The sequence below is a fragment of the Vibrio sp. SCSIO 43136 genome (assembly GCF_023716565.1).
Lineage (GTDB): Bacteria > Pseudomonadota > Gammaproteobacteria > Enterobacterales > Vibrionaceae > Vibrio.
This window is the reverse complement of sequence record NZ_CP071848.1, coordinates 1,441,137-1,556,479: the sequence shown is the minus strand read 5'-3', so window position 1 is coordinate 1,556,479 and position 115,343 is coordinate 1,441,137. Positions and strand designations below refer to the sequence as shown.

Annotated in this window: 84 protein-coding genes (2 of these 84 cut by a window edge); 40 read left to right on the top strand and 44 right to left on the bottom strand. The window is 45.5% G+C overall.

The features are described from left to right. On the top strand, nucleotides 1-981 hold the end of the coding sequence (locus J4N39_RS07145) for a sensor histidine kinase (RefSeq protein ID WP_503063876.1). It extends 1,065 nt beyond the left edge of the window; only the last 981 of its 2,046 coding nucleotides appear in the window; the start codon falls outside the window, past its left edge; it ends in the stop codon at nucleotides 979-981. On the opposite strand, the gene J4N39_RS07140 is transcribed toward J4N39_RS07145, so the two are convergent. Further along, nucleotides 968-2,860, bottom strand: coding sequence for a methyl-accepting chemotaxis protein (locus tag J4N39_RS07140; protein ID WP_252023527.1), 1,893 nt, complete (start codon nucleotides 2,858-2,860; stop codon nucleotides 968-970). The genes J4N39_RS07145 and J4N39_RS07140 overlap by 14 nt on opposite strands. 164 nt (nucleotides 2,861-3,024) lie before the next feature. Further along, entirely contained in the window at nucleotides 3,025-3,852 is an 828-nt protein-coding gene (locus tag J4N39_RS07135) for a formate dehydrogenase accessory sulfurtransferase FdhD (RefSeq protein WP_252023525.1), read from the bottom strand. 225 nt (nucleotides 3,853-4,077) lie between these two features. Here J4N39_RS07135 and J4N39_RS07130 point away from each other — a divergent pair, with 225 nt between their 5' ends. The 10 genes from J4N39_RS07130 to cobB all read left to right on the top strand — a co-directional run bounded on the left by J4N39_RS07130 (nucleotide 4,078) and on the right by cobB (nucleotide 14,499). Next, nucleotides 4,078-4,515, top strand: coding sequence for a DUF3305 domain-containing protein (locus tag J4N39_RS07130; protein WP_252023523.1), 438 nt, complete (start codon nucleotides 4,078-4,080; stop codon nucleotides 4,513-4,515). After that, nucleotides 4,512-5,006, top strand: coding sequence for a DUF3306 domain-containing protein (locus tag J4N39_RS07125; RefSeq protein ID WP_252023521.1), 495 nt, complete (start codon nucleotides 4,512-4,514; stop codon nucleotides 5,004-5,006). The genes J4N39_RS07130 and J4N39_RS07125 overlap by 4 nt, the downstream gene beginning before the upstream one ends. 175 nt (nucleotides 5,007-5,181) lie before the next feature. Then, nucleotides 5,182-6,849 (top strand): 4Fe-4S dicluster domain-containing protein, encoded by a 1,668-nt coding sequence (locus tag J4N39_RS07120; RefSeq protein WP_252023519.1) that lies wholly within the window; start codon nucleotides 5,182-5,184, stop codon nucleotides 6,847-6,849. A gap of 28 nt (nucleotides 6,850-6,877) precedes the next feature. Then, nucleotides 6,878-7,438, top strand: a complete 561-nt coding sequence (locus J4N39_RS07115; RefSeq protein ID WP_252023517.1) for a TorD/DmsD family molecular chaperone — start codon at nucleotides 6,878-6,880, stop codon at nucleotides 7,436-7,438. Nucleotides 7,439-7,498: 60 nt separating this feature from the next. Beyond that, nucleotides 7,499-7,693 (top strand): transcriptional initiation protein Tat, encoded by a 195-nt coding sequence (locus J4N39_RS07110; RefSeq protein WP_252023515.1) that lies wholly within the window; start codon nucleotides 7,499-7,501, stop codon nucleotides 7,691-7,693. 12 nt (nucleotides 7,694-7,705) lie between these two features. Further along, nucleotides 7,706-10,561 carry a formate dehydrogenase subunit alpha gene (locus J4N39_RS07105; protein WP_252023513.1) on the top strand — a complete coding sequence of 952 codons (2,856 nt, stop codon included), beginning with the start codon at nucleotides 7,706-7,708 and terminating at the stop codon, nucleotides 10,559-10,561. An 11-nt stretch (nucleotides 10,562-10,572) separates the two neighbouring features. Then, nucleotides 10,573-11,181 carry a formate dehydrogenase FDH3 subunit beta gene (fdh3B, locus tag J4N39_RS07100; RefSeq protein ID WP_252023511.1) on the top strand — a complete coding sequence of 203 codons (609 nt, stop codon included), beginning with the start codon at nucleotides 10,573-10,575 and terminating at the stop codon, nucleotides 11,179-11,181. A 2-nt stretch (nucleotides 11,182-11,183) separates the two neighbouring features. Further along, nucleotides 11,184-12,149: a formate dehydrogenase subunit gamma gene (locus J4N39_RS07095; RefSeq protein WP_252023509.1), complete on the top strand. Its 966-nt coding sequence runs from the start codon at nucleotides 11,184-11,186 to the stop codon at nucleotides 12,147-12,149. Between the two features lie 257 nt (nucleotides 12,150-12,406). After that, nucleotides 12,407-13,627, top strand: coding sequence for an ammonium transporter (locus J4N39_RS07090; RefSeq protein ID WP_252023507.1), 1,221 nt, complete (start codon nucleotides 12,407-12,409; stop codon nucleotides 13,625-13,627). A 137-nt stretch (nucleotides 13,628-13,764) separates the two neighbouring features. Then, nucleotides 13,765-14,499, top strand: coding sequence for a Sir2 family NAD+-dependent deacetylase (cobB, locus tag J4N39_RS07085; RefSeq protein ID WP_252023505.1), 735 nt, complete (start codon nucleotides 13,765-13,767; stop codon nucleotides 14,497-14,499). Between the two features lie 30 nt (nucleotides 14,500-14,529). On the opposite strand, the gene J4N39_RS07080 is transcribed toward cobB, so the two are convergent. The 7 genes from J4N39_RS07080 to potA all read right to left on the bottom strand — a co-directional run bounded on the left by J4N39_RS07080 (nucleotide 14,530) and on the right by potA (nucleotide 21,451). Beyond that, entirely contained in the window at nucleotides 14,530-15,309 is a 780-nt protein-coding gene (locus J4N39_RS07080; RefSeq protein WP_252023504.1) for a GGDEF domain-containing protein, read from the bottom strand. A gap of 183 nt (nucleotides 15,310-15,492) precedes the next feature. Further along, nucleotides 15,493-16,281 carry a GGDEF domain-containing protein gene (locus J4N39_RS07075; RefSeq protein ID WP_252023503.1) on the bottom strand — a complete coding sequence of 263 codons (789 nt, stop codon included), beginning with the start codon at nucleotides 16,279-16,281 and terminating at the stop codon, nucleotides 15,493-15,495. A 95-nt stretch (nucleotides 16,282-16,376) separates the two neighbouring features. Then, complete coding sequence (locus J4N39_RS07070) at nucleotides 16,377-17,420, bottom strand: extracellular solute-binding protein (protein ID WP_252023502.1); 1,044 nt, start codon at nucleotides 17,418-17,420, stop codon at nucleotides 16,377-16,379. Nucleotides 17,421-17,613: 193 nt separating this feature from the next. Further along, the gene (locus J4N39_RS07065) at nucleotides 17,614-18,651 is read right to left on the bottom strand and encodes an extracellular solute-binding protein (protein ID WP_252023501.1); all 1,038 of its coding nucleotides are present in this window, start codon (nucleotides 18,649-18,651) and stop codon (nucleotides 17,614-17,616) included. A gap of 88 nt (nucleotides 18,652-18,739) precedes the next feature. Next, nucleotides 18,740-19,510: a spermidine/putrescine ABC transporter permease PotC gene (gene potC / locus J4N39_RS07060; RefSeq protein WP_252023500.1), complete on the bottom strand. Its 771-nt coding sequence runs from the start codon at nucleotides 19,508-19,510 to the stop codon at nucleotides 18,740-18,742. Beyond that, on the bottom strand, nucleotides 19,510-20,367 hold the full coding sequence (potB, locus tag J4N39_RS07055) for a spermidine/putrescine ABC transporter permease PotB (RefSeq protein WP_252023649.1): 858 nt from the start codon (nucleotides 20,365-20,367) through the stop codon (nucleotides 19,510-19,512). Before potB ends, potC begins: the two co-directional genes overlap by 1 nt. Next, a complete protein-coding gene (potA, locus tag J4N39_RS07050; protein WP_252023499.1) occupies nucleotides 20,351-21,451 on the bottom strand; it encodes a spermidine/putrescine ABC transporter ATP-binding protein PotA in 1,101 nt (366 codons plus the stop codon). Before potA ends, potB begins: the two co-directional genes overlap by 17 nt. A 316-nt stretch (nucleotides 21,452-21,767) precedes the next feature. On the opposite strand from potA, the gene J4N39_RS07045 reads away from it, so the two are divergent. The 3 genes from J4N39_RS07045 to J4N39_RS07035 are packed head-to-tail and all read left to right on the top strand — an operon-like array spanning nucleotide 21,768 to nucleotide 24,030. Then, nucleotides 21,768-22,574 carry a DUF2189 domain-containing protein gene (locus tag J4N39_RS07045; RefSeq protein WP_252023498.1) on the top strand — a complete coding sequence of 269 codons (807 nt, stop codon included), beginning with the start codon at nucleotides 21,768-21,770 and terminating at the stop codon, nucleotides 22,572-22,574. Beyond that, on the top strand, nucleotides 22,567-23,361 hold the full coding sequence (locus tag J4N39_RS07040) for a glucosaminidase domain-containing protein (protein WP_252023497.1): 795 nt from the start codon (nucleotides 22,567-22,569) through the stop codon (nucleotides 23,359-23,361). Before J4N39_RS07045 ends, J4N39_RS07040 begins: the two co-directional genes overlap by 8 nt. Nucleotides 23,362-23,376: 15 nt before the next feature. Next, on the top strand, nucleotides 23,377-24,030 hold the full coding sequence (locus tag J4N39_RS07035) for a DUF2987 domain-containing protein (protein WP_252023495.1): 654 nt from the start codon (nucleotides 23,377-23,379) through the stop codon (nucleotides 24,028-24,030). Nucleotides 24,031-24,076: 46 nt separating this feature from the next. Here the strand turns inward: J4N39_RS07035 and ttcA are convergent, their stop codons facing one another. The 11 genes from ttcA to ccoN all read right to left on the bottom strand — a co-directional run bounded on the left by ttcA (nucleotide 24,077) and on the right by ccoN (nucleotide 34,227). Next, nucleotides 24,077-25,006: a tRNA 2-thiocytidine(32) synthetase TtcA gene (ttcA, locus tag J4N39_RS07030; RefSeq protein WP_252023493.1), complete on the bottom strand. Its 930-nt coding sequence runs from the start codon at nucleotides 25,004-25,006 to the stop codon at nucleotides 24,077-24,079. A 127-nt stretch (nucleotides 25,007-25,133) separates the two neighbouring features. Next, nucleotides 25,134-26,075, bottom strand: coding sequence for a universal stress protein UspE (uspE, locus tag J4N39_RS07025; protein ID WP_252023491.1), 942 nt, complete (start codon nucleotides 26,073-26,075; stop codon nucleotides 25,134-25,136). A 142-nt stretch (nucleotides 26,076-26,217) separates the two neighbouring features. Beyond that, nucleotides 26,218-26,964 carry a fumarate/nitrate reduction transcriptional regulator Fnr gene (gene fnr, locus J4N39_RS07020; RefSeq protein WP_252023489.1) on the bottom strand — a complete coding sequence of 249 codons (747 nt, stop codon included), beginning with the start codon at nucleotides 26,962-26,964 and terminating at the stop codon, nucleotides 26,218-26,220. Nucleotides 26,965-27,064: 100 nt separating this feature from the next. Continuing rightward, nucleotides 27,065-27,736, bottom strand: a complete 672-nt coding sequence (locus J4N39_RS07015) for a sulfite exporter TauE/SafE family protein (RefSeq protein ID WP_252023487.1) — start codon at nucleotides 27,734-27,736, stop codon at nucleotides 27,065-27,067. A gap of 8 nt (nucleotides 27,737-27,744) precedes the next feature. Further along, complete coding sequence (gene ccoS / locus J4N39_RS07010) at nucleotides 27,745-27,930, bottom strand: cbb3-type cytochrome oxidase assembly protein CcoS (RefSeq protein ID WP_252023485.1); 186 nt, start codon at nucleotides 27,928-27,930, stop codon at nucleotides 27,745-27,747. Further along, entirely contained in the window at nucleotides 27,923-30,292 is a 2,370-nt protein-coding gene (locus J4N39_RS07005; protein ID WP_252023483.1) for a heavy metal translocating P-type ATPase, read from the bottom strand. Before J4N39_RS07005 ends, ccoS begins: the two co-directional genes overlap by 8 nt. A gap of 3 nt (nucleotides 30,293-30,295) precedes the next feature. Then, a complete protein-coding gene (locus J4N39_RS07000) occupies nucleotides 30,296-30,775 on the bottom strand; it encodes a FixH family protein (protein ID WP_252023481.1) in 480 nt (159 codons plus the stop codon). Between the two features lie 234 nt (nucleotides 30,776-31,009). Next, nucleotides 31,010-31,984, bottom strand: a complete 975-nt coding sequence (ccoP, locus tag J4N39_RS06995; protein ID WP_252023478.1) for a cytochrome-c oxidase, cbb3-type subunit III — start codon at nucleotides 31,982-31,984, stop codon at nucleotides 31,010-31,012. Further along, on the bottom strand, nucleotides 31,984-32,157 hold the full coding sequence (locus J4N39_RS06990; protein WP_252023476.1) for a cbb3-type cytochrome oxidase subunit 3: 174 nt from the start codon (nucleotides 32,155-32,157) through the stop codon (nucleotides 31,984-31,986). The genes ccoP and J4N39_RS06990 overlap by 1 nt, the downstream gene beginning before the upstream one ends. Before the next feature lie 9 nt (nucleotides 32,158-32,166). Further along, nucleotides 32,167-32,787 (bottom strand): cytochrome-c oxidase, cbb3-type subunit II, encoded by a 621-nt coding sequence (gene ccoO / locus J4N39_RS06985; protein ID WP_252023474.1) that lies wholly within the window; start codon nucleotides 32,785-32,787, stop codon nucleotides 32,167-32,169. Between the two features lie 12 nt (nucleotides 32,788-32,799). Further along, on the bottom strand, nucleotides 32,800-34,227 hold the full coding sequence (gene ccoN, locus J4N39_RS06980) for a cytochrome-c oxidase, cbb3-type subunit I (RefSeq protein WP_252023431.1): 1,428 nt from the start codon (nucleotides 34,225-34,227) through the stop codon (nucleotides 32,800-32,802). A 264-nt stretch (nucleotides 34,228-34,491) separates the two neighbouring features. Here ccoN and J4N39_RS06975 point away from each other — a divergent pair, with 264 nt between their 5' ends. The 3 genes from J4N39_RS06975 to J4N39_RS06965 all read left to right on the top strand — a co-directional run bounded on the left by J4N39_RS06975 (nucleotide 34,492) and on the right by J4N39_RS06965 (nucleotide 37,896). Next, nucleotides 34,492-34,857 (top strand): hypothetical protein, encoded by a 366-nt coding sequence (locus J4N39_RS06975; RefSeq protein ID WP_252023429.1) that lies wholly within the window; start codon nucleotides 34,492-34,494, stop codon nucleotides 34,855-34,857. Nucleotides 34,858-34,955: 98 nt separating this feature from the next. Beyond that, a complete protein-coding gene (locus J4N39_RS06970; RefSeq protein ID WP_252023427.1) occupies nucleotides 34,956-36,149 on the top strand; it encodes an FIST signal transduction protein in 1,194 nt (397 codons plus the stop codon). Next, entirely contained in the window at nucleotides 36,142-37,896 is a 1,755-nt protein-coding gene (locus J4N39_RS06965) for a response regulator (protein WP_252023425.1), read from the top strand. The genes J4N39_RS06970 and J4N39_RS06965 overlap by 8 nt, the downstream gene beginning before the upstream one ends. Nucleotides 37,897-38,362: 466 nt before the next feature. Here J4N39_RS06965 and J4N39_RS06960 read toward each other — a convergent pair whose 3' ends face one another. The 3 genes from J4N39_RS06960 to matP all read right to left on the bottom strand — a co-directional run bounded on the left by J4N39_RS06960 (nucleotide 38,363) and on the right by matP (nucleotide 39,619). Beyond that, a complete protein-coding gene (locus J4N39_RS06960) occupies nucleotides 38,363-38,674 on the bottom strand; it encodes a hypothetical protein (RefSeq protein ID WP_252023423.1) in 312 nt (103 codons plus the stop codon). Nucleotides 38,675-38,849: 175 nt separating this feature from the next. Beyond that, a complete protein-coding gene (locus J4N39_RS06955; RefSeq protein ID WP_252023421.1) occupies nucleotides 38,850-39,161 on the bottom strand; it encodes a DUF3634 family protein in 312 nt (103 codons plus the stop codon). A gap of 8 nt (nucleotides 39,162-39,169) precedes the next feature. Beyond that, nucleotides 39,170-39,619: a macrodomain Ter protein MatP gene (gene matP, locus J4N39_RS06950; protein WP_252023419.1), complete on the bottom strand. Its 450-nt coding sequence runs from the start codon at nucleotides 39,617-39,619 to the stop codon at nucleotides 39,170-39,172. Nucleotides 39,620-39,788: 169 nt separating this feature from the next. Here matP and J4N39_RS06945 point away from each other — a divergent pair, with 169 nt between their 5' ends. Both J4N39_RS06945 and fabA read left to right on the top strand, forming a co-directional pair. After that, nucleotides 39,789-41,429 carry an AAA family ATPase gene (locus J4N39_RS06945; RefSeq protein WP_252023416.1) on the top strand — a complete coding sequence of 547 codons (1,641 nt, stop codon included), beginning with the start codon at nucleotides 39,789-39,791 and terminating at the stop codon, nucleotides 41,427-41,429. 65 nt (nucleotides 41,430-41,494) lie between these two features. Next, nucleotides 41,495-42,013 carry a bifunctional 3-hydroxydecanoyl-ACP dehydratase/trans-2-decenoyl-ACP isomerase gene (fabA, locus tag J4N39_RS06940; RefSeq protein WP_252023405.1) on the top strand — a complete coding sequence of 173 codons (519 nt, stop codon included), beginning with the start codon at nucleotides 41,495-41,497 and terminating at the stop codon, nucleotides 42,011-42,013. Nucleotides 42,014-42,146: 133 nt separating this feature from the next. Here fabA and rmf read toward each other — a convergent pair whose 3' ends face one another. From rmf to msrC, 14 genes are all read right to left on the bottom strand, one after another. Then, nucleotides 42,147-42,320 (bottom strand): ribosome modulation factor, encoded by a 174-nt coding sequence (gene rmf / locus J4N39_RS06935; RefSeq protein WP_252023403.1) that lies wholly within the window; start codon nucleotides 42,318-42,320, stop codon nucleotides 42,147-42,149. Nucleotides 42,321-42,495: 175 nt separating this feature from the next. After that, the gene (locus J4N39_RS06930) at nucleotides 42,496-44,418 is read right to left on the bottom strand and encodes a DUF3466 family protein (RefSeq protein ID WP_252023401.1); all 1,923 of its coding nucleotides are present in this window, start codon (nucleotides 44,416-44,418) and stop codon (nucleotides 42,496-42,498) included. A 12-nt stretch (nucleotides 44,419-44,430) separates the two neighbouring features. Continuing rightward, nucleotides 44,431-46,338: an ABC transporter ATP-binding protein gene (locus tag J4N39_RS06925; RefSeq protein ID WP_252023399.1), complete on the bottom strand. Its 1,908-nt coding sequence runs from the start codon at nucleotides 46,336-46,338 to the stop codon at nucleotides 44,431-44,433. After that, entirely contained in the window at nucleotides 46,316-46,558 is a 243-nt protein-coding gene (locus tag J4N39_RS06920; protein WP_252023398.1) for a glutaredoxin family protein, read from the bottom strand. Before J4N39_RS06920 ends, J4N39_RS06925 begins: the two co-directional genes overlap by 23 nt. A 3-nt stretch (nucleotides 46,559-46,561) precedes the next feature. After that, nucleotides 46,562-48,676 (bottom strand): bifunctional 23S rRNA (guanine(2069)-N(7))-methyltransferase RlmK/23S rRNA (guanine(2445)-N(2))-methyltransferase RlmL, encoded by a 2,115-nt coding sequence (gene rlmKL, locus J4N39_RS06915; RefSeq protein ID WP_252023396.1) that lies wholly within the window; start codon nucleotides 48,674-48,676, stop codon nucleotides 46,562-46,564. Between the two features lie 493 nt (nucleotides 48,677-49,169). Next, nucleotides 49,170-49,751 (bottom strand): cell division protein ZapC domain-containing protein, encoded by a 582-nt coding sequence (locus tag J4N39_RS06910; protein WP_252023394.1) that lies wholly within the window; start codon nucleotides 49,749-49,751, stop codon nucleotides 49,170-49,172. Nucleotides 49,752-49,890: 139 nt separating this feature from the next. Continuing rightward, complete coding sequence (gene pyrD, locus J4N39_RS06905; protein ID WP_252023393.1) at nucleotides 49,891-50,901, bottom strand: quinone-dependent dihydroorotate dehydrogenase; 1,011 nt, start codon at nucleotides 50,899-50,901, stop codon at nucleotides 49,891-49,893. A gap of 44 nt (nucleotides 50,902-50,945) precedes the next feature. Further along, a complete protein-coding gene (locus tag J4N39_RS06900) occupies nucleotides 50,946-55,787 on the bottom strand; it encodes an NAD-glutamate dehydrogenase (RefSeq protein WP_252023385.1) in 4,842 nt (1,613 codons plus the stop codon). Between the two features lie 156 nt (nucleotides 55,788-55,943). Next, complete coding sequence (locus J4N39_RS06895; RefSeq protein ID WP_252023383.1) at nucleotides 55,944-56,162, bottom strand: DUF2835 domain-containing protein; 219 nt, start codon at nucleotides 56,160-56,162, stop codon at nucleotides 55,944-55,946. Nucleotides 56,163-56,217: 55 nt separating this feature from the next. Further along, on the bottom strand, nucleotides 56,218-58,824 hold the full coding sequence (pepN, locus tag J4N39_RS06890) for an aminopeptidase N (protein ID WP_252023381.1): 2,607 nt from the start codon (nucleotides 58,822-58,824) through the stop codon (nucleotides 56,218-56,220). Nucleotides 58,825-59,026: 202 nt separating this feature from the next. Further along, on the bottom strand, nucleotides 59,027-59,689 hold the full coding sequence (locus J4N39_RS06885) for a hypothetical protein (RefSeq protein ID WP_252023379.1): 663 nt from the start codon (nucleotides 59,687-59,689) through the stop codon (nucleotides 59,027-59,029). A gap of 129 nt (nucleotides 59,690-59,818) precedes the next feature. Then, the gene (gene prc / locus J4N39_RS06880) at nucleotides 59,819-61,822 is read right to left on the bottom strand and encodes a carboxy terminal-processing peptidase (RefSeq protein ID WP_252023378.1); all 2,004 of its coding nucleotides are present in this window, start codon (nucleotides 61,820-61,822) and stop codon (nucleotides 59,819-59,821) included. 17 nt (nucleotides 61,823-61,839) lie between these two features. Next, nucleotides 61,840-62,457 (bottom strand): RNA chaperone ProQ, encoded by a 618-nt coding sequence (gene proQ, locus J4N39_RS06875; RefSeq protein WP_252023377.1) that lies wholly within the window; start codon nucleotides 62,455-62,457, stop codon nucleotides 61,840-61,842. Nucleotides 62,458-62,557: 100 nt separating this feature from the next. Then, nucleotides 62,558-63,031: a free L-methionine (R)-S-oxide reductase MsrC gene (msrC, locus tag J4N39_RS06870; protein ID WP_252023376.1), complete on the bottom strand. Its 474-nt coding sequence runs from the start codon at nucleotides 63,029-63,031 to the stop codon at nucleotides 62,558-62,560. Between the two features lie 69 nt (nucleotides 63,032-63,100). Between msrC and J4N39_RS06865 the strand changes: the two genes are divergently transcribed. From J4N39_RS06865 to rsmF, 4 genes are all read left to right on the top strand, one after another. Further along, nucleotides 63,101-64,891 (top strand): ABC transporter ATP-binding protein, encoded by a 1,791-nt coding sequence (locus J4N39_RS06865; RefSeq protein ID WP_252023375.1) that lies wholly within the window; start codon nucleotides 63,101-63,103, stop codon nucleotides 64,889-64,891. Between the two features lie 27 nt (nucleotides 64,892-64,918). Next, nucleotides 64,919-66,166 (top strand): paraquat-inducible protein A, encoded by a 1,248-nt coding sequence (locus J4N39_RS06860; RefSeq protein ID WP_252023374.1) that lies wholly within the window; start codon nucleotides 64,919-64,921, stop codon nucleotides 66,164-66,166. Continuing rightward, nucleotides 66,159-68,813 carry a PqiB family protein gene (locus tag J4N39_RS06855; protein ID WP_252023373.1) on the top strand — a complete coding sequence of 885 codons (2,655 nt, stop codon included), beginning with the start codon at nucleotides 66,159-66,161 and terminating at the stop codon, nucleotides 68,811-68,813. Before J4N39_RS06860 ends, J4N39_RS06855 begins: the two co-directional genes overlap by 8 nt. 90 nt (nucleotides 68,814-68,903) lie before the next feature. Continuing rightward, complete coding sequence (rsmF, locus tag J4N39_RS06850; RefSeq protein ID WP_252023647.1) at nucleotides 68,904-70,337, top strand: 16S rRNA (cytosine(1407)-C(5))-methyltransferase RsmF; 1,434 nt, start codon at nucleotides 68,904-68,906, stop codon at nucleotides 70,335-70,337. A gap of 145 nt (nucleotides 70,338-70,482) precedes the next feature. Here the strand turns inward: rsmF and J4N39_RS06845 are convergent, their stop codons facing one another. Further along, nucleotides 70,483-71,322, bottom strand: coding sequence for a CvfB family protein (locus J4N39_RS06845; RefSeq protein ID WP_252023372.1), 840 nt, complete (start codon nucleotides 71,320-71,322; stop codon nucleotides 70,483-70,485). Nucleotides 71,323-71,485: 163 nt separating this feature from the next. On the opposite strand from J4N39_RS06845, the gene J4N39_RS06840 reads away from it, so the two are divergent. Beyond that, on the top strand, nucleotides 71,486-72,838 hold the full coding sequence (locus tag J4N39_RS06840) for a hypothetical protein (protein ID WP_252023371.1): 1,353 nt from the start codon (nucleotides 71,486-71,488) through the stop codon (nucleotides 72,836-72,838). Here the strand turns inward: J4N39_RS06840 and J4N39_RS06835 are convergent. Next, nucleotides 72,835-73,338: a DUF4442 domain-containing protein gene (locus tag J4N39_RS06835; RefSeq protein WP_252023370.1), complete on the bottom strand. Its 504-nt coding sequence runs from the start codon at nucleotides 73,336-73,338 to the stop codon at nucleotides 72,835-72,837. The two genes, J4N39_RS06840 and J4N39_RS06835, sit on opposite strands and share 4 nt — an antisense overlap. Nucleotides 73,339-73,452: 114 nt before the next feature. Further along, nucleotides 73,453-74,343, bottom strand: a complete 891-nt coding sequence (locus J4N39_RS06830; RefSeq protein ID WP_252023368.1) for a putative PEP-binding protein — start codon at nucleotides 74,341-74,343, stop codon at nucleotides 73,453-73,455. 211 nt (nucleotides 74,344-74,554) lie between these two features. Between J4N39_RS06830 and J4N39_RS06825 the strand changes: the two genes are divergently transcribed. Then, nucleotides 74,555-75,613: a 3-deoxy-7-phosphoheptulonate synthase gene (locus J4N39_RS06825; RefSeq protein ID WP_252023366.1), complete on the top strand. Its 1,059-nt coding sequence runs from the start codon at nucleotides 74,555-74,557 to the stop codon at nucleotides 75,611-75,613. 12 nt (nucleotides 75,614-75,625) lie between these two features. After that, nucleotides 75,626-76,108 (top strand): YajQ family cyclic di-GMP-binding protein, encoded by a 483-nt coding sequence (locus tag J4N39_RS06820; RefSeq protein ID WP_252023365.1) that lies wholly within the window; start codon nucleotides 75,626-75,628, stop codon nucleotides 76,106-76,108. Nucleotides 76,109-76,160: 52 nt separating this feature from the next. Here the strand turns inward: J4N39_RS06820 and J4N39_RS06815 are convergent, their stop codons facing one another. Then, nucleotides 76,161-77,102 carry a precorrin-2 dehydrogenase/sirohydrochlorin ferrochelatase family protein gene (locus tag J4N39_RS06815; protein WP_252023363.1) on the bottom strand — a complete coding sequence of 314 codons (942 nt, stop codon included), beginning with the start codon at nucleotides 77,100-77,102 and terminating at the stop codon, nucleotides 76,161-76,163. A gap of 442 nt (nucleotides 77,103-77,544) precedes the next feature. Between J4N39_RS06815 and J4N39_RS06810 the strand changes: the two genes are divergently transcribed. The 6 genes from J4N39_RS06810 to purT all read left to right on the top strand — a co-directional run bounded on the left by J4N39_RS06810 (nucleotide 77,545) and on the right by purT (nucleotide 83,950). After that, nucleotides 77,545-78,573 carry an amino acid ABC transporter substrate-binding protein gene (locus tag J4N39_RS06810; protein WP_252023361.1) on the top strand — a complete coding sequence of 343 codons (1,029 nt, stop codon included), beginning with the start codon at nucleotides 77,545-77,547 and terminating at the stop codon, nucleotides 78,571-78,573. A 76-nt stretch (nucleotides 78,574-78,649) separates the two neighbouring features. Further along, complete coding sequence (locus J4N39_RS06805) at nucleotides 78,650-79,852, top strand: amino acid ABC transporter permease (protein WP_252023360.1); 1,203 nt, start codon at nucleotides 78,650-78,652, stop codon at nucleotides 79,850-79,852. Nucleotide 79,853: 1 nt separating this feature from the next. Then, nucleotides 79,854-80,951 carry an amino acid ABC transporter permease gene (locus J4N39_RS06800; protein ID WP_252023358.1) on the top strand — a complete coding sequence of 366 codons (1,098 nt, stop codon included), beginning with the start codon at nucleotides 79,854-79,856 and terminating at the stop codon, nucleotides 80,949-80,951. A 23-nt stretch (nucleotides 80,952-80,974) separates the two neighbouring features. Continuing rightward, entirely contained in the window at nucleotides 80,975-81,724 is a 750-nt protein-coding gene (locus tag J4N39_RS06795; RefSeq protein WP_252023356.1) for an amino acid ABC transporter ATP-binding protein, read from the top strand. A gap of 233 nt (nucleotides 81,725-81,957) precedes the next feature. Further along, complete coding sequence (locus J4N39_RS06790) at nucleotides 81,958-82,623, top strand: Bax inhibitor-1/YccA family protein (RefSeq protein WP_252023354.1); 666 nt, start codon at nucleotides 81,958-81,960, stop codon at nucleotides 82,621-82,623. A gap of 151 nt (nucleotides 82,624-82,774) precedes the next feature. Next, a complete protein-coding gene (purT, locus tag J4N39_RS06785; RefSeq protein WP_252023352.1) occupies nucleotides 82,775-83,950 on the top strand; it encodes a formate-dependent phosphoribosylglycinamide formyltransferase in 1,176 nt (391 codons plus the stop codon). 70 nt (nucleotides 83,951-84,020) lie between these two features. Here purT and J4N39_RS06780 read toward each other — a convergent pair whose 3' ends face one another. Next, nucleotides 84,021-84,668, bottom strand: coding sequence for a thiopurine S-methyltransferase (locus J4N39_RS06780; protein ID WP_252023350.1), 648 nt, complete (start codon nucleotides 84,666-84,668; stop codon nucleotides 84,021-84,023). 243 nt (nucleotides 84,669-84,911) lie between these two features. Here J4N39_RS06780 and J4N39_RS06775 point away from each other — a divergent pair, with 243 nt between their 5' ends. Then, the gene (locus J4N39_RS06775; protein WP_252023348.1) at nucleotides 84,912-85,688 is read left to right on the top strand and encodes a nucleotidyltransferase family protein; all 777 of its coding nucleotides are present in this window, start codon (nucleotides 84,912-84,914) and stop codon (nucleotides 85,686-85,688) included. 185 nt (nucleotides 85,689-85,873) lie between these two features. Further along, a complete protein-coding gene (locus J4N39_RS06770; RefSeq protein WP_252023346.1) occupies nucleotides 85,874-87,070 on the top strand; it encodes a class I SAM-dependent methyltransferase in 1,197 nt (398 codons plus the stop codon). 104 nt (nucleotides 87,071-87,174) lie between these two features. On the opposite strand, the gene J4N39_RS06765 is transcribed toward J4N39_RS06770, so the two are convergent. Together J4N39_RS06765 and J4N39_RS06760 are read right to left on the bottom strand one after the other, a co-directional pair. Then, nucleotides 87,175-98,886 (bottom strand): tandem-95 repeat protein, encoded by an 11,712-nt coding sequence (locus J4N39_RS06765; RefSeq protein WP_252023344.1) that lies wholly within the window; start codon nucleotides 98,884-98,886, stop codon nucleotides 87,175-87,177. Next, the gene (locus tag J4N39_RS06760; RefSeq protein ID WP_252023342.1) at nucleotides 98,816-109,030 is read right to left on the bottom strand and encodes a VCBS domain-containing protein; all 10,215 of its coding nucleotides are present in this window, start codon (nucleotides 109,028-109,030) and stop codon (nucleotides 98,816-98,818) included. The genes J4N39_RS06765 and J4N39_RS06760 overlap by 71 nt, the downstream gene beginning before the upstream one ends. A 446-nt stretch (nucleotides 109,031-109,476) precedes the next feature. Here J4N39_RS06760 and J4N39_RS06755 point away from each other — a divergent pair, with 446 nt between their 5' ends. The 6 genes from J4N39_RS06755 to J4N39_RS06730 form a co-directional block, all read left to right on the top strand. Further along, nucleotides 109,477-110,781 (top strand): TolC family outer membrane protein, encoded by a 1,305-nt coding sequence (locus J4N39_RS06755; RefSeq protein ID WP_252023340.1) that lies wholly within the window; start codon nucleotides 109,477-109,479, stop codon nucleotides 110,779-110,781. Between the two features lie 9 nt (nucleotides 110,782-110,790). Continuing rightward, complete coding sequence (locus J4N39_RS06750) at nucleotides 110,791-111,396, top strand: OmpA family protein (protein WP_252023339.1); 606 nt, start codon at nucleotides 110,791-110,793, stop codon at nucleotides 111,394-111,396. A 176-nt stretch (nucleotides 111,397-111,572) separates the two neighbouring features. Then, entirely contained in the window at nucleotides 111,573-112,880 is a 1,308-nt protein-coding gene (locus tag J4N39_RS06745) for a TolC family outer membrane protein (protein ID WP_252023337.1), read from the top strand. 11 nt (nucleotides 112,881-112,891) lie between these two features. After that, on the top strand, nucleotides 112,892-113,509 hold the full coding sequence (locus tag J4N39_RS06740) for an OmpA family protein (protein WP_252023335.1): 618 nt from the start codon (nucleotides 112,892-112,894) through the stop codon (nucleotides 113,507-113,509). 62 nt (nucleotides 113,510-113,571) lie between these two features. Continuing rightward, complete coding sequence (locus J4N39_RS06735; protein ID WP_252023333.1) at nucleotides 113,572-113,922, top strand: DUF2750 domain-containing protein; 351 nt, start codon at nucleotides 113,572-113,574, stop codon at nucleotides 113,920-113,922. Nucleotides 113,923-114,151: 229 nt separating this feature from the next. Continuing rightward, nucleotides 114,152-115,343, top strand: the 5' portion of a protein-coding gene (locus J4N39_RS06730) for a diguanylate cyclase (protein WP_252023331.1). Its footprint extends 767 nt past the window's final position; the window shows 1,192 of its 1,959 coding nt (coding positions 1-1,192); its start codon is at nucleotides 114,152-114,154; the stop codon falls past the right edge of the window.

Below are 115,343 nucleotides of genomic sequence, written 5' to 3'. Positions count from 1 at the left end.
ACCGTGGTTAAAGCAGTGCAAAAAGGTCATAGCCGTCGCATTGGTATGCTGGGGCTGCATAAAGAGCATGAGCTGGAACAACTGGCGAGCCAATTCGATATCATGTTGGACTTACTTGAAAAACGAAACCAAGAGATCCGCAAAGCCGCCGACGAACTGGAAGAGAAAGTTCAATCACGTACCGTAAAACTCAAAGAGCAAACCGAAGCGCTAGAGCATCATATTGTGCTTTTAAACCAAACTCGTGACAAATTGGTAGTCAGTGAAAAGCTAGCCGCTCTAGGACAATTGACTGCGGGTATCGCCCATGAAATCAACAATCCTACTGCCGTTATCTTAGGTAATGTTGAGCTGCTAAAGTTTGAACTTGGCGAGGAAGCAACCCACGTTGATGACGAACTTACGGCGATCATGGCGCAGATCGACAGGATCCGTACCATCACTCGTTCTTTGCTGCAGTATAGTCGACAAGGCGGAATTCAAGATGAGATCACTTGGCAGCATATCAACCCAATCATTGAAGAGAGCCTGACTCTGGTGAAGACGGCAGTGAAGAACCAAAATATTGAGATTCAGACCGACTTCAAGGCTAAAACCATCATAGAGATGAATCGTCACCAGTTACTTCAAATTCTAGTAAACATTGAAATGAATGGTATCCATGCGATGGATGGGGAGGGGACATTGTTGATCACGACCCAAGATTGGGTTGAAGGAAACCAAACCAAAGGGGTTTTGGTTGAAATCCATGATCAGGGATGTGGCATTGCTCCCGAATCACTTAAGCGAATCTTTGACCCGTTTTACACCACAAAGCGTGAAGGTACTGGTCTCGGACTATCCGTTACCCAGAGCTTGCTTGAGCAATCCGGAGGCGATATCAAGGTAAGCTCTACTGAGGGTGAAGGGTCGACCTTCACCCTAATGTTGCCAAGTAAAGTTGGCCAAATAGAAGCGCAGCTGATTACTACTGGCACCTGAACTGGGCAACGACGCCGGACAACTGGTTAGAAGCGGTGTCTACTTGAGACGCCGCAGACACTGACGTCATGACTGCGCCTTGGGTTTGGCTAGCGAGCTCTGCGATATGAGTAATATTGCGATCAATCTCGGCAGATACCATGGCTTGCTCTTCAGAGGCCGTAGCGATTTGCGAGTTCATATCAAAGATATGACTTATCTCCTCCACAATGCGTTGAATGGCTTCAACTGCCTGAATGGTTTGAAGATTGGTTTGCTCTGCTTGATGCAGACTGTTTTGCATCAGACTTACGGTCTTTTCAACGCCTTCACTCAGGCCATCTATAGTGCCTTCAATTTCTACGGTGGAGTCGGTGGTGCGTTGAGCTAACTGACGCACCTCATCAGCAACCACAGCGAAGCCACGACCATTTTCTCCTGCGCGGGCAGCTTCAATTGCAGCATTGAGGGCCAATAGATTGGTTTGCTCAGTGATGCCTCTTATCGTACCAACTACGGTGTGTATTTCTCGACTTTGCGCCTCTAGTGCCTGGATCAGGGTTTGCGAATCATGGATGTTTGAAGTCAAGGATTGGATACTGCTGCCCGCAATATTGGTCAGGCGCATACTTTCTTCGGCTTCATTTTTGACTGTCTCAGCTTTGTGGGCTGCGTTGTCGATATTGTTGGCGATCTCTTTGGTAGTTGCCAACAGTTGGTTAACAGCGGTGGCAATTGAGCTCGACTCTTGTTGCTGCTCTTGTGCAAATTGTAGTGATTGCTCGGAGGCTTGCTGTGAGTGGGAAACGGAATCAGCCAGCTGCTCAGTCACATCAGAAATGGACACCATATTGGTTTGAAGTTTTTTAATGAATAAATCGAATGATTGGCTCAGTTTAGCCAACTCATCATGCCCCTCATCATTCATTCTTACGGTGAGATCCGCTTGCCCAGAGGCGATGCCTTGCATTAAGTTTTTGACTTTGATGATCCGTGTCGTCACTTTGTAGGTCAGCAGCATGAGTAACACAGAGACAGAAATGGCGATGACGGTTGTGGTCAATTGTAAGCTCCAACTGATCTGGTTTTGACTCTGCGTAACTAGCTGACCGATATCTTGCTGCATTTCATCTAGTGCTTTCTCGGTGCTATGTACATTTGCTCGCAGTGTTCCACGCATCCCAGAGTTATGATCCAAGCCTAACAATACCATGGCATCATAAAGCTCACTCACTAGGTTTTGATAGCTGCTCGCTTGCGCAGCGATCTCGGTATCCACTGCGAGCAGACTGCCTTCAAACGCTTGCCATGCTCGATTAAAGCGAGTGACTTCTTCCTCGTTGGCGACCAGCAAAAACCGATTCTTCGCATTGAGAGCCTGGTTCAGATTTAAAGCAAGTGGCGCATTATTTAAAGAATCCACTCGTATTAGTAGCGTCAATTCTGCTTGTTCGACTTGATGGATTAACCCGTTGTCTCGGTTTCCGATCTTCTGAAACTGAGCCGCCAGTTGGTTAAACTGCATTTTATAGTCAGAGAGCGTTGTCGAAGCGGTATTAAAATGTTGGCTCGCGTCAGCAAGCTCATTTCCTATCAGTTGGTTGAGAGTTTGCACTTGAGAGACGAGTAGTGCGTGGGTGCGATTAAACTTGTCGATGTATTTCGGAAGTTGACGGCTAAGGAAGTCTTTCTCATGCCGTCTCAGCATGAGAAGTTGGGTTTGGTTATTAGCGTTGAGTTCCGCAGCTTGTTGCAATCGATCGAGCGTATTGAGTGCGAACTGCTGGTACACGGTATAACCTGCTAGCGACACTAGCAAGATGATAGTAACGCCTAACATTTTCTTTCGAATAGAGAAACTGCCAAACCATGACGTATGCTGTGGGGTGGTTGAGTCCATAACGAGCTCCTAGCCTTGTATTTTTGCGCAAAGCGCATGACTGACGGCCCGAACTGTTATTGTTACATTATGATTACATTTTTATGACGGGCTAACTAAGTGTTAGCCCATCAAAGGAGAGTACGCAAGGTGAGTTGTTGAGGGTATTAAGGCTGGGACAATTTTCAGCCTTTTACATCGAAGTCAATTTTCTCAGCACCACTAAAGACTTGAAAGCGTAATCCCTTCGCCCTCGCAATTGTTGTGATTCCAAACTGTTTCGCAAGATCTAGTCCCATTTGTGTCACACCTGAGCGAGAGAGCAATACAGGTATCCCCATTTGAGCGACTTTAATGACCATCTCTGAAGTTAAACGACCTGTGGTATAGAAAATCAAATCCTCCCCCGACACCTTGTTCACCCACAATTCGCCTGCAAGTGTGTCTACGGCGTTGTGTCTGCCGACATCCTCTACGAAGGAAATGATATCGTTACCTCGGCAGACAGCGCAGCCATGAACAGCGCCGGCTTTTTTGTAGGTGTCATTAAAATGGGTGAGTGCCTCTAAAGCGGCGTAAATATCCGACTGCTTAAGCGCTACTTGCGGAACTTGATAGTTTTCAAGTTGCTTCATCACATTGCCATACATAGTACCCTGGCCACATCCTGATGTGACGGTTTTCTTTTTAAGCGCTTTTTCTATATGAGCAACATCTTCTTTGGTAGTGACTGCCGCAGTATGGGTTTCCCAATCTATGATCACTGACTCAATGGCGTCTGGATTATCAAGGAAGGCTTGGTTTTTTAAATAACCTAATACCAAGGCTTCAGGGCGAGAGCCCAATGTCATCAGTGTCACTACTTCTTTCCAATTAAGCATCACGGTCAAAGGGCGCTCGCAGGCAATTTCTTTGGTAAGTTTCTCTCCGTATTCGTCAAACACTTCCACTGTTTGTGTTTGAAGAGGCGATTGACCTGTTTTAATGATGCTAGGTAGGTTGAGCTCTGCCACAGACTATCCTTAATGTTTGAGTTTTTATTAGTTTGACCAATTTGGTTGTCGGTTCTACAACGCAGTTTTGCCCAGTAGAGAGCAAATCTTGCGCCACTTTACCCGATGTTATTAATAGAGTGAAAGGTTAAGCCTGATAAAGCGATCTAGACCAAGGCGGTACTCGGCAATTTTGGCGTAAGAATTGCTATGCTGTAGTGAAATCTAAAATAACGAGAATCTAAAATGATCGAACAAGAGAGTAAATCAGACACCCTTTGGCCATTAGCCTGCCTATTAACTGAGAAACAAGTCTCTCAAGGTCGTTGGGCGACCTCCCAATGGGAATGGACAAATGTCGAGACGCAACCTTGTCAAACGAGCACCCTAGTGATGCCTTTAGAGCTCTACCTAGATGAGCGTACCGATTATCGATTTAACCTAAGCTCTCAACAACCCAAGCTATTTATGGCCTTAGAACAAACTGACCCGCCTAAACCTGTTCAGATCACCGCTTCACAAAGCGTTGCTGGCAGCTTTTTGGACGGCGACTACTTAGTATTGTCAATTGACATGCCACTGCCTGTTCAAGCTTGGATGGAAGCCTTTATCGGTCGAAATGGAGAGCTATTAGAACAGCGACGCAAAAAACGTAAAGGCGCAGGAAGAGCGAGTGGCCAATGAGTTTCTTTAAACGCTGGTCAGAGCGCAAAATTGAAAGTGATAAAACACCTCAACAGTCTAAGCCAAATGCAGATGACTCTAAGACAAATATTGATGAGTCCGCAGACGTAGTCAACTCAGGTTCTGAGGCGGTGCCAGCTTTAGAAGAAGCGCCACTAGAGCAAGAAGCGACTCTGGCAGCAATGCTCGTCGAAGGTGTTGATAAGCAAGTTAAAAAAGCAGCAATGCGTAAGCTTTTTCTCAGTGGTGAGTTTAGTGAGGTTGACGGTTTAAATGACTATGATCACGACTATAAAGCGGTAAAAAATCTCTCTTCTGAAGTCGCTGAAAAGCTCAGAGATTGGGCCAAAGAACACATCGAAGAAGAGCCGCAAGACGAAGAGAATAACGAAACTAGTGACATCAATGAGTCAAAACTTCCTGATGACGACGTAGCCCCAACTGAAGCCAGTGATAAGGAAGTGGGACAAAATGTACCACATAGTTCGTAGGGTCATTTTGACCTATCAATCATTAACCTAGAATGGGACATTTTGTACATTTTTATAAAACTCTGTTCACATAACAATCAGTAATTGCGTTTAAAACATTGAACTGTAGGCACTTTTAAATTGGATCGTAATTTGCAGTAGGCATTGGTCTTAATAATAAAAATAGCCAAAAGCCATGTTGAAGCAATTCCTACAGACTACAAATAGCGTCAACGGTAAAGCTCGATTGTCCGCAATTGAGCAAACTGTAGAGCTAAGAAATCTCATCCCACCTACGGTGAGTTACCAAAGTAAAGGGCACTTAGCTGTCATTGGGCCAGTCGCCTTGATGCAAGATCTAGCGCCCCAATTGGACGATATGACGTCCGTTCACTATTTTTGTGTGGATCAGCTCCCAGAGGGCCTGACACCAGAAAGCAAATCTCAGTGGTATTTGGTGAATCAGATTGAAGTCACGGGCTTTCTGGGCACATATACTCTCACCGTTGACAATACGCTCAATCCTGCGATTGCCACCATAGGTAGTGATTGCTTTGATGTTGTTCTCGACTTAACCCTAAACGGCCTCATGAAAGAGGAGGTCGCGGTACCGGGTTACTACCCTGTGGGAAGAGGTTACCCAAGCCTGCCTGATGCGCTTGAAGAGATCCCAACGCTGATGGGAACTTTCGATAAACCAAAATTTTTCCGTCTGGACAACGACAAATGTGCACACAGCTCTCGCGGTATTAAAGGATGCGACCGCTGCGTAGATGCTTGCCCGGCAGGGGCTTTGACCAGTGATGGTAACGATCAAATTGGTCATAAAATCCAAATTAACCCTTATTTATGTCAAGGCGTTGGGACTTGTGCGACCGCATGTCCAACAGAAGCTATTTATTACGCCTTACCTGAACCTACTCAGACTCAGCAATTCATTACTAACTTGCTTGCAAACTACAAACAAGCACAAGGCGAGAACCCAAGCATCCTTTTTTGCAGCGAGCGTCATGAGAACTATAACGTCATGGCACTACAGGCACTTGAAGACAATGTTATTCCAGTGGTGCTTGAAGAGCTTCCTTCCGTTGGTATCGATACTTGGCTTAGTGCACTAGTGAATGGTGCAAGCAAAGTAATGTTTGCTGCTAGTCATCACATGCCAAAAACTGTCATTCGTGTGTTGGAACAAGAAGTCACATTGGCGCAGCGACTTCTGTCCCAATTGAATATTGATAAAGAGCGTATCGAAATTTTGTATTTGGAAGACTTGCGTCATGGTCTACCTAGGTTATTTGACACAGCGCTTATCGATAAGAAGTGGCATGCAGAAGGGGATAAGCGTCACCGCCTGTTTGCGGCTTTAAATGAGCTTTCTGCACAGCACCCAGCAACTCAATCCATCACAGAACTTCCAGTGACTGCGCCATTTGGTCAAGTGACGTGCAAAGGTGAAGATTGCACATTATGTATGGCCTGTATTGCAGTTTGTCCTACGGGAGCACTACACAATGATGGTAATGCACCTCAACTCAAGTTTGTCGAACAAGATTGTATTCAATGTGGCATGTGTGAGAAAGCTTGCCCAGAGCAAGCACTGTCACTGACGCCCCGTTTTAATTGGGATGCCAAACAGCGTATTGCCGTCACCACTATCCACCAAGAACCCGCTGCGGAATGTACTTGTTGTGGCAAACCTTTTGCCCCTCAGTCACTCATCGGCATGCTACAAGATAAGTTACGTGGTCACTCGCATTATGCAGATGAGCAAGCTATTGCGCGTATTGCGATGTGTGAAGACTGTCGAGTGAAAGACATGTTTAGTGCCATGGCAGAAAACCCAGAACAGCAATTGAGAATGTAGGTTAATCATGCAATTAGAAGAACAACAGATGAGATCGGAAATCTACGCTATGCTGGCTGCCTTGTTGCGAAATGCCCCTAATCAACAACAACTTGATTGGTTATCGACCCTTGAGCTTCAAGGGGTTGAGCATCAACCAATGAAAATGGCATGGAGGAAGCTAAAGCAGGAAGCACAGAACATCACCACCGAACAGGTTGAACAGGAATACCAAGATCTTTTCATCGGCATCGGCCGTGGGGAAGTGATGCCGTTTGCGTCTTGGCATTTAACGGGTTCACTAATGGAGAAGCCCCTCGCCATGATCCGTGATGATCTGATTCGACTTGGGTTTGAGCGAAGTGAACACACTAAAGAGCCCGAAGATCATATCGCTGCACTTTGTGAAGTAATGGCAATGATCGACAACGATACCCAAGCTTTCCATTTCTTCAATCAACATATTCAACCTTGGTTTGCATCATTAGTTGAACAAATTGAGCAAACCAAAAATGGGCAATTCTATCTGGGCGTCGCCGCAGTATTGAACCAGTTTCTTCAACTGGAACAAACTCGATTTGCCCAAATCCCGGTACGGGAAAAGATTTAAAACAACGAGAGTAAAGTTAGTAAAAAGAGAAACCAACAAGGTTTCCTAAAGGAGCAATGAATGAGTAACGAGAAACAGGTAGACAGCTCTAAACGTGACCTGCTGAAAGGGATTGCTACAGCAGCAGTAACTGCAACGGTAGCAACCGCAGCGACTAAGGCCTCTGCATCGCCAACCACACAAACGACAGAAACTAAGAAGGTGACGGGTTATCACGAAACTCAACACATTCGTGATTATTACGACTCACTGTAGGGAGCATTTTCAATGAAATTAACTAAACGCTCCAACTGCGCTGAGTTGGAACAAAATCGTCTCGGTATCAGTCGCCGAGCATTCATGAAGAATACATCGATCGCTGCTGGTGGTGCTGCGGTAGGTGCGGGCTTATTTGCACCAAGCATGATGAAAAAAGCCCAAGCGGCTGATGTTGATCACAGTGCGCCAGTAGAAATCAAGCGCACCATCTGTTCACACTGTTCTGTTGGCTGTGGCATTTACGCCGAAGTACAAAACGGCGTTTGGACAGGGCAGGAGCCTGCGTTTGACCATCCGTTTAATGCTGGTGGTCACTGCGCTAAAGGGGCAGCACTACGAGAGCACGGACACGGCGAGCGTCGACTTAAATATCCGATGAAGCTTGAAAATGGCCAGTGGAAAAAGCTGAGCTGGGAACAAGCGATTGAAGAGATAGGTGACAATGTCACTAAGATCCGCAATGAATCGGGACCAGATTCAGTTTATTGGTTAGGCAGTGCCAAACACAATAACGAACAGGCTTACATGTTCCGTAAAATGGCGTCACTTTGGGGCACCAACAATGTCGATCACCAAGCGCGTATTTGTCACTCTACAACAGTAGCAGGGGTGGCAAACACTTGGGGCTACGGTGCAATGACGAACTCATTTAACGACATGCATAACTGTAAGTCGATGCTATTCATCGGCTCAAACCCCGCTGAAGCGCACCCAGTCGCGATGCAACACATACTTATCGCTAAAGAAAAAAACGGTTGTAAGATCGTTGTTGCAGATCCTCGCCGCACACGTACCGCTGCAAAATCTGATCATTATGTTTCCCTGCGTCCTGGGTCAGATGTTGCATTTATCTGGGGCATCTTATGGCATGTGTTTAAGAACAACTGGGAAGATAAAGAGTTCATTCGCCAGCGCGTGTTTGGTATGGATGAGATTCGCCAAGAAGTAGCAAAGTGGACTCCAGCGGAAGTGGAGCGTGTTACTGGTGTGAGTGAGGCGGATGTTTACCAAACCGCTAAGCTGCTGTCAGAAAATCGTCCAGGCTGTGTTGTTTGGTGTATGGGTGGTACTCAGCACACCACAGGTAACAACAATACTCGTGCTTACTGTGTACTTGAGTTAGCACTAGGTAATATCGGTCAATCGGGTGGCGGTGCTAACATTTTCCGTGGTCATGATAATGTACAAGGTGCAACCGATTTAGGCGTATTGTCTCATACACTTCCGGGATATTACGGATTGTCAGAAGGCGCTTGGAAACATTGGTCAAAAGTGTGGGATGTCGATTTTGAGTGGGTGCAAAAGCGCTTTGACCAAAACGAGTACCGTGGCAAAAAGCCAATGAACAACATGGGTATTCCTGTCTCTCGCTGGGTGGATGGAGTACTTGAAAACAAAGACAATATTGAGCAGAACGACAACATTCGAGCCATGTTCTACTGGGGTCATGCGGTAAACTCGCAAACTCGTGGTGTAGAGATGAAAAAAGCGATGCAGCAGCTCGACATGATGGTAATTGTCGACCCATACCCAACAGTTGCCGCTGTAATGAATGACCGCACGGATGGCGTTTATTTACTTCCAGCCACTACTCAATTCGAAACCTATGGAAGTGTGACGGCTTCAAATCGCTCGATTCAATGGCGAGACAAAGTAGTGGAGCCTTTGTTCGAGTCCAAGCCTGATCATGAAATCATGTATCTTCTGACTAAAAAGCTTGGCTTCGCTGACCAACTGTTTAAAAACGTGCGTATCGAGAACAACCAGCCAGTTATCGAAGATATCACTCGCGAATTTAACAAAGGTATGTGGACCATCGGTTATACCGGTCAAAGTCCTGAACGTATGAAAGAGCACCAAAAGAACTGGCATACCTTCCATAAAACGACGCTCGAAGCAGAGGGTGGCCCAGCTCACGGGGAAACCTACGGCCTTCCTTGGCCATGTTGGGGCACCCCAGAGATGAAGCATCCTGGCACTCATATTCTTTACGATACGTCTAAGCCTGTTGCACAAGGTGGTGGTAACTTCCGCGCAAGATTTGGCGTTGAGTTCGAAGGTAAAAACCTACTTGCAGAAGACAGCTTTTCTAAAGATTGTGAGCTGGAAGATGGCTACCCAGAGTTTAGCGACAAGCTACTCAAACATTTAGGTTGGTGGGATGATCTTACGGCAGAAGAGAAAGCTGCCGCTGAGGGCAAAAACTGGAAAACCGACCTTTCTGGTGGTATTCAGCGAGTTGCGATCAAACACGGTTGTATTCCTTTTGGTAACGCTAAAGCTCGCGCCGTGGTTTGGACATTCCCAGATCGTGTACCGCTGCACCGTGAGCCACTTTATACGCCACGCCGCGATCTAGTAGCAGACTATCCAACTTGGGATGACAAAGAGTCTATCTACCGACTGCCAACTATGTATAAATCACTGCAAGACCAAGATAAGTCGCAGGAGTACCCAATCATCCTCACTTCTGGTCGATTGGTAGAATATGAAGGTGGTGGTGAAGAGACGCGCTCAAACCCTTGGCTTGCAGAACTTCAGCAAGAGATGTTTGTCGAGGTTAACCCGAAAGATGCCAACGATCTTGGTTTTAAAGATGGTGAAATGGTGTGGGTAGAAGGTGCTGAAAAAGGGCGTATCCATGTTAAAGCCATGGTCACACGCCGAGTGAAACCAGGCATGGCATTTATCCCTTTCCACTTTGGCGGTAAGTTCCAAGGAGAAGAGTTACGCGACAAGTATCCTGAGGGTACAGACCCATACGTGATTGGTGAATCCGCAAATATTGCTACGACTTACGGTTATGACCCGGTCACGCAAATGCAAGAAACCAAAGTCACCCTATGTAACATTCGCAAAGCGTAAGGAGTCTACCCATGGCTAAAATGAAATTTCTATGTGACACCAAACGCTGTATCGAGTGCAACGGCTGTGTGACTGCATGTAAAAACGAAAATGATGATGCACTAGAGTGGGGGATTCAACGTCGACGAGTGGTGACACTTAACGATGGTGAACCGGGTGAGAACTCTATCTCTGTTGCCTGTATGCACTGTACGGATGCGCCTTGCATGGCCGTATGTCCGACAGATTGCTTCAAACAAACTGAAGATGGCATCGTCCTTCACAATAAAGATCTATGTATCGGCTGCGGTTATTGCTTGTTTGCCTGCCCATTTGGCGCACCGCAATTCCCTCAACAGTCTGCATTTGGCGAACGAGGGAAAATGGATAAATGTACATTCTGTGCTGGCGGTCCAGAAACCGAAGCTGGCTCAGCTGAAGAGCGAGTCAAATACGGTGCAAACCGAATTGCAGAAGGCAAGCTACCTATGTGTGCTTCTTTGTGTTCAACCAAAGCACTGCTAGCTGGTGATGCCCAGAAAGTGTCTGACATCTACCGTCAACGTGTTGTGGAACGTGGTGCCAAAGGTGCTGGTTGGACAAATGGTGAAGATCTCGCTTTCGACGCAACAAAGAGCTAACTATGAAGACGCTACAACAACTTCTAATAGTCTTGGTCTCTGTGTTGAGCCTTAGTTTCAGCCAGCTTGCGCTGGCCGAAACTGAGCAACAAGATACGGCAAAAGAGATGATTGAACTAGCGGGCGCTGACTTTTGGCGTCAAGTCAAAGGTGGCGAGGAAGGCTACACGACATCCACGTCCGCTGAACACGGTATATTGATCAATACAACAGGGCAGCTATGGCGAGAAATTCGCAATAAATGGGTTACCCCTATTGGTGGGTTAATGATCCTTGGGGCTTTTGGCTCGTTGGGAGCTTTCTACTTATGGGCTGGTCAGATCAAGCTAGATAAACCAAAAACTGGTAAAAAAGTTTTGAGGTGGACTCGGTTTGAGCGTGCGCTGCATTGGTATACCGCTTCACTGTTCCTCATCTTAGCCATTTCTGGTTTGACACTGATGTATGGTAAATACCTGCTCAAACCTGTGGTGGGCTATACCGTTTGGGACTTTATCATTCAATTAGCTAAGACCAGCCACAACTATCTAGGACCATTGTTCGTACTTGGTATTGTAACTATGCTAGTCAAGTGGTTGAAAAACAACTTCTTTACCAAGGTTGACCTAGAATGGTTTAAACAAGGTGGTGGCATCCTGCCGAATGGTAAGCACCCATCTGCCGATTTTTGTAATGGTGGTGAGAAAGTTTGGTTTTGGTTACTCGCCACTGCCGGTGTAACAGTGTGTATTACTGGCTTAATCATGGACTTCCCTATGTTTGAACAAACGCGAGAAGTGATGCAAGTAAGTAACATCCTTCATGCGGTCGCATCGCTTGGGCTTATTGCCGCATCCTTCGGCCATATTTACATCGGTACCGTCGGCACGGAAGGGGCATTAGAGGGAATGAAAACCGGTTATGTGGATGAAACTTGGGCCAAACAGCACCACAATTTGTGGTACGACCGAATTAAAGACAAACAATAAAAATCTTTAGCCATCGAGCCGCTCTTGGAGATCAAGAGCGGCTTTTTTATTTGCACCATTTTGGGTGGCTGATTGAGTTTCTGGTGCACCACATATGTGCAGAAAGGTTTGGCATGGCGAACCACCATAGAGCAGTAAGTCTGTATCTTGCTGATATATATAAGAATTTAATGGTGCAATGCACGTGCTTCAGTGTTGGAATGATGTTTGCTATCTACCGATTAGTAAATAACAAATTGCACGGAGCACAGATTCTAATGAGCATCTCTACCAGTGAAGTACACGGCGCAGTACAAACACTGACCCAAAGTTCGGACACCCTTTTTCTTTTACTTGGCGCAATCATGGTTTTCTTGATGCACGCAGGTTTTGCATTTTTGGAAGTAGGTACAGTCCGTCGCAAAAACCAGGTGAACGCTTTGGTTAAGATCCTTGCTGACTTTGGTGTCTCTGCCATCGCTTACTTCTTTATCGGCTATTGGGTCGCTTATGGAGGTACATTTTTTGCCGATGCTGAAACACTTTCAGCAGGTAATGGCTATGAACTGGTTAAGTTTTTCTTCCTTCTAACCTTTGCAGCAGCAATCCCAGCGATTGTTTCTGGTGGTATTGCTGAACGTGCTCGTTTCTACCCAATTTTGATTGCGACTTTTTTCACCGTAGGCCTAGTCTATCCGCTGTTTGAAGGCATGATCTGGAATGGTAACTTCGGACTACAAGCATGGTTTGAATCTCAGTTCGGCGCAGGTTTCCATGACTTCGCAGGCTCAGTGGTCGTTCATGGCGTGGGTGGTTGGATTGCACTTGTCGCTGTTTACTTCTTAGGCATGCGTAATGGTCGAGTGCGCGCAGGTAAACATACTAACTTTGCCCCATCAAACATTCCGTTTCTTGCTTTAGGTGCATGGATCCTTTGTGTTGGCTGGTTTGGCTTTAACGTAATGTCAGCGCAAACCTTAAATGGCATCAGCGGCCTGGTTGCAATGAACTCATTAATGGCAATGACTGGCGGTATCTTGGTTGCACTAGTAGCAGGTAAAAATGACCCAGGCTTTATCCATAACGGCCCTCTTGCTGGTCTTGTTGCTATCTGTGCGGGCTCTGACCTAATGCACCCAATCGGTGCACTCATCACGGGTGGTGTTGCAGGTGGTGTTTTTGTTTGGCTATTTACCTTCCTACAGAACAAAACCAAGATTGATGATGTGTTGGGTGTGTGGCCGCTACACGGCGTATGTGGCGCTTGGGGCGGTATTGCTGCCGGTATCTTCGGTCAATCGGCTCTAGGCGGTCTTGGTGGTGTCAGCTTAACAGTACAAATCCTTGGTACATTAATAGGTATTGTCGTTGCGGTTGTCGGTGCAGGCATTGTGTACGGTATCTTGAACGCTGTCACTGGATTACGTTTGTCTGAGGAAGAAGAATACATCGGTGCTGATTTGGCAGTACACAAAATTGGTTCTTTAAACGAAGACTAAGTCTCTGAAATTATCCGATTATTGATTTGCAAAAGGGCGACGTATGTCGCCCTTTTTTCGACTATGGTCTACGTGTCCGATACCAACATTAGTGCTAAGGTTATATACAAGATGTAAGCAAATTGTAGGGACACAAGATGGCTTTTCCATATCGCAACATTGTAGTTTTGACTGGCGCAGGGATCTCTGCTGAATCAGGTATCCAAACATTCCGAGCCCAAGATGGGTTGTGGGAAAACCACCGCATTGAAGATGTGGCGACCCCCGAGGGTTTCATGAGAGATCCAGACTTGGTCCATGAATTCTACAATCAGCGACGACGCAAATTGCAACACAGCTCTATACAGCCCAATGCAGCCCATATTGCACTAGGCAAACTAGAACAGTTTTTGGATGGCACTGTCACTGTTGTCACGCAGAACATCGACAACCTCCACGAGCGTGGCGGTTCTAATAATGTGATTCACATGCATGGCGAGCTATTAAAAGCACGATGCAGTGAAAGCGCCCAAGTGATTGATTGTACGCACGACATCGTACAAGGCGACCTTTGCCACTGCTGCCAAATGCCTTCGCAGCTAAGGCCACACATAGTTTGGTTTGGTGAAATGCCGCTTAGAATGGGCGATATCTATGCAGCAGTAGAGCAAGCCGATCTCTTCATTTCTATTGGCACATCCGGCGTGGTTTACCCAGCAGCGGGATTTGTTCATGATGCCAAAATGCATGGCGCTCATACCATTGAAATCAATCTGGAGCCAAGCGCAGTAGAAAGTGAGTTCGCTGAGAAGCGTTATGGAAAAGCCAGTATTGAAGTGCCTAAATTGGTTGAGGAACTGTTGGGCTCAGGAAAGCAGGCGTTGAGAGCATAAAGAAAGTCAAATTGCTGAAACGGGTAAAAGCTAAGCGGCTTTTGCCCGTTTCATTTTATACATCGCTCGGTCAGACTTAATGATGGCATTATCGAGGTCATCGATAGTGCCACTTTGCACACCATAACTATACGCCACCTCAGTAGGGGCCAATACTTTATCCAGCGTAGCGATAAACATCTGAGCACGGCCAGGCTTCACTATCGCTAGAAATTCATCACCACCAAGACGCACGCCTAACTCTTGTTCTTGCATACAAACTTCCAGCGCATGAGCGAACTGAATAATATATCTATCACCCGCTGAGTGGCCGTAGCCATCATTAACTTGTTTAAGCCCATCAAGGTCAAAGTAGATCAACTCAAAGCTATTTAAGGTGATTTCTGACAGCTTGCGTCGATTAAACAGACCAGTAAGTTCATCTTTCTGGCTAGCCAATTTGAGTCGATAAGCAATTTGGGTAAGCCCAATTGAGATCAGTAAGTAGCCCACTGGGAGTAGACCATCTTCTAGCAGTAACTCTATGTACTCAGAATTTTCAAATAACTCATCCACTAAGTCGGATTCGGTAATCGTATCAAATAGTTTGGATATGATTAGAAAAGTGAGGCCAATCCGAATGGTTATGTTTTCAAAATTGATATCACGAACCGTAATCAAGATCGAGACCAATACCACAACCGATAGCCCCTCAAGGAAGATATCGCTTTGAGACTCGATAGCCAACTCGTCACTGTAATAAGTCACAAGCAGGGTGAGGGAGAAGAGTAGACCGAGGATCCTCAGTGATTGGGTATGGAGTAGATTCACTTCTTAAATACAGTCATTGAATAATGAACAAATAATATAAAAATTGAACCAAGATCAATGTGAGACAGAGCACTAATGGTTTTTTAAACAGCTAAACAACTATCTTCATATCGTGAGTTATCGAGGGAAGTGCGAGGCATCTCTCAGAGGAACGGAAACGAGTCGGGTTAAACTGAGAACTTATTAGGCTTCGCTCGAACTTCTCGAGCGCTTCATTTCATACATGGCTTTATCTGAAGCACTAAGTGCGTTATCAAGATTCTCTAACGTGGTACTTATGGTGCCATAGCTGTATTTAACGTCAGTTCCGGAGAGAAGTTTATCAAGATGCTGGAGAAAATCTTCAGTTCGATTGAGCTCTAAAATGGTCACAAACTCATCACCTCCGACTCTAATTGCCAGCTCCTGTTCATTTACACAGTAATCAAGCGTGTGGGCAAAATGGGTTATGTATCGATCACCAGCTTTATGACCTTGCTTGTCATTAATCACTTTTAAGCCGTCCAAATCAAAGTAAATGATCTCAAAAGCTTCTAGCTCAATTTCTGCAAGCTTTCTTCGGTTATACAACCCAGTCATTTCATCCTTGAAACTGGTGTGCTTAAGACGAAAAGCGATCTGACTGATACCAACAGCAACCAACAAGTAGCTCACTTGTAGCGTACCATCTTCCAGAAGGCTATCAACAAGTGCGTGACGACTAAAAAACTCATCAACGGGCTCAATTTCGGTGAGGACGTCGTAGATCTTGGATACAAACATCAAATAAAACCCGTAGCGGATTTTCGGTGTATCTAGCAAAAAATCTTTGATGATGAGATAAATGTAGGTGAGAACGGCAATCGTCGAAGTCTCAAACAACAAGTCAGTCTTAGAGCTGATATAAAAAGCTTCACTATAAATGGCTAGAACAATTCCAAGTAAAGCGATTAATGCTGGTAGCCTAAGTGCTTGGGTATTTAACCACGTCAAAACATTCTCCGATCGGTTGTTCGTAAAAAGTATAGACCTATCAGAGCGCTACGTCAGATAGAAAAAGAGCGGCATGTCTGCCGCTCAATGTAAAACTACATATTTACTTTGAGCTTCTGATAATACTCTTCGTAAATAGAAGCAGCTTCGCCTACCTCGTCTTGCCACTCACCTGAATCCATCACCTCTTGAGGAGGGAAGATATTTGGATCGTTAACAAACTCTTTTGGCAACAAAGGGTAAGCCGCTTTTACTGGAGTAGGGTAACCAATCTCCATTGCTATTTTAGCTGCATTTTCTGGACGAGTAAGGAAGTCGATCATCTTATGCGCAGCTTCTACGTTTTTTGCACCCGCTGGGATAGCAAGACTGTCCATCCAGAAGATTGTGCCTTTTTCCGGCCAAACGATCTCAATTGATGCACCTTCTTCACGAGCCATATACGCAGAGCCGTTCCAAAGCATACCAATCGAAGTTTCACCAGCTAGATAAGGGTTTGCAGGAAAATCTGAATTGAATACCAATACATTAGGCATTAACTTACGCAGCTCTTCGTAAGCCGCCTTGATCTCATCTGGATTGGTAGTGTTTGCTGAATAACCTAGCTTAGTTAGGGCGATGTGGAAGACTTCTCGAGAGTCGTCCATCATCATCAACTGACCAACCCACTTACTGTCCCAAAGGTCTGCCCATTTTTTCACTGAACCTTTGTCCAACATATCGGTATTGATACCGATGCCGGTGGCACCCCAAATGTATGGGATAGAGTAGTCGTTACTCGGATCAAATGGTTTGTTTAGGTAATTGCTGTCTAGATCGTCAAAGTGCTCGAGCTTAGATTTATCAAGTTTTTGCAACATACCTTCTTTACGCATTTTCGACACGAAGTAGGTTGAAGGTACCACTAGATCGTAACCTTCTCCTTGAGTCTTTAACTTGGCATACATGCTCTCGTTTGACTCATAGGTAGAGTAGATAACTTTAATCCCCGTCTCTTCGGTAAAATCTTCGAGAACTTCACCAGGAATATACTCAGACCAGTTATAAAAATAGAGCTCTTGATCGGCAGAAACTGCTTGAGCAGAGTAAAGGGTTGAGAGGCTAAGAATTCCAGCAAACAGCTTTGAGAAGTTATTCATAGGTCGCCATTACCTGATTAGTGGGAAAGCCGAGGTAACTAACCGTAGTTAGTTTTGAATTATATGGGGCTTTCCGTGAATTTGAGCGACAAATTATACGGGAAAAGTATGAGGTGAAAAAGTAGTGAAGGGAAGATATTGATTCGTTTGATGAATAAAAAAACGGCTCACAATGAGCCGTTTCAAAAACTGATTATTGTCCAGCTTTAAGTTTTAAGAAGTATTCTTCGTACTTGAACGTTTTATCGCCTACAGCGTCTTGCCACTCAACATTTTCAAGGTCTTGCTGTGATGGGAAAAGCGGAGCAACATCACTAAACTTATCGTTAGACTCTTTCACAGCCGTCAAGTAGCCCGCACTTTGAGAGATCTTTTCCGCAATTTCTGGACGCAATAGGAAATCGATCATTTTATGGGCTGCGTCTACATTGGTTGCATTTGAGGTGATCGCAAAATTGTCGACCCAACCAATCCCACCTTCTTTAGGGAACACTAGCTCAAGTGGTAAGCCTTCGGCTTGAGCCGCTGCTGCGGAGCCATTCCAAAGCATACCAAGGCCAACTTCTCCTGACATATATGGGGCCGCTGGGTTGTCTGAGTTAAATACCAAAACGTTAGGCATCAGCTTTTGCAGTTCTGCATAGGCTTGGTCGATTTCCTCATCCTTCACTGAGTTTCCTGAATAACCCAACTTGCGCAGTGCGATATGAAACACTTCGCGTGTATCGTCCATTAGCATCAGTTGACCTTCAAACTCAGGCCTCCACAAATCTGCCCAGCTGGTAAATTCTGCTGGATCATAAAGGTCGGTATTTACTGCCAATCCTGTAATGGCTACGACATGTGGAATAGAGTAGTCGTTATTTGGGTCGTAAGGTTTATCTAGATAGTTTGGATCTAACTTGTCAAAGTTCGAGAGCTTGCTCTTATCAATCTTTTGCAACATGCCTTCATCACGCATCTTAGCGACAAAGTATGTTGAAGGCACAACTAGGTCATAGCCTTGGTTATGTGTCTTGAGCTTTGCATAGAGGGTTTCATTCGACTCATAAGTTGAGTAAATCACCTTAATGCCCGTCTCTTTAGTGAACTGCTGCAAAATTTCACTTGAGACGTAAGGCCCCCAGTTCATAAACACCAATTCTTTATCTTTTTCGCTTGCTGTTACTGTGTTCGCCAGCAAAGACAGCATGCAGGCACTACCAGTGAGTAAAGTAGACCAAATTTTCATGTACGTTAACTCCAAAAATGTACGTAAATGATAAAAAAGCAGCACTGCATATCACAGTGCTGCGTAACAATAGGGTGGTTTGATGACCCTATTTGATTTTCTCTCGTGCTAGAAGCTGAGAGATAACAACCAGAATTAGAGATACGATCAGCATTACGGTTGCGAGGGCATTTACTTCAGGAGAGATGCCCACTTTAACCATAGAGTAGATCTTAAGTGGTAAAATCTCATAAGTCGGCCCAGTCACGAACGAGCTTATGATCACATCGTCTAATGACAGGGTGAAACTTAGTAGCCAACTAGCAGCCACTGCGGGCTTTGCTAGAGGCAGGATGATTTGTTTTAGGATCGTCCACTCTCCAGCACCTAGGTCTTTTGCCGCTTCAAGCATCTTTACGTCAAAGCCGTTAAGTCGGCTATATACTGTCACCACAACGAATGGCAAACAGAATGTGATGTGAGCGAAAAACAGCGTGATAAAACCCAGTTGGAAACCCGCCACCAAAAACAGAGCCAACAAAGAAATTGCCATCACGATGTCAGGCGACATCATGACAACAAACAGTAGGCCGTTGACCACGCCTTTGCCTTTAAAACGATAGCGAAACAGCGCCACCGCTGTAAGGCTACCGATGATAGTTGCTGCTGTGGCTGAAAACACCGCTACTGTTAGCGAGTGCCATGCTGCTTGCATCAAACTATCGTTATTGACTAAGGCTTCGTACCACTTGAAGGTAAATCCACCCCATTTCATACCAAATTTATTGGCATTAAAGGAGTTGGCGATCAATACGATAATAGGCAGGTAAAGAAATAGGTAAACCAAGCCCATAAATCCAAATTTAGTAGACTTACCCATTACTCCAGCTCCACTTTTTTATTTAGTAACTTGCCTGCTCTGTAGTAGGCATACAGCATGACAGCCATTGCAACGGTGAGTGCGATACTGGTTGCCGCACCAAACGGCCAATCACGCGCATTGAGCACTTGGCTTTTGATCACATTACCAATTAGCAAGTTCTTAGCTCCACCCAGCAAGTCTGAAATGTAGAACATCCCCAATGCAGGAAGTAGAACAAGCAAACAACCACCGATGATGCCAGGTGCCGTTAAAGGCAGTATCACCTTAGTGAACGTTTGAAGTTTGTTTGCTCCAAGATCTTTCGCCGCTTCAATATAGGTGCCATCGAGCTTTTCGATTGCAGAGTACAACGGCAAAATCATGAATGGCAACAAGATATAAACCAGACCAATCATCACAGCTGACTCGGTGTACATAATGCGAATAGGGCGCTCAATAATTTCGAGCGCCATTAAGCTCTTATTCAAGATCCCTTGCGTACCCAATACAATTTTTAGTCCGTAGGTGCGGATAAGTGAGTTAGTCCAAAAAGGTACAATCACTAAAAACAGCATAAACGGACGCCATTTTTCAGGCATTTTTGCCACGATATAAGCAAATGGATAACCAACGACCAGACAAATCGCGGTGGCTATCAACGCCATGTAAAATGAGTGCCACAATACTTTGAAGTAGAGTGGATCTGCCAAGCGTGCGTAGTTATCGAGAGTGAAGGTCATCTCTATAAGATTGGCTTCATCTCTGGTAAGGAAACTAGTTCCTATGATCATCAAGTTAGGCAGTAAAACAAAAATCACTAACCAACTTACGATCAAGCCAACGATGGCATTTTGTAGATTAAGCTTCTTCATCAGCCAGCACCACTTCCCAGCTTTCTACCCATGTTACAGCCACTTTTTGGCCGAGAGAGTGGTCTACGTCAGGGTCGTCTTCGTTGAAGAACTCGCTGACCATGACACGCATGCCAGAGTCTAGCTCGACCACAGAATCGAGCGTCATACCCTTATAGGTACGCTCAACGACATGGCCCACAATGCCTTTCTCTTCTGACTCTTTGATCTCTTCAAGACGCAGATCTTCCGGACGAAGCAGAACTTGTAGCTTGTCATTGGGCATGACTGGTTGGTCATAATAGACGACTGACTCAACACCTTCGATATTGGCTTTAATACGCTTGTCATCCAGCCGCTCAATAGCTTCTGTGTTGAACACGTTGATCTCGCCAATAAAGCGAGCAACAAACAAGTTCTTTGGTTCTTCGTAAATTTCACGCGGCGTACCATCTTGTTCGATCTGACCGTCTCGCATAACGATGATGCGATCTGACATCGATAGCGCTTCTTCTTGATCGTGGGTAACAAAGATAAAGGTAATACCCAACTGACGCTGAAGCTGCTTAAGTTCGATCTGCATCTGCTTACGTAGCTTATAATCAAGCGCCGACAAGGACTCATCGAGCAGTAATACTTTAGGCTTGTTAACCACTGCGCGAGCAATCGCTACACGCTGCTGCTGGCCGCCAGATAGTTGATGCGGTTTACGCTGCGCCATATGATCTAGACGTACCATCTTCAGCGCTTCAATAACACGTGGCTCAATCTCTGCCGATGGGACTTTTTGCATCTTTAAGCCAAAAGCCACGTTGTCGAACACTGTCATATGAGGGAACAGAGCGTAACTCTGGAATACCGTGTTGACGTGGCGTTGTTCCGCAGGGGTGTCAGTAACATCCTGACCATCAATTTGTATGCTGCCTGAATCTGCGCTTTCAAATCCTGCAATCATGCGTAATACGGTGGTTTTACCACACCCCGACGGACCTAAAATCGTAAGAAACTCACCGTGGTTTACGTTAAGCTCTAGGTTGCCAATAATCTGCTTGCCGTCAAAGCTCTTATCGATTGATGAAAGCTCTACTACATGTGATGGTCTGTTCAATGTCTTTATCTCTCCCGTTAGCGAGTTAAACCAAGTCGCACAGAGTGGTCGTAAGGGCACGCATCATAAATCCGTATTCTTTGTTCTCAAAGCGTTTTATTACTTTGAAACAGATTTTTTTTAGGCGCTAAAATGGTACACATCTACCATACTTGAAGAAGAATAGATTCAAGGCTGCATTAGTACAATTATTCGCCAAAATTGCAGTAAAAAAAAGTGCTTATTACAAGTTAGGATATGGTGAGGAGTGCGACTTGCCTTATAATGACGGCCAATTTTACACATGTGCTCGGCACTTGCCGTTCATGGAATTGATATGAAAAACCACGAAATAGAGAAAGACTTTAATTTAGGCGGCAGCCTCGAGACAGCTTTATCCGGTAAGTACGAACTATCGGTTGCGTCCGTTATTCAAGAGGCTTGGAAATTTACTATCCGCCATTTTCTTAATTTCTCTCCAGCTATCCTGACTCTAGTAGCAATCCAAGTAGCAATTTTCTATGTTGCCCTCGATCTTCAGTACGGCGACGCAAAAATACTTTTAGATATAGTGAAAGACCCTTCTCTGATTGATGACCGTTTTGTTCAATCGATATTTGTTGCCAACTTCAGTTACGAAGTAATTGGAGCACCTTTATATGCTGGCATCAGCTTGATGGCCATGAGTCACGCTGCAGGGCTTAAGACCAAAGTGCGCCACATAACAAAAGGCCTACAATTTACCGTACCAGTGATCCTTGCCACTCTGTTTAGCATGCTGCTTCAAGGAATAGCGAGTGTATTGTTACCGTTTGTTTCCTTTTACTTAACCTTGGCCTTTAGCCATTCTATTTTGCTTATTTGTGAAAAAAGAGTGCCACCGATGCAGTCATTACTTATTTCACTAAGAGCGGTGAACAAAAAGCTCATCCCAATCGCAGGCATCTATACCATCTTGGGTTTGATGTTTGTTGTGGCAATGTTGATGTCCGGGCTTGGCTTGATATTTGTAGTACCTTTCTATTTCCATGTGAAAGGGGTGCTCTACCGCAATATGTTTGGTATCCGTCTAAAAATTGTTGCCAGCGACGTACCAAGCTCTTCCACACCTCCGAGCAATCATCCAGGGACATTTGATGCTTAAAAACAAGAAATGGATATTTGCCGCTATTGCTTCAATAGCGGCTTTTGTTTTGTTCATCGAGCGCGATAACAATGAAAATAGTGACATACCAAAAGAACTAATGGCCGCTCTAGCGGCCCCTAAACCTGACTTTTCTACCATCACTGACGTAAAACAAAAGAAACAAGCGTTCTTTGACTATCTCAAGCCTAAAGTCGCCCTAGAAAACTATCGAGTGACCAAAGAACGCAGTGCAGTGGAAAAGATGAGACTGGCCCTTGATGATGGAGAAGCTATCACCTCGTCGCAGCTAAGTTATGCAAAAAGGTTAGCAAAGTTATACAGCCTTCCCGTCACTGATACTATTGATAGCACATGGCTTGATAGTGCACTCAATCGTATTAATGTCATTCCCCCTGCTATGGTGTTGGCGCAAGCTGCAAATGAATCGGCATGGGGAACATCACGCTTTGCTACTGAAGCAAATAACTTTTTTGGTCAGTGGTGTTATCGTAAGGGGTGTGGTTTAGTTCCATTACAACGTAACGAAGGAGCCACTCATGAAGTGGCAAAATTTGACTCGGTACAACAATCGGTGCACGCATACTTTATGAATATCAACCGAAATACCGCTTACAAAGCACTCCGAGTAAAACGCCACGAGTTAGCCAGTGTAGACAGTGACTTATTGTCCTTGCAAAGTGCAACCACTTTGATCGGTGAGTTGGGCGCTTATTCTGAGCGTGGTCAAGACTACATCACTGAGCTTAGAGCAATGGTTAATCACAACAAACAATACTTACAATAGAATGGATGCTAGAGGATGAAGAAGTACTCTGCGATTGCAGCCCTTATTACCGGTTTACTGGTCTCAACACCAACAACAGCCCAAGAATATATGTTCACTTATTCTAAGCTGTTTTCACAAATTAAGAACAATGCAAAAGAAGGGCACCAAGACGTTAAAGTTGGGATCTTCTTTGTTGATGCACAAAATAAAGGCTTATGTCGCCTTGAAAAAGCTTGGATGGAAAAAGAAGAGCACTACGAAGAATTTGATGTGTCTGGGTACGAGTTAAAGGTTCCACTGGACAATAATCTACGCTCCGCAAATCCATTGGTGTTTGTTCAAACAGAAAGAGATAAACGTTGCGATTACTCATTGGTCGTAATGGCTAAAGAGCCACTATCGGGTAAAGTGGATTACGCCCAGATGGCACCACTCCTACCTCAGATGCAGGTCATGCTTGAAGACCTTGGCGGTATGTTTGCCAGTTGGTTCACCCCGGATGTCGAAGGTTTAACTCTAGAGTTTGACCCATCGGTAACCGCACCAATTCAAGTATCAAACGGAGATACAATTCCTGTTGAGAATGGTCGCGCTTACTTGAATTTAGCCAATTTGAAGGAAGGTGATTCAGTGGTTTTACCAGGGACTACGACCCGAATTCTGCCGTATTTACCTGGCGCTAAGTAGAAAAAAAGGTCGCTATATAGCGACCTTTTTTAATATATTCAGCAAATTAAATGTTAGTGACATTCAGCTGCATGCTTGGATCAAACTCAACCACATCATCGCTATCTGGTGCCACTACGGGGATCTCTTCTTTATCGAAACCGATATCACCGCCGTTGATCACACCTGAATCACGATTGATGCTCTTAAAGTCAAACAGTTCAAAGTCAGCAAGGTGGCTTGGTACCACATTTTGCATAGCGCGGAACATAGTTTCAATACGACCCGGGAACTGCTTGTCCCAGCCATTGAGCATTTGCTTAATCGCCTGACGCTGAAGGTTCGGCTGAGAGCCACACAAGTTACATGGAATGATTGGATACTCACGCATGTCTGCATACTTGATGATGTCTTTTTCACGGCAGTAAGCCAATGGACGAATAACAACATGCTCGCCATTGTCAGAAACCAGTTTTGGTGGCATTCCCTTGATCTTACCACCATAGAACATGTTCAAGAACAGCGTCTCGATAATATCATCACGGTGGTGACCTAGCGCAATCTTAGTCACACCTAGCTCTTTAGCTGTGCGGTACAAAATACCACGACGCAAGCGTGAACATAGCGAACAAGTTGTTTTACCTTCAGGGATCTTGTCTTGAACGATAGAGTAGGTATCTTCTTCAACAATCTTGTACTCAACGCCTAACTCTTCTAGATACTCCGGCAAAATGTGAGCAGGGAAACCAGGTTGTTTTTGGTCTAGGTTGACTGCGATAAGTTCAAAGTTGACTGGAGCACTTTTTTGTAAGCTCATCAAAATATCAAGCATAGTAAAGCTATCTTTGCCACCCGACAGGCACACCATGATTCGATCGCCATCTTCAATCATGTTGAAATCAGCAATCGCTTGGCCTGTATGGCGACGAATACGCTTTTGTAGCTTATTAAAATTATACTGTTGAGCTTTGGTACGTTGTTCAGTTTGCTCTGTCATAACTCTTCACTAGTAACCCTTAGGAATTCGAAGTGCGTATGATACGGATATATCTGACGAACGCTAGTCCCAAAATGAAAAAAGGCAAGGGGTTAACCTTGCCTTTGATGAGTAACTTATCAATTGACTACTGGATAGGGTCTAGCGGACTGACAAACCCCTCGGGCTTAAGTGCAAGAACGTCACAGTTGATTTTGTCTATCACGTGCTCAGCAGTATTGCCAATAAACACTGCAGATAGCCCAGTTCGCCCCGTTGTACCTAAGATGACTAAACCGACATCTAACTCGTCGACCAATTTTGGAATAACATCTTCCGGCAAGCCCTGTTCAGTGCGAGTGTTGTCTTGATCTAGACTGTGCTTTTGCCTCAACGCCTTCATCGCTGTCAAATGGTGACCGCGCACCGCATCGGTATAACTTGCCGGATCAAATTCAGGGAGCTCAATAGTGATGTTGGCGGGGGTAACTGGATACGCATTAACTAAGATCGGATTAGCATTCAAACGGCCGCAGATATCTTGGAGTTGCTCAACCATTCGATCATTAAGTCCAAGATGAGTCGGATTTTCTGAACCGACATGTACCGATGCCATAATATTACCATTGACTGGCCAATCATGGTTTTTCACCAGTAATACAGCACATGGGCACTTTCGGAGTAAGTGCCAATCGGTAGGGGTGAAAATAACGGATTCAAGTACATCATGCTTGCGAGTTGCTTTAACCACAATCTCGTGTTTTTCAGCGAAGACTTCAGCAATCACCGCTTCATAAGGGCGATTGTGCCAAACGACTTTGACATCGATATTAGCGCCTTGCTCCAAATAAGGTGCTGCAACTTCTTTCATCCACAGCTCTCTCTGTCGAACAACGCCTTTACGCATCGCATCTCGCTCATCGACAGATAACATCGACGTCATTTCGTAGGAAAAGTCGTAGATGGACAAAAAGAAGGTTATTTTACTTTCTGAGCGACTACTCTCGCTTAACTGAATAGCTCGGGCAAGTGCAGGCTGTTTTTCACTATTAATGTCCGCAACAACAAGAATTCGATTGTAGATACTCATATCCAGCTCCTTACAAACCAATGGGTTAGGGGATACCTCATTAATAACTGTAGCGTATTGGAGACTTTAAGATGAGAAAAATCGGAAGAAATAAGGGAGAAGTATGAAGTGGCGCATTTCTACGCCACTGCAATAAGGAATTTTAGCCTTTACTTACGCCAGCTAAATCTTGAAGCGCATCATGATCAATAATCGTGATGTACTTACCTTTTACACTCAGAATGTCAGACTTCTGGAAACGACCTAACAGGCGGCTAATGGTTTCTACGGTCAGACCTAAGTAGTTACCGATATCGCCACGAGTCATGGTTAAACGAAACTCACGAGGGCTAAAACCGCGTTGAGAGAAACGAGTAGAAAGGTTGTACAAGAATGCTGCTAGACGCTCTTCGGCGTTTTTCTTCGAAAGCAACAAAATCATTTCCTGATCGCCTTTAATTTCATTACTCATAAGACGCATGATTTGCTGACGAAGCTTAGGCATTTTGCCTGAAAGGTCATCAAGGATCTCGTACGGGATCTCACATACCATGGATGTCTCAAGCGCCTGAGCAAAACTTGGATGTTCACTATCGTTGATAGCATCAAACCCAACCAAATCGCCGGCTAAGTGGAATGCAGTAATTTGCTCATCACCTTGCTCAGTAATGGTGTAACTCTTAATCGTTCCGGAGCGAATAGCATAGAGAGATTTAAGCTCATCCCCAGCTTTAAATAGCTCCTGACCTTTTTGAATAGGTTTCTTACGCTCGATAATCTCATCAAGCTGATCTAGCTCAGACTCATTCAGTGTAAATGGGATACACAGCTGGCTGATGCTGCAATCTTGACAGTGGATTGCACAACCACCAGATTGAATACGCTTCGTTGCAGGTTTATCAGAAATCATAACTTCCAAGCACTAATTTGATATACATCAAGATTTTAACACTTCCTAATACTAAAGGATAGCGAAAAAGTTTCTATATAAAACAAAAGGATATAACGAATTAATAAAAAAGGCCGACTGCATCATAGATCGTATAGAGTCCATAAATCAGTAGCAGGACGGCTCCTATCTGTCTAAACAGCACGGACTGTTGAAGCTTTTGCAGCTTGTTGGCTCCCATTGCTACCAACAATAGCGATGGTAACGTCCCGAGCCCAAAAGCAACCATTATCAAACCACCATTGAGGGCACTACCAGATACGGCTGACCAAGTAAGCGTTGAGTAGACTAAGCCACAAGGTAGCCACCCCCAGATGAATCCGAATGGAATTGCATGGAGTGGGCTTTTAAGCGGCAAAAGCTTCTTTCCCGCTGGAGATATTTTTGTCCAAACGTGCTGACCAAGTTTCTCAATCGCAAGCAGGCCATGCCACCAACGACCAATATAAAGTGCTAGCAGGATCATGAATATACCAGCGACTAATCTAAGGAGAGCAAGTGTTGAATTTACATTGGCCAACTGGGCCAATGATGACATTGCCCCGCCAATCACAGCACCCGCGACAAAATAAGCGAGAATGCGACCCAAATTGTAGCCAATAGTTACTGCAAAAGTTGAACGTGCTGAAGGGTTGCCCATCGATACGGCGGAGGCAATTCCCCCGCACATTCCTAAACAATGGCCTGCACCCAACATTCCGACCAAAAAGGCCCCAAGCCAATCAATGTTCATTAATGGGCTCACGAACGATCAGAGGACTGGGATTTGGCCGATGAGGATTTCTTTTCATCTTCATCAAAAAGAATGTTGTGGCCTTGCCTTTCTAGATCTTCAAACTGCTCACTTTTTACTGCCCACAAAAAAATAGCGACTGCGACACAGACGAGAGCAATAGCGATTGGGATTAAGATATACAGACTAGCCATTTTCTTTTAGCAACCTAAGAGAGTTTGATACGACAATAATGGAGCTCGCAGACATCCCGACAACGGCAATGTAAGGTGCGACTAGACCCATCACTGCAAGAGGGAGAATCAGTAGGTTATATCCTAACGACCAAGCCAAGTTTTCTCGAATTATTTTGCGAGTTTTGAGGGCTAGGTGCCTTGCTGTAATGATTCTGTCTAACTTATCGCCAAGCAACACCATATCTGCGGAAGCCTTTGCCACGTCTGTGCCTCCACCCATAGCCACCGAAAGGTGAGCGCCTGCGAGTGTCGGTGCGTCGTTGATGCCGTCACCAATCATCAATGTCACATGATCATCGTCAAGTGACTTAAGATAGTTCAACTTCTCTTCTGGCGTGGCACTCGCAACAACGTTTTCAATCCCAACCTGTTTCGCTACAGGCATCGCATTTTGTTTAGAGTCTCCAGTCAAAAGGGTCGTTTGAATACCAGCTGCTGCAAGTTCGTCTATCAGCGCTTTACTTTCTTCACGAATAGGGTCTTGGTAGTAAAAGCTAGCCACCAATTTATTATCAATGGAAAGGTAAACAGCAGGTGCATCATCTGAACTTGGCTCGTCAAGCACATAAGCTGAGCTCCCAAGTTTTACCGCTTTGCCTTGATAAGTTGCTGCAATACCAAAGCCAATCTTATTCGTCACATCAGTCGCTGTGACATCCTCAGCTAAATATGGACGAAATGCTTTAGCAATAGGGTGGTTAGCGTGTTGCTCAATCGAAGCGGCAATCGCCAAACACTCAGATTCAGACAAATGTGAATGCGTCACGACCTTATTGATCTCTATATCACCTTCGGTCAACGTACCTGTCTTATCTACAACTAGGTGATTGACCTTGCACAAAGTCTCGAAAACGTGTCCTTTTCTCAACAAAATACCGAGATTACCCAGACGCGACGTAGCACACGTAATTGCCGTTGGAGTAGCCAAGGATAAAGCACAAGGACAAGTTGCAACTAATACCGCAAGCATAATCCAAAAGGCATCTTCCGGACGAGTTTCATGCCAATAGAACCAAGTAAATGCCGCAATACACAATATGGCAGCAACGAAGTAGCGTGCCACGACATCAGCGATTTCCGCAATCTTTGGCTTGGATGTTTGAGCTTCATCTTGTAAGCGAACGATATGAGAGATCATCGAGTCTGCTTTGGTGGTTGTCACCTCAAGTTCGAATGCTTCATCTCCATTCAATGTTCCAGCAAAAACGGGATCTTTTTCAACTTTAACTACAGGTACCGACTCACCTGTAAGCATTGACTCGTCGATATGGACTCTACCTTGGTATATCACACCATCAGCAGGAATGTGCTCGCCAGGTAATACTCGAACCACGTCTCCTATCGAGAGTGATTTTACTGGCACTTGGCTACCATCCACTTTGGTTGCCATTGCTGGAATCAGTTTTAATAAGTTGGCGCTTGCAGCTGCCGCTTGGCGTCTTGCGCGCATTTCCAGAAAACGACCAAGTAGCAGGAAGAAAGTGAACATCGAGATTGACTCGAAAAACACTTCTCCATTTTCATTGATGGTGGCCATTAAGCTGGCGACATAAGCAAAAATCAAAGCGATAGAGACAGGCACATCCATGCCCAAAGTTCTTCCTTTTATGCTCCTCCAAGCGTTAAGGTAGAAAGGCAATGCAGAATAGAGCAGAACTGGAGTAGCAAAAATTAAGCTAACGACCCTAAAGTATTGTTTGAATTCTGCATCAAGATCGCCAAACACTTCTAGGTAGAGTGCGACCGCAAGCATCATCACTTGCATGGTCGCTAGCCCAGCAATCCCCAAGCGGTAGAGGTATTGCTTCATTTGACGATGATAAGAAGCTTCTTGGTTGTCAGCTTCAAATGGAGCCGCTTTGTATCCTAAATGGTGTATCTTTGCTAATAGCTCACTGAGTTTGGCTTTAGAGTTATCCCAGCTAAGTAAAGCGCGGTTGGTGGTCGTATTCACTCGAATACTCAGAACCCCCTCTGTGCCGCTAACTTGTTTTTCAATCAACCACGCACAAGCTGCACAGGAGACACCATCAAGTGACAATGTCACCTCTGACTGATGTTCACTTTTACGTACAAACTCGTTTTGCACGTCTTCATTGTCATAGTGGATTAGGTTTCTAAGTTGTTCTGGCACAAGATCAGCACGCTCTGCAGGTGCCGTCCGATACTGGTAATAAGAAACCAAGCCGCTGTCGACGATTGTCTGTGCAACGGATTCACAACCCGGGCAGCACATTTCTCGATCTTGTCCAAGAATCTCAACAACGTAATTCGTGTCGGCTGGGACATCCTCACCACAGTGGTAACACGCTTTACTCATAACTTACTTCATCAAAGGAATAAAATCGGAAGCAGGGAACGTCACCTTGCCTTGAATTAGCCACTCTTTATTGTGAGGTTCAATCTCGACAAACCAAGGACCGGAAATAGGGGCATCTAATAAGATAGTGTAGCGACCGGAAGCATTAGCAGTGACAACTTGTTGAAAATCTCTATCGGCTAACGTGCGATGAGTAAATGTTACGATAAGTGCAGGGAAGTGCTCTAACGAACCTTTATCAAAACTGACAAAGGCATTGTTGTCCTGAGAGCGGATCTTAGCATCTAATCCAAGGTCTTTTGCGACATTAATACGGGATAAATCAATGTTGATCCCTTTACCTTTTTTATAGTAATCCTCGGCTACAAGTGACACCGAGTTCTTTGTAAAAATTCCCAAAGTTACAAAGCTCGCAACAACTACCGTCGCTGGAAGAGCGATCAAGAACCAGGGCCAAAATTGTTTATACCAAGGCTTTACCATAGAAAAAATCTCAACTGCAAAATATAGATTTAAAGATAACAATTAAAGTAACTATATGCTTGTTTTTGTTAATAGAGTTTACCCAATTCTTTGTAAGAAATTTTGTAACTCGTTAAGCGATATGCCTTAAGCACAAAGACTTTAACAACAAGCTTTCTACGCTACGATCGAGCGCACATTTACGAAGATTAATATAAGAAAAGACAGCCCCTTGAGTAAGGGGCTGTAAGGACTTTATTTGTCTGTATTGCTTAGCGCCCAGACGTAGGCAGAAACCAGTTGGACTTTATCTTCACCAAGAATATCTTTCCAAGCTGGCATTACGCCTTGACGACCATTCATTACTGTTTCTGTGATAGCTTCACGCGTATCACCAAACAGCCAGTACTGGTCAGTTAGGTCAGGAGCACCAAAGGCTGGGTTACCCTTACCATCAGTACCGTGACATGCAGCACATGCAGCAAATCGAGCTTTACCAGCTTCTGCTTCACGCGCATTTACCTTACGACCAGATAGGCTAAGAGTGTAAGTAACAACCTCTTTAACCCCTTGCTCACCAAATGCGTCGCCCCATGCTGGCATCGCACCGATACGGCCATGAAGGATGGTATTTACAATCGCTTCAGGCTCACCACCGTACAACCATGCATCATCAGCCAGATTAGGGAAACCAATCTGACCACGAGCATCAGAGCCGTGACACTGAGAACAGTTTTGCAAGAATAGGTTACGACCTACTTTCAAAGCTTCTTCATCTTTAGCAATTTCAGGGATAGAGCGCAGTTCACCATTCGATTGGAAAGCCAACTTTTTGTAGGCTTCACCAAAGTAAGTTTCTGCGTCGTCCAGTTCCATTGCGTATTGGTTGATCAGCTTCTCAGATTGCGCTTTAGCTACCGCATCGCGCGACTGTTGAACACTCTTGACCGTCTGATCTGAACTCGTCCAGCCCAAAAGGCCTTTGTAATTGCCAAGGCCTGGATACAGTGCAAGATAGATTGCGGCAAAGATGAACGTTCCGATGAACAGGTATGTCCACCACTTAGGAAGCGGGCTGTTAAGCTCACGAATACCATCGTATTCGTGGCCCATATCATCACCTTCCTCAACACCCATCTTGTCCTTTACACACCAATATAGGAGTGCTGCACAGCCAAGTAGGGTACCTACGGTAATGATAATGATCCAAAGACTCCAAAAAGTTGTCATTATTTGGTCACTCCTTCTTTATCGTCTTGTTTTGGTAGCTCATCAGCAAACACAAGATTTGCGTCTTCCTCAAAACGAGCTTTGCGGCTTTTTCCATAAGCCCACCAAACAACACCAATGAAGCTAATAAATAGCACTAGGGTCCATATACTGTGTATCGTACCGATATCCATACTTCCCCCTTATTTCATTGCATGACCAAGAGACTGAAGGTAAGCAATGATGGCATCCATCTCTGTTTTCCCTTCAACATCTTTTTGTGCATTTGCAATCTGCTCATCAGTGTACGGTACGCCGTAGTAATCACGGAATACAGTCAGTTTCTGCTGAGTCAACTTGCCATCTAGAACGTTTTCTTCCAACCAAGGGAAGCCCGGCATGTTTGATTCTGGAACCAATTGACGAGGGTCAATTAGGTGAACACGGTGCCACTCATCAGAGTAACGACCACCAACACGCGCCAAATCTGGACCAGTACGCTTAGAGCCCCATAGGAATGGGTGTTCCCAAACATGCTCACCAGCAACAGAGTAGTGACCGTAACGTTCTGTCTCTGCTCGGAAAGGACGGATCATTTGGCTGTGACATACGTTACAACCTTCACGAATATAAATATCGCGACCTTCCATTTCCAAGGCAGTGTATGGACGTAGATTATCTACAGGCTCGTTCGTTTGCTTTTGGAAAATCAGCGGTGTGATTTCTACCAGAGCACCGAGACTGATAGCAAAAACAATCAGAATCGCCAACAAGCCAACATTTTTCTCGACTATCTCGTGACGGTTATTCGAATTTGAACTCATTTCTACTTCTCCTTATGCCACGTTTTCAACAGCTTTTAGGCTGTCTTTTGGTGCAGCGATCGTCTTGTAAGCGTTGTATGCCATTAGGAACATACCTGCCAAGAAGATGAAGCCACCTAAGAAACGAACAAAGTAGAATGGGTAAGACGCTTGAACCGACTCAACGAAGCTGTAAGTCAAAGTACCGTCAGCGTTAACTGCACGCCACATTAGGCCTTGCATAACACCCGAAATCCACATGGCGACGATGTAAAGAACCGTACCAATCGTTGCCAACCAGAAGTGAGCATTGATTAGGCTAATTGAGTACATGCGCTCTTGGCCGAAGAGGCGAGGGATCAAGTGGTATACCGAACCGATAGACACCATGGCAACCCAACCCAATGCACCAGAGTGTACGTGACCTATGGTCCAGTCCGTGTAGTGAGAAAGTGCGTTGACTGTCTTAATCGACATCATTGGACCTTCAAACGTAGACATACCGTAGAAAGATAGAGATACGATTAGGAAACGTAGAATTGGGTCGTGACGTAGTTTATGCCAAGCACCAGACAGGGTCATGATACCGTTGATCATACCACCCCATGATGGAGCAAATAGCACTAGTGACATCACCATACCCAGCGACTGCGTCCAATCAGGAAGAGCAGTGTAGTGTAGGTGGTGAGGACCCGCCCAGATGTAAAGAGAAACCAATGCCCAGAAGTGAACGATTGATAAACGGTAAGAGTAAACTGGACGCTCAGCCTGTTTAGGTACAAAGTAATACATCATACCTAGGAAGCCTGCTGTCAGTAGGAAACCTACTGCGTTGTGCCCGTACCACCATTGAACCATGGCATCCACTGCGCCTGAATAAATCGAGTAAGATTTACCTAGACCGACCGGAATTGCCATACTGTTCACGATGTGCAGTACTGCGACCGTGATAATAAAGGCACCGAAGAACCAGTTCGCAACGTAAATATGCGAAGTGTTCCTCTTGATTAGTGTTCCAAAGAACACCACTGCGTATGCCACCCAAACAACGGCAATCGCAATATCGATAGGCCATTCTAACTCAGCGTACTCTTTGCCCGAGGTAAAACCTAGAGGCAGAGTGATTGCTGCTGCAAGAATGATTGCTTGCCATCCCCAAAAGGTGAAGGCAACGAGTGGGCCACCAAAAAGACGCGTTTGACAGGTGCGCTGAACAACATAATAAGATGTTGCGAATAGTGCACTTGTACCGAACGCAAAAATAACCGCATTAGTATGCAGAGGACGTAAGCGACTGTACGTCAACCACGGCGTATCAAAGTTGAGCTGTGGCCAGACTAATTGAGCGGCAATCAAAACACCAACTGCCATGCCGACAATACCCCAAAGTATGGTTACTAAGGTGAATTGACGAACAACAGTATAGTTGTAGTTTTGTTCTAGCTGCTTTACTTGGCTCATTTGCATGCTTCCAATTTTCTAATTAACTACACTTTTACTTCCAAATCGACACAATGTCGTAATACTACCCAACCGAACTTTCGGAAAAATTAGCTTTATCAAGCTTTAATTCCCTTTTACGATTTAGCTAACAAAAGTAGTATTTTCGCTTGTCACTATACTTGAATTAACATTTCAATGACAGGGCATTAACCTCATAACGAATTGGGTTATTGCTACTTATTTCAAAAAGTTTGAAGCTTGTTACATAGAGGAGATAAAAGCATGGCGAGAGAACGGCTGACAAAGGCAAGACTTGCTCAAATTGTCACCATGTTGTTGATTTTAATCGGGGCATTTAGCTGGCGAACCGTCAACCATCAAAATGAGCAACATTTTATTTGTAGTACAAATGAATGTAGTTTTCCTATAAATTCCGTAGACATTTCGGTAACAAGTGGTGCCGATTTTATTGAAATTTCACCTGCCCAAATGATTGATCAAGTTGAAACCAATAAAGATCACAAAATAGTGAAAAATGAGACTACTTGGCGCATAGAAAACACGCAAAAAATCGAGGTTAACATTACATTAACAATGAAGGAGGGTGATATTGAACACCATATTGATTGGAAACCCCATCACAAATAGACGACTAGATCGCATTTAGCTCCCTTGCACTTTTACGGCCTTATGAGGGCTGTATAATCAATTCTATAATTAATACGAATAATAAAAAGATTTGCCTCATGGAGTTCTTTTCTACTTACTCTACTAATAGAGAAGAGGCTTCCGCTGTTTCCGAAGTTTTTGAGTCACTGAGTAGTCGGGGTCTGCCAACGTTGTTGGTGTGCTACTATACAGAAGAATACTCAGCGCATAGGTTACAAGCCGAGTTCTCGCAACAGTTCACTGACGTACCAATCATTGGGTGTTCAACATTTCAAGGGTTACTTACTGACAAAGGTTTTTTACCTGGAGCAGCCCTTGGCGTTATGGCGATATATGATTCGACAGATGCCGCTTATGGGGTTGAGGTATCTACGTTAGAGCATGAGTATATCCAAGGAGCAGCAACTAAATGTTTGCAACAAGCGATTCAAAATGCCCACCGTTACGGTGAACAACCAGATCTGATCATTTTACATTCAACTTCAGGTTATGAAGAACACGCAGTCAAAGAAATCCAACAAGAATTTGGCACCCAAGTACCTCTGATTGGTGGCACCGCTGCGGATAACGAGATAATTGGCAATTGGAGTCTTTTCAATCAAACAGATGCTTGTCAATCCGGCATCGGCATTGCTGTTCTCTATCCATCTCAAAATGTTAGCCTCGATTACCACAGTGGCTACACAGCTTCAGCCGTCTCTGGCGTAGTGACAAAGTGTGTCGATAGAGAAGTGGTTGAAATTGATCACAAGCCAGCGATAGATGTCTATGCTCGTTGGGTAAGAATGATCACCGATAAAAACCTTTCTACAGAAGAATTGTTTAAAACCTCAAACTCAACACCATTTGGCCGACTTCGCAACCATACTAGTGAAACTCCACAGTTCGACCTTATTCATCCAGTCAAACCGACTTCGTGCGGTGGTATTCAAACCTTTGTGACCGTGCAAGAAGGTGACAGGTTACACCTGATGCAAGGAAGTCGAGAACGACTAATGCACCGTGCTGAGCGGGTAGCCAAAAGCGCAAGAGATAACGCTACGCCCGGGCACAGAGTCCTCGGGGCAATTGGTTCATTTTGCGCAGGGTCGATGTTGAATCTTGGCGAAGATCTCGACGGTGTTGCGAAGCGCCTAGCACTCTCTTTGAATCAACGACCTTACATCAGCCCATTTTCTTTCGGTGAACAAGGTTGTTTTGATGGTGAAAGCAATTCACATGCAAACCTGATGATCTCTGCCGCTATTTTTTACGAGGATACCAATGGTTAGTTTAAACTATGAGGAACAACTCCTCGAAACACAGGCCGAGCTTCAACTACAAAAACAGAGAGAAAGGCGACTGGTCGAGGAGAACCATGCCATTTTGTCCGCGATTTCTGCAATTACTGGTGCCCACAGTAAAGAAGATATCTTTAATGCCATTATTCCCATCTTGAAAACTTATATCCAGTTCGATGATGCCATCGTGTTATCACGTTGCTCGGAAGATGGTAAGTACAAGATGCTAATGACCTCAAACGCAGTCTATCAACAGGTAGATTGGTTACCATGTAACAAATTTGAGAGAGCAATTAATGGGGAAGTGATCATCGTCTATCAACCCAAAGGCCTTTCACCCTACAAGCAACTCAACTCCATTGCTCAAGATGGACTTAACTCAATCTTATTAGCCGGTGTTAAAACGGAAGCATTTGAGTCAATTATCCAATTCACAGGTAAAGAGAAAGGGCAGTTTAGTGCCAAACATAAAAGGGCGCTAAAGCGATTTATGCCGCTCATAAACAGAGCTTTAACTGATATCGGATACAAAGAGCAACTGCAGAATCTGGTCAACATTCGCACCGCTCAATTGCAATCTCGCTACCAAGAGGTTCAAAAAGCAAGAAATGAAGCAGAGCAAGCCAACAAAGCCCAATCATCATTCCTTGCAACCATGAGTCATGAAGTTAGAACTCCACTAAATGCGGTACTGGCACTCATCGACGATCTTAAGCTCGAATCCAGCTCGGAAGACATTTTGGCCAAACTCAACCAAATGGAATCTTCTGCAGAACTGTTGTTGGTCATTATCAGCGATATTTTAGACTTGTCGCAAGTGGAGTCGGGCAATGTACAGTTAGTATTGAAGCCAACCAACTTGAGTGACACCGTCACAAAATGTTTGCATCACTTTGAGCAAAGAGCAGAGAACAAAGGCATAAGTCTACGTCTAACGTTAGCTAAGGACCTACCAAACGGGCTAATGTTAGACACAAGCCGTACAACTCAGATACTGTTCAACCTAGTCAGCAATGCGATTAAATTTACCCATCGTGGTGAAGTTAATGTCGAGATAGGACATGAAAACGAGACGTTGTCACTTTCAGTAACTGATACCGGAATTGGTATCGACTGTTCTCAACTCACTGAAATAACAAAGCCTTTTCGTCAGGTAGATGCAAGTAGCACACGAATTTTTGGTGGTGTTGGATTAGGGTTATCCATCGTAAATAAGTTAGTAGAGCTCATGGGTGGAAGCCTAAATATCGAAAGCAAGTACGGTCAAGGCAGTCAATTCTTAGTCACAATCCCAGCTAAGGTTCAACAAGTAGACACGCTTAATTGCCAGAGTACGACAAAGCAACCAATCGCATCCAAAAACATTTTGGTCGCCGAAGACTGTGAAACCAACCAAAAAGTTCTTGAATTGCTTCTGGCACGATTAGGCCATCATGCCACAGTTGCTAACAATGGCGCAGAAGCGCTCAATTTGATGCAGCAAGAAAATACGTTTGATCTGATCCTAATGGACATCTCTATGCCAGTGATGGATGGTATTGAATCCACATTAAAAATCCGTGAAATAAACAACCAGATCCCAATCGTTGCTTTAACGGCACACACCACAGAAGCGGACCAACAACGATGCTTTGATTCAGGCATGAACAAATTCATCGCCAAGCCAGTAAGGCTCAATACACTAAAAGAAACCTTAGAGTCTCTAGAAGCTAATAGTCAGAACTTAATCTATGATTAAAGTAATGATTATTAGCTATTTTATGGTAAATCTAATTATGGTTAAATTGCCTAGAAATGTGGTGTAGGGGTCATGAAGAGTTGTATATTTCACACTGACGTGTGCTTAATTTAACATAATATACATAATGCGCACCGAGATTGTTATAACAAAGCTAATAAGTCAATCAACTCAAACGATTAACTTTCTGACTATGCTGGCCTGACACGTTCATGCTCATCTACCAACCACTTTTAACTTCTCGGTGAATCGTTTGTTCTTGTAAGGCTCTGCGACAATTGCCAGCGCAACTTAATCTACATCTAACTCAAGCGACTCAGCTACGCTGACAATTAATCTATATTCATTGTGCCACTTTGACTCTGCTTTTGAGGTACGAGCTACCAATCTCTTATTTTATTGAACCAAGTAGTTGCCAAATATGTTGATGACTATAAGTGGTTCTGAAATCAATCACTTTAAAGCGTTAGTTTTCAACATGGATACGTATGTACTTTTCCGGTTCGTCATATTTGAACTTTTGGTTCTTCTTCAGCGCACTCTTTGAAACTTTACATAGCTCGTAGCTTCCTGTGGCTTTCACGGATACTATTCGAGCGTAATTTTCTCTGTGTCTGAGCTCAATCATAAGATCGCAGAAGCCACTTGCTTCAGATTTGCTGACTTTCTTTAAAACCTTTGACTTAATTGAACGAGCGACTTCATAGAATTCTGTATCGTCGGCTTGAACCGATGCTGCGCTTAATAAAATGGCAAGTAAAAGTAGAGTTTTTGGCATACTCAGTCTCTATCGTGAAGGTATCGATCTACTATGCACGTTTTTGGGAACCAATGTATAAAGCTAGATGGTTATTGAGAAGAAATTGGCGGAAGGATGAAATGTATGAGCTATCAATTACTTACTGATTGATGATAGCTCTCAGAGACTCAGTCAGACGCTCACACTAAGTAAGCTATGCTCGACGTTTGGATTTATCATTTTTAAATCCTTGATGCGGAAAGACATTGCGAATTCTCTGTTGCACAGAATTTGGAATGGCCTTAGAAAACTTTAGTTTAGCGCCATTACGAGTGTTATAAACTTTAAACTCGCCAGTAACCGAGCTACGCTGACCAATGTCGTGGCAATTATGCTTAAATGCTGGCGGGAAATGACCTTTAAAACTGGTGATCTTACCTTCCTCAAAGGTTACCTTGAGAACAGGTCTATCAACACCGACTAACCAAATAACAACGACAATTGCGACTAGTAAGACCCAAAGCATAAACACTCCTAATCTGAAAGCAACTTACTCAAATCTTCTTTAAGGCTTGTGACCGTTTTACTCGCCTTCTCGCTTCTAGATGCTTCAGACAAGAGATACTCAATCGCCTCAGACAAAGTACAACCTAATTCATGAGATCGCTGTGATAGCTTTTCCCACACTCTGTAATCAAGGTCGATAGACTTTTTCTTGGTGTGGACTTGCTCTGCATTGAAGTGACGTTTCCGTTTAGCACGTATTGCCTGCTTCATTTTGGTATCGAGAGTTTCTGCCATGTGCTCTTCAATCCAGTCTAAGACTAGCACTGGCTCGTGTTCGATACGTTTTAATGCTTCGACTGCAGCGTCAGCTTCGCTGGTATCGATGTAACGAGTGATAGCTTCACCATCTTTGTGTTTTTTCACTAAGTACTGCCACTTCCAACCACACTCTAAGTTTTCTAATTGCTGATATTTCATTATAGATTCACGTTATTAGCCCCGTCACAGTGACAGCGTAACCCAGATGTGGTGAAAAAACAATCTTTGTGAGATCACAAATCCTAAAATCAATCATTTAGATAAAACTATTCCCCTAGCCTAAACTTCTATATACTTTGCCTCTTTTCAACGATCTTAAGCCTACACAATGCAGCAAGACTGGCGCGCAGCGACCCCCCAATACTCAGAGTTTCAATCGATTTTAGATAACTACGCTAATACATCCCCTCGTTCATTTATCGAAATGCAACCGAGGCTTGGAGCAGCGCTAAGCAAATTTGATGCTTTAGATAGTTTAACTCGAGTGCTATTGGTCAATGCTCCAGACAATGCCATTTATAGGCAACTGATCTGTGAGTCACTTAAAGAGTGTAACAAGCCCGTTGTTCGAATTGAGAGCTTATCGGTAGATAACCTTTTTGGGCGTTACCAACTGGACTCTGGAGAAATTAAAGCGATCAGCCCAGGTTACCTGCAACAAGCAGAATCGGGTTATCTCGTCGTCTCAGCAAACATGCTGCTTGCCAACCCAAGGTGTTGGAGCCTACTAAAGTCAGCACTGTTAGGTGAAGCCGTGGAGGCTATCAACGTTAATGACAAGCAGTTATGCCCTACACCGCCTAAGCAAAACTACCAAGTAAAACTGATCGTTGTCGGTGATAGAACTCAAATGGGTGATCTAGAGTATTTTGACCATGACTTTACCACTGGGTTTAGCATGTTCAGTGAAATCGAGCTTGAATATAAACTTGATGGTAAAACATTGCCAAACTACCTGGGCTACCTGCAGTGGCTAACAGAAAGGTTTAGTCTTGTTCCACTAGAATCTGCAGCCCTAGAAACTGTCTTGGCGGCCGGAGCTCGTGAAAGCGAAGATCAACGTGTCGCACCTCTGTGCTTACTTTGGTATAACGCATTACTTGCAGAAGCAGCGATCGAATCTAGCGAAAGCACCATCACTCAAAACGGTGTTAAACAAGCCATAGAGCAAAAGTACTATCGTGAATCTTACCTAACGCTTAGAGCCGTTGACGACATTCTAGATGGGCAAGTCATCATTGAAACCAAAGGTGAACAAGTTGGTCAGGTAAATGGTCTGACGGTTGTCGATATTCCAGGGCACCCTATCTCTTATGGTGAACCAGCGCGAATTTCTTGCGTTATTCATTTTGGTGACGGTGACATTTCAGACGTTGAACGCAAAGCTGACCTTGGTGGTAACCTCCACGCTAAAGGTATGATGATCATGCAGGCTTTCTTGAGCAGTGCGATGAACCTTGATGAGCCTCTTCCCTACTCTGCATCTATTGTATTTGAGCAATCTTACTGTGAAGTAGACGGTGACAGCGCATCTTTAGCAGAACTTTGTTGTCTGGTCAGCGCACTTTCAGAACAGCCAATTAACCAGCAAATCGCCGTGACTGGTGCCGTGGACCAGTTTGGTCGTATCCAAGCGGTAGGTGGACTCAATGAAAAAATCGAAGGCTTTTTCCACGTATGCCAGCACCAAGGGCTTACCGGAGAGCAAGGCGTGATCCTTCCTCAAACAAACTTAAAACACTTAGCGCTTCATGACGATGTTATTGAAGCGATCAAGACGGGTCAATTTCACCTTTGGTCAGCAGAGACTGTTGACGATGCCATCCCCCTTCTAATGGGCAAACCTCTGCGTGGCGAAGAAGAAGACACGCTACTCAACCGTATTGCTAACCGCATAGATGAGTTTGAGCGCGATGCACAACCTAATCGCCTGATTGATAGAATAAAACAGTGGTTTGACCATAACTGATCCGACTTGTTAAGCTTACACGTGTTCACTAACATGCGAACTATAAAATTTTGGAGTACTAAAAAATGCAAAACAAACGTGATTCATACACGCGCGAAGACCTACTAGCTTCTAGCCAAGGTGAACTATTTGGCCCTGGCCGCCCTCAACTACCTGCACCAAACATGTTGATGATGGATCGCATCACCAAAATGTCTGAAACGGAAGGTGATCACGGTAAAGGTCTTATCATTGCTGAGTTAGATATCACTCCTGATCTTTGGTTTTTTGACTGCCACTTCCCTGGTGACCCAGTAATGCCTGGCTGCCTAGGCCTAGATGCTATGTGGCAACTTGTTGGCTTCTTCCTAGGTTGGATTGGCGGCGAAGGTAAAGGTCGAGCTCTAGGTGTTGGCGAAGTTAAGTTCACTGGCCAAATCCTACCTACGGCAAAGAAAGTAACTTATGAGATCCAAATGAAGCGCGTTGTTAACCGCAAACTAGTAATGGGTCTTGCTGATGGCCGTGTTCTAGTGGATGGTAAAGAGATTTACGTTGCTAAAGATCTTAAAGTAGGTCTGTTCCAAGACACCTCTTCTTTTTAATAGAGAATTTATCAAAGCAGTGCGATTTCGTACTGCTTTTTTCTTACCGCATAAATTTAGTTATAGTGCGTTAGAGTGGTAAAATTTGACCCCACATCGTTGTGGGGTCCTCCTCAGATTATTTGTGTATGGGTTATTTATAGAGACCAGCTTGTTTGTCTTCTCTGGCATCACGCCAACCACCTAGCCAGTACGATTTCGCATCCATTTGTTGGTAAGGACATGTCTCCTGTGAGCGGCCATTTAAGCCTGCTTTGTAACCTTGGTTTTGAGCTCGTTCTAGGCGATCACGCTTCTGTCTCTTCATAGTACGTTCCTCATACATTCAGATTTTCCGTAATATACGATTATTAATCTAAGATGGAGTTTTTATGACTCCGCTATTAAGAATTGTACAAAAGCCGAAGATCCTCAAGAGACAAAAAAGGCATGACTCACGATCTGTGAAGCCATGCCTAATCCTACTAAATTTTACAAAATTTCTATTTACGGCGAATACCGAAAAGTGCTAGACCTGCTATCAATAACCAACCGAGGCCCGCTCCCTGACGTGTTACCGGCTCTTGATCATAGGAACGTGTTGAAATATCGTCAGTTGTTGCGCCGTTGATCGGTGTCAGCTTAACAGCCACAATTTGTTCTGTTGTAGAGCATTGTGAGTTATGGCTTGTAGACTTATACCCACCTGGACAATACAGAGATGTTGCACTGATGATACCCGCATCATTGATGTCATTCGCATCAATAACACGGAACTGGTTATTGTTGCTTGATTGAGTACCACCATTTGTTAGGTCATCAAGCCACCAGCTGCGTGTAATAACAGTGCTATCGCTACCACCTAAAGAAGATGGTACAGGAGTAATAAATCCGCGTTCACGGCGCATTTTTCCGTCTACCTCACGGTGGCTTTCCGCATGCACTTTACCGACGATCAGGTTTTGGTTGTTGATTGAGCGCATCTCACCACCTGCACCATTAAAGAACACTGTGTCTTCTAAATAAGTGGCAGTGGGATTACCGTTGGCAGCGGACGCAACCCAAACTCGGTTGTTACGTGAACCATTTTGAGATGGGACGTCTGATTTAGATACCTTGTAGTCAAAACTACCGCGCTTACTGCTACCAATCACAATCATCTTGTCATTAATATCATTGGCGATTGAGTTGCTATATAGCCAATCGTTGCTTTGACGAAGTTCAGTACCAGCGACAACTTTAGGTGACCACTTCTTATCAGCATCAATCACAAAATTTCCGTTACTATCAGAAATTGGCAAATAAACGGTCGCTTGAGGCATTGGATCTGAGCTGTAATTATATACATCATAACCAACGAGTACCGGCTTGCCTGCATAAGTACCTGTGGATGCTACTGCAGCGCCTCGAACCGAAGATTGCACTGATTGACTATCCGATGTCCCGTTGAAACCACCAGCCCAGTCAGCAACATAATTGGCCGAATCGACAGTAGTACCACTTACTTTCCAAAGTGTCGCCTTGTTATTAAATTCAACGTTTTGACAGCTCTGAGACAACCACGGTGTGTCACCGCTTATACTACAACCATCTGGCACGTGGTAAGTCGACACTGCTGAAGAACCAACGATATAAGTCGCTGAATCGTATGTAAAGCTGTCGAATGCACGAGTTGGGCCCATGCGAGTGACAATGTCACTTGTTGCACCACCAGTTGTCACCTGCTTATATGTGTCTAGAACGCCACTACCCGCAGCACCAGAAAAGAAACCTCGGCTCTTGAACAAACGGCTATAATTGCTTGAAGAAACGACTTCATAGCCACTCGCAGTATTACCAATAATTGTACCGTCTGCAGCAATAGAAGTCGCCGATATCTCGTTGGTATCAGCCAAAGGAGAAAATAGATTACCGTTGTCCACTGTTCTTGACGTAACTAGTGAAAACCTACCGTTTCCGGTAAAACTCTTGGTATTTATATTGTCTTCAGTGAACCCACCAGGCCAAGTGAAGGAGTTAACGATTCGGTTTACACCACCCGACCCGTCTGTCCCATCGAACATGCGACTTGCCCAAGCATCACAAGTTTTATATTTGTACTGATAATCACAAAAGTTCTCATAGTGACTGCGAATATTACTGTCTGTCACAGATCGAAAACGTGTATCGGTTTGGAAATCAATCTCGTTGTCAATAAACTGGCCTGACTCCCCTAGTTGACCTAGGTTGGCAACTTCTGGCTCTGCGTATGGTGCGCTACATTCTTCGGTAAAACAGTCCGTTTGCGTAACCTCAGCGATCGGACCACCAATACCCAAATTATTGGTGTCATTAACGATCTCAACGTTGTACAGCGCCGCATGTGCCCCTGTCGACGCTGCAACAGCTATCGCTAGCGACGATAGCTTAAATTTACTACTTATCATTGATTCTTAATCCTATTGCATTGCCTCAAGCTCTTCCCAGCGCTCGAATGCAACTTCTAGCTCCTGCTCAGCAGCGGCGAGTTCATCAAGAACTGGCTGCGTTTCCGATACTGACTTGCTAAAGAAGTCTGGTGTATTTACCTGAGCTTGAAGCTCTTCAATTTTTGACTCTAATTCTTCAAGTTTTTGAGGAAGCGCCTCGAGTTCTCGTTGTAGCTTATACGATAACTTTTTCGGTTTAGCTCGCTCTTGCGTTGTTTTGGGAGTTTCCTCAACTTGTTTAGTAGGTTTTGCTGGCTTTTCGACCTGTCTTGAAGCCTGAACCTGTGCTCGCTGTTGCTGAGCATCATGGTAACCACCAACAAACTCTTCGATCTTTCCGTTGCCTTCGAAAATCCAACTGGTCGTGACCGTATTGTCTACAAACTCTCGATCGTGACTCACAAGAAGTAACGTACCCTGATAATTGGCAAGCAATTCTTCCAAAAGTTCCAAAGTTTCGATGTCTAGATCGTTGGTTGGTTCATCTAGCACCAATAAGTTATTCGGTTTGAGCAAAATACGAGCTAATAGTAATCGGTTCTTTTCACCACCCGACAGTGCTTTTACCGGGGTACGAGCACGTTTAGGAGCAAACAGAAAATCTTGAAGGTAGCTCAAGGCGTGACGTTGACGTCCACCTACCATCACCTCTTGCTTACCATCGGCTAGGTTATCGATTACGGTCTTTTCTGGGTCCAATAGCTCGCGGTACTGATCAAAATAAGCGACTTCTAGCTTAGTACCGCAATGTAGGCGACCTGAATCTGCTTCTAATGAACCAAGCATAAGTTTTAACAGCGTCGACTTACCGCAACCATTCGGGCCAATAAGTGCAATTCGGTCACCGCGCATCACATTAAATGAGAAGTTATCGACTATGGTCTCGCCATCAAACTTAAAGCTGACATTCTCAGCTTCAAATACAATCTTGCCTGAACGAGCCGCATCGTCGACAGCGATTTTGGCCTTGCCTTGAACTTCACGACGTTCTGAGCGTTCCCTACGTAGTGCTTTAAGCGCTCGCACACGGCCTTCATTACGAGTACGGCGCGCTTTAATACCTTGGCGAATCCAAACTTCTTCTTGAGCTAGCTTCTTGTCAAACTCAGCGTTCTGCATCTCTTCAACACGCAGCAGCTCTTCTTTCTCGATAAGATAGTTCTCATAATCCCCTGGGAAGCTCACCAGTTGGCCGCGATCTAGATCAACAATACGAGTCGCCATCGATTTAATAAACGAGCGATCGTGCGAAATAAAGATAATAGAACCACGAAAATCTTTTAGGAAAGTCTCCAGCCACTCGATAGTTGTCACATCCAAGTGGTTAGTTGGCTCATCAAGAAGCAGCACATCAGGATCGTTTGCCAGCGCACGAGCAAGAGCCGCTTTACGCTGCCAGCCACCAGAAAGGTCGCTAAGTTTTGTATGGCCATCTAGCTTAAGCGCCGCTAATACGTTCTTAATGCGGTCTTCAAAGCGCCAAGCACCATTATGCTCAAGCTGCTCCTGAGTCTTAGCCAAACGGTTAATATTCTTTTCCGATGGGTCTACAGCAACAAGATCAAGCAGATCATTGTAGATCTTGAGCTGTTCACCAATCTCTGCCAAGCCTTCTGACACGTACTCAAATACCGTACCTGTCTCTGAACGTGGTGGATCTTGCTCTAGACGAGAAACAACAACATCTTGAGTTACCTGCATCTTGCCATCATCCATAATGATGTCACCCGCAAGCACCTTCATCAGGGTTGATTTGCCTGCGCCGTTACGGCCTACCAGACAAACACGTTCGTTTTCTTGAAGTGCAAAGTCTGTTTTGTCGAGAAGCGGATGGTCACCGAATGCCAGCTGACCGTTATGAATGGTGATTAATGCCATGTTGCGTTAGCCATTGTTGAAGTTGAGAAGAATCAAAGGGCCAGAACAGCTCATTCCCTTGATATTCAAGAACAGGAATAGTGACGCCGTAACGTGAAAATAGCTCGTCGTCGAATGCAATATCAACAACTTGGACCTGTTCTTTGATACCAAGCTGCTCTGTTAGCGAAAGTGCCATCTCGCATAGATGGCACCCTTCCGTACTAAAAAGTTGAATCACAAATTATCCTTTGTGTGTGATCACCCAACAGTTATGAATCTGTTTATTGCGCGAGAAGTCTTGCGGAAGTGTCTTAGCTGAGATGTTTTCAGCTTTTAGACCAAGCGCTTCAAGTTTCTCCAAATCCATTTTGAAGTGACGTTTGTTGTTTGAGAATACGATTTCACCACCTTCACGCAGCAGACGCTTAAGGTTACGCATCAGCTGGATGTGGTCACGCTGCACGTCGAAGCTCTGCTCCATACGCTTAGAGTTCGAGAATGTTGGTGGATCGATAAAGATTAGATCGTAGCTACCATCCGCCTGCTCTAACCACTGTAGACAGTCTGCTTGAATAAACTGGTGCTCGGTACCATCAAGGCCATTCACCTTCAGGTTCTCTTGCGCCCAGTTTAGGTAAGTCTTAGACATATCAACCGTGGTTGTAGACTTCGCGCCACCAGCAGCTGCATGTACCGTTGCAGAACCTGTGTAAGAGAACAAGTTCAAGAAGTCTTTTCCGCCAGCCATTTGGCCTAGCTTGCGACGAGTGAGCTTGTGATCGAGGAACAGGCCAGTATCTAGGTAGTCATGCAAGTTAACCAGTAGCTGTACACCGTATTCGGTCACCAACATGTACTCAGAATCTTGGCTAAGTTTCTGATATTGGCTTGAGCCTTTCTTACGTTCACGTACTTTTAGCACTACATTGTTAGCATCAACGCCTGTTACCTGAATCGAAGCACGGATCATATCCGTTAGACGGCGCTTAGTAGTCTCTTCAGGGATACTCTTAGGCGCAGCATATTCTTGGATAACCAGATGATCTTGATAAACATCGATAGCAGCGTTGTATTCAGGAAGATCGGCATCATACACACGGTATGCATCCAGACCTTCTTTCTTCGCCCACTTACCTAGCTTGTTTAGGTTCTTTTTAAGGCGATTAGCAAAATCTGGGGCGATCACGGCTTCAGCAGCTTTTGCGTCTGCTGAGCGCTCAGAGATGGAATAGTTCTTTTGGTGACATTGTAACGCACCGTTATTGACCTTGTACTGCTTATCTGCACGCATACGCAGACAAGCTAACAGTTCATCCGATGAAGAGAAGATAGATGCGTTGCAGCCACCAAATTCTGACTTAAGCTGGCCACCAAACGCTGTGTATAGCGCAATTAGACCAGGCTCAGTCCCTAGACGCTCACCGTAAGGAGGGTTACATATGATAGTACCCTGCTCGAACTCTTTAGGACGAGTCACTTTAGCCGCATCACCCATCTCAAAGGTAACTAGGTGATCAACACCGGCACGCTTAGCATTCTCACGAGCGGTCTTAAGCACGTACTTATCACTATCGAAGCCGTAGAAACGAGTCTCTAGTTTGTTAAGACCACGACGTGCTTGAACACTAGCCTCAGACTTAATCTCAGCCCATGTTTCTGGTTCAAAATCATTTAGGGCTTCAAAGCCCCACTGCTTGCGCTTAACGCCTGGTGCCATATTGGCCGCAATCATCGCAGCTTCAATAAGCAGCGTACCTGAACCACACATAGGGTCTAGCAGTGGTTTGTCAGCTTGCCAACCACTACGCAGCACGATTGACGCCGCTAGCGTTTCACGTAAAGGTGCGCGACCTGCTTCTGTACGGTAACCACGTTGGTGAAGACCGCTACCTACCATATCGATACCTAGTAACGCTTTATCACGATGCAAACGAACATGCACTCGAAGATCTGGACGATCTTTGTCGATCGATGGACGAGGCAGGTCTTTCTTAGTAAAGCAGTCGACAATGGCATCTTTAACTTTAAGTGCACCGTACTGACTGTTACGGATTTCACGGTTAGTACCGTTAAAGTCAACCACTAGACGCTTGGTCGCTTTGAAATGTTCAGGCCAGTTGATTGCAGTCGCAGACAAGTAGAGATCCATATCGTCTTGGCAGGTGAATTCTGCCAGCACTTTTACAAAGCGCGATGCCAAACGACTCCATAAACAACAACGGTAGATCTGTGCATTGTCTGCTTTAAATTTCACCCCTGCTTGTACAGGTTTTGGATTCTCAATGCCTAGTTTGGTGAGCTCGTCTACTAACAAGTTCTCCAAACCGTTGGATGTTACGGCTAGATACTGGTTCATACTGGTCTTACGTTTATAAAAATGGTCTCGATTATACCTAAACATCCGTTGAATTCTGAGTAATAAAAAAAGTTTTTTACCGCTAAACCACTGATTGATTCATTTCTAGTCATCTCCGACCAAAATTCTCTCTGCTCAAGTAAAACTCGCTTCGATGTTAGTAAGTGAGCACTTATCCACACTGTATCCATTGATTTTATTACCATCCGCCACTCAAAGGCATATTTATTCACTCGCATTTTGGTATATACCAGAGGTGCTTCAAAGGTGTAATTGGGTTACATTTAAGATAAAAACAGGGAATAAATGGCAGATTGACCGCTTGAAATGGAACCAACAAGAGAAAAATTGAGCGTAAATTTAGCTCAATTTGGGACTAAAATCGCACCACTGATACAATAAAACGGACTGGAATTGGCAAACTTTGAGCAAAAAAAGGCCAGCTTATCCAGCTGGCCGAAAGGAACGTTTTAGGGAATGGCTAATTTATGGCTTAGCCAACCATTGCAACAGGTAGAAATTCTGATGCGAAATCTGCTTTTACCATGCGGTCGTGCATGACTTTAATGTTCTGTCCAAAGGCAAGGACTTTGCTATCATTTAATACAAAACCATTGAGATCTGCACTGACACAAACCGAAGCACTATCACCCGCTTCTACCACGATAAATAGGCCATGAGATTGATTGTATCCATTCTTAAGGCATACGAACTCACCAACGCTTGGCGTGTACCCTTCACCTTGATAATCAAAGTACCAGCTTTTAGGTTGGCTAGGTTTATGAAAACGTTGAACACAAAGACAAACAAGTGCTAGCTCATCTTGATGGTGTGGATGGATATTAAGCGTACTGATAGCGTCTTGAAATTCGTCAAAGTTAGCAGCATCTTCTACCGTAAATTCATCTGCAGTAAAAGCTTCATCAACAAGCATTCGAGAAGGAATTTTTGGGGAGTACCCATAGTTCTTTCCATTGAATTCCATATTGAGTTTGAGTGCCTGTTCCTTGCTATCGAACGACCAATTCCAACTGTTATCTGGTTTTAGCATGGCATCGTCTCTGGAGTAATTCATACAAGTTGAGTCAGTGAAAACTTAGCTACTAACCCCGTTTGAATGTAATTCTACAAAGCGATCGACAAAAAAAAAGGGGAAATCTCCCCTTTTCAATTACTTACAAACATCAGATTTTGTACTAACAAAAGCTCAATTATTAGAGATTCTTAACGATATCTCTAACCAGACCAGGCCCTTGATAAATGAAGCCTGAATAAACTTGAACCAATTTTGCCCCAGCCATCATTTTTTCTTTGGCTGCCACATAAGAGTCAATACCACCAACACCAATAATTGGGAGTTCATCACCAAGGTGTTCGTGAAGTTTACGCACAACTTCCGTACTACGGGACTGGACAGGACGACCACTTAGGCCACCAGCTTCATTGGCGTGTTTCATACCCTCAACCAAAGAACGATCCAGTGTTGTATTGGTTGCGATGACACCATCAATTTTGTTACGCAGTAACGAATCGCAAATCTGTTTAAGCTCATCGTCGCTCAAGTCAGGGGCTATTTTCAGTGCCACTGGAACATATTTACCATGCTTGAGCTCTAATTCGGCTTGTTTCGCTTTAAGGTCAGACAGTAGTGAGTCGAGCGCTTCACCATATTGAAGCGTTCGTAACCCTGGCGTGTTTGGAGAAGAGATATTCACCGCTATGTAACCAGCGTACTGATAAACTTTCTCCATACAGATCAAGTAGTCTTCATTACCCTGTTCAATAGGTGTGTCTTTGTTCTTACCGATATTAATACCGATAACACCGTCATAATTGGCTTTCTTAACGTTCTCGACAAGATTGTCGACACCTTTGTTGTTAAAGCCCATGCGATTGATGATGCCTTCAGCTTCAACCAGACGAAAAAGGCGTGGCTGCTCATTTCCCGGCTGAGGACGTGGTGTCACAGTACCCACTTCAACAAAACCAAAACCCATAGCACCGAATGCATCGATACATTCGCCATCTTTATCTAGGCCTGCGGCCAAGCCGACTGGGTTTTTAAAAGTAATGCCCATACACTCAACCGGACGATTAGGTAGTTGTTGGCGATAAAATAGATCAATTGGTGTGCCTGTGAATCGCTTGAAATTTTGCATGGCTAAGTCATGCGCTTTTTCAGGATCCAGTTGGAAGATGCCAGCTCTGGCAAGACGGTAAAGCATTGTGCCTCCGAAAGAAAAAAGCCCCGATAAACGGGGCGATATTATTACTCATTTGCGGCGCAATTTAAATTTAAAAGTGCCAATTCCCTTAATGCGACCGAGAATTTAGCAAATTCATGCACAGAACCGACTTTAAACTCATTAAGAATATTATCCCACCTCTCAAGCGATGACTCATTATTGGTAACCCATTGATCAAGGGCCTCATTAACATCAAAGGCTTCTTCGGTACACTGGCAACTCAATACTTGAGCCGTCAATAGCTTTTGTTGCCAATCCAGATCTTCTCTAAAGGTCGAGCGAGCCAATGCTTGCCAGTTATTATCTACCGCTTGCTGGTTAATCTGCTTCAAGAACCAATGTAGAGATAGTCTATCTCCCAAAGTGAAGTACATTTTGGCTGCTTGTTGAACAGATTTGCCAGCTTCACGGGATACTGTAGATATATCCAGTGCCGACAACAGGCTCGACAAACGAGCAACATAATTGGCGACTTTACGATCGATACCCTGTTCGATCCAGACATCTGCTTGTGCGTTATGCTCTGCCACTTCTTCCGCAACCAAAAGATCGTCCAAGCTATTCATTATCTCTTGTGAATCATCATGATAGATATTGATTAACTCTGTTACCGTGTAACGATTTGAGCGGTTTCTCAGTAGCCAGCGAGACAATCGACGTAAAGTACGACGTATGGTGTACATTAAAGAGTACTGGGCTGTTGTTGATGCCTGATTATCAAAGCTTCGAATACTATTTAAGATATCACCGAGATCAAAGATTGACCTTGCCGCAGAATATGCATTGGCGATATCAACAACCGATGCCCCAGTCTCTTCTTGCAAACGGGTGACAAAATTACAGCCCATTTCATTAACCATCTGATTGGCAAGACATGTAGCGATAATTTCGGTACGAAGTGGATGATTATCCATTTGCGCTAAATAGTTACGTCGTAACTCAGATGGGAAGTATTCCACCAGCATTTTCGAGTGGAACTCATCATTCGCTATCGCATCAACCGCTAACTGCTCTTTTAATACCATTTTTCCATAGGCGACCAAGACTGAGACCTCAGGTCGTGTCAGAGCAAGCCCACGTTTTTCACGTTCCAGTAACGTTTCATCATCAGGAATGTACTCAAGCGCACGATCCAAATGCCCTGCTTTTTCAAGCGTATGAATGAAGCGGATCTGTTCTTTAACTAACTCAGATCCTCGTTGCTCACTTACGGAAATCGACTCGGCTTGGCAGTAAGCATCATGAAGTACAATTTCACCAACCTCATCTTCCATCTTATCGAGAATTTGGTTGCGCTGTTTTACCGTCAAGTCTCCATTGGCTACAAGGCTATTGAGGAAGATCTTGATGTTAACTTCATTGTCCGAACAATCTACACCACCAACATTGTCCACGAAGTCCGTGTTAACACGACCACCCTTCAAAGCATACTCTACACGGCCAAGCTGAGTCATCCCTAAGTTACCGCCCTCACCAACCACCTTGGCATTGAGGTCACAGCCATCAATACGTAAAACATCATTAGCGCGGTCACCAACATCCGTATGTGACTCGGTAGATGCTTTAACGTAAGTACCAATACCGCCATTCCAAAGCAGATCAACTTCCATCTTAAGCAGTGCTTTGATCAAATCGTTAGGCGGCATAGATGATTTGCGTGTGCCGATCATTTTTTGGATCTCTGGAGTGAGGTCGATCGACTTCGCTCTTCGAGAGAAGATCCCACCACCTTTTGAGATCAATTTACTGTCATAGTCTTCCCAACTGGATCGTGGCAGCTTGAATAGTCGATCTCTTTCAATCCAACTGCTCGCCGAATCTGGGTTTGGATCGATAAAGATGTGTAGGTGGTTAAAGGCCGCTTGCAATCGAATGTGCTTGGAGAGCAACATGCCATTACCAAATACATCCCCTGCCATATCACCCACTGCAATACAGGTAAAGTCTGTCTCTTGACAGTTAATGCCCATCTCTCGGAAGTGGCGTTTGACCGACTCCCAACCACCTTTGGCGGTTATGCCCATCGCTTTATGGTCATAACCATTAGAGCCGCCAGACGCAAATGCATCCCCCAGCCAGAAGTTATATTCATCAGATACTGAGTTTGCAAGATCTGAGAACGTCGCCGTCCCTTTATCCGCGGCAACGACTAGGTAGGCATCGTCTTCATCGTGTCTCACCACATTTTGTGGCGGAACCAGTTCGCCTTCAATGATGTTGTCAGAGACATCAAGTAGCGCACGGATGAAACGTTTATAACAACGTTGGCCTTCCGCAAAGATTTCATCTCTGCCATGCAAAGTGTGCTGACGCTTACAAACGAAACCACCTTTAGCGCCCACAGGTACAATAACGGTATTTTTTACTTGCTGCGCTTTCACCAGACCAAGAATTTCAGTTCGGAAATCTTCTTGTCTATCAGACCAACGTAGTCCGCCACGAGCAACTTTACCACCTCGCAAATGCACACCTTCAATATCTGGTGCGTAAACAAAGATCTCGTAGGCAGGCACAGGCTGAGGGATCTCAGGAATTTCTGTAGGTTTTAGCTTGAGAGCCAGCCAAGGTTTAGGTTGACCATCTTCACCATTTTGGAAGTAGTTAGTTCGTAGTGTCGCTAAGATCATATCCATGTAGCGACGAATGATACGATCATCATCTAAGCTCTCTACCTCATCAAGCTTCTCATACAGTCTGTTGATGATCTCAGTCTGGTTTTTCTTCGCTCCTTTATGCTTTGGAGCAAATCGCTTGTAAAACAGCCTTACTAGCTCTTTCGCCAAATCTGGGTGATGGCTTAGCGTATCTTCAATATAGGATTGGCTAAATGGGAAGCCCACTTGACGCATATAACGTGCGTAAGCACGAAGGATAGTAATTTCACGACCGCTTAAGCCTGCGCTCAATACCAATCGATTGAAGCCATCACTTTCTAATTCTCCTTGCCAGATGTTAGCAAAAGCTTGCTGGAAACGATCTCTTGCTTCTCGAAGATCCACCGACTGTTCACTGGCATGCAGCATAGAGAAATCAAGGATCCAGTATACGGTGCCGTTACTCTTCTGAACTTCATACGGTGATTCACCAATCACTCTCAATCCTAAGTTTTCTAAGATTGGCAGTACATCAGAAAGATGGATAGGCTCATCTCTATGGTACAACTTGAGGTGTACTGTTTTAGAGTCGACATTCTCTTCTTGCGGTCTGTAGAACAACATTCCCAACTTGTTGTTTTCATCTAACGATTCAAGACGTTGAATATCCGCAACGGCCGATCCCGGTAAGATCGCCTCTTTATATGATCGAGGGAAAGATTGCATGTACTCTTTTGCTAACCCAACACCAGTGCTTTCACCGTTGTGAGCAATAATTGCTTCTTGCAATCGGTCATCCCAAGATGAAGATACTTCCATTAAGTTTTGCTCTATCTCTTTTACGTTTACGTTTACGTTATTATTTTCAACGTGCACGATGTAATGGGTTCTTGCGAGAGGACTTTCAGAGAAGAAGGTCGTAAATTCGACTTCTTGATCAGAATTGAAGTACTCACCAAGAATTCTTTGTGTTTGGTGACGAAGGTTGGTGTTGTATCGTTCTTTGGTGACATAAACCATGCAACTAAAGAAACGGCCAAACGGGTCTTTACGCACAAACAGTCGCAACATATCGCGATCTTGCATTTGAACCACACCAGAGCCAACTTCTAACAACTCATCTTCGCTAGCTTGCAGAAGCTCATCACGCGGAAAGTTCTCCAGAATGTTGTGCAACGCCTTATAAGAGTATGAGCCAGGTAAGTAATGACTCGACTCCAGAATTCGTTCTACTTTTTCACGAATAAGCGGGATATTCGAAACACTTTGGTTGTACACCGCAGAGGTGTAAAGGCCACTAAATCTATGCTCACCGATCACCTTGCCGTTTTTGGCAATCTTCTTGATGCCGATGTAATCGGTATAAGCTGGACGGTGAATATGAGAGGCTGTGTTGCCTTTAGTGACAATCAGTAGATATGGTTTCTTAGCTTCTAGTCTTGCTGAATCTGCCAAGTCAGACAGCTTAACCGACTTAATTCGGTTATCTACCGAAAAGACGCCTAAGCCTTTATCCTCTGTTGGCTTGAGTTCGTGATCCCCTTCCACAGCAACAAGGTCATACTCTTTGTATCCCATGAAGGTGAAGTTGTGATCGCCAAGCCAACGAAGAAATGCGATGGTTTCTTCAATGCGGTCTTTCTCTAGAGGCAGATGATTTCTTTGCGCTTCTACTTCGGCAATCACCTCTTCGAGTTTGGCCGCCATTGGCTTCCAATCTCTAACTACTAATCCAGTATCGGTAAGAATGGCTTCAAGCTCGCCTTTAAGTTCAGCGATTTTCTGTTTGTCTGTCACCATATCAACTTCGATGTGAAACAGTGACAATACGTCACCACTATCGCCGTTCACTTCCGTGATTTCACCAGCTTTGTCGCGAGCCACTTTGGTTGGCCCGTGCAACATAAGATGGCTCGACAGATCTAAGCGAACCAAGGCCATTTTTATCGAATCCACCAAAAACGGACTGTCAGGGATAACAATCTCAACAATGGTATGGGTCGATTTCCAACCATGATGGCTTACGGTTGGGTTAAAGACCCTAACCGATGCCGTTTCGGCAGAAACTTCGTGAATATGGTGCCAAAGACTAACGACGGCACCATAAAGATCGGATTCATTACGCTGCACCAAATCATCTTGCGAGATGTTTCCAAATAGATGTTGAGCGAGCTTTGTGACAAAGGGGGATTGAGTCGATTCAAGTTTATCGTCAATGAGGCGGTAAACTTTCTCGAGTAGTACCGGCACTACGGTTTCACGTGCGGTCATAGGCACTCCAAATGTGGCTGTCATTGTTATTGTTAACCTTTCTTATTATTGTAAAAGCAATATTTAAAAAAGGTTAATTGAATTAAGCATCACATTTAGAGAAATGTCAGAATCTGTGATTAAGATTCCTATTTAAAGTGCTGGAAATTCTTCAGATTACAGTGCTTCTAACTTTACAAACTTATTATTTTGGTCAGTTGTTAACCTGAAGCGACCTTTTACCCCTATTTGACTAAGAAATGGTCGAAATTTAGCCGCAGGTAATTGCAGCTTGAGCCCTTGGTCGGTGTAGACGATAACGGTCGAAGCACTACCTGAGTAATAGCGTAAGAACTCTTGGTAACCGAGGTTTAAATTGAAGTGATATTGGTTCATGGAAGATTTGGCTCGAAAAGAGAGTTTACCCTTAGGTAAACTCTCATACTGGATATTACTGTTCTAGTGCCTTCTCGATCTTCTCGAAAAGATCTGACGCTAGATTGTCTAATTTAGACAACTTCTCTAACTGAGCACGCATCAAGTTTTGACGCTCTTCATCGTAGTTACGATATTTCAAAAGAGGGTCAATCAGGCGAGATGCCATTTGTGGGTTACTGCTATTGAGCTCTGCCAAAATCTCACCCGCAAACTCATACCCTGAACCATCAATAGCATGGAAATTCACTGGGTTACTAGCAAAGAAACTGCCCACTAGATTGCGAGTTCGGTTTGGGTTCTTGATGCTGAACGCTTCATGGCTCATGCACTGTTTGATAACCTCCAGCACATTTTCAGCTGGATTCGTACCTTGCTGCATAAACCACTTATCCATCACCAAGCCATCATGACTCCACTTATCACTAAAATCTGTCATCAGTGACTCACGGCAATTCAATTGCGCTTGGTTTGCACTTGCGAGGGCAGCCATGGTATCGGTCATGTTATTGGCATTTTGATACTGCTCGCTTACAAGTTTTTCACCTGCATCTGTTCTCGCTAAGTAAGCAAGACAAACATTACGTAGCGCACGTTTACCAATCGCTTGGTGCTCAACCGAGTAACTCTCTTGAGCCAATGAATGATAAGTTGCTGACAACTCATCTTCCAACTCTCCAGCAAACACTAGCTTAAAGTATCCAAGAACAACATTGATCGCATCGACGTCAACCGGCTTATACCAACCAGCAACTTCATTCTCGCTTGGAAGTGTCAGCATTTCCGCGATGAACGCCGGTTCTAGGCTGTCGCTCAGTAGCACGCCGCGGAAAGCATCAACAACCGCTTCTGGTAATTCGAAGTCATCACCTTGCTGTACTCTATCCACATTAAGTTTAATGTGTTTCGCCAAAAGCATTTGTCCTGCATCCCAGCGAGCGAACTCATTGCGAGCATTGACCATCAAGAACATCAAGTCATCGTCACTGTATTGGTAATCGAGACGAACAGGTGCTGAAAACTCTCTTAGTAATGAAGCTACGGGAGCACTGGTAATACCTTCAAAAACAAACGTCTGCTCAGATTCAGTGACGTTAAGCACATTGGCCACTGGAGAACCGTTACATTGTAACTCAACAACCGAACCATCTTGGTTATATAGCTCTATATCTAAAGGAATATGTAACGCTTGTTTCTCACTTTGATCAGCCGTCGCTTGTGTGTGCTGCTTCACAGTCAATGAGAACGTTTTCGCTTCTTGATCATAAGCGTCTGTCACCGTAAGCGTCGGTGTACCCGACTGGCTATACCATAAACGGAATTGCTTCAGGTCAACACCCGATGCATCTTCCATCGCTGCTACAAAATCTTCGCACGTTGCGGCTGTACCGTCATGACGCTCAAAGTAAAGCTTCATGCCTTTTTGGAAACCCTCTTCACCAAGCAAGGTGTGCATCATACGAATCACTTCACTTCCTTTCTCATACACTGTCAAGGTGTAGAAGTTATTCATTTGAATCACTTTCTCAGGGCGGATCGGGTGAGCCATTGGGCTCGCATCTTCAGCGAACTGAGGGCCGCGAATAATACGAACGTTGTTAATACGATTAACAGCACGTGAGCCTAAATCGCTCGAAAATTCTTGGTCACGAAAAACAGTCAAACCTTCTTTAAGGCTCAGTTGGAACCAGTCGCGACAAGTTACTCGGTTACCGGTCCAGTTGTGGAAATATTCGTGGCCAATTACCGCTTCAATGCCGAGGTAATCAGTATCTGTTGCGGTTTGATCGTTTGCTAAAACATACTTGGAGTTGAAAACATTGAGACCTTTATTCTCCATCGCACCCATGTTGAAGAAATCAACCGCAACGATCATGTAGATATCTAGGTCATACTCTAAACCGAAACGCTCTTCATCCCATTTCATCGAGTTGATGAGTGATGTCATGGCGTGAGGTGCACGATCCAAATTGCCTTTATCAACGAAAATCTCAAGAGCAACCTCACGGCCAGAAGCTGTAGTGTAACTATCTCTCAATACATCAAACTCGCCAGCGACTAAAGCAAACAAGTAAGCTGGTTTCGGATGTGGGTCATTCCACTTAACCCAATGTCGGCCATTATCTAACTTTCCTTCGTCGACTCGGTTACCATTACTCAACAGAAATGGATATTGTGCTTCTTCGGCGATAACCGTCGTCGTAAAGATCGCTAATACATCAGGGCGATCTAAGTAATAAGTGATTCGACGAAAACCTTCTGCTTCACACTGGGTACAAAACGCACCACCAGATTTGTATAATCCTTCCAATGCCGTATTCGCACTAGGATTCGTCAAGGTCTCAATTATCAGTTCACATTCGTCTGGCAGATTATGAATAGACAGCTGAGTGTCAGTCGCAGCAAAGTCACTCCACTCTTGGCCATCCACCTTGACTGATTTCAGAGTAAGCTCTTCCCCATCAAGAACTAAAGTTGAAGTCTCTTTTAATTTTTTAACTTGCGAAACGGCGGTAACCAGTGTTTCTGTATCTTGAAGATCAAATGTAAGATCTATGTGACTGATGGTGAAATCAGGAGACTGGTAGTCTTTACGGTATTTGGCTTGTAGGTTATCTGCCATTATATTTTCCTTATATTCCTTTCTAATATCGGTTGGCATCCTTAATAAAGTTCCAAACCAATATGTTCTGACCCAGATTGCGATGAAATGAAACAAAACAAAGCGAGTGCTAAACACTCGCTTTGTTGACTTGAGCTCTGGCTGGTCAGTCTGCCCTATATAATATACAAACTCGCTAAGAAACAGAAATCTAGCGTTCTGATTACTTCACTCGATTCAAAACTGCATACATATCCGAATTCTGGCTATCTAAAGTCAATTGACCGTCTGACAAAGTATACCTAGATGCTTGTTCGCCATCAGGATACATAAGCACAATACGGTCATCTTCGATGATGTAAATTCCTTCGTGGATGGCTTCGAGGCCGGAGTCAGAAACTACTCTAAATGAGAACACAAAGTCAGCTTTCAGCTCTAGATCCATTTGACTAACGCCACTAGCGGCAATGTCATCACCTAACAAGGTTTCACTGGTCCAAGAACCAACCAAGGCATCAGGAAGCCCTTTGTGAAACATTACACCATTAAGATTCAATGCGTTATGGTTATTGTGGTAATAGTAAAGCTGAGGCGTATCACTATCTAGACCGAGGACAAGGGTTGTATCATCAGCTTCATAACGCCCTTCCCAGTAATCCACACTATGATCTTTCTTTTGGATTTCTATCGTGAACTGATAATTTGATTCCAAAGACAAGCGAATGGCTAAAAAATTCTCGTTGCTGTTGACCGGATCTGGATTAAACATATACCAGTCACCGACCAAGAAAGGATGGTTAAATTGAGTAAGATCAGGCTTCTTTGGGACATCTACCTGTTTAGCCCCTAGCGTAAATATCGCCAAAAACAGAATTAACATTCGCATAACAACCACCCCTCTTTTCTTTAAGCGTAGGTGCTGTTATCAATTAACTCCAAATTTTTGATCTAAATCACATTTATTTTTCCTGCAAAAAAAGCGAGCCATTTGGCTCGCTTTTTAAAATCATCAGCTTTACACGTTGTTTTTATTGACAATATCTACGGTGATGGCAACAGCTTCGTCTAAGTAAGCATCCGGCGCTTCATAATCCTTTGGCACATCATCGAGGCTCTTAAATTCCTCATGACCTGCCAATTTTTGGCGCTTATTGATTCGAGCCAAGCGTTTAGCTTCCGCTTCTTCTTGCTCTTTATTGCGAGCTTTTTCGTTTAGAGAAAGCGTGTTTTGCTCTTTTTCTTGCTGATAAGTCTGGATATCTTCTGCAATGAACTGATATTCCAAATCGGTTGAGATTCGTTCATTGTGCTTCTTAATTAACGCTTCAATTAACTTAGATTGATTGCCAACTTGGCTGTATTCCGCTGCTGCAATCATGTCCCAAGGCAGTGCGTTATCTTCAACACTCTCACCGGTTTCATCTGGATCAATTGCCGTTGGGAATGGAATATCCGGTGCTACGCCTTTATTTTGAGTACTGCCGCCATTTACACGGTAGAACTTTTGAATAGTGTACTGGACATAACCCAATTCTTTCTCAAACAAATCATAGATCTGGTTTAAAGAACGATGTTGCTGAACAGTACCTTTACCGAATGAGTTCTCGCCGAGAACCACCGCTCGGCCATAATCTTGCATTGCGGCAGCAAAAATCTCAGACGCAGACGCACTGTAACGGTTGATCAATACGGTCAAAGGACCTTGGTAACTGATCTCACCCGCAGTATCACTGTTTTGCTCTATTCGGCCATAACTATCACGTACCTGAACAATCGGACCACTGGTGATGAATAACCCAGAAAGCGCCGTCGCTTCACTTAAAGCACCACCGCCGTTATTGCGCAAATCCACCACGATGCCGTCAACATTTTGCTCTTTAAGCTCGTTGATTAATGCATCAGTATCCTTTGAAAGACCTACATAGAAACTAGGTACTTCTAGCACACCAATCTTCTTACCACCCTGCTCAATCACTTCAGACTTCACAGCGCGGTCTTCTAGGCGGATCTTATCGCGGACAATGGTTACATCGTAACTTTTTGCACCCTTACCTTCTGGCAAAATCTGCAAACGCACTTTAGAACCCTTAGGTCCCTTGATCAGTTGCACCACGTCATCTAAACGCCAGCCGATGATATCAACCATCTCTTTTTTGTCTTGCGCAACACCTATAATACGGTCGCCGTCATTAAGCTGCTTGCTCTTAGCCGCAGGGCCACCAGCGACCAAAGAACGGATCACTGTATAATCGTCGCTCATTTGCAATACAGCACCAATGCCTTCCAAAGAAAGGTTCATTTCAGACTGGAATTGCTCTGCACTGCGCGGTGACAAGTAACTGGTATGCGGATCAACTTCACGAGCAAAGGCGTTCATGTAAAGCTGGAATACATCTTCACTTTTGGTCTGAGTGATGCGTTTCATAGCGTTGTTGTAACGCTTGGTCAGCATCTCTTTGATTTCAGGCCACTCTTTACCAGTGAGCTTAAGGTTTAACGCATCGTATTTGACCCGTTTTCGCCAAAGCTCGTTAATTTCATCTTGGTCAGTTGGCCATGCCGCTTCACTACGATCCACCGTCATGCTCTCATCAGCATCGAAGGTAATTTCTTTGTCCAGCAACGAAAGCGCAAAAGCAAACTGCTCGAAGCGTTTTTCATTAGCGAGATTGTAAAGCTTAAACGCAGTAGAGTTACTGCCAGATTTCAGCTGATCATCGAGCAATGTCGACTCTGCAGAGAAACGTTCGATATCAGCTTCAGTGAAAATATTGCGGTTGTAATCAAGCATCCCGACGTAGCGATCAAACATCGCTTGAGAAAACTCGTCGTTGAGACTGAAATGCTTGTAATGAGAACGGGTAAGGCGCGAGGTGATTCGCTTTGCAGCAGTAGCATGCTGCACTTCAGGAACCAGAGCGGTAAGATCGTCAGATGAGTATTTAGGCTCAACCGCTTGGGCTGAAGCTGCCAGCCAAAGGCTAGCAGCTAACAGTGTCAGTTTAGAACGACATTTCATGCGTAGGATTATCTCCTTTATGCACGCAGATGCTCCGCCTTAACAACCATCTGTAGGCCGTTATTGAGTTGCACGCGTACATCATCCTTATTAATTTCTACAATCGTAGCGGCCATATTTCCCTTGCCCATGTTAACGTTCACTTTGTTACCAATAGTGATTTCATCGTTATTAAGAGCACGAGTTTCTACAGGCGCTTCTTTCTTTGGTTTTTGAGCTTTTGGCTTAGAAGGACGAGCTGGCTTTTTAGCTGCTGGTTTCTTCGCTTTTGCTTCTTCACGTGCTTTCTCTTTGCGACGAGCTTGAACACGTGCCTTGCTTTCTGCTAATGCAGTCTTTGCGTGTTCAACATGTTCTTCTTCAAGAACACCGCACTCGTTACCATCCAAATCAACACGAACCGCACCAGGTTTTACACCATGTAGGTAACGCCAAGATGAAGTGTACTGACGTAGTGCAGCACGTAGCTGAGTTTTACTTACTTTTTCGTCTTCACTTAGACGCTCAGCAAGATCTTGAAAGATACCAATTTTCAGTGGCTTTGCTTCACCTTCTAAAGTAAAGCACTTAGGGAAACATTCAGCAATATATGCAATTACTTCTTTGCTGTTTTTTAACTTTTCAGTGTTTTCCATGAGGATTCCTGGTTATTGCGGCCTTTCCGCAGAGGGTTCATGTCATTAATTCTGGCTATTATAGTGACATACCTTTAAAAAACCACAACCAAGGCTCAATTTAATCGCTGTTAGCTTGGGAAATGAGCAACTTTTCCACTTCTTTCATCAATCTAACCAGCCCATCCTCATCATTTTGGTCGAACCGACCCACTTCTGGACTGTCGATATCTAGTACGCCAGCTACCCCGTTACCGATCGAAAAAGGGATCACGATTTCTGAATTGCTCGCAGCATCACAAGCAATATGGCCTTCAAATTGGTGAACGTCATGTATGCGTTGAACACTATTGGTTGCAACCGCTGTTCCACATACACCACGTCCAACCGGAATTCTCACACAAGCGGGCTTGCCTTGGAATGGACCGAGCACAAGCTCATCTTCTTTCATTAAATAAAAGCCAACCCAATTTAAGCGGTCCAACTCCATGTTTAGAATTGCGCTAATATTAGATAAGTTAGCAATCAGGTCTTTTTCGTCTTCAATCAGTGCGATAACTTGCTTGGTAAGCGTGTTGTAATTGGTTTTATCCATTTCTTTTAAATCCTTAAGAAGCATGTAAAATGCCCACTCCAACTAATAATAGGATTCATTCTCATAACGATGTCCCAGTATTCAGACACTATTAGCCCGAGTTGGCTGATAACACAAGCGAAATTACACAAAAACAAGCTCATACTGGCGAACTTGATTGCAATTGCTGCCACTTTAGTCAGTGTGCCAATCCCACTATTGATGCCACTAATGGTTGACGAAGTGTTATTGGACCAACCAGCTTCAGGACTGGCGATGATGAACTCAGTTCTGCCTCAGCAGTGGCAAACTGCCATTGGCTATATCATGTTTACCCTGTTTATGGTGGTCGTGATGCGTGCCACCAGCCAAGCCCTCAACATCTGGCAAAGCCGACAATTTACTTTGGTTTCAAAAACCATCACATACAAGATGCGAGTGCGCATGCTCGAAAAGCTGGGCCGTATTTCTATATCCCAGTATGAGACCCGAGGCAGTGGCGGCATCAACTCCCACCTAGTCACTGACATCGAAACCATCGATCAGTTCATTGGGAGCACCCTTAGCAAGTTTATCGTCAGCTTATTAACCGTGATAGGAACTGCAGGTGTGCTGTTGTGGTTAGAGTGGCGGTTAGGTCTGTTTATCCTGCTGGTCAACCCCATTGTCATCTATTTCTCTCGCAAGTTAGGAAGCAAGGTAAAACACCTTAAAAAGCATGAAAACCAATCTTTTGAGCGCTTTCAAAACCGCCTAGTTGAAACATTGGATGGCATTTACCAGCTAAGAGCAGCCAACAAAGAAAAAGAGTTTTTGCAGGAGCTTAAAAACCAGGCCAATCAAATTCGTGTAGATGCAGACAAATACGCATGGCAATCAGAAGCCGCAGGCCGAGTTTCATTTTTGCTATTTTTGATCGGATTCGAACTGTTTAGAGCCGTTGCGATGCTAATGGTACTATTTAGCGATCTCACTATTGGGCAAATCTTCGCAGTATTTGGCTACCTGTGGTTTATGCTATCCCCAGTGCAAGAGCTGCTGAGTATTCAATTCTCATGGTACAGTGCAAAAGCGGCCCTCAGCCGTGTAAACACCTTATTAGAATTGGAAGAAGAACACAGACCTGTCAGCCGAGTGAATCCATTTAACCAAGACCGCAGCGTCGATATTCGCATTCGAGACTTAGAATTTTCATACAACAGTGATAAACAGGTCTTAAATCAACTAAATATGGATATTCCAGCGGGAAAAAAAGTCGCATTGGTTGGTGCCAGTGGCGGAGGTAAATCCACACTGATCCAGTTGCTGCTTGGAGTCTACCGTCCCTCTGCGGGCCTTATCACAGTCAATGGCCACTCTACTGAAGAGATAGGCTTTGATATTATACGTGATAAGTTTGCCGTTGTTTTACAACAACCTATACTCTTTAATGACAGCTTAAGGCATAATCTAACCCTTGGCGGGCACTATAGCGATGATGAGCTTTGGCGTGCACTCGATATTGCGCAGCTGCAAGATGTCACCGAGCAGCTCAGTGACGGCTTAGAGACACAAGTTGGCCGTCAGGGCATTCGTTTGTCAGGCGGACAAAGGCAACGCTTGGCGATTGCTCGAATGATTCTAAGTGACCCTGATTTTGTTATCTTAGATGAAGCGACGTCTGCCCTAGATACAGCGACTGAATCAGCCCTGCATACAGCGCTCAGTCAGTTTTTAAAAGGCCGAACCACGTTAATTGTTGCACACCGTTTATCTGCGGTGCGTCAAGCTGACCTAATTTATGTACTTGAAGATGGCGAAGTGAGCCAATCTGGTACCCATAAGGAACTCGTAGAACAAGATGGTTTATATCAGACGCTGTATGGCAGCGTTCAATCATAGCAATTCATCTTTGTATCAGGGGGCATCATGCCCTCTGTTCTAACTGACTCGAGTTCAGAAAAACAGACCCGCCTTTGCCCCGGCTGCGAACTGGCTGTCGATATCGTTGACCTCAAACGAGGCAGTAGCGCCTATTGCCCTCGTTGCAATAGCCATTTGTACCAGAGTCGAGACCACTCTCTAAACGGTAACTTGGCGTTAGCACTAACGTGTTTATTACTATTTATCCCCTCTCATTTTTTCCCATTTATCACCATTCGCTTATTTGGCGTGACCATCCCGGCCACCATCCTTGATGGTCCTGCGATTTTGGTAGAAGAAGGGTTTATGGCGCTAGGGATCTTAGTAGTGTTTTGCGCATCATTGGCTCCCTTTCTTGTCTGTTTATTTGTTGTGTTATCCCACGTTGCTCTGCATCAGCGATGGTTTTCATTACTCAAGACATCGACCTTCTTCGCGCATCACTTAAAACACTGGGTGATGATAGATGTCTTTCTTGCCAGCATCGCAATTTCTTGCTTTAAACTGCAAGACTACTCAGACATATTTGTCGGTTGGGGATTGATGGGACTCATCATGCTGCAAGTGCTGTCCCTGATTCTAATCTCTCGCTACAACGGCCAGCAATACTGGGAAGCTTGGCAACAAGAAAGCAATTACCATTTTGATCACAAAGATGTGCATTGCCACATGTGTCACCTTTCACAACCAGAAGGCAGTCACTGTGAACGTTGTCATCAACCGCTGCACCACCGAGTACCAAACTCGATGAAGAAGACCTGGATGTACCTATTCGCAGCAAGTGTCGCCATTATTCCAGCTAACGTGATTCCTATTTCAATTCTCTTGACTAATGGCAAACGCTTAGAGGACACCATTTTCTCTGGTGTAGCGTCACTCGTAAAAAATGGGATGCCGGGGATCGCATTAATTATCTTTGTCGCCAGTATCGTCGTGCCTGTAGCAAAAATCTTAGGGCTGGCTTACATCATGCTGGCGATTCGCTTTAAGCGACGAATCTTCCACAAACAAAGAATGATGATTTATTTCGCCGTGAAGTGGATCGGTAAATGGTCGATGATGGATTTGTTCGTTATCTCAATCATGCTTACTTTGGTTGACCGAGGTCAAATACTTGATTTCACACCCGGTTATGGCGCTGTCGCTTTTGGTATTGTCGTGATAATGACCATGCTCGCAGCAGAAAGCTTAGATCCTAGACTTATCTGGGATAACTATCCAAATTCAAATCAGGATAAAAACAACAATGAATAGTAGTAATACCTCACAAAGCTCTCACCAACCTCGTGTTAAGCGAGATTTTGGGGTATCCCCTCTGTGGCTATTGCCACTGATTACCTTGTGTCTTGCTGGTTGGTTAGTGTTCAAGGCCATCAATGAAGCTGGTCAGAGAATCCAAATCTCATTCCCAGACGCACAAGGGATGATCGCTGGGCGAACTACCATTCGTTATCAGGGCCTTGAGGTCGGCATGGTGAGAGATATCAAACTGTCTAAAGATCTCTCCAATATCTTTGTTGAAGCCGATATCTACCCTGAAGCGACTCAACTACTTGGTGATAAAACACGCTTTTGGCTCGTGAAACCCACTGCGAGCCTCTCCGGGGTTTCTGGCTTAGATGCTTTGGTATCAGGTAACTACATTTCCATTCACCCAGGAGGAAATACCGAACCGGTCGACCTATCTACGGTGAAAACCAAGTACATTGGGCTCGATAAAAGTCCAAGTGACTTGCTGGCAGACAAAGGGCTAAATATCACCCTAATTTCAGACGAACTAGGGTCTATCTCTATCGGTTCGCAAATCGTCTACAAAAAAATTCCAATTGGTGAAGTGTTTAGCTTTCAGCTTGACGAGAACGCAAAACATGTTCGCATCCATGCAGTCATCGACGACGAATATTCTAACCTGATTAACAGTGACAGCCGCTTTTGGAATGTCAGTGGAATCGGCGCTAAAGTTGGTTTTAATGGCGTAGATATCCATATGGAGAGCTTGAGTGCGCTATTAGGAGGAGCAATTGCGGTAGATTCCCCTGATGAAGGTGACGCCGTCACTGAAGGTTCACAATTTAAACTCTACCCTGACCTAGCCACTGCTGGTCGAGGTATTCCAATCGAAATTGAACTGCCTAGCGATAATAAAGTCAGTGCCAATGGCGCTCCAATCATGTATCGCGGACTAGAAATTGGTCAGATCACCGACGTTCAACTCAGTGATGATCACGAACACATCATTGCTTATGCCTCAATCCAACCGAGCTTTTCTGATGCGTTAAACAGTGGAACAAAATTTCTATTGGAAGAGGCCAAACTCTCCCTTTCAGGTGTTGAAAATATCGGTAACCTTCTTACAGGCAACTACCTCACCATGATCCCGGGAGATGGTGATAGAAACCGAAACTTCACCGCTATCCGTAAAGACACCTATATCAGAGCAACAGAAGGTGCTCTGCAATTGACGCTAAAAGCGGATAATACCTTTGGTCTGGAAGCCGGTACCGAGCTTTTGTACAAAGGCATTAGCGTTGGCAGTGTGACCAATGTGGCGCTTGAACAGGACGATGTCCTGTTTGAAGTTCTGGTGAATCACGAATACGCCCACCTTATTAAGGCTAATAATCGTTTCTTTGTCACCGGCTCTGCTACCGCCGAATTCACCGAAACGGGTCTAAATGTCACCGTGCCACCAGCAAAACAACTGTTGAGTGGATCGATTAGCTTCGTTAGTGAAGGAAAATCGGCGCCAAAATCCACCTATAACTTATTTGCCAATAAATCTTTAGCGGAACTGGCAGATTTCAACAAGTCTGGCAGCGTTGATTTAACACTACTCAGTGATGAGTTGCCTCCTGTATCTGTAGGGAGCCCATTACTTTACCGCAACTTACCTGTGGGCAAAGTGGCTGGCTTCAAGCTAGGTAAAACAGGAGTGCTGATCCATTTACGATTGGATCGTAAATATCAGCATGTTCTTAGCAAAAACAGTGTTTTCTGGAATCGCTCTGGCGTAGAGGTCACAGCAGATCTCAGCGGTGTAAACATTACCGCAGCACCACTGGCTACATTAATCAAAGGCGGGATTGCATTTGATACGCTGGAAGGTGTAGAGAATAAAATCGGCAAACAGTGGAAGCTCTATGACAGCTACAACGAAGCTCGTAAGTATGGAAAACACATTCAATTAACCTCCAATAACACGTCAAGTGTTACCAAAGGAATGCCAATTAAATACCAAGGTGTAAAGGTGGGTGAAGTGACTAAGGTTACGCCTAACTTTGACTCCCAAAATGTGCAAATCGACGCTAGGATCTTGCCAGAATATGTCGCTAATATCGCACTTAACAATAGCCATTTCTGGTTGGTCCAACCGGAAGTTGGCTTACGTGGCGTCAAAAACTTAGAGACCCTAATTAGCCAGTACATTCAAGTAGAGCCTGCGGGCAAACAGCTTAAGTATGAGTTCAACTTAGACACGGAAGGTAAAGGCTCACGAGGTGTTAGCTATCAACTTCAAAGCGCTACTCGAGCCTCTGTTAGCGTGGGCACCCCTGTGCTGTTTAGAGACTTTGAAGTCGGAGAAGTCGTTGAAGTGCGCTTAGGTCAGTTTGCCGATCGCGTCGTAACCACCATCGAAGTGAAGCCACAATACGCCTACTTGATTCGCTCGAATACGGTATTTTGGAATGTTTCAGGTATCGATGTTTCTTTTGGTATTACCGGCGCTGAGGTACGTGCAGGCACGGTGGACAACATCGTCAGAGGCGGCATCGCCTTTGCGACACCAGAGCAAACACCTCTTAAACCTGAAGCCCAAGCCAATACTGCCTTTTTCCTTCATGATCAGGTGAAACCAGAATGGAAACTGTGGCGCACCCCAATTCCTATGCCGGGTAACTAGTCACTTATCCACTCCATGCAGCCTTTAAAGGCTGCATTTTTTTTTGCCTTTGAGTTAGAATTGGCGCAAATTTCTGACCGAGAACTGGTTTTGCATTCCAAAGTTTACCTGCCTGAAGGCTTTATTGCTCAAGTTGAGCAAACCATGCCAACACATCTAGATATCGACGAGTTTATTGCGGCTTGTCAGCGCCCTCTTCGACCTTCGATTCGAGTCAACACACTTAAGATCAGTGTCGACGATTTCAAGCAAAGGGCGGCGAATAAAGGTTGGCAACTTACCCCTGTTCCATGGTGTGAAGCAGGTTTTTGGATTGAGCGAGACAACGAAGACACCGTTCGTCTGGGAAACACAGCGGAACACATTGCTGGGCTATTTTATATCCAAGAAGCGAGCTCTATGATGCCCGTGACTGCACTGCTCGCAGATAACGACGTTGAGCAACTGGAAGTCATGTTAGATTGCGCAGCTGCGCCTGGTTCTAAAACCACTCAAATCGCACAAGCGATGAACAACCAAGGCACCTTAGTCGCTAATGAATATTCGGCAAGTCGTATTAAAGGTCTTCATTCCAACTTGCAGCGCCTAGGCATTCGAAATGTTGCAGTCACCAACTTTGATGCTCGCGTGTTTGGTGGTTGGCTTCCTGAGCAATTTGACTCAATTTTGCTCGATGCTCCTTGCTCAGGTGAAGGCACCGTACGTAAAGATCCTGATGCGATGAGTAACTGGAGCAAAGAGTCAATTTATGAAATCGCTGAGACTCAAAAAGATCTCATCGAGAGTGCTTTTCATGCCTTAAAACCAGGTGGCGTGCTGGTCTATTCGACGTGTACGCTCAATATGGAAGAGAATCAAGAAGTTTGCCATCACCTAAAACAAGTATTCGGTGATGCGGTGAGCTTCGAGCCGCTTGGCGAGCTATTTGAAAACGCCAAAGATGCGATGACAGAAGACGGTTTTCTTCACCTTTACCCTCAGATCTTCGATAGTGAAGGCTTCTTCGTTGCACGCATGCGCAAACACCAAAGCGTTGAGCCGCCAAAAGTGAAAAAGCGACTTGGCAAGTTCCCATTTGCCAAAGTCAGCAACAAGATTGCCCAAGATGTCGAAAAATCATTGGTAAATGCTCTTGGTATCCAGATTCCGCAAGAGACTCAAATCTGGGAACGAGAAGGTACCTTGTGGTTATTCCCGCAATCACTGGAGCCGATGATTGGAGAAATTCGCTTCCAGCGCATGGGGGTAAAACTCGCTGAAACACACAAGAAAGGTTACCGCTGGCAACATGAAGGTATTATGGCCATTCTATCGGGTCAAGAAGTCGCTGGTGTGAGTCTATCGGTTGATGAGGCACGAGAGTGGTTCATGGGTCGCGATGTACGTCCAGAAGTCCAAACATCAGGTAAAGGGGAAGTACTCGTCAAACTTGAAAATGATGTGATCGGACTAGGCAAATGGGTGGGGAATCGAATTAAAAATGGGCTACCACGAGATCTAGTCAAAGATACCAATCTGTTCTGATACTGGTAATTGAGCCTGCGTAGACTACACTTTTATAAAATGAATTAGCGCAGGCTCTTAAATACTGAGCGCAGTGATTAAGAGCCATTCCCCTAGCCCAGAACAGGAATCGTTCTGGGCTTTTTTTGGCTTGGCTTAACTGAAGTTACGACTTTTTAAGGTGAATACCATCGGATTCGATAGAAATCTTACCCTGTTTCAACAAGCCACCAATCGACTTCTTAAATGTGCCTTTACTGGTACGAAAAACGTTGAAGATCGCCTCTGGCGTTGATTTATCGTTCAGCGGTAAAAAGCCATCTTTCTTATCGAGCATTTCCAAAATCTTGACACCAAGGTCATCCATTTTAGCCACACCCACTTTTTGTAGTGACAAATTTACCTTACCATCTTCACGCACCTCTTTGATAAAACCTTTAAGGCGCTTACCGATAAACAGCTTACCAATAACGTCAGACGGGAAAATCATTCCCCAATGCTCGCCGTTAATAATCGCTTTGTAGCCTAGGTCACTGCGCTCTGCGATAAGCAAATCGACTTGCTCATTGCGCTTGTATTGCGCTGGCGTCTTATCCAACCACTTGTTGAATTTTGTCGTACCTACAATGCGACCAGAGGCCTTGTCGGTGTATACGTAAACTAAGATCTCTTGACCTTCACGCAAACGACCGCGTTGCTCGCTAAATGGTACTAGGAGGTCTTTCTTGTCTAACCCCCACTTTACGAATGCACCAGTGCTGCTGATCCCATCAACCTTCATCAGGCCCCATTCACCCACTTGGGCAATCGGTTTTTCTGTCGTCGCAGACAGTTGGTTGTCAGAGTCAAAGTAAAGGAACACATCTATCGACTGGCCAACCTCTAGTTCTTGAGGAACTTGCTTCTTAGGTAGCAAAACGCTGCCGTAATCATCCGCATCCAAAAACACGCCAAATTCGGCGTGACGAATCACTTCTAGAGTGTTGAATTGACCAATTTTAATCATCTTTTATCATTCTGTAGTTCAGCTTGAGTGCGATTATACGTGACTTCTGTTACTCTTGCTCGGCAATTTCCCGTCACGTCTAGAATTAAGCGTAGCTTCGCTAAATCTACTATGCTTTTAATGGCTTAGCACAAAGGACATTACTTCAGATCAAAGGTGTTATGTGATCACATTAGAAAAACAAGATGCAATGAGTCTCAAGCTCACCCATGTTATGCCTGATACCAAGCAGCTTAACTTGGAATGGTATCTGTTTATTCCTAGTGAAATACCGCTAAACAAAAATGTGCTCACTGAAGATGATTTTTACTATGGTGCAATGACTGAAAAACGTTCTTACTATAGCGATGAAATCTTGTTACCACTGGTGCATTCACGTCTTGCCAAAAGAGGCCGACTATCACAGAAGCAGTATCGCGTCAGCTTGAGCTTATTTGCATACCAGTACGTTGTTGCCCTGGACCGTGCGGTGAAAGACCTAAATCATCTAGACCGAGATAGCGTTACCGAAGAAGAAGTTGACGAAGTGTTGTCGCTTGCACTAGATATACTTAAGCGTCTACGCCGTGCTATACCTTATGACGAAACGCTAAAGCGTTACTACGCAAATATCGACAACTATCTCTCATGGTACACCGAACAACATTTTCTCTCTCTGGTAGCGCATCTACCCCGAGGTGGTGACTACAGCACCATCAAACAGCGCCTTATCACCTTGTGTGAAAAAGAAGTCGCACACCGAGAACTCAATCGTTACAACTCAAAAAAAGCGCGCAAAGATGCGACTAGAATGTCGAACAAGATGCGCTTGTTGCGCCGCTTAATTGAATACCCGATCGTACTAAAGAAGAAAAGTAATACTTTGGGTAACAATACCATCAGGGCGGTTAAAGGCATCGCCACGGGTATCGTGATGATATTTGTGACCAGCACTATGTTGCTAGCGAGAGACTACCTGGGCGAGATCACAGCTTCTTTCATTCTAGCGATGTCGGTCGTATATGCATTTCGTGAAATTTTCAAAGATGATTTACGCGACATCATGATGCGCTGGATACGCAAAGGCCGCCCAAAATGGCGGGCGCGGTATTTTGACCCAACCACCAAGCAGCAGGTCGGTAGCAAAATAGAGTGGCTTGACTACACTAGCCTGTCGCTTATCCCTGAACGCATCAAAGAGATCCGAAAAACACGAACAGTTCAGCGTGAAGAGCACATTCTTGGCTACAAAAACCACACTAAAATGAGTACGACTTTGTTCATGAGCGGATATGAGCAAACGCGCGAGGTGTTAACCATCAGCCTGGCACAGATAGCGCGTCTAATCGAGAAAGGCTCATCCAGACTTTATGTACTGAATGACGGCCAAGTCAGTAAAGAAAGCGTAGAGAAACGCCACCTACTCAACCTGATCGTTAAAGAAGACAATAATGATGGAACGACCAATTACTATCGATACAAAATCGTCATCAACCGTTCCAAAATTGTTGATATTGAAGAGATTAAGGTCGCTTAAGCGGCCTTCCTCTGCTCCGGTGTGACACCAACCGCTTTAAGAGATAACACCAAATCAAAAACCGCAATAGGTTCACTGCCGTGTAGTGTTGGGCAAGTAGCGTTGATTCTCACCGTTTTATTGACTCTTTCTCCAGTGCTAAATGTTTCATTCAACATCGTATCGATTACGTCACCGTCATCGCAGACAAAGACTACATCAGCTTCAGGACGTTTTAAGAATTCAGCGTTCATTCCCTTAAAGGCAAGTGATACGGCACCACCACGTTGATCCGCCTTATGCATAGCCATAAATCCACCCGCAAGGTCTGCCCCAATTGCAAGTGCTCCAAAATACATGCTGTTAAGATGATTCTTTGTACGGCGCCTAAGTGGAATTCTAATCTCGACGGTCTTGGCATTTAGGGTAAGAATTTTAGGTCGGCACAACCAGATTAATGGCACCTTAGTAAACCCAAAATGCTTAAGAAAAAAATTGGCTTTTTGAAGAGCAGAAAACATGACTCACCTCGCTAGTTAGTCCGCTCAGTTAACGGTAGCAATCGAGATGAGTCAACATTTTGTTAACAAACTCACAATGCATTGTGAGACCGATAACAAAACAGGCGTTTGAAGTTACATGGTAACGTAGGTGTTACTCTCTTTCTCGGCCGCAATATCTACAAGTTTTATGCGTTTTTCAAGAGTACCAACCACCACGGAAACTGGCTTTTTAGAACCTTGGGTTTTCTTGTAGATCAGCTTGATAAGTTCGATAACACCATCATTTTCAGGATCAAATCGATGGTGAACTTGCTCATCGAGACTATCGAGACCTAAGGCATATTGAGCAAGGTGATCCGCATGGATAACGACACCATCAAAGTACTGTAACAGTCTATCAGACAGCAGTGCCGCACTCGGAACATCACAGCTATAGTGCACTTTTAAGCCATTGAGACCACGCGGTAAGCCATGTTCAGCCAGTAAATCTATCACTTGGGCAGCGTCACTCAACGAGCGAACAAAAGGAACCACAATTTCAACGCAATGTCCGGCAACTATGAGCTGCTTAATCACTTCACATTCAGCTGAAAACGCACTTTTGTATTCTGCTAACGCATATTTGGCAACACCTCTCGCCCCCATGAATGGATTGCTGGTGGCGGTAGGAAACTCACTGCCAGCAATTAACGTTGACAATTCGTCCCCACAGGCGTCAGTCAAACGCACTTGAATGGTTTGGCCTTGCGCTGCAGTTTGCTCAATATTACTCACTAGCGTCGACACAAAGTGACCACGTAACTCGCTCTGACCTACTACTGAGTCTAATGCTTGCTGGTCTTCGTCACCCAGCGTTATTTCTGAATCCAGCAATTGTGGGTGATAAAATACCACTTCTTGGATTAATGCAGAAAGTGACACCATAAGAGGTAGCTCGTCATTGCTATAGTCACTGTAGGTCGGCAACACAGCACCTCTTTTTAACGCTTTATCTGTACTTCCTTGCTGAGATACGTTCATCATTGCTCCATAACGACTTTTATATGTATCCGTCGAAAATAACACAGCGTTTTGCGATCGGAAACCATAGGTTAAATTTATTGATTTTTCTGATGAAATTCGTACACAAATTGGTTAACAGTCGAATGAATTTGCGAGTAAATACCCTACTGTGTTTATTCCTGTGGTTATTTCCGCTATCTTAACGCTTTTGCAGTAACATACAGGCGCGAAAATGCCATTAAAAACAGACGAATTGCGAACCCAACCGCTCGGTCCAATGCCGACTCCTGCGGAATTGGGTCAAGCTCACCCTATCACGGAAGATGTAGCCAACCGTATTGCACAGTCTCGTCGCCAGATTGAAGCAATTTTGACAGGCGAAGATAAGCGTTTGCTTGTCATTGTTGGTCCTTGTTCAGTACACGACACGGATGCAGCGCTTGATTATGCGCAACGTCTGAGTGCGATTCAGGATAAGTACAAAGACGAGTTGTTCGTTGTTATGCGTACTTACTTCGAAAAACCACGTACTGTTGTTGGTTGGAAAGGTCTTATCACTGACCCAAATCTTGACGGCTCCTATGCTCTAGAAACTGGGCTTAACAAAGCACGTAAACTTTTGCTCGATATCAACAAACTCGGCCTTGCAACAGCGACTGAGTTCCTTGATATGATCACAGGCCAATACATCGCTGACCTTATTACTTGGGGTGCAATTGGTGCGAGAACTACTGAGTCTCAAATCCACCGTGAAATGGCTTCAGCACTTTCGTGCCCAGTAGGTTTCAAAAATGGCACTAACGGCAATGTAAAAATTGCGATTGACGCTATTCGCGCCGCTAAAGCCGGTCATTACTTCTACTCGCCAGATAAAAATGGCCGCATGACCGTTTACCGCACCTCAGGGAATCCATACGGTCACGTTATTCTGCGTGGTGGCGATAACGGTCCAAACTTCGACAAAGCATCTATCGAGAGTGCATGCGAGCAGTTAGCTGAGTTTGATTTACCACAGCGTCTAGTGGTCGATTTTAGCCACGCAAACTGTCAAAAACAGCATAGAAAGCAGCTCGATGTTGCCGCCGAAATTTGCGAGCAAATCAAGTCGGGTTCCACTTATGTGGCGGGCATCATGGCTGAAAGCTTCATTGAAGAAGGCAATCAACCGATGGCTGATCTTGATGAGTTAAAATACGGCTGCTCAATTACTGACCCATGCCTGAGCTGGGAACACACAGAACAGATGCTAGAAATGCTAGCTGACGCTATTAAATCCGCGACTAACGCTTAATAAGGAGCAATCATGCCTTCATTTGATATTGTTTCAGAAATCGACAAGGTTGAACTGAAAAACGCTGTAGATAACGCTAACCGCGAGCTTTCAACCCGCTTCGACTTTCGTGGCGTAGAAGCAAGTTTTGAATACCAAGATGAAATCGTAAAGCTCAACGCTGAAGGCGATTTTCAACTAAAACAGATGCGCGATATCTTACGCGGCAACCTAACTAAGCGTAATGTTGATCCAAATGCGATGGAAGCGAAAGACCCATCTGCGAGCGGTAAAAACTGGCATCAAGATGTTCTGTTTAAACAAGGTATCGATACACCGACGGCAAAGAAAATTGTCAAAATGGTTAAGGATGCGAAGATGAAAGTGCAAGTCGCTATCCAAGGTGAAAAAGTGCGTGTGACTGGTAAAAAGCGTGATGACTTACAAAGCGTCATGGCGCTGGTTCGAGGCGCTGAACTTGGCCAACCATTCCAATTCGAGAACTTTCGAGACTAACAAAAAACAGGGCTTTCGAGCCCTGTTTTTTTATCATCAACAAGTGTTGTACTTATAAAGCACCAAGCACGAAATAACGGTCATCTTTCATCAAGAGAGTAAGCTCCCCACTTTGCTTGGCATTTTCAGGCACCAACACACATGCCCTTAGTCCTTGGGCTTTCGCAGTGACTAGCATATCCCCTAGCTGTGCATAGCTTTCAAATCTCGTTCGCTCGGCATCTCGGCGAATAAGCTCCAGAAAGCTTGCTGGACAATCTTGCGGATAAAACGCAATATCGACTTGCTGTATCGCTCTCAAGCTCTTGAGTGTCATACGCTCACAATCTTGGCTGAACTCTTGCCAAATCACCTGAGGCTCAATTGCGTGCTGGTCTGAAATCAGTGTCGAATAGACGGCTTCTAGTTCGTTACGACTGGTGGCAAACTCAACCTCTGGCAGCGCAAAGAACTTTTCCCAAAAACTGCGGCGCTTATCCACGCTATCTAATGACTGCTTTATACTTACACGCTTCGATGCTGCAAAATCTGCCAGCAGACTCAGGTTTTGCCCTAATACTGACTCGACCCGCTCACGAATGTTCCTCGCCAGTACAGGAGACGCACCGCCGCTAGAAATAGCAACTTGGATTCGTCCTCTGGTGATCATTGATGGAGTGATAAAATCACAATGTGCCGGATCATCAACCACGTTTACCATGATGCCTTCTTGGCGCGCTTCCAGACATACTCGTTGGTTTAATTCTGGGTTATCTGTCGTCGCCCACACTTGAATATAACCAGCCAATAGATCACTACTATAAAACGCCTTTTCCCAGTAACATTTTTCTTGGTCGACCCACTCTTCAATCTGCCTCTCAACTTGAGGTGAGACAACGGTCACATTCGCTCCAGCCTTTAATAATGCTTCAATTTTTCGAGTAGCAACTTCCCCGCCACCCACCACCAAAACTGGCTTGTGATTTAAGTCAAAAAACAGTGGAAAATACTGCATCCGATCCCTTACGTCTAATTTCTATCCTGCCGAAAAGTCTAACAAAAATAGTGCATCTGACAAACGCCGAGAAAATTATCAGTACAATTAACGTTCGAATTTAACACTATGATCAGATTTTATACCTACCAAGTGCCATTTTTGCAGCCCTGAGTATCAATAGCACGTCAAAATTCAGCGTTTATGTACTGTTGCACTAGAAGATTGCGCTGTTGCACTATTTACATTAGTGAAACATTTCGTCATCCTAATTACGTCTGGTTTTGTGATAAGACTCAAAAATACTTTTAAATTAACGATTTGAGTTATCTCAAAACCTTTCCTACTCTTACAACTAGTTGAATTATTGTTAAGCCGTTTTACATCAATTCAGCATAAAACTCTTTTTTTAATCGTAAGGCCGACTTGGTCGGTTTTGATGGATGATACAGGAAGGATTCACATGGCACAGAAACTCTCTATTCTTGCTTCAGTAGTAGTTGCTGCTACAGCGATGATGTCGACTTCAGCGCAAGCAGCAGAAGGCACGTTAGAAAAAGTTAAAGCCAAAGGCTTTGTACAGTGTGGTGTTAGTACAGGTCTTCCGGGTTTCTCTAACCCGAACTCTGAAGGTGCTTGGGAAGGCATCGACGTAGAGTACTGTCAAGCGCTAGCAGCGGCAGTTCTTGGTGATAAAACAAAAGTAAAATATGTACCACTTACCGCTAAAGAGCGTTTCACAGCACTACAGTCTGGTGAAATTGACGTTCTTTCTCGTAACACAACATGGACTCTACACCGTGACACGGCGCTTGGTCTGAACTTCGTTGGTGTGAACTACTACGATGGTCAGGGCTTCATGGTGAAGAAAGACCTTGGTCTTAAAAGTGCACTTGAACTAGACGGCGCATCTATCTGTGTTCAGTCTGGTACAACAACTGAGCTTAACCTTGCGGACTACTTCCGTGCTAAGGGTATGAGCTACAAGCCAGTAGTATTCGATACCGCAGCGCAAACTTCAGCTGGTTTCGACTCAAACCGTTGTGATGTTCTAACTACTGACCAATCTGGTCTTTACGCACTTCGTCTAAACCTAAAAGATCCTAGCTCTGCAGTCGTTCTTCCAGAAATCATTTCTAAAGAGCCTCTAGGCCCTGTAGTTCGTCAAGGTGACGACAAATGGTTTAACGTTGCGAAGTGGACACTTAACGCAATGATCAACGCAGAAGAGTACGGCATTACTTCTAAAAATGCAGACGAAATGCTGAAATCAAACGATCCAAACGTTAAGCGTATCCTAGGTGTCGACGGTCCTAAAGGTAAAGGTCTTGGTCTGAGCGACGATTGGGGTTACCAAATCATCAAACAAGTGGGTAACTACGGCGAAAGCTTTGAACGTACTGTAGGTGAAGGTTCTCCACTTCAGATCAGCCGTGGTGTTAACGCACTATGGAATGCTGGTGGCTTCATGTACGCTCCACCACTACGTTAATCATCACTATAATAAGTATAAAAAGGGCGGAGAATCCTCCGCCCTCTTTTTTAAATGGATTTGAGGTTATTGTTGTATGAAACCTACTACCAATGTAGCTAGTGAAGCAACCAAGCCTTCTGCTAGCACCAACCTTTTTTACAATCCAACATTCCGCTCTATTGTTTTCCAACTAGTCGCAGTTCTCGCCCTTGGCGCTTTCTTCTATACCATTGTCAATAATGCTCTTACCAATCTAGAGTCACGTGGTATTGCAACTGGTTTTGATTTCCTAGATCAGGAAGCCGGATTTGGTATTGGCCTTACATTGATCGAATATGATGAAACATATTCGTATGGGCGCACCTTCGTGGTTGGCCTTTTGAACACCGCTTTGGTGTCAGTGTTAGGCATATTTTTCGCAACCATTTTGGGGTTTGCAGTTGGTATCGCTCGACTTTCTTCCAACTGGTTAGTGAGTCGCATCGCTGCGGTATATATCGAAATATTCCGAAACGTCCCACTTTTGCTGCAAATATTCTTTTGGTATTTCGCTGTTCTTCAGGCTCTTCCCTCACCGAGACAAAGTTTGAGTCTTGGGGAAGCCATCTTCCTCAATGTTCGAGGATTATTCCTTCCTGCACCTGTCTTTGAAGCGGGAGCATGGATCGTCGGCGCTGCGCTTGTGCTAGCGATTGTTGGCTCAATTGTTTTAAACATTTGGGCAAACAACAAGCAAAAACTGACTGGGCAGCAAACCCCTGCTGGGTTAATCAGCCTTGGACTGATCATTGGTTTACCTCTAATTGCCTATTTTGCAGCTGGCATGCCTATCTCTGCCGAGTTCCCTGAGCTTAAAGGGTTCAATTTTAGAGGTGGTATCTCTATTTTGCCTGAGCTTGCAGCGCTATTGGTTGCACTAAGTGTCTACACAGCTTCCTTTATCGCAGAGATCGTACGTTCGGGTATCAACGCTGTAAGTCACGGTCAAACCGAAGCTGCTATGGCTCTTGGTTTACCACGCTCTAGAACGCTTAAGCTTGTCGTAATTCCTCAAGCTATGCGTATCATCATTCCACCTTTGACCAGTCAATACCTGAACTTGACCAAAAACTCATCGCTAGCAATGGCGATTGGTTATCCAGATCTCGTTTCTGTATTTGCAGGTACAACGCTGAACCAAACCGGTCAGGCAATCGAGATCATCTCGATGACAATGGCAGTTTATCTAACGTTGAGTCTTCTGACTTCCTTCTTGATGAACATATACAACAACAAGATGTCGTTGGTGGAGAGATAAGATGAGTACACATCAATTTCAACCTGACCTCCCACCACCGGCAAATACCGTAGGTGTCGTAGGTTGGTTAAAGAAGAATCTATTTAATGGCCCTGTGAACTCAGTAGTCACGCTTATTCTTGGTTACATTGTTATTACCACGATGATTTCCATTATTGATTGGGCTTTCCTATCTGCTGACTGGGTGGGTGCGACACGTGACGCTTGTTCTCGTGACGGTGCGTGTTGGGTATTTATCAGTGTGCGCTGGGAACAGTTCATGTATGGCTTCTACCCAACTGAAGAGCTTTGGCGCCCTCGCCTTTTCTTTGGTGCGCTTGCGGTCTTTGTTGTGTTGCTTGCCTATGAAAAAACACCTGGTCGTGTTTGGCTATGGCTGTTCTTTGTTAACGTATTCCCATTCCTAGCGACTGGTCTTCTTTACGGTGGTGTATTTGGCTTAGAAGTCGTAGATACCCACAAGTGGGGTGGCCTGCTAGTGACATTGGTCATTGCGTTAGTGGGTATTGTGGTTTCGCTACCGATTGGTGTCGCTCTTGCTTTGGGCCGACGCTCTGAAATGCCAATCATCCGAAGTTTATGTACTGTGTACATTGAAGTTTGGCGTGGCGTTCCGCTGATCACGGTACTCTTCATGGCATCAGTTATGCTGCCTCTGTTCATGTCAGAAGGCTCTGAGACTGATAAGTTACTCCGTGCACTTGTCGGTGTAGTTATGTTTAGTGCTGCTTACATGGCGGAGGTTATCCGTGGTGGCCTGCAAGCAATCCCTAAAGGCCAATACGAAGCCGCCGACGCTCTGGGCTTGTCATACTGGAAAAAAATGGGGCTTATCATACTGCCTCAGGCACTGAAGATTACGATCCCTTCAATCGTAAACACCTTCATTGGTCTATTCAAAGATACCAGTCTAGTACTTATCATCGGTATGTTTGATGTACTGGGTATTGGTCAATCGGCAAACACCGACCCTGAGTGGCTTGGTTTTGCTATCGAAAGTTATGTTTTTGTCGCGTTAGTGTTCTGGGTGTTCTGTTTCGGCATGTCGAGATACTCGATATGGCTTGAAAACAAACTCCATACTGGTCACAAACGATAACTGTTACGAATCAAGGACGTATTATGACGCAACAACAAGATTACATGATCGAAATTAAAGACATGAACAAGTGGTACGGTGAGTTCCACGTACTAAAAAACATCAATCTAAACGTCACCAAAGGTGAGAAAATCGTTATCTGTGGCCCATCGGGTTCTGGCAAGTCAACGATGATCCGCTGCATCAACCGTTTGGAAGAGCATCAAAAAGGTCAAATCATCGTTAGTGGTAATGAACTAACAGAAGATCTGAAAAATATCGAAGCTGTGCGCAGAGAAGTTGGTATGTGTTTCCAGCACTTTAACCTCTTCCCTCACCTAACGGTTTTAGAAAACTGTACCTTAGCACCGATTTGGGTTAAGAAAATGCCGAAAGAGGAAGCTGAAGCGATTGCAATGAAATACCTAGAGCGCGTTAAGATCCCAGACCAAGCGGACAAATACCCAGGTCAACTATCTGGTGGTCAGCAACAACGTGTAGCAATTGCTCGCTCTCTATGTATGAACCCACAAGTAATGCTTTTCGATGAACCAACGTCAGCACTTGACCCAGAGATGGTACGAGAGGTGTTGGACGTAATGGTAGAGCTAGCTGGTGAAGGTATGACCATGTTGTGTGTTACGCACGAAATGGGCTTTGCAAAAGAAGTGGCTGATCGCGTCATCTTTATGGATGCCGGTGAGATAATTGAAGAAAATAACCCGAAAGATTTCTTTGAGAATCCACAATCTGATCGTACTCAGAACTTCTTGAGCCAGATTTTGCATCACTAATAACAGTGCGTTAGGATTTAAGGGCGGCATTTGTCGCCCTTTTTGTTACCACGTCACTGCATGGTGGTCTCAGACTTACAATGTGTTACAAACTCAATAAGGGCAAGGTGGATACATATCCCTTTAATTTACGTACAATTTTGTAACGCATTACAGGCAATAGCACTTGATTTTCTGAACTATTGCCCCCATAAATGTCTTAATAATACAGAAATCATCTTTTGAGGAAGATTATGAACAACGGACCTATGGTATCAGGCACTCGCCAACAAGAGAGTGTTCTACAGACTAACAAGGTATTGCGCAATACCTACTTTCTACTATCTCTAACCCTGCTTTGGTCGGCGGTTGTTGCTATGGCTTCTATGGCAATGAACCTACCTCGCCCAGGCCTGATCCTAATGCTTGTCGGTTTCTACGGCTTACTTTTCTTAACTGAGAAGAACCGCAACAACAGCATGGGTCTTGTATTTACATTCTTGTTCACGGGTTTCCTTGGTTACACCACGGGCCCAATACTTAATATGTACATCGGCGCTGGAATGGGCGACGTTATCGTGACTGCTCTTGGCGGCACAGCGCTAGCATTCTTGGGTGCATCAGCTTACGCTCTAACTACTAAGCGCGACCTATCGTTCCTTGGCGGTGTTCTAATGGCTGGCTTCGTAGTACTGTTAGTAGGCATGGTGGCAAACATCTTCCTACAAATGCCTATGCTTTACCTTGCAATGAGCGGCATGTTTGTTCTGTTCTCAACAGGTGTTATCTTGCTAACGACTCAGCAGATCGTACGTGGTGGTGAAACAAACTACATTTCAGCAACAGTGAGCCTGTATGTATCTATCTACAACCTGTTCATCAGCTTGCTAAGTATTCTTGGCATTATGAACAACGACTAATAAAGTCGCTATCTAACTTCCAGCCCGAGCCATGTGATCGGGCTTTTTCTTTTCTAGCGGTTAAAACTCCTGCGACCGCCCCGCAAACGATTGCTTTAGATCAAAAAATCAGTATGATCCGCCCCAACACCATTGATGATAGGGTTTTAAAATGTTTGGTACAGCTTTGGCTAAAGATGCAACTCGCGTGCTTTTACTTGGTTCTGGTGAGTTAGGTAAAGAAGTCGCTATTGAATGTCAACGTCTTGGTATGGAAGTAATCGCCGTTGATCGTTACTTGAATGCCCCAGCTATGCAGGTAGCACATCGCAGCTACGCAATCGATATGTTAGATGGTGATGCTCTTGCTGAAATCATCGCAAAAGAAAACCCTGATTTTGTGGTTCCAGAAATTGAGGCTATCGCTACTGATAAGCTGGTTGAACTTGAAGCACAGGGACTAAACGTTGTTCCAACGGCAAATGCGACTAAACTGACTATGAACCGCGAAGGTATCCGTCGCCTAGCTGCAGAAGAGCTTGAACTACCGACCTCACGCTACAAGTTTGCAGACAGTTATGAAGAATTTAAAGCTGCGGTAGAATTTGTTGGTACACCTTGTGTTGTAAAACCTGTGATGAGTTCATCAGGTAAAGGCCAAAGTGTAATTAAAACTGAGCAAGACATTGACACCGCTTGGAACTATGCCCAAGAAGGCGGCCGTACTGGCGCTGGTCGAGTCATTGTTGAAGGCTTTGTCGACTTCGACTATGAAATCACTTTGCTCACGGTTCGCGCTGTTGATGGTACTCATTTCTGTGCACCGATTGGTCATCGCCAAGAAGATGGTGATTACCGCGAGTCATGGCAGCCACAAGCTATGACGCCTAAAGCGCTAGAACTTGCTGAACACGTTGCGGGCAAAGTAGTCAATGCACTCGGTGGTTTCGGCTTATTCGGTGTTGAGCTATTTGTTAAGGGCGACGAAGTTATTTTCAACGAAGTGTCCCCTCGCCCACACGATACAGGTATGGTGACCTTGATCTCTCAAGAAATGTCAGAATTTGCACTCCACGTTCGCGCTTTCACAGGAATGCCAATCAACCACATTACTCAATACGGCCCTTCGGCTTCTGCGGTAGTACTTGGTCAAGGCACCTCTCAAAATATCCGTTTTGAAGGCATGAGTGACGCACTAGCAGCACCTCAAACTCAGCTTCGTCTATTTGGCAAGCCTGACATTGATGGACGCCGTCGCCTTGGCGTTGCATTGACTCGTCGAGACACCATCGAACAATCAGTATCAGACGCAGTCGCTGCCGCTGGCAAGATCAACGTGATTTACTAACCAGTTTTAGGAAACCAGACAAATAAAAACGGCTCTCAAATTGAGAGCCGTTTTTTAATTTAGTCCAGTTCTAAATTTCAATCAGCCACACTTCTTCTGCAAAGTATGGTGAAGCTTCTTTAAGCTTGCCATGACGCTCAATGTTCTCGTTGCGTTCAAGTTTGGTCACTGACTTGCATCGTGAAAACAACTGCTCTACTTCAGATGCTGGTACCGCAAATGGTGGTCCTTTCATGTCTTGCTGCTGATAGTCTAAGGTGACGAGTAGAATTTTTGCACCATCTTTTGCACAGCTCAGCACTTTCTCCACGTATTGCTCCCTTAGCTCTTGAGGCAGAGCAATTAAAGCTGCTCTATCGTAAACAAGATCAACGGGTGCAATCGGTGCCGTAAAGAAGTCACCTGCGTACAATGAAAGCTCATCAAACTGGTACAAACTATGTTGTCCATTAAGTGGCGTCACCGTTGGTGTATAGAAATGCTCGGCAAAAAACGCTCTAACAGCAATATCACTGAGCTCGACTCCTATGACTTCATGGTGCTTTTCAGCCAACCATACGAGATCTTCTGATTTGCCACACAATGGCACCAACACATTCATTTCATGGGCTGGCCCTAGCTTTGGCCAATACTGTTTGAGCAATGGATTAACGTCAGTGAGATGAAAACCAATCTGATTTGCTGCCCATTTGCTGTGCCATAATTCTTGGTCTTGCACTTTATCTTCCTTCTAGGCTGTCGAAGGTCCAGCTTATTGCAAAGCCGAACGATGGTAAACAGTATGCCTCTGTAAAGATAAGGTCAATTAATCATCACATAGGAATTATTTGATGTTTTTCGTGGTCTTAATCACGTGAATGGAGTTGTTTTTCAAGCCATCGACCACATATAGTAGTTGTACACACTTGATGGCTTGGCTAGACCTTTTTCCTGCATTTTACTGGGCCTTAAAGGAGTGTGAATGAATCAGTTTCTCAAAGCGACTGCCTTAACTTTGTTGCTGTTGAGCCGTGCACCACTTGCAGCGGTTGTCCCACCAACAGCACCAAACTCGGTTGAGAGTCGCACATCATCCAGTACCCAAAACCAAATTAGCTCGCGTGCTTTTAAACACAGCTTAAGCGGTTTGTATTCTATAGAGTCTTTTGACAATGATGTTAAACAGCCTCTTAACGATTTCACTATTCTCTATTCTAAAGCGCACCAAGCTCAGTATGAGCTGGAATCTCTATGCAAAAGCACTGCGCTATTGACTGACACCCAAGCCTTCTTTTCTGGGGTCAAATCTGAACAACGAGCTAAACAGAAAGTTGCGTTAGAGCTTAATAACGATGCCTCAAGAATCACCGACCTCGCTCGAGCAACAATCATTGCAGATGATATTGAAAGCCTAATGGGTGCTTACGAATCTCTTGCCAACAATACTAACTTAGTTAAGGTAAAAAACCGCTTTAAGAAACCAAATGCTTCTGGTTATCGCGACCTAAATCTTGTAGTAGAACTGCCAAAAACGGGTCTACTGGCTGAAGTTCAACTTCACTTGCGAGACATTGCAGATGTTAAAAGCGGTCCAGAGCATGACATCTACAAAGAAATCCAAGCGATCGAGCGTAATGCCCAAGACAGAGCACTTAATGACTTAGAAACGCATAAGATTGCCCAACTAAGACAACACGCTAAACGCCTTTATGCAAACGCATGGCAACCCTACATAGCACCAAACTCCACCGCTGCATAATAACAAGCCCCCTAGCCTTCCAAAAGCCCTAGGGGGTATTTACATCAGACACCCCCTCTAATACCCTTTCCCCTTAGTGCCAACGTCCGTTAGCTAAGCGTCTGTTTACCGTAGCCCGACCCTTGCATTTCCCCGCCCCATCACCGACAATATGCGCCCTCAATTTTCAGACTTCAGGCATAGTGATGACTGCTGCTATCTATTTGGTTAAAGGCCGAGACAAATCTTTACGTCGTAAACACCCTTGGATTTTTTCTCGTGGTATTCAAAAAATTACGGGTGAGCCGCAACTTGGCGAAACTGTGGACGTATTTGCTCAAGATGGTAAATGGCTAGCTAAAGCAGCTTACTCTCCGCACTCACAAATTCGCGCTCGTGTTTGGAGCTTCGACAAAAAAGAAAGCATTGACCAAGATTTCTTTGAAAAGCGCATCAAAGAAGCGCTTCTGTTACGCGAAGACGTTATCGAACGTGATGGCCTAACAGGTTTTCGTCTAATCGCTGCAGAATCTGATGGCCTACCTGGTATCACCATCGACAAGTATGAAAACTTCCTTGTTTGCCAGTTACTAAGTGCGGGTGCTGAGTTTCACAAAGCAACACTCGTTGAAGCGTTGAAAGCGGTATTCCCAAAATGCAGTGTTTACGAGCGTTCAGATGTAGCAGTACGCAAAAAAGAAGGCCTTGAAGAAACAACCGGTGTTTTACACGGTGAAATGCCACCAAAGTCTGTTGTTATTGAAGAGAACGGTGTAAAGATCAGCGTTGATATCGTGGAAGGCCACAAAACTGGCTTCTACCTAGACCAACGTGACAGTCGCCAACAAGCAATGAAATACGTAAAAGACAAAGAAGTCTTAAATTGCTTTAGTTACACTGGAGGTTTTGGTCTATACGCACTTAAAGGCGGCGCAAAGCGTGTGATCAATGCTGATGTGTCGCAACCCGCTCTCGACACCGCAAAACACAACGCACAGCTCAATGAGTTCGATATCAGCAAAAAGCGTGCAGTTTTCCTGAATGCTGATGTTTTCAAACTACTACGTGAGTACCGTGATCAAGGTACTAAATTTGATGTCGTGATCATGGACCCACCGAAGTTTGTTTCAAGCAAAAATAACCTGACTTCAGGTGCGAATGGGTACAAAGATATCAACATGTTAGCAATGCAAATCCTTAAGCCAGGTGGCACCTTGCTAACCTATTCGTGCTCGGGGCTGATGAGTACAGACCTGTTCCAAAAAGTGATTGCAGATGCAGCTGTCGACGCAGGCCGCAGTGTTAAGTTTGTTGAACGATTTGAGCAGGCCGCTGATCACGTCGTTGATACGGCATATCCAGAGGGTTTCTACCTAAAAGGGTTTGCCTGTAAGGTGCTTTAAAAGCCACTAGACAAAAAAGCAAAAGCCGAGGTATTTTTCATACCTCGGCTTTTTTAGTTTCAGGTGTGTGTCGAGCCTACAAACTCAACACACACTATCAACCGTTAGTCTTTCAAAACAAACATATTGTCCAAGTTTGCTGTGAGATCTGCGGCAGACATACCTTCAAGCTCAATGGTCACTTTACCATTGTCTTTCTCGACATCAATCGTAACACTATCCGCTCCGGTATCCACAGCGCTGTCACCAATTTGAGCCAAGATGGTAGACACCTGATCGTCCGTCAAATCACTAAACAAGTCAGATAAGTCAATCTTGTCGCCTTGAGTAATATCGAAGTCAGTGATCACGTCCTTACTTCCATCAAGATCACCATCGACCCACTTGAAGATGTCAGCATCGTCACCACCAGTGAGGATATCGTTACCTTGACCACCAGTGAGAATATCTAACCCATCACCACCTAGTAGATAATCATCACCAGCGCCACCTTCTAGTATGTCACGTCCAGTACCGCCGCGAATTGCGTCGTTACCGTCGCCACCATCAAGATAGTCATTGCCTTCAGCACCAAAGATGATATCTGAGCCTCCCTCACCGTAAATACGGTCATTGCCTGCACCACCATGACCTATATCTAGGTATGCGTTACTCACATCCGAGATATTCAAGCTGCTATTTTCATCACTACTATCTTGAAGGAATTCTGCATCAGATAATGCTGCATCCCCATAATTTTCTACGCCGGATTGAGCTTTATTAAGTTTAGTTATTGCATCTGGACTTGATAGGTCATGACTTGGTGAGTGACTCTCACCTAGGTAAATCGTATCGTCTCCACTACCGAGGAACACATGATCACCTGACTCGCCCACATCAATTACGAAGTCTTTCGGTGAATCAATCATTTCATTCGCAATGCCTGATGCCGCCCACTGAATCTGCTCACTATCCAGTCCAGAGTTAACCACTTTAACTGTATCAACAACATCTGTTTGAGAGTTGATATCCAACACTGGAGTACCTGCCGCATCAATATGGAAATCTAGTGATGCACTACTAGTATCACCATCTTTGTCTTTTAACGTGTACTCAAACAATATGGCTTGGTCAACTGTATCTGCTGCACCATAGAAGTCGTACTCACCTGTGTTCATGTCTATGACTAAAGAGTGCTTGCCATCGACATATACAGTGAGTTTGCCTGTAACCGAATCAAAGTCGTAATTAGAGCTGCTGGTTGTGATTTCCTGCCCATTGAAATTGAACTCATCGCCTTCAATACTGATTTGGCTAACATAGCCGCCATCTGCTCCAAAGCCTGTAATAGTGCCATCTACTGGCGTTACAACTGATTGAAGCAAGATCGGTGGCAGATTAGTGACATCATCCACCAGAACAGGCTTCAGATCCGTACCAGTAATACCATAACCGTCGTAGGCAATTGGGTCCATTTCCTCACCAACAACACCTGTACCCATACCATAGGCAAGTGACGTGATATCATTAGTGTTTAAATGGTTCTGCCACGCTAGGGCTTCTGCATCATTAACACGGTTATGATTATCATCGTCTTCACCAACTGGTTTACCATCCGACAAGAAGTAGCTGACATTGGTACCACCAACCACTTTGTCATCAGAATTTTGATCCCAGTTTGCGGCAGCTTTAGCGATAGCATCGTCGTAGTCGGTTTGACCACCGTGATCAAGCTTATTGATTGCAGCGATAGCGTCATCAACGCTCATCCAGACTGAGTCTGAATCATCTTCTAAAACCGAAGCTGAGCCGTTGTATTTAATCAGCTGCACCATGGTAGCACCCTGAGCTTCATACTGAGTAAGAAGCAAGATAGCTGCCGCTTTCATAACCGCTAAACGACTTTGGCCGTTCCCAGCGTCATTACTCATCGAGCCAGAAACATCTAGCATCAATTGAACATTGGCACCTGATTTAACCTGGGTGGTCACTTCATTAGAAATGTGGTTCGCTTCAGGCGCATCATCTTCCACTACCACCGAGACTGTTCCACGGCCACTCGCACCTTGCTCGTTAGTCACAACAATTGGAATATCAATCGTTATGTTGTCTTCACCCGCTGTATCTGAGTGATCCAATGGTGCTAGCAAGTTTGTTGTCACTGTGCCTTGGTCATCAGTAGAAATGATTAATACCGGGCCTTCTGTCGTAGACCCTGTTAACGTCATACCGTCATTTGAAACTTCCCAACTGATTGGAAGGTTATTACTGGTATAGTCGGCTTCAGGAGCAACCAATACAATCGAATCGATCGATGGAGACGCTATTGATATATCTGACGTATCTTGAACATTGTTCGTCTCATCAACAGAACCAACGAGTGCGTTACTATCCGCATTACCTCCACTGAGCCCTTCTTCTGAAACATTAACTATAATGTCCCCAACTGTCGGTACCACAAATGGAACGACACTAAACTCGCCTGTGGTATTGTCGCCATCACCATCCGTTGCTTTTACCGTAAAGTCGATATCATTATCACCGGTTGGTGTTTGCATAGGTAAGTACTGGATAAACTCCCACTTACCTGTGGCCGGAGTTAACTGCACTTCAAATACTGTTGCGCCACTACTATCCACACCAATCAAGTGGTTAGGATTCTGGTTATCAACAGTGATCGTGATAGCTTTACCATCTTCGGTAAGCAAGCCTTGCTCTCCACCAACTAAGACTAAGCCACCAAATCCATCGGCACCGTATTCGACACCAATATCACCCGTCGCTGAAGCAATTGGTGTCGGTAATTCTGACCCAGTAAAGGTGATGCTCTTAACCGTAAAGTCACTATTGTCTTTAGGGTTTGCATCCCCATTTGACGTCGCCTCAAGGACGATCGTGTCAAATCCACCTTGCTGAACATTGAAGTTCTGAGCGTAATCACCGCTTTCGGTATCTGATGAGAATGGCTGCTCTGCAATCAACACGCCATCACGGTAGAAGTACGCAACACCGTTTTCGACTTCACCACCATACATTTGTGCAAACTCAATCGTTGCACCGTAAGCAACGTTATCGCCTAAATCGATGATGAGTTGTTCTGATACTCCACCTTCAGGTGTAATTCGGTAATCTACCTCGTTATCCAGCGGATGGTAGAAGTCGGCATCACTGTTTACTCCTATGCCTAAATCTGTGCGATTCACCGTTGCATCACTGAGCTCATCACCGCTAGTAGAAGCGAAGCCTTTTGCTGTGATAGTGATTTCGCCCAGATCTAAACTATCACCATCGAACGAGCTTCCTGTAAGGTCGAAACTTCCTACGAGAACCTCTGGTAGATCGCGGTTTGTGGCAATCACAGCACTAGAGTCAGTAATCACTGGGGCATCATCTTCTACAGATACTGTAATTGACCCTAATGTGTCGCTATCATTGGCGATAATATCGATGCTCAAATCACGTTGATCTTCAATGCTTGTATCAAGGTGATCTATTGGTTCTAGTAGAGTAACTTCGTAATCCCACTCCCCTTGGCCCTCAGCATTAGGCGCAGTCAACTCGACTAAAGCAATTTCTTTGTAGCTATCTTCTCCAACAGTACCTGTGTAGCCTTTCAGAGTGTTGCTTTGAGCATCCCAAGCCCAAACCACTGCCGCTGCTCCAGATGTAATACCCGCAGGGCCCGAAAGACTAATCGCTACATTAGCGTTATCAACATCTTTAACTTCAAAGCTGCCCGTATCTGTTGCATTGTCCGTAGTATCGTTGACACCTTGTTGATCTACTAGACCATCAGCTAAGCCTTCTTCTGACACTTGCGCATTAGATATGGCTGAAACTGTTGGAAGGTCATCAGAACCCGTTACCGTGATAGTCACGGTCTGTGGTTGACTAACTTCTCCTGCATCATCACTGGCTGTGAATTGGAAAGTGACTGTTGCACTTTGATTATCATTTAAGTAATCGAAGTCTGTTCCAGGATCGAAGCTGAAGGAGCCGTCCTCGTTAAACGTCAATGAACCCGAAGAAACATCTTGTGTTAGCACATAACCTTCGTTATCCAGATTGCCATCAATATCACTTGCAGTAACCTGACCATCAACCCTCTGATTTTCATCTGTAGATTTAGCTAGTGCATCAGCTTCAGGTGCGTCATTCGTCGCATCACGAGTACTTTCAACATCAATCGTGATGACTGCATCTTCGCTGTCTGCATTATCGTTATCGACCGCTTGATACTTAATCTCCTCAGAGATTCCTGCATCCAGTACTTCTACGCCTTGCAGTACCACATTCGAGTTCTTACCTGGGTTCGAATCTGAATCCGTAAAGATACGGATGGTACTAAACGGCTCATCCGAAGTGCGGTTCTCAGGCGTGATGACGTAACTAAATTCACCGCTGCCGTCGTAAACCGCATCGTTAGTGGTGTCATCTAACGTGATGGTTTCGATGTAGTTGCCTTCAGCATCAAGCAATACGATGTTGATTTGTGCATCCGCTACATGACCATCTTCGTAGTGACCCCAAATACTGCCCAGTGATACTTCCGCTGACGTCACGCCCACGGATGGGCCAAAGTCCACTTCAATGTAATCTTTTTGAGTAACATCCAGCTCTTTATCACCAACGCCCATGCCTTTCTCGCCATTGGCGTTGTCGAAGTAAAGCTCTTCTGGAGTCAGAACTGAATCACCGTGTGGCGATTCACCTGTGAAGCGACCACCTGATACAGTAACACCCGACTCCAATTCGATTTCTGTCTCTACGCCATTGGCGTATTGGCCTTTGAAGTCAGTGGATGCATCAAAGCTCAACTGCTCGTTAACATCATCATCAAGCACGTATTCGATTTGTGCGTTTTCTGGGAAGTTCGGACTATTTGCATCGATTGGTGTACGAGTATCCCCTTCCACTAGGTACAAGGTACCGAATTGTGGGTCGGTTAGAATGTCGACTTGGACTGGAGTATCAGCCGCTGCATCGTCTTCTACGTCTCGAACGTTTGGTTCGAAATTGACTGCGGCGGTGTCGTTGTCGGCACCAGACAGAGTAACCGTGAAGTCATCAGCTTCAGGGATATCGTTGACTGGATTAACTTGAATCGTTACCGCACCGTCACGTACTTCTTCACCATCACTCACTTGATAAGTAAACTGACCAACATTTTGACCGGCGCTGTACTCGTCTGGAGCGTCGTACTGCAGTCCTTCTAGCTGCTCAGCCGATAGCTCATCACCGTTATTCACCGGCGTGCCGTCATCCAATGTAACCACACCCAAGTTAGGCAGGCCTGTTACCGTTATAGTCAAACTGTCATCGTCAACATCCGTTGGACGAGTTAGGCCCAAGCTGCTGTCTTGAGATTCTTCGTCGACAACAATTGTATTGCTATCCACTTCTGGCGCATCGTTTACTGGCGTGACATTGATAAATACCGTTGCGGTCGATGTTGCTCCACTTGGGTCCTCCACTACATAGTCATAGCTGGCCTCGCCAAAGAAATTATCCGCTGGAGTGAAGACTATTTCTCCGCCTACCATCTTAACGGAGCCGTTAACTGCGTTTTCCACTGATTTAATAGACAATACATCGCCATCTGGATCAGTATCATTCGCCAGTAACTCTTTTGGCGTGAAGCGGATTTCTGTATCTTCTTGAGTTTGGTAGCCAGACGTATTTTCAACTTTTATGTCGTCAATGTAAGCACCGAAGCTATCGTCGTTGCCTGTACCCGTGAAGGACAAGGTAGTCGTTGAATCCGAGACCGTCTCATCAAAGCTAATGGTATACCAACCCGTGCTCTGGTCTTGTGAAACGCTCACACCCTCTGCAGGATCTCCATTGCTATCGGTAATAACAATGTTTCCATTTGAGTCAGAATCAATAACGATAGTGGTATCACCGAAGGTCACCGAAAGATCACTATCTTCTTCGCTGTTCGGGCGTGGTTTGTAATCAAAAGTGACAGTGTGTGTAGAGCCTTCTTTGGTATCTAGATCTCTTGAGATACTCACCAATTCATAGCCATCAAGCTCTGCGTGTGCATTGCCGTCTGACGCTGAAGAACCACCTACATTACCCGTTTGGATCTCCAGTTCAGCATTGTCACCATTGGCGTCTGTAATCGTCCAACCATTGTAATCAGCGAACGTATCCCATTTACCGTCTGCTAAGCCACTTTCTTCAAAGGACTCTTGGAAGATAACGCCTTTGCCGTAATCATCTACCGCAGTCGGTGCATCATTGTCTGGCGTCACATCGATAGTGATGGTTTTCGCATCACTTGATTTTTCACCATCACTGACACTGAAAGTAAAGTCAGCGTAATCATCACCATTTGCATCCGGTGCTGGTTTGAACGTCAATTGCCCCAATTCATTTACGTTGACCTCTGTATCTGCGGTAATTGGCTGACCGTTGAGTAGCAAGGTGCCGTTGGCTGGCAGAGACTCAATAGTCACTGATACCAAACTGTCGCCAACGTCGACATCATCAAATGCGAAGTCGCTTTCACTGAAGGTGTGAGTACCATCTTCAGGCATGATGATAGTGTTATTTTCTGTTGTCGGAGCATCGTTAACTGGCGTCACATCTACCGTAATGGTCTTGATCTCACTCGATGCCTCACCATCATTCACGCTGAAGGTGAAATCTGCATAACCATCACCGTTCGCATTTTCTGCAGGCTTGAAGGTCAACTTATCTAGGTCATCGGAATCTACCGACGTACCCGCAGCAATTGGGTTACCATTTAAGTACAAGGTACCGTTGGTCGGTAGCGTTTCGATCGTTACTGACTCAAGTACATCACCCGCATCGATATCATCAAAGGCGAAGTCGCTTGCACCGAAGGTGTAAGTGCCGTCTTCATCCATGGTCACGGTGTTGTTTTCTGTGGTTGGTGCGTCATTCACTGGCGTCACATCCACTGTCAGAGTCTTAATTTCACTCGACGCTTCACCATCACTCACACTAAAGGTGAAGTCTGCGTAGTCATCGCCATTTTCGTTATCGGCTGGCTCGAAGGTCAGTTTACCAAGATCGTTCACATTCACCGCAGTACCCGCCGTGATGGCGTTACCATCTAGGTACAGCGTGCCGTTAGTCGGCAAGGTTTCAATGGTCACGGAGACCAGCGCATCACCCGTATCAACATCAGCAAAGGCGAAGTCACTTGCACTGAAGGTGTAAGTACCATCTTCGTCCATGGTCACGGTGTTGTTTTCTGTGGTTGGCGCATCGTTGACTGGGGTAACTGTAACAACTGCTGTTGAACTGTCTTCACCACCATTGCCATCACTTACGGTGTAGCTAATTGTTGCTTCGCCATTAAAGTCATCCGCTGGCGTGAACTTCACTTTGCCATCAACGATTTCTACCGTACCTTGCTCTGCAGGCACTGATACATCCGTGATGGTGAGTGTGTCTTTTTCTTCGTCGGTATCGTTCGCCAAGACATCAATCGTGATTGGTGTGTCTTCTGGCGTTGTTACCGCATCTGGATTCGCTTTAGGACCGTCATTCACTTCAGTGACATCTGGTGTGTCAACATCAGAAGACGACAAGTCTGTCTCAACTTCTTTCACCACCAAGTTAATTGGGTCAAGGTCTTCACCCGCATTCACGGCAGCAACCCCTGCTGCTGTCAGCAGTACGGTGCCATTTGCGCCCAAGCTGTAGTGGCCCTTCGCATTGCTGCCTTCAGCAAAGTCGACTGTAATTGGACGACCTTCTGGGTCATTCGCATCAAATGTACCGGCAACCGCTCCAACCACCACATTGTCGGCATCTTCTACGAAGTCGTTTGCCACCACATCAATGGTCGGTGCGTCATTTGTCGCATCACGAGTACTTTCAACATCAATCGTGATGAAAGCGTGTTCACTGTCTGCGTTGTCGTTATCCGTGGCCTGATACTCAATCTTCTCAGAGATTTCCGCATCCAGCACTTCTACGCCTTGCAGTACCACATTCGAGTTTTTACCTGGGTTCGAATCTGAATCCGTGAAGATACGGATAGTGCTGAACGGCTCATCCGAAGTACGGTTCTCTGGCGTGATGACGTAACTGAACTCACCGCTGCCGTCGTAAACTGCGTCGTTAGTGGTGTCATCTAACGTGATGGTTTCGATGTAGTTGCCTTCAGCATCAAGCAATACGATGTTGATTTGTGCATCCGCTACATGACCATCTTCGTAGTGGCCCCAGATACTGCCCAGTGATACTTCCGCTGATGTCACGCCCACGGATGGGCCGAAGTCCACTTCAATGTAATCTTTTTGAGTAACATCCAGCTCTTTATCACCAACACCCATGCCTTTCTCGCCATTGGCGTTGTCGAAGTACAGCTCTTCTGGGGTTAGGACTGAATCACCGTGTGGCGACTCACCTGTGAAGCGACCCCCTGAAACGGTAACACCTGACTCCAGTTCAATTTCTGTCTCTACGCCATTGGCGTATTGGCCTTTGAAGTCAGTGGATGCATCAAAGCTCAACTGCTCGTTAACATCATCATCAAGCACGTATTCGATTTGTGCGTTTTCTGGGAAGTTCGGGCTATTTGCATCGATTGGTGTACGAGTATCCCCTTCCACTAGGTACAAGGTACCGAATTGTGGATCGGTTAGGATGTCGACTTGGACTGGAGTATCAGCCACTGCATCGTCTTCTACGTCTCGAACGTTTGATTCGAAGTTGACTGCGGCGGTGTCATTGTCGGCACCAGACAGAGTAACCGTGAAGTCATCAGCTTCAGGGATGTCGTTAACAGGCGTCACATCCACCGTAATGGTCTTGATCTCACTCGATGCCTCGCCATCATTTACGCTGAAGGTGAAATCTGCATAACCATCACCGTTCGCATTTTCCGCAGGCTTGAAGGTCAACTTGTCTAGGTCATCGGCATCTACCGACGTACCCGCAGCAATTGGGTTGCCGTTTAAGTACAAGGTACCATTGGTCGGTAGCGTTTCAATCGTCACTGACTCAAGCACATCACCCGCATCGATATCATCAAAGGCGAAGTCGCTTGCACCGAAGGTGTATGTGCCATCTTCATCCATGGTCACGGTGTTGTTTTCTGTGGTTGGTGCGTCATTCACTGGCGTCACATCCACTGTCAGAGTCTTAATTTCACTCGACGCTTCACCATCACTCACACTAAAGGTGAAGTCTGCGTAGTCATCGCCATTTTCGTTATCGGCTGGCTCGAAGGTCAGTTTACCAAGATCGTTCACATTCACCGCAGTACCCGCCGTGATGGCGTTACCATCTAGGTACAGCGTGCCGTTAGTCGGCAAGGTTTCAATGGTCACGGAGACCAGCGCATCGCCCGTATCAACATCAGCAAAGGCGAAGTCACTTGCACTGAAGGTGTAAGTACCATCTTCGTCCATGGTCACGGTGTTGTTTTCTGTGGTTGGCGCATCGTTGACTGGGGTAACTGTAACAACTGCTGTTGAACTGTCTTCACCACCATTGCCATCACTTACGGTGTAGCTAATTGTTGCTTCGCCATTAAAGTCATCCGCTGGCGTGAACTTCACTTTGCCATCAACGATTTCTACCGTGCCTTGCTCAGCAGGCACTGATACATCCGTGATGGTGAGTGTGTCTTTTTCTTCGTCGGTATCGTTCGCCAAGACATCAATCGTGATTGGTGTGTCTTCTGGCGTTGTCACCGCATCTGGGTTCGCTTTAGGACCGTCGTTCACTTCAGTGACATCTGGTGTGTCAACATCAGAAGACGACAAGTCTGTCTCAACTTCTTTCACCACCAAGTTAATTGGGTCAAGGTCTTCACCCGCATTCACGGCAGCAACCCCTGCTGCCGTCAGCAGTACGGTGCCATTTGCGCCCAAGCTGTAGTGGCCCTTCGCATTGCTGCCTTCAGCAAAGTCGACTGTAATTGGACGACCTTCTGGGTCATTCGCATCAAATGTACCTGCAACCGCTCCAACCACCACATTGTCGGCATCTTCTACAAAGTCGTTTGCCACCACATCAATGGTTGGTGCGTCATTTGTCGCATCACGAGTACTTTCAACATCAATCGTGATGAAAGCGTGTTCACTGTCTGCGTTGTCGTTATCCGTGGCTTGATACTCAATCTTCTCAGAGATTTCCGCATCCAGCACTTCTACGCCTTGCAGTACCACATTCGAGTTCTTACCTGGGTTCGAATCTGAATCCGTAAAGATACGGATGGTGCTGAACGGCTCATCCGAAGTACGGTTCTCTGGCGTGATGACGTAACTGAACTCACCGCTGCCGTCGTAAACTGCGTCGTTAGTGGTGTCATCTAACGTGATGGTTTCAATGTAGTTGCCTTCAGCATCAAGCAATACGATGTTGATTTGTGCATCCGCAACATGACCATCTTCGTAGTGACCCCAAATACTGCCCAGTGATACTTCCGCTGACGTCACGCCCACGGATGGGCCGAAGTCCACTTCAATGTAGTCTTTTTGGGTAACATCTAACTCGCTGTCACCAACACCCATGCCTTTCTCGCCATTGGCGTTGTCGAAGTACAGCTCTTCTGGGGTTAGGACTGAATCACCGTGTGGCGACTCACCTGTGAAGCGACCCCCTGAAACGGTAACACCTGACTCCAGTTCAATTTCTGTCTCTACGCCATTGGCGTATTGGCCTTTGAAGTCAGTGGATGCATCAAAGCTCAACTGCTCGTTAACATCATCATCAAGCACGTATTCGATTTGTGCGTTTTCTGGGAAGTTCGGGCTATTTGCATCGATTGGTGTACGAGTATCCCCTTCCACTAGGTACAAGGTACCGAATTGTGGATCGGTTAGGATGTCGACTTGGACTGGAGTATCAGCCACTGCATCGTCTTCTACGTCTCGAACGTTTGATTCGAAGTTGACTGCGGCGGTGTCATTGTCGGCACCAGACAGAGTAACCGTGAAGTCATCAGCTTCAGGGATGTCGTTAACAGGCGTCACATCCACCGTAATGGTCTTGATCTCACTCGATGCCTCGCCATCATTTACGCTGAAGGTGAAATCTGCATAACCATCACCGTTCGCATTTTCCGCAGGCTTGAAGGTCAACTTGTCTAGGTCATCGGCATCTACCGACGTACCCGCAGCAATTGGGTTGCCGTTTAAGTACAAGGTACCATTGGTCGGTAGCGTTTCAATCGTCACTGACTCAAGCACATCACCCGCATCGATATCATCAAAGGCGAAGTCGCTTGCACCGAAGGTGTATGTGCCATCTTCATCCATGGTCACGGTGTTGTTTTCTGTGGTTGGTGCGTCATTCACTGGCGTCACATCCACTGTCAGAGTCTTAATTTCACTCGACGCTTCACCATCACTCACACTAAAGGTGAAGTCTGCGTAGTCATCGCCATTTTCGTTATCGGCTGGCTCGAAGGTCAGTTTACCAAGATCGTTCACATTCACCGCAGTACCCGCCGTGATGGCGTTACCATCTAGGTACAGCGTGCCGTTAGTCGGCAAGGTTTCAATGGTCACGGAGACCAGCGCATCGCCCGTATCAACATCAGCAAAGGCGAAGTCACTTGCACTGAAGGTGTAAGTACCATCTTCGTCCATGGTCACGGTGTTGTTTTCTGTGGTTGGCGCATCGTTGACTGGGGTAACTGTAACAACTGCTGTTGAACTGTCTTCACCACCATTGCCATCACTTACGGTGTAGCTAATTGTTGCTTCGCCATTAAAGTCATCCGCTGGCGTGAACTTCACTTTGCCATCAACGATTTCTACCGTGCCTTGCTCAGCAGGCACTGATACATCCGTGATGGTGAGTGTGTCTCTTTTCTTCGTCGGTATCGTTCGCCAAGACATCAATCGTGATTGGTGTGTCTTCTGGCGTTGTCACCGCATCTGGGTTCGCTTTAGGACCGTCGTTCACTTCAGTGACATCTGGTGTGTCAACATCAGAAGACGACAAGTCTGTCTCAACTTCTTTCACCACCAAGTTAATTGGGTCAAGGTCTTCACCCGCATTCACGGCAGCAACCCCTGCTGCCGTCAGCAGTACGGTGCCATTTGCGCCCAAGCTGTAGTGGCCCTTCGCATTGCTGCCTTCAGCAAAGTCGACTGTAATTGGACGACCTTCTGGGTCATTCGCATCAAATGTACCTGCAACCGCTCCAACCACCACATTGTCGGCATCTTCTACAAAGTCGTTTGCCACCACATCAATGGTTGGTGCGTCATTTGTCGCATCACGAGTACTTTCAACATCAATCGTGATGAAAGCGTGTTCACTGTCTGCGTTGTCGTTATCCGTGGCTTGATACTCAATCTTCTCAGAGATTTCCGCATCCAGCACTTCTACGCCTTGCAGTACCACATTCGAGTTCTTACCTGGGTTCGAATCTGAATCCGTAAAGATACGGATGGTGCTGAACGGCTCATCCGAAGTACGGTTCTCTGGCGTGATGACGTAACTGAACTCACCGCTGCCGTCGTAAACTGCGTCGTTAGTGGTGTCATCTAACGTGATGGTTTCAATGTAGTTGCCTTCAGCATCAAGCAATACGATGTTGATTTGTGCATCCGCAACATGACCATCTTCGTAGTGACCCCAAATACTGCCCAGTGATACTTCCGCTGACGTCACGCCCACGGATGGGCCGAAGTCCACTTCAATGTAGTCTTTTTGGGTAACATCTAACTCGCTGTCACCAACACCCATGCCTTTCTCGCCATTGGCGTTGTCGAAGTACAGCTCTTCTGGGGTTAGGACTGAATCACCGTGTGGCGACTCACCTGTGAAGCGACCCCCTGAAACGGTAACACCTGACTCCAGTTCAATTTCTGTCTCTACGCCATTGGCGTATTGGCCTTTGAAGTCAGTCGATGCGTCAAAGCTCAACTGCTCGTTAACATCATCATCAAGCACGTATTCGATTTGTGCGTTTTCTGGGAAGTTCGGGCTATTTGCGTCGATTGGTGTACGAGTATCCCCTTCCACTAGGTACAAGGTACCGAATTGTGGGTCGGTTAGGATGTCGACTTGGACTGGAGTATCAGCCGCTGCATCGTCTTCTACGTCTCGAACGTTTGGTTCGAAATTGACTGCGGCGGTGTCGTTGTCAGCACCAGATAGAGTAACCGTAAAGTCATCAGCTTCTGGTATTTCATTAGTTCCAGAAATAGTCACTGTCACTGTATGAGTAGTGCCATCAGCAGATTCTACAGTGATCTGACGCTCTACTGAGCTTCCTTGTGGAAGATTCTGAACATCAGGATGAGAGTTATTCAGGTTATATGTCCACTCACCGGTTTCATCGATACTGAAGAAGCCCCAATTACCATCGGCAACATTTTCTTGTACAACAAAGACCGCTTCGCCTGCATCTGGGTCGACTACGTCTAGGTTGCCGCTGGTACTTAGGGTGACATCTTCTTGAACCGCACCTGCGTCATCGCCTTCCGTGTTCGGAGTGATGATCGCTGTATCGTCAGAGCCTGTGATGGTGATAGTCACCGTGTGCTCGGTGCCATCGGCAGAGGCTACGGCAATTTCACGGGTCACAGAGTCACTGTCGGCATCCAGTGCTTGTACGTCTGGGTGACTGTTGTTCAGGGTGTAAGTCCACTCACCAGTCTCGTCGATGGTGAAGAAGCCCCAGTCGCCATCGGCCACATTGGTTTGCTCAACGAAGACCGCTTCGCCTGCATCTGGGTCAACCACATCTAAGTTACCACTGGTGCTTAGCGTCACATCTTCTTGAACCGCACCTGCGTCGTCACCTTCCGTGTTCGGAGTGATGATCGCCGTATCGTCAGAGCCTGTGATGGTGATAGTCACGGTGTGCTCAGTGCCATCGGCAGAGGCCACGGTAATTTCACGGGTCACAGGGTCACTGTCGGCATCCAGTGCTTGTACATCTGGGTGGGCATTATTTAGGGTGTAGGTCCACTCACCAGTCTCGTCGATGGTGAAGAAGCCCCAATCGCCGTCGGCCACATTGGTTTGCTCAATAAAGACCGCTTCGCCTGCATCTGGGTCAACCACGTCTAGGTTACCGCTGGTGCTTAGCGTCACATCTTCTTGAACCGCGCCTGCATCGTCACCTTCCGTATTTGGAGTGATGATCGCCTTGTCATCAGAGCCTGTGATAGTGATAGTGACGGTGTGCTCAGTACCATCGGCAGAGGCCACGGTGATTTCACGAGTCACTGGATCGCTGTCCGCATCCAATGCTTGTACGTCTGGATGACTGTTGTTCAACGTGTAGGTCCACTCACCAGTCTCGTCGATGGTGAAGAAGCCCCAATCGCCGTCGGCAACATTGGTTTGCTCAACGAAGACCGCTTCGCCTGCATCTGGGTCAACCACATCGAGGTTACCACTGGTGCTTAGCGTCACATCTTCTTGAACTGCGCCTACGTCATCACCTTCGGTATTCGGAGTGATGATCGCCTTGTCGTCAGAGCCTGTGATGGTGATAGTGACGGTGTGCTCGGTGCCATCGGCAGAAGCTACGGTAATTTCACGAGTCACTGGATCGCTGTCCGCATCCAGTGCTTGTACGTCTGGGTGACTGTTGTTGAGAGTGTAAGTCCACTCACCGGTTTCATCGATGGTGAAGAAGCCCCAATCGCCGTCGGCAACATTGGTTTGCTCAACGAAGACCGCTTCACCTGCATCTGGGTCAACCACATCAAGGTTACCGCTGGTGCTTAGCGTCACATCTTCTTGGACCGCACCTGCGTCATCGCCTTCCGTGTTCGGAGTGATGATCGCCGTATCGTCAGAGCCTGTGATGGTGATAGTCACCGTGTGCTCAGTGCCATCGGCAGACGCCACAGTGATTTCACGAGTCACAGGATTGCTGTCCGCATCCAACGCTTGTACGTCTGGATGACTGTTGTTCAACGTGTAGGTCCACTCACCGGTTTCGTCGATGGTGAAGAAGCCCCAATCGCCGTCGGCCACATTGGTTTGCTCAACGAAGACCGCTTCGCCTGCATCTGGGTCAACCACGTCTAGGTTGCCGCTGGTGCTGAGTGTCACGTCTTCTTGAACGGCACCTGCGTCGTCACCTTCCGTATTCGGAGTGATGATCGCCTTGTCGTCAGAGCCTGTGATGGTGATCGTGACGGTGTGCTCGGTGCCATCGGCAGAGGCCACGGTAATTTCACGCGTCACTGGATCGCTGTCGGCATCCAACGCTTGTACGTCTGGATGGGCATTATTTAGGGTGTAAGTCCACTCACCGGTTGCATCGATGGTGAAGAAGCCCCAATCTCCGTCAGCCACATTGGTTTGCTCAACGAAGACCGCTTCACCTGCGTCTGGATCAACCACATCGAGGTTGCCGCTGGTGCTTAGCGTCACATCTTCTTGAACCGCGCCTGCATCATCACCTTCGGTATTCGGAGTGATGATCGCTGTATCGTCAGAGCCTGTGATGGTGATAGTCACCGTGTGCTCGGTGCCATCGGCAGAGGCCACAGTGATTTCACGCGTCACTGGATCGCTGTCCGCATCCAGTGCTTGTACATCAGGGTGGGCGTTATTCAGGGTGTAAGTCCACTCACCAGTTTCGTCGATGGTGAAGAAGCCCCAATCGCCATCGGCCACATTGGTTTGCTCAACGAAGACCGCTTCACCTGCATCTGGGTCAACCACATCAAGGTTGCCACTGGTGCTTAGCGTGACATCTTCTTGAACCGCACCGGCATCATCACCTTCAGTGTTCGGAGTGATGATCGCCGTATCGTCAGAACCTGTGATGGTGATAGTCACCGTGTGCTCGGTGCCATCGGCAGAGGCCACGGTAATTTCACGAGTCACTGGATCGCTGTCGGCATCCAGCGCTTGTACGTCAGGATGAGCATTATTCAGGGTGTAGGTCCACTCACCGGTCTCATCGATGGTGAAGAAGCCCCAATCGCCGTCGGCAACATTGGTTTGCTCAACAAAGACCGCTTCGCCTGCGTCTGGGTCAACCACATCAAGGTTACCGCTGGTGCTTAGCGTTACATCTTCTTGTACTGCACCTGCGTCATCGCCTTCCGTATTTGGAGTGATGATCGCCTTGTCATCAGAGCCTGTGATAGTGATAGTGACGGTGTGCTCAGTACCATCGGCAGAGGCCACGGTGATTTCACGAGTCACTGGATCGCTGTCCGCATCCAATGCTTGTACGTCTGGATGACTGTTGTTCAACGTGTAGGTCCACTCACCAGTCTCGTCGATGGTGAAGAAGCCCCAATCGCCGTCGGCAACGTTAGTTTGCTCAACGAAGACCGCTTCGCCTGCATCTGGGTCAACCACATCGAGGTTACCACTGGTGCTTAGCGTCACATCTTCTTGAACTGCGCCTGTGTCATCACCTTCGGTATTCGGAGTGATGATCGCCTTGTCGTCAGAGCCTGTGATGGTGATAGTGACGGTGTGCTCGGTGCCATCGGCAGAAGCTACGGTAATTTCACGAGTCACTGGATCGCTGTCCGCATCCAGTGCTTGTACGTCTGGGTGACTGTTGTTGAGAGTGTAAGTCCACTCACCGGTTTCATCGATGGTGAAGAAGCCCCAATCTCCGTCAGCCACATTGGTTTGCTCAACAAAGACCGCTTCGCCTGCGTCTGGGTCAACCACGTCTAGGTTACCGCTGGTGCTTAGCGTCACATCTTCTTGAACCGCGCCTGCATCGTCACCTTCCGTATTTGGAGTGATGATCGCCTTGTCATCAGAGCCTGTGATAGTGATAGTGACGGTGTGCTCAGTACCATCGGCAGAGGCCACGGTGATTTCACGAGTCACTGGATCGCTGTCTGCATCCAACGCTTGTACGTCTGGATGACTGTTGTTCAACGTGTAGGTCCACTCACCGGTTTCATCGATGGTGAAAAAGCCCCAATCTCCGTCAGCCACATTGGTTTGCTCAACAAAGACCGCTTCGCCTGCGTCTGGGTCAACCACGTCTAGGTTACCGCTGGTGCTTAGCGTCACATCTTCTTGAACCGCGCCTGCATCGTCACCTTCCGTATTTGGAGTGATGATCGCCTTGTCATCAGAGCCTGTGATAATGATAGTGACGGTGTGCTCAGTACCATCGGCAGAAGCTACGGTAATTTCACGAGTCACTGGATCGCTGTCCGCATCCAGTGCTTGTACGTCTGGGTGACTGTTGTTGAGAGTGTAAGTCCACTCACCGGTTTCATCGATGGTGAAGAAGCCCCAATCGCCGTCGGCAACATTGGTTTGCTCAACGAAGACCGCTTCACCTGCATCTGGGTCAACCACATCAAGGTTACCGCTGGTGCTTAGCGTCACATCTTCTTGGACCGCACCTGCGTCATCGCCTTCCGTGTTCGGAGTGATGATCGCCGTATCGTCAGAGCCTGTGATGGTGATAGTCACCGTGTGCTCAGTGCCATCGGCAGACGCCACAGTGATTTCACGAGTCACAGGATTGCTGTCCGCATCCAACGCTTGTACGTCTGGATGACTGTTGTTCAACGTGTAGGTCCACTCACCGGTTTCGTCGATGGTGAAGAAGCCCCAATCGCCGTCGGCCACATTGGTTTGCTCAACGAAGACCGCTTCGCCTGCATCTGGGTCAACCACGTCTAGGTTGCCGCTGGTGCTGAGTGTCACGTCTTCTTGAACGGCACCTGCGTCGTCACCTTCCGTATTCGGAGTGATGATCGCCTTGTCGTCAGAGCCTGTGATGGTGATCGTGACGGTGTGCTCGGTGCCATCGGCAGAGGCCACGGTAATTTCACGCGTCACTGGATCGCTGTCGGCATCCAACGCTTGTACGTCTGGATGGGCATTATTTAGGGTGTAAGTCCACTCACCGGTTGCATCGATGGTGAAGAAGCCCCAATCTCCGTCAGCCACATTGGTTTGCTCAACGAAGACCGCTTCGCCTGCATCTGGGTCAACCACATCTAGGTTACCGCTGGTGCTTAGCGTCACATCTTCTTGAACCGCACCTGCGTCATCGCCTTCGGTGTTCGGAGTGATGATCGCTGTATCGTCAGAGCCCGTGATGGTGATAGTCACGGTGTGCTCAGTACCATCGGCAGACGCCACAGTGATTTCACGCGTCACTGGATCGCTGTCCGCATCCAGTGCTTGTACATCAGGGTGGGCGTTATTCAGGGTGTAAGTCCACTCACCAGTTTCGTCGATGGTGAAGAAGCCCCAGTCACCGTCGGCCACATTGGTTTGCTCAACGAAGACCGCTTCGCCTGCATCTGGATCAACCACATCGAGGTTACCGCTAGTGCTTAGCGTCACATCTTCTTGAACGGCACCTGCGTCATCACCTTCGGTATTCGGAGTGATGATCGCCTTGTCGTCAGAGCCTGTGATGGTGATAGTGACGGTGTGCTCGGTGCCATCGGCAGAAGCTACGGTAATTTCACGAGTCACTGGATCGCTGTCCGCATCCAGTGCTTGTACGTCTGGGTGACTGTTGTTGAGAGTGTAAGTCCACTCACCAGTTTCGTCGATGGTGAAGAAGCCCCAATCGCCATCGGCCACATTGGTTTGCTCAACGAAGACCGCTTCACCTGCATCTGGGTCGACTACGTCTAGGTTGCCGCTGGCGCTTAGCGTCACATCTTCTTGAACCGCACCTGCGTCATCGCCTTCGGTATTCGGAGTGATAATCGCTGTATCGTCAGAGCCCGTGATGGTGATAGTCACGGTGTGCTCAGTACCATCGGCAGACGCCACAGTGATTTCACGCGTCACTGGATCGCTGTCCGCATCCAGTGCTTGTACATCAGGGTGGGCGTTATTCAGGGTGTAAGTCCACTCACCAGTTTCGTCGATGGTGAAGAAGCCCCAGTCACCGTCGGCCACATTGGTTTGCTCAACGAAGACCGCTTCGCCTGCATCTGGGTCAACCACATCGAGGTTGCCGTTGGTGCTTAGGGTGACATCTTCTTGAACCGTACCTGCATCGTCACCTTCGGTATTTGGAGTGATGATCGCCGTGTCGTCAGAACCAGTGATGGTGATAGTCACCGTGTGCTCAGTGCCATCGGCAGAGGCTACGGTAATTTCACGCGTCACTGGATCGCTGTCTGCATCCAACGCTTGTACGTCTGGATGACTGTTGTTCAACGTGTAAGTCCACTCACCAGTTTCGTCGATGGTGAAGAAGCCCCAATCGCCATCGGCCACATTGGTTTGCTCAACAAAGACCGCTTCGCCTGCGTCTGGATCAACCACATCGAGGTTACCGCTGGTGCTTAGGGTGACATCTTCTTGAACGGCGCCTGCATCATCACCTTCCGTGTTTGGAGTGATGATCGCTGTATCGTCAGAGCCTGTGATGGTGATAGTCACCGTGTGCTCGGTGCCATCGGCAGAGGCCACAGTGATTTCACGCGTCACTGGATCGCTGTCCGCATCCAGTGCTTGTACGTCTGGATGAGCGTTATTCAGGGTGTAAGTCCACTCACCAGTTTCGTCGATGGTGAAGAAGCCCCAATCGCCATCGGCCACATTGGTTTGCTCAACGAAGACCGCTTCACCTGCATCTGGGTCGACTACGTCTAGGTTGCCGCTGGCGCTTAGCGTCACATCTTCTTGAACCGCACCTGCATCATCGCCTTCGGTATTCGGAGTGATAATCGCTGTATCGTCAGAGCCTGTGATGGTGATAGTCACCGTGTGCTCGGTGCCATCGGCAGAGGCCACAGTGATTTCACGCGTCACTGGATCGCTGTCCGCATCCAGTGCTTGTACGGCTGGGTGGGCATTATTTAGGGTGTAAGTCCACTCACCAGTCTCGTCGATGCTGAAGAAGCCCCAGTCACCGTCGGCCACATTGGTTTGCTCAACGAAGACCGCTTCGCCTGCGTCTGGGTCGACTACGTCTAGGTTGCCGCTGGTGCTTAGCGTCACATCTTCTTGAACCGCACCTGCGTCATCGCCTTCGGTATTCGGAGTGATAATCGCTGTATCGTCAGAGCCTGTGATGGTGATAGTCACCGTGTGCTCGGTGCCATCGGCAGAGGCCACAGTGATTTCACGCGTCACTGGATCGCTGTCCGCATCCAGTGCTTGTACGGCTGGGTGGGCATTATTTAGGGTGTAAGTCCACTCACCAGTCTCGTCGATGCTGAAGAAGCCCCAGTCACCGTCGGCCACATTGGTTTGCTCAACGAAGACCGCTTCGCCTGCGTCTGGGTCGACTACGTCTAGGTTGCCGCTGGTGCTTAGCGTCACATCTTCTTGAACCGCACCTGCGTCATCGCCTTCGGTATTCGGAGTGATGATCGCTGTATCGTCAGAGCCTGTGATGGTGATAGTCACCGTGTGCTCGGTGCCATCGGCAGAGGCCACAGTGATTTCACGCATCACTGGATCGCTGTCCGCATCCAGTGCTTGTACGTCTGGGTGAGCGTTATTTAGGGTGTAAGTCCACTCACCAGTTTCGTCGATGGTGAAGAAGCCCCAATCGCCGTCGGCCACATTGGTTTGCTCAACGAAGACCGCTTCGCCTGCGTCTGGGTCAACCACATCGAGGTTGCCGCTAGTGCTTAGCGTGACATCTTCTTGAACTGCACCAGCATCATCACCTTCGGTATTTGGAGTGATGATCGCTGTATCGTCAGAGCCTGTGATGGTGATAGTCACGGTGTGCTCGGTGCCATCGGCAGAGGCTACGGTAATTTCACGCGTCACTGGATTGCTGTCCGCATCCAACGCTTGTACGTCTGGATGACTGTTGTTCAACGTGTAGGTCCACTCACCGGTTTCATCGATGCTGAAGAAGCCCCAATCGCCGTCGGCCACATTGGTTTGCTCAACAAAGACCGCTTCGCCTGCATCTGGGTCAACCACATCGAGGTTGCCGCTGGTGCTTAGCGTCACATCTTCTTGAACAGAGCCAACATCGTCGCCATCGGTATTAGGAGTAATCACTGCTTGGTCATCAGTACCCGTGATTGTCACCACAACATCGAATGTTGTGCCGTCAGCAGTAGTCACAGTAATCGTTCGGTTTACTGGGTCACTATCGGCATCAAGAGCTTGCACATCTGGGTGATCATTGTTGAGTGTGTATGTCCATTCACCTTCAACATCGATACTGAAAAAGCCCCAATTACCGTCTGGGACATTCGTTTGTTCTACAAATAGAGACTCACCTGAGTCCACATCTGAAACGTCCAAGCTACCGCTAGTGCTTAATGTCACGTCTTCTTGAACATTTCCCGTATCGCTACCTTCTTCAGTAGGAGTGACAATTGCAGGATCGTTAACCGGGTTAACTACAACACTAACAGTAGCCGTATCAGTGTTGGTACCGTCAGACACAGTGTATGAAAGCTCTACATCACCATTGAAATTTTCGTCTGGTGTAAACACCAGCTGCCCATCGACAATTTCAACCGTACCTTGCCCAGAAATTACATCTGCCGCAATTATTGTCAGCTCTTCACCTTCAGGGTCAGTATCATTAGCCAACACATCGATAGTTACGCTTCCGTCTTCATCAACTTGAGCCGTATCGTTAACTGCCGTTGGAGCCTCATTATTGAGGATCACACGGAAAGCCTCTAATAAAGTTAAGCTTTGCGTTTCTGAGAGTCCCTGACTTTCAAGGCCAGTCGTATCGAAGAAAGTTTCTGGTTGAGATTCCGCCGCCGTTCTATCTACAGAACCAACAGGCGTTAAACTTGATCCTGAACCAGTACCACCAGCTGCAGTTGCAAAGTCATCACCAAGTTGGGTTGGATCTTGCCCGTCTTCCAAAGCTGCAAAGATTTGGTCTATTTCATTGTCCAAATCTAGCTCGGTCAAAGACAAATCATCATTGACAAAACTTGCCGTTGGCACGTCAGATTCAAGCTGTTCGCCACTATCGTTAGTGACAATAACTTCACCTGGTTGAAGCGGGGTACCTTCTGGAACAACTTTGAGGTTACCGTTTGCGTCGATAACTATGACTTGGCCTGTGCCTGCGATTGCCATGTTTAAAAGAGAAACGACAGAATCCATGTGAGCCTCTACTCTACTTAATGAGTCCATTCGCTATACAGTTGGGCAGCAAATAAACGAAAATTTAACCATTCATTAATCTTATAGATTATCATCGTTATGGAACGAGGACCACATAACGACTGGACTGTTTTGCAACTTGTTTGCATAAATCTAATCAATAAGAACTAGGTCAAATTATCGCTCACGAATAGGTCTAACAATTGAGACAATCTGCTAACTTAGAGCCTAAGCAGCTGTTTAATTGTATTAAATTAGAAAAATGTGAATTAGCACGAGACTTAAAGTTGTTTCAAACGCATTATTTATTCTCACATTGACTAAAATAACCACGATTTTTGGTCTACAACTAATTGAACATGTTCTCAGTATTGAGATGCCTAATGGCTTAACATTTCATTAATAACAAATCTTCCAGCTACTACTTTTGAACCAAAGGAATGGACATGCGTCGAATTTCGCTCTCTCTGATTGCAATACTTTTAGCAGCCCCAGTGTCGTCAGAAACTCTTGAGCAAGCCGTTGCGACAACTTTGGCTACCAACCCAAACATAAAATCCATTTTTAACGAATACCAAAGCTACGTTAAGCAAAATGAAGCTGCCAAAGGCGACTATAAGCCGACGTTAGACTTGGATGCTGGTGTCGGGTATGAACGAGTTGACCCCGCCACTGAAGGAAACCCAACCACCAATTTAACCAGAAAAGATGCGACATTAACGCTAACCCAATTAATTTGGGATGGTTCAGCTACGCTCAACAATATTGATCGTACTGCTGCGGAAGCTGAATCGATCAGGTATCAACTACTGGCTGATGCTCAAGACAAAGCGTTAGAAGTCTCAAAGATCTACCTTGACGCAATAAAAGCATATGAACTTCTTGCGCTTTCAGAGAGCAACTTGAAAGTTCACAAACGAATCTACAAAGATATAGAAAGACGCACACAATCAGGATTAGGTTCAACAGCGGACCTTACACAAGTTGAAGCACGTATTGCAAAAGCACACGGTAACCTTCTTGCCGCTCAAAACGAAATTGCAGATACGCACACTCAATACCTTAGGTTGGTGGGTAAAAACCCAGCGGGGCTGATTTACCCTCGAGCGGATATCACCAAAATCCCTTTGACTCTCAACGAAGCGTTGTCAATTGCAGAGACAAACCACCCTGTTTTGAAGGTCTCTCAAGCAGACGTGGATGCAGCTGGCTTCCAATATGAACAATCCAAAGGGGTGAACTACCCAACGTTATCTATCGAGGCTCAGCACGCTTGGAAAGACGACGCCGATGGTACTGAAGGAACAGCGCAAGAAACATCCGCAATGCTAAGGTTACGATACAACCTTTATAATGGCGGCAGCGATGAAGCGCAGATCGAAAGAGCTGCATACCAGAGTAACAAGGCAAAAGATTTGCGTGAAAATACCGAGCGCAATATCGAAGAGGGCCTGCGCCTTGCTTGGAGTGCGCTCGACCTTACGTTGCAACAAAAAGAATTTCTAGCTGACCATGTGGACTCAGCGTCAAACACAGTCATCGCCTATGAGAAACAATACCGAATTGGGAAGCGCACCCTTCTAGACTTGCTTAACACAGAAAATGAGCTGTATGAAGCGAGAAAGGATTATCTAGAAGCGCATTACGCAGAGCAATATGCGAAATACCGAGTGATGAATGCTACCGGAACACTGCTCGATGCATTGTTGGTTGATATTCCTGAAGAGTGGCTTGAGCCTGTTAAATACTAAGGAAAGATTATGAAAATATGGGCCATCGTGTCAGCAAGCCTTGTCCTTGCTTCGAACACTGCATTAGCTGAAGAACCTGAGTACATTCCTGTCCCAGTTGCTGTTCAAACCAATGATTTGACAGATGACGATTACGACGGTGTGATAAACGCACGAGATACTTGTCCGAACACGCCAAGACAGGCCGAAGTAACAAACGATGGCTGTGAAGAGTATTTCGAAGCAACAGAAAAACGTCAATTGAAAGTCTTGTTTGCCAACAACTCTACGGACGTACCTCCCGCCTTTATGAGTCAAATTCGTACAATGGCTGAGTTCTTGGACAAGTACCCAGAAGCCAGCATTGAGCTGCAAGGTTACGCCAGTAAAACAGGTAGTGCTGAGAAAAACTTGGAGCTTTCTAAAGGTCGAGCTGAAAATGTGCGCCGTGCGCTGATAAGTTATGGGGTCAGCCACACCCGTATTAAAACCGTCGGGTTTGGTGACAATATTGATGTAGCTGGCAACTACACAGAAGTGAACCAAGCATTAGACCGTAAAGTGGTTGCTACTGTTGTCGGGCATCAAGGTGACGTTGTCGAAGAGTGGAGCATTTTCACCACTCGTGAAAAATAAACTTTTTCGATCAGCTCAAGATAAAAGTGCCCGTAAATCAATCAGTCATGGGCACTTTTAAACAACGATAATCTCTATGTGATAACTTTTCTGCTTAGTCAGTTCTCACAAATAAGACATTCATTAAACTACAATTCAAACAAAATAATGATAACCATCATCTATGGAGAGATGCAGTGAAACGTTTTTCTTGGTTTGTCGCAAGTTGCCTGCTTAGTTCAGCAACCATAGTAAATGCTCAAACATTAGAGCAAGCTGTGGCAAACACTCTCGCTACCAACCCTGAGCTTAAAAGTGCGTACAACGACTTTATGAGCTATGTCAAAGACATTGATGCAGCTGAAGGGGCTTACCTTCCTAGCATCGATCTTGATGCAGGCATTGGATACGAAGGTGTAGACAGTGCGACATCTAGTGAGAGAACTGACCTGACGAGAAAAGAAGCGAGTGTTACCCTCAACCAGTTAATCTGGGATGGTTCAGCCACGTTAAACAACATCGATCGGGTTTCTGCAGAAGCAGAATCTATGCGTTACCTTCTAATTGCGAGCGCACAGGACAAAGCACTAGAAGTTGCAGAGATCTACCTTGAAGCCGTGAAATCTGAAGAAGTTCTTGCTCTTTCAGAAAGTAATCTTGCCGTACACAAAAAAATCTACAAAGACATAAAACGTCGAGCGGAATCTGGAATTGGGTCAACTGCTGATGTCACTCAAGTAGAAGCTCGCTTGGCAAAAGCGCACGGTAACTTGCTAGCTGCGCAGAACAACATCTTTGATACTCACACACAGTTCACCCGCTTAGTTGGGCAATCACCACAAGGTTTGGTTTTCCCTAGAGCAGACGCCGAAGCGATCGCTTTCACCTTTGATGAAGCACTAGAACGAGCATACGATGATCATCCCGTGATTAAAACGGCCACTGTTGATGTAGAGGCTGCTCGCTTTCAATACGAGCAGTCTAAAGGAGTAAACTACCCAACAATTTCATTCGAAGCAGAACAAGCGTGGCGAGATGATGCCGGCGGCATCTCTGGAAGCAGTAGCGAGACTTCAATCATGCTTCGACTGAGATACAACTTGTATAACGGTGGTTCTGATGACGCCAATACCGAGAGAGCAGCTTACCAATTAAACAAAGCTAAAGATCTAAGAGATGACACATTCCGTAGCGTAAAAGAAAGTTTGCAGCTTGCATGGAATGCGTTAGACCTGACTTTACAGCAAAAAGAATTTTTGGCAGACCACGTAGACTCAGCATCAGAAACTGTCATCTCATACGAAAAACAATACCGTATCGGAAAACGAACTCTACTCGACCTCCTCAACACCGAAAATGAACTGTTCGAAGCACGTAAAGACTACATAGATGCTCACTATGCAGAGCAGCTTGCGAAGTACCGCGTTATGAACGCTTCAGGTAACCTACTCGATGCTCTAAGAGTCGATATGCCTCAAGAGTGGTTAGAGAAAATCGACTACTAATAAAATTTATCATGAAAAACACCAATATTATTTCGCTGCTTGTTGCTGCAAGCCTCTCTTTTTCTGTGTCTGCTGAAAACGGAGACACTGAGAGCTATATCGCCGTTCCTGTGGCGAAACAACGTGCCGACCTGCATGACAAAGACAACGATGGGGTTATCAATGCCCGAGACAAATGTGACGGCACCCCATTAGGGGCCAAGGTTGATAACGTCGGCTGTGAGCTTTATGTAAATACTCGCCAAAACCAGCAGCTCAAAGTGCTGTTTGAAAACAACTCTTCTGAAGTCTCGGTACTGTTTAGAAAGCAAATCCAAACAATGGCTAGTTTCATGGCAGCTTATCCTGAAACCGCAATCGAACTGCAAGGGTTTGCCAGTCGCACAGGTAACTCTAAGAAAAACCTTCAACTTTCCAAGCAACGTGCGAAACAAGTTGAAAATGCGCTTGTAAAATATGGTGTCGACCGCTCTCGTATCCGTACCATTGGCTTTGGTGATAATAAGCTATCCCGTACAGGGGACGACCCAAGATCACACGCACTAAACCGCCGTGTAGAGGCAACAGTGGTAGGACTTAAAGGGGAAGTGGATAAAGATTGGACAATCTTTACGACGCTCAAGAAATAAACCTTAGCCCGATCTCGTTTAAGTGGTAAGCTACGCAGGTAATCTACTATGGGACTTATAAAATGACCACATTAACTGCTGATATTCAAGCAAACCTTGAACTATTCGTTAACGATACTAAAGCTAACGGTAAAGTTTGGGGCCTACGAAATGAAGATGGTTGGCTAGCTTGTGACTCTACAGAGTTTGAAGAAAGTGAAGTTATGCCATTTTGGTCGTCAAAGGAAGACGCTGAACTTCACAATGTTGAAGAGTGGGCAGATTTTGAAGTTCTAGAGATCCCGCTAGATATTTTCGTAGAAGATTGGCTACTAACGCTAGACGAAGATGGTGTTCTTGTTGGTACTAACTGGAACGACCAACTTGAAGGTAAAGAAATGGAACCAAAAGATCTAGCAAAGCTTTACCTATAACTTGTCGCTAAGGTCTATGAAAAGCAGTCATTGGTGGCTGCTTTTTTTACACCTTAAACTCGGTGTATGTCTAAAAATTGATGTCGATCGCTATCATGATAATGCAGCGCAACTTACTCTATCTCACTAATTTTAAAATTATTTTACAGCAAAAATAAAATGCACTCGAAAATAGTGTAATCTCCCCACATCAAAACGTGACTCGATGATCTCATAAGATAAGATGCCGATGAAGAAACTACTTAAAACATCGTTACTACTGACCAGTTTACTCACACCATTGAGCCATGCTTTTGATAGAGATACATGGATTGAGCGTTACCACGCCTATCAGAAATCGGAACCTAACAAAGCAATAGAAATGTTAGAACAAAGGTATTTAGCTCTCCCTGAAGGTGGAGAAAAGCTATATATCTCTAGCCTAATACAACAATTTTTCACCCTTCGAGGGCAACCTTACTACTTTGAGGCAAATGCAAATCCCACTCAATTTGAGCGCTTTAAAGAAAGCTTAATCGCTGCACTAAACCATGAAACTCAAGGTGAATATCAACAGGCGCTTAATCGATACAAGGTCGATTTAGCAACCTCCAAGTCACAGTTAGTTCCGAGTGTTACGACGGTTATCGAATATCGTTTGTGCAACCTTTTGTCGCGAATGGGCGAGTATCACAATGCAAAATTCTACTGCACCAACACCTTAACCTATTTATCCGAGCAGCAAGACCCGTTTATTCCATTACACATCGTTCATCGCCTACTCGCCATGAATTACAGCGAACTTGGGGATATCAAACTCGCACTCGAGTTCTATAATCACGCATTGGAAAGTACCCCAAGTAAACTACTTGATAGTGGTCTTTATAATGACATTGGTAATCTGCTAGCCAAAGTAGGTAACTTCTCAGAAGCTGAACGCTACCTCACCCTAGCCTTTGACCTCACCAATCAAGAAGGTGTCCTCGCCATTGAACAAGCTCAGGTGCTGCACAGTTTAGCCGAGCTTTACTTGCACATGGATAAACTTGAGCTAGCTCAAGAGTATTTTGAACTCTCTTTAGAGAAACTCAAACCAACCCAGTATGCCTTTGGTATGGCTAACGTTTATATTGGACTTGGCAAACTTCACACTAAACTCAATAATCACAGTTTGAGCAACGCATACCTTCATCAGGCGATGACCATTGCGAGCAAGATGAAAAACAACGCGATGCAAACCGAAATTGCACTCAGCCTAAGCCAAGCGTATTGGACCTTAGATATATTGCCTGTATCACTGGAATATGCTCAGCAAGCTCAGGAAGCCGCCTACGACAATGATATACATCACCTCAAAGTAAGCTCTGAAAAGCTTCTTTCTGAGCTTTACGAAGCCAATGGCGATACTCAACGTGCATTTGAACATTACCGAAACTATCACC

What these genes read in the sequence shown, in the direction of transcription:
- J4N39_RS07140 (WP_252023527.1), bottom strand. Translation starts at nt 2,860, where the DNA reads ATGGACTCAACCACCCCACAGCATACGTCATGGTTTGGCAGTTTCTCT.
- J4N39_RS07130 (WP_252023523.1), top strand. Translation starts at nt 4,078, where the DNA reads ATGATCGAACAAGAGAGTAAATCAGACACCCTTTGGCCATTAGCCTGC.
- J4N39_RS07125 (WP_252023521.1), top strand. Translation starts at nt 4,512, where the DNA reads ATGAGTTTCTTTAAACGCTGGTCAGAGCGCAAAATTGAAAGTGATAAA.
- J4N39_RS07120 (WP_252023519.1), top strand. Translation starts at nt 5,182, where the DNA reads ATGTTGAAGCAATTCCTACAGACTACAAATAGCGTCAACGGTAAAGCT.
- J4N39_RS07115 (WP_252023517.1), top strand. Translation starts at nt 6,878, where the DNA reads ATGAGATCGGAAATCTACGCTATGCTGGCTGCCTTGTTGCGAAATGCC.
- J4N39_RS07110 (WP_252023515.1), top strand. Translation starts at nt 7,499, where the DNA reads ATGAGTAACGAGAAACAGGTAGACAGCTCTAAACGTGACCTGCTGAAA.
- J4N39_RS07105 (WP_252023513.1), top strand. Translation starts at nt 7,706, where the DNA reads ATGAAATTAACTAAACGCTCCAACTGCGCTGAGTTGGAACAAAATCGT.
- fdh3B (WP_252023511.1), top strand. Translation starts at nt 10,573, where the DNA reads ATGGCTAAAATGAAATTTCTATGTGACACCAAACGCTGTATCGAGTGC.
- J4N39_RS07095 (WP_252023509.1), top strand. Translation starts at nt 11,184, where the DNA reads ATGAAGACGCTACAACAACTTCTAATAGTCTTGGTCTCTGTGTTGAGC.
- J4N39_RS07090 (WP_252023507.1), top strand. Translation starts at nt 12,407, where the DNA reads ATGAGCATCTCTACCAGTGAAGTACACGGCGCAGTACAAACACTGACC.
- cobB (WP_252023505.1), top strand. Translation starts at nt 13,765, where the DNA reads ATGGCTTTTCCATATCGCAACATTGTAGTTTTGACTGGCGCAGGGATC.
- J4N39_RS07070 (WP_252023502.1), bottom strand. Translation starts at nt 17,420, where the DNA reads ATGAATAACTTCTCAAAGCTGTTTGCTGGAATTCTTAGCCTCTCAACC.
- J4N39_RS07065 (WP_252023501.1), bottom strand. Translation starts at nt 18,651, where the DNA reads ATGAAAATTTGGTCTACTTTACTCACTGGTAGTGCCTGCATGCTGTCT.
- potC (WP_252023500.1), bottom strand. Translation starts at nt 19,510, where the DNA reads ATGGGTAAGTCTACTAAATTTGGATTTATGGGCTTGGTTTACCTATTT.
- J4N39_RS07045 (WP_252023498.1), top strand. Translation starts at nt 21,768, where the DNA reads ATGAAAAACCACGAAATAGAGAAAGACTTTAATTTAGGCGGCAGCCTC.
- J4N39_RS07040 (WP_252023497.1), top strand. Translation starts at nt 22,567, where the DNA reads ATGCTTAAAAACAAGAAATGGATATTTGCCGCTATTGCTTCAATAGCG.
- J4N39_RS07035 (WP_252023495.1), top strand. Translation starts at nt 23,377, where the DNA reads ATGAAGAAGTACTCTGCGATTGCAGCCCTTATTACCGGTTTACTGGTC.
- ttcA (WP_252023493.1), bottom strand. Translation starts at nt 25,006, where the DNA reads ATGACAGAGCAAACTGAACAACGTACCAAAGCTCAACAGTATAATTTT.
- uspE (WP_252023491.1), bottom strand. Translation starts at nt 26,075, where the DNA reads ATGAGTATCTACAATCGAATTCTTGTTGTTGCGGACATTAATAGTGAA.
- fnr (WP_252023489.1), bottom strand. Translation starts at nt 26,964, where the DNA reads ATGATTTCTGATAAACCTGCAACGAAGCGTATTCAATCTGGTGGTTGT.
- J4N39_RS07015 (WP_252023487.1), bottom strand. Translation starts at nt 27,736, where the DNA reads ATGAACATTGATTGGCTTGGGGCCTTTTTGGTCGGAATGTTGGGTGCA.
- ccoS (WP_252023485.1), bottom strand. Translation starts at nt 27,930, where the DNA reads ATGGCTAGTCTGTATATCTTAATCCCAATCGCTATTGCTCTCGTCTGT.
- J4N39_RS07005 (WP_252023483.1), bottom strand. Translation starts at nt 30,292, where the DNA reads ATGAGTAAAGCGTGTTACCACTGTGGTGAGGATGTCCCAGCCGACACG.
- J4N39_RS07000 (WP_252023481.1), bottom strand. Translation starts at nt 30,775, where the DNA reads ATGGTAAAGCCTTGGTATAAACAATTTTGGCCCTGGTTCTTGATCGCT.
- ccoP (WP_252023478.1), bottom strand. Translation starts at nt 31,984, where the DNA reads ATGACAACTTTTTGGAGTCTTTGGATCATTATCATTACCGTAGGTACC.
- J4N39_RS06990 (WP_252023476.1), bottom strand. Translation starts at nt 32,157, where the DNA reads ATGGATATCGGTACGATACACAGTATATGGACCCTAGTGCTATTTATT.
- ccoO (WP_252023474.1), bottom strand. Translation starts at nt 32,787, where the DNA reads ATGAGTTCAAATTCGAATAACCGTCACGAGATAGTCGAGAAAAATGTT.
- ccoN (WP_252023431.1), bottom strand. Translation starts at nt 34,227, where the DNA reads ATGAGCCAAGTAAAGCAGCTAGAACAAAACTACAACTATACTGTTGTT.
- J4N39_RS06975 (WP_252023429.1), top strand. Translation starts at nt 34,492, where the DNA reads ATGGCGAGAGAACGGCTGACAAAGGCAAGACTTGCTCAAATTGTCACC.
- J4N39_RS06970 (WP_252023427.1), top strand. Translation starts at nt 34,956, where the DNA reads ATGGAGTTCTTTTCTACTTACTCTACTAATAGAGAAGAGGCTTCCGCT.
- J4N39_RS06965 (WP_252023425.1), top strand. Translation starts at nt 36,142, where the DNA reads ATGGTTAGTTTAAACTATGAGGAACAACTCCTCGAAACACAGGCCGAG.
- J4N39_RS06960 (WP_252023423.1), bottom strand. Translation starts at nt 38,674, where the DNA reads ATGCCAAAAACTCTACTTTTACTTGCCATTTTATTAAGCGCAGCATCG.
- J4N39_RS06955 (WP_252023421.1), bottom strand. Translation starts at nt 39,161, where the DNA reads ATGCTTTGGGTCTTACTAGTCGCAATTGTCGTTGTTATTTGGTTAGTC.
- matP (WP_252023419.1), bottom strand. Translation starts at nt 39,619, where the DNA reads ATGAAATATCAGCAATTAGAAAACTTAGAGTGTGGTTGGAAGTGGCAG.
- J4N39_RS06945 (WP_252023416.1), top strand. Translation starts at nt 39,789, where the DNA reads ATGCAGCAAGACTGGCGCGCAGCGACCCCCCAATACTCAGAGTTTCAA.
- fabA (WP_252023405.1), top strand. Translation starts at nt 41,495, where the DNA reads ATGCAAAACAAACGTGATTCATACACGCGCGAAGACCTACTAGCTTCT.
- rmf (WP_252023403.1), bottom strand. Translation starts at nt 42,320, where the DNA reads ATGAAGAGACAGAAGCGTGATCGCCTAGAACGAGCTCAAAACCAAGGT.
- J4N39_RS06930 (WP_252023401.1), bottom strand. Translation starts at nt 44,418, where the DNA reads ATGATAAGTAGTAAATTTAAGCTATCGTCGCTAGCGATAGCTGTTGCA.
- J4N39_RS06925 (WP_252023399.1), bottom strand. Translation starts at nt 46,338, where the DNA reads ATGGCATTAATCACCATTCATAACGGTCAGCTGGCATTCGGTGACCAT.
- rlmKL (WP_252023396.1), bottom strand. Translation starts at nt 48,676, where the DNA reads ATGAACCAGTATCTAGCCGTAACATCCAACGGTTTGGAGAACTTGTTA.
- J4N39_RS06910 (WP_252023394.1), bottom strand. Translation starts at nt 49,751, where the DNA reads ATGAATTACTCCAGAGACGATGCCATGCTAAAACCAGATAACAGTTGG.
- pyrD (WP_252023393.1), bottom strand. Translation starts at nt 50,901, where the DNA reads ATGCTTTACCGTCTTGCCAGAGCTGGCATCTTCCAACTGGATCCTGAA.
- J4N39_RS06900 (WP_252023385.1), bottom strand. Translation starts at nt 55,787, where the DNA reads ATGACCGCACGTGAAACCGTAGTGCCGGTACTACTCGAGAAAGTTTAC.
- J4N39_RS06895 (WP_252023383.1), bottom strand. Translation starts at nt 56,162, where the DNA reads ATGAACCAATATCACTTCAATTTAAACCTCGGTTACCAAGAGTTCTTA.
- pepN (WP_252023381.1), bottom strand. Translation starts at nt 58,824, where the DNA reads ATGGCAGATAACCTACAAGCCAAATACCGTAAAGACTACCAGTCTCCT.
- J4N39_RS06885 (WP_252023379.1), bottom strand. Translation starts at nt 59,689, where the DNA reads ATGCGAATGTTAATTCTGTTTTTGGCGATATTTACGCTAGGGGCTAAA.
- prc (WP_252023378.1), bottom strand. Translation starts at nt 61,822, where the DNA reads ATGAAATGTCGTTCTAAACTGACACTGTTAGCTGCTAGCCTTTGGCTG.
- proQ (WP_252023377.1), bottom strand. Translation starts at nt 62,457, where the DNA reads ATGGAAAACACTGAAAAGTTAAAAAACAGCAAAGAAGTAATTGCATAT.
- msrC (WP_252023376.1), bottom strand. Translation starts at nt 63,031, where the DNA reads ATGGATAAAACCAATTACAACACGCTTACCAAGCAAGTTATCGCACTG.
- J4N39_RS06865 (WP_252023375.1), top strand. Translation starts at nt 63,101, where the DNA reads ATGTCCCAGTATTCAGACACTATTAGCCCGAGTTGGCTGATAACACAA.
- J4N39_RS06860 (WP_252023374.1), top strand. Translation starts at nt 64,919, where the DNA reads ATGCCCTCTGTTCTAACTGACTCGAGTTCAGAAAAACAGACCCGCCTT.
- J4N39_RS06855 (WP_252023373.1), top strand. Translation starts at nt 66,159, where the DNA reads ATGAATAGTAGTAATACCTCACAAAGCTCTCACCAACCTCGTGTTAAG.
- J4N39_RS06845 (WP_252023372.1), bottom strand. Translation starts at nt 71,322, where the DNA reads ATGATTAAAATTGGTCAATTCAACACTCTAGAAGTGATTCGTCACGCC.
- J4N39_RS06835 (WP_252023370.1), bottom strand. Translation starts at nt 73,338, where the DNA reads ATGTTTTCTGCTCTTCAAAAAGCCAATTTTTTTCTTAAGCATTTTGGG.
- J4N39_RS06830 (WP_252023368.1), bottom strand. Translation starts at nt 74,343, where the DNA reads ATGATGAACGTATCTCAGCAAGGAAGTACAGATAAAGCGTTAAAAAGA.
- J4N39_RS06825 (WP_252023366.1), top strand. Translation starts at nt 74,555, where the DNA reads ATGCCATTAAAAACAGACGAATTGCGAACCCAACCGCTCGGTCCAATG.
- J4N39_RS06820 (WP_252023365.1), top strand. Translation starts at nt 75,626, where the DNA reads ATGCCTTCATTTGATATTGTTTCAGAAATCGACAAGGTTGAACTGAAA.
- J4N39_RS06815 (WP_252023363.1), bottom strand. Translation starts at nt 77,102, where the DNA reads ATGCAGTATTTTCCACTGTTTTTTGACTTAAATCACAAGCCAGTTTTG.
- J4N39_RS06810 (WP_252023361.1), top strand. Translation starts at nt 77,545, where the DNA reads ATGGCACAGAAACTCTCTATTCTTGCTTCAGTAGTAGTTGCTGCTACA.
- J4N39_RS06805 (WP_252023360.1), top strand. Translation starts at nt 78,650, where the DNA reads ATGAAACCTACTACCAATGTAGCTAGTGAAGCAACCAAGCCTTCTGCT.
- J4N39_RS06800 (WP_252023358.1), top strand. Translation starts at nt 79,854, where the DNA reads ATGAGTACACATCAATTTCAACCTGACCTCCCACCACCGGCAAATACC.
- J4N39_RS06795 (WP_252023356.1), top strand. Translation starts at nt 80,975, where the DNA reads ATGACGCAACAACAAGATTACATGATCGAAATTAAAGACATGAACAAG.
- J4N39_RS06790 (WP_252023354.1), top strand. Translation starts at nt 81,958, where the DNA reads ATGAACAACGGACCTATGGTATCAGGCACTCGCCAACAAGAGAGTGTT.
- purT (WP_252023352.1), top strand. Translation starts at nt 82,775, where the DNA reads ATGTTTGGTACAGCTTTGGCTAAAGATGCAACTCGCGTGCTTTTACTT.
- J4N39_RS06775 (WP_252023348.1), top strand. Translation starts at nt 84,912, where the DNA reads ATGAATCAGTTTCTCAAAGCGACTGCCTTAACTTTGTTGCTGTTGAGC.
- J4N39_RS06770 (WP_252023346.1), top strand. Translation starts at nt 85,874, where the DNA reads ATGACTGCTGCTATCTATTTGGTTAAAGGCCGAGACAAATCTTTACGT.
- J4N39_RS06765 (WP_252023344.1), bottom strand. Translation starts at nt 98,886, where the DNA reads ATGTCTTGGCGAACGATACCGACGAAGAAAAGAGACACACTCACCATC.
- J4N39_RS06760 (WP_252023342.1), bottom strand. Translation starts at nt 109,030, where the DNA reads ATGGATTCTGTCGTTTCTCTTTTAAACATGGCAATCGCAGGCACAGGC.
- J4N39_RS06755 (WP_252023340.1), top strand. Translation starts at nt 109,477, where the DNA reads ATGCGTCGAATTTCGCTCTCTCTGATTGCAATACTTTTAGCAGCCCCA.
- J4N39_RS06750 (WP_252023339.1), top strand. Translation starts at nt 110,791, where the DNA reads ATGAAAATATGGGCCATCGTGTCAGCAAGCCTTGTCCTTGCTTCGAAC.
- J4N39_RS06740 (WP_252023335.1), top strand. Translation starts at nt 112,892, where the DNA reads ATGAAAAACACCAATATTATTTCGCTGCTTGTTGCTGCAAGCCTCTCT.
- J4N39_RS06735 (WP_252023333.1), top strand. Translation starts at nt 113,572, where the DNA reads ATGACCACATTAACTGCTGATATTCAAGCAAACCTTGAACTATTCGTT.